This window comes from Neptunomonas japonica JAMM 1380 (assembly GCF_016592555.1).
In the GTDB taxonomy this organism is placed as follows: domain Bacteria; phylum Pseudomonadota; class Gammaproteobacteria; order Pseudomonadales; family Balneatricaceae; genus Neptunomonas; species Neptunomonas japonica_A.
Map to the genome: position 1 here is coordinate 3,985,839 of NZ_AP014546.1, position 109,643 is coordinate 4,095,481.

99 protein-coding genes and 3 rRNA genes (1 of these 102 only partly in view) are annotated in these 109,643 nt (G+C 44.7%); 42 read left to right on the forward strand and 60 right to left on the reverse strand.

Annotated elements, in window-relative coordinates; translation table 11 throughout:
• The 4 genes from glmM to rlmE all read right to left on the reverse strand — a co-directional run.
• Positions 1-759, reverse strand: partial view of a phosphoglucosamine mutase gene (gene glmM / locus NEJAP_RS18815; protein ID WP_201348621.1) — the 5' portion only. 597 nt of this gene lie to the left of the window's left edge; 759 of the gene's 1,356 nt are visible here — the first part of the coding sequence; the start codon lies at positions 757-759; its stop codon lies beyond the left edge, outside the window.
• Between the two features lies 1 nt (position 760).
• On the reverse strand, positions 761-1,615 hold the full coding sequence (gene folP, locus NEJAP_RS18820) for a dihydropteroate synthase (protein ID WP_201348622.1): 855 nt from the start codon (positions 1,613-1,615) through the stop codon (positions 761-763).
• A gap of 64 nt (positions 1,616-1,679) precedes the next feature.
• Positions 1,680-3,653, reverse strand: coding sequence for an ATP-dependent zinc metalloprotease FtsH (ftsH, locus tag NEJAP_RS18825; protein ID WP_201348623.1), 1,974 nt, complete (start codon positions 3,651-3,653; stop codon positions 1,680-1,682).
• Between the two features lie 85 nt (positions 3,654-3,738).
• Positions 3,739-4,356 carry a 23S rRNA (uridine(2552)-2'-O)-methyltransferase RlmE gene (gene rlmE, locus NEJAP_RS18830; protein ID WP_201348624.1) on the reverse strand — a complete coding sequence of 206 codons (618 nt, stop codon included), beginning with the start codon at positions 4,354-4,356 and terminating at the stop codon, positions 3,739-3,741.
• Positions 4,357-4,451: 95 nt separating this feature from the next.
• Between rlmE and NEJAP_RS18835 the strand changes: the two genes are divergently transcribed.
• Positions 4,452-4,754, forward strand: a complete 303-nt coding sequence (locus NEJAP_RS18835; RefSeq protein ID WP_201348625.1) for a YhbY family RNA-binding protein — start codon at positions 4,452-4,454, stop codon at positions 4,752-4,754.
• 30 nt (positions 4,755-4,784) lie between these two features.
• Here NEJAP_RS18835 and greA read toward each other — a convergent pair whose 3' ends face one another.
• The 3 genes from greA to carA are packed head-to-tail and all read right to left on the reverse strand — an operon-like array spanning position 4,785 to position 9,661.
• On the reverse strand, positions 4,785-5,261 hold the full coding sequence (gene greA / locus NEJAP_RS18840) for a transcription elongation factor GreA (RefSeq protein ID WP_201348626.1): 477 nt from the start codon (positions 5,259-5,261) through the stop codon (positions 4,785-4,787).
• A 10-nt stretch (positions 5,262-5,271) separates the two neighbouring features.
• Positions 5,272-8,478 (reverse strand): carbamoyl-phosphate synthase large subunit, encoded by a 3,207-nt coding sequence (gene carB / locus NEJAP_RS18845; RefSeq protein ID WP_201348627.1) that lies wholly within the window; start codon positions 8,476-8,478, stop codon positions 5,272-5,274.
• Positions 8,479-8,524: 46 nt separating this feature from the next.
• On the reverse strand, positions 8,525-9,661 hold the full coding sequence (gene carA, locus NEJAP_RS18850; protein ID WP_201348628.1) for a glutamine-hydrolyzing carbamoyl-phosphate synthase small subunit: 1,137 nt from the start codon (positions 9,659-9,661) through the stop codon (positions 8,525-8,527).
• A gap of 319 nt (positions 9,662-9,980) precedes the next feature.
• Between carA and NEJAP_RS18855 the strand changes: the two genes are divergently transcribed.
• Complete coding sequence (locus NEJAP_RS18855) at positions 9,981-11,882, forward strand: methyl-accepting chemotaxis protein (RefSeq protein ID WP_201348629.1); 1,902 nt, start codon at positions 9,981-9,983, stop codon at positions 11,880-11,882.
• 141 nt (positions 11,883-12,023) lie between these two features.
• Here NEJAP_RS18855 and rrf read toward each other — a convergent pair.
• The 12 genes from rrf to NEJAP_RS18915 form a co-directional block, all read right to left on the reverse strand.
• Positions 12,024-12,139 (reverse strand): 5S ribosomal RNA (gene rrf, locus NEJAP_RS18860).
• Positions 12,140-12,254: 115 nt separating this feature from the next.
• A 23S ribosomal RNA gene (locus tag NEJAP_RS18865) occupies positions 12,255-15,146 on the reverse strand.
• Positions 15,147-15,405: 259 nt separating this feature from the next.
• Positions 15,406-16,948 (reverse strand): 16S ribosomal RNA (locus NEJAP_RS18870).
• Together the 16S, 23S and 5S rRNA genes form the textbook arrangement of a ribosomal RNA operon.
• Before the next feature lie 536 nt (positions 16,949-17,484).
• Positions 17,485-18,294, reverse strand: coding sequence for a twin-arginine translocase subunit TatC (gene tatC / locus NEJAP_RS18875; protein WP_201348630.1), 810 nt, complete (start codon positions 18,292-18,294; stop codon positions 17,485-17,487).
• Positions 18,287-18,655 (reverse strand): Sec-independent protein translocase protein TatB, encoded by a 369-nt coding sequence (gene tatB, locus NEJAP_RS18880; RefSeq protein WP_201348631.1) that lies wholly within the window; start codon positions 18,653-18,655, stop codon positions 18,287-18,289. The genes tatC and tatB overlap by 8 nt, the downstream gene beginning before the upstream one ends.
• A 14-nt stretch (positions 18,656-18,669) precedes the next feature.
• Complete coding sequence (gene tatA, locus NEJAP_RS18885; protein WP_028468146.1) at positions 18,670-18,915, reverse strand: Sec-independent protein translocase subunit TatA; 246 nt, start codon at positions 18,913-18,915, stop codon at positions 18,670-18,672.
• Between the two features lie 63 nt (positions 18,916-18,978).
• Positions 18,979-19,311 carry a phosphoribosyl-ATP diphosphatase gene (locus tag NEJAP_RS18890; protein ID WP_201348632.1) on the reverse strand — a complete coding sequence of 111 codons (333 nt, stop codon included), beginning with the start codon at positions 19,309-19,311 and terminating at the stop codon, positions 18,979-18,981.
• Between the two features lie 8 nt (positions 19,312-19,319).
• Positions 19,320-19,709, reverse strand: a complete 390-nt coding sequence (gene hisI, locus NEJAP_RS18895) for a phosphoribosyl-AMP cyclohydrolase (RefSeq protein WP_201348633.1) — start codon at positions 19,707-19,709, stop codon at positions 19,320-19,322.
• A gap of 95 nt (positions 19,710-19,804) precedes the next feature.
• On the reverse strand, positions 19,805-21,433 hold the full coding sequence (gene ubiB / locus NEJAP_RS18900) for a ubiquinone biosynthesis regulatory protein kinase UbiB (RefSeq protein WP_201348634.1): 1,629 nt from the start codon (positions 21,431-21,433) through the stop codon (positions 19,805-19,807).
• A gap of 73 nt (positions 21,434-21,506) precedes the next feature.
• Positions 21,507-23,048 (reverse strand): GGDEF domain-containing protein, encoded by a 1,542-nt coding sequence (locus NEJAP_RS18905; RefSeq protein ID WP_201348635.1) that lies wholly within the window; start codon positions 23,046-23,048, stop codon positions 21,507-21,509.
• 123 nt (positions 23,049-23,171) lie between these two features.
• Positions 23,172-23,804 carry a thiol:disulfide interchange protein DsbA/DsbL gene (locus NEJAP_RS18910; protein WP_201348636.1) on the reverse strand — a complete coding sequence of 211 codons (633 nt, stop codon included), beginning with the start codon at positions 23,802-23,804 and terminating at the stop codon, positions 23,172-23,174.
• A 116-nt stretch (positions 23,805-23,920) separates the two neighbouring features.
• Positions 23,921-24,523 (reverse strand): c-type cytochrome, encoded by a 603-nt coding sequence (locus tag NEJAP_RS18915; RefSeq protein WP_201348637.1) that lies wholly within the window; start codon positions 24,521-24,523, stop codon positions 23,921-23,923.
• Positions 24,524-24,730: 207 nt separating this feature from the next.
• Between NEJAP_RS18915 and yihA the strand changes: the two genes are divergently transcribed.
• Positions 24,731-25,384, forward strand: coding sequence for a ribosome biogenesis GTP-binding protein YihA/YsxC (gene yihA / locus NEJAP_RS18920; RefSeq protein ID WP_201348638.1), 654 nt, complete (start codon positions 24,731-24,733; stop codon positions 25,382-25,384).
• Positions 25,385-25,596: 212 nt separating this feature from the next.
• Here the strand turns inward: yihA and polA are convergent, their stop codons facing one another.
• Positions 25,597-28,347, reverse strand: coding sequence for a DNA polymerase I (polA, locus tag NEJAP_RS18925; RefSeq protein ID WP_201348639.1), 2,751 nt, complete (start codon positions 28,345-28,347; stop codon positions 25,597-25,599).
• A gap of 101 nt (positions 28,348-28,448) precedes the next feature.
• On the opposite strand from polA, the gene NEJAP_RS18930 reads away from it, so the two are divergent.
• The 3 genes from NEJAP_RS18930 to uvrD are packed head-to-tail and all read left to right on the forward strand — an operon-like array spanning position 28,449 to position 31,976.
• The gene (locus NEJAP_RS18930; protein ID WP_201348640.1) at positions 28,449-28,733 is read left to right on the forward strand and encodes a DUF2782 domain-containing protein; all 285 of its coding nucleotides are present in this window, start codon (positions 28,449-28,451) and stop codon (positions 28,731-28,733) included.
• 4 nt (positions 28,734-28,737) lie between these two features.
• Entirely contained in the window at positions 28,738-29,715 is a 978-nt protein-coding gene (locus NEJAP_RS18935; RefSeq protein WP_201348641.1) for a homoserine kinase, read from the forward strand.
• Between the two features lie 47 nt (positions 29,716-29,762).
• Positions 29,763-31,976: a DNA helicase II gene (gene uvrD, locus NEJAP_RS18940; RefSeq protein ID WP_201348642.1), complete on the forward strand. Its 2,214-nt coding sequence runs from the start codon at positions 29,763-29,765 to the stop codon at positions 31,974-31,976.
• 13 nt (positions 31,977-31,989) lie between these two features.
• On the opposite strand, the gene NEJAP_RS18945 is transcribed toward uvrD, so the two are convergent.
• A complete protein-coding gene (locus NEJAP_RS18945) occupies positions 31,990-32,355 on the reverse strand; it encodes a VanZ family protein (protein ID WP_028468158.1) in 366 nt (121 codons plus the stop codon).
• Between the two features lie 115 nt (positions 32,356-32,470).
• Between NEJAP_RS18945 and NEJAP_RS18950 the strand changes: the two genes are divergently transcribed.
• Together NEJAP_RS18950 and NEJAP_RS18955 are read left to right on the forward strand one after the other, a co-directional pair.
• Positions 32,471-33,034, forward strand: coding sequence for a lysophospholipid acyltransferase family protein (locus NEJAP_RS18950; RefSeq protein ID WP_201348643.1), 564 nt, complete (start codon positions 32,471-32,473; stop codon positions 33,032-33,034).
• Between the two features lie 89 nt (positions 33,035-33,123).
• The gene (locus NEJAP_RS18955) at positions 33,124-33,708 is read left to right on the forward strand and encodes a DUF938 domain-containing protein (RefSeq protein WP_201348644.1); all 585 of its coding nucleotides are present in this window, start codon (positions 33,124-33,126) and stop codon (positions 33,706-33,708) included.
• Positions 33,709-33,769: 61 nt separating this feature from the next.
• Here the strand turns inward: NEJAP_RS18955 and NEJAP_RS18960 are convergent, their stop codons facing one another.
• Positions 33,770-34,159 (reverse strand): acyl-CoA thioesterase, encoded by a 390-nt coding sequence (locus NEJAP_RS18960; protein WP_201348645.1) that lies wholly within the window; start codon positions 34,157-34,159, stop codon positions 33,770-33,772.
• Between the two features lie 240 nt (positions 34,160-34,399).
• Here NEJAP_RS18960 and NEJAP_RS18965 point away from each other — a divergent pair, with 240 nt between their 5' ends.
• The 6 genes from NEJAP_RS18965 (at position 34,400) to NEJAP_RS18990 (ending at position 42,847) form a co-directional block, all read left to right on the forward strand.
• Positions 34,400-35,371, forward strand: a complete 972-nt coding sequence (locus NEJAP_RS18965; RefSeq protein ID WP_201348646.1) for a PstS family phosphate ABC transporter substrate-binding protein — start codon at positions 34,400-34,402, stop codon at positions 35,369-35,371.
• A 143-nt stretch (positions 35,372-35,514) separates the two neighbouring features.
• Positions 35,515-37,785 (forward strand): ABC transporter permease subunit, encoded by a 2,271-nt coding sequence (locus NEJAP_RS18970; RefSeq protein WP_201348647.1) that lies wholly within the window; start codon positions 35,515-35,517, stop codon positions 37,783-37,785.
• A gap of 27 nt (positions 37,786-37,812) precedes the next feature.
• Positions 37,813-39,501, forward strand: a complete 1,689-nt coding sequence (gene pstA / locus NEJAP_RS18975; RefSeq protein ID WP_201348648.1) for a phosphate ABC transporter permease PstA — start codon at positions 37,813-37,815, stop codon at positions 39,499-39,501.
• Positions 39,502-39,540: 39 nt separating this feature from the next.
• Positions 39,541-40,374, forward strand: coding sequence for a phosphate ABC transporter ATP-binding protein PstB (pstB, locus tag NEJAP_RS18980; protein ID WP_201350729.1), 834 nt, complete (start codon positions 39,541-39,543; stop codon positions 40,372-40,374).
• A 59-nt stretch (positions 40,375-40,433) separates the two neighbouring features.
• Positions 40,434-41,177, forward strand: coding sequence for a phosphate signaling complex protein PhoU (gene phoU, locus NEJAP_RS18985; RefSeq protein ID WP_201348649.1), 744 nt, complete (start codon positions 40,434-40,436; stop codon positions 41,175-41,177).
• Between the two features lie 143 nt (positions 41,178-41,320).
• Positions 41,321-42,847 carry a diguanylate cyclase gene (locus NEJAP_RS18990; protein ID WP_236590998.1) on the forward strand — a complete coding sequence of 509 codons (1,527 nt, stop codon included), beginning with the start codon at positions 41,321-41,323 and terminating at the stop codon, positions 42,845-42,847.
• Here NEJAP_RS18990 and NEJAP_RS18995 read toward each other — a convergent pair.
• Positions 42,844-43,425: a DUF1415 domain-containing protein gene (locus NEJAP_RS18995; RefSeq protein WP_201348650.1), complete on the reverse strand. Its 582-nt coding sequence runs from the start codon at positions 43,423-43,425 to the stop codon at positions 42,844-42,846. The two genes, NEJAP_RS18990 and NEJAP_RS18995, sit on opposite strands and share 4 nt — an antisense overlap.
• 98 nt (positions 43,426-43,523) lie before the next feature.
• Between NEJAP_RS18995 and NEJAP_RS19000 the strand changes: the two genes are divergently transcribed.
• The 4 genes from NEJAP_RS19000 (at position 43,524) to phoR (ending at position 47,106) form a co-directional block, all read left to right on the forward strand.
• Positions 43,524-44,069 carry a chorismate--pyruvate lyase family protein gene (locus tag NEJAP_RS19000; RefSeq protein ID WP_201348651.1) on the forward strand — a complete coding sequence of 182 codons (546 nt, stop codon included), beginning with the start codon at positions 43,524-43,526 and terminating at the stop codon, positions 44,067-44,069.
• Positions 44,070-44,093: 24 nt separating this feature from the next.
• Positions 44,094-44,984 carry a 4-hydroxybenzoate octaprenyltransferase gene (ubiA, locus tag NEJAP_RS19005; RefSeq protein ID WP_201348652.1) on the forward strand — a complete coding sequence of 297 codons (891 nt, stop codon included), beginning with the start codon at positions 44,094-44,096 and terminating at the stop codon, positions 44,982-44,984.
• A gap of 76 nt (positions 44,985-45,060) precedes the next feature.
• Positions 45,061-45,756 carry a phosphate regulon transcriptional regulator PhoB gene (gene phoB, locus NEJAP_RS19010; protein WP_201348653.1) on the forward strand — a complete coding sequence of 232 codons (696 nt, stop codon included), beginning with the start codon at positions 45,061-45,063 and terminating at the stop codon, positions 45,754-45,756.
• Positions 45,757-45,792: 36 nt separating this feature from the next.
• On the forward strand, positions 45,793-47,106 hold the full coding sequence (gene phoR / locus NEJAP_RS19015) for a phosphate regulon sensor histidine kinase PhoR (RefSeq protein WP_201348654.1): 1,314 nt from the start codon (positions 45,793-45,795) through the stop codon (positions 47,104-47,106).
• An 8-nt stretch (positions 47,107-47,114) separates the two neighbouring features.
• Here the strand turns inward: phoR and cysZ are convergent, their stop codons facing one another.
• Positions 47,115-47,861 (reverse strand): sulfate transporter CysZ, encoded by a 747-nt coding sequence (cysZ, locus tag NEJAP_RS19020; RefSeq protein ID WP_201348655.1) that lies wholly within the window; start codon positions 47,859-47,861, stop codon positions 47,115-47,117.
• A 14-nt stretch (positions 47,862-47,875) separates the two neighbouring features.
• Positions 47,876-48,103: a hypothetical protein gene (locus tag NEJAP_RS19025; protein WP_201348656.1), complete on the reverse strand. Its 228-nt coding sequence runs from the start codon at positions 48,101-48,103 to the stop codon at positions 47,876-47,878.
• A gap of 139 nt (positions 48,104-48,242) precedes the next feature.
• Here NEJAP_RS19025 and NEJAP_RS19030 point away from each other — a divergent pair, with 139 nt between their 5' ends.
• Complete coding sequence (locus NEJAP_RS19030; RefSeq protein WP_201348657.1) at positions 48,243-49,181, forward strand: NADP-dependent oxidoreductase; 939 nt, start codon at positions 48,243-48,245, stop codon at positions 49,179-49,181.
• Positions 49,182-49,219: 38 nt separating this feature from the next.
• On the opposite strand, the gene NEJAP_RS19035 is transcribed toward NEJAP_RS19030, so the two are convergent.
• From NEJAP_RS19035 to NEJAP_RS19055, 5 genes are all read right to left on the reverse strand, one after another.
• The gene (locus NEJAP_RS19035; protein ID WP_201348658.1) at positions 49,220-49,873 is read right to left on the reverse strand and encodes a hypothetical protein; all 654 of its coding nucleotides are present in this window, start codon (positions 49,871-49,873) and stop codon (positions 49,220-49,222) included.
• A 5-nt stretch (positions 49,874-49,878) separates the two neighbouring features.
• Entirely contained in the window at positions 49,879-50,868 is a 990-nt protein-coding gene (locus NEJAP_RS19040) for a GTP-binding protein (protein ID WP_201348659.1), read from the reverse strand.
• A 174-nt stretch (positions 50,869-51,042) separates the two neighbouring features.
• The gene (locus tag NEJAP_RS19045) at positions 51,043-51,468 is read right to left on the reverse strand and encodes a hypothetical protein (protein ID WP_201348660.1); all 426 of its coding nucleotides are present in this window, start codon (positions 51,466-51,468) and stop codon (positions 51,043-51,045) included.
• A gap of 23 nt (positions 51,469-51,491) precedes the next feature.
• The gene (locus NEJAP_RS19050) at positions 51,492-51,689 is read right to left on the reverse strand and encodes a hypothetical protein (protein WP_329610922.1); all 198 of its coding nucleotides are present in this window, start codon (positions 51,687-51,689) and stop codon (positions 51,492-51,494) included.
• Positions 51,690-51,748: 59 nt separating this feature from the next.
• A complete protein-coding gene (locus NEJAP_RS19055; protein WP_201348662.1) occupies positions 51,749-52,357 on the reverse strand; it encodes a DUF416 family protein in 609 nt (202 codons plus the stop codon).
• A 170-nt stretch (positions 52,358-52,527) separates the two neighbouring features.
• On the opposite strand from NEJAP_RS19055, the gene NEJAP_RS19060 reads away from it, so the two are divergent.
• The 4 genes from NEJAP_RS19060 to NEJAP_RS19075 all read left to right on the forward strand — a co-directional run bounded on the left by NEJAP_RS19060 (position 52,528) and on the right by NEJAP_RS19075 (position 55,560).
• Positions 52,528-53,079, forward strand: a complete 552-nt coding sequence (locus tag NEJAP_RS19060; protein ID WP_201348663.1) for a TRAP transporter small permease subunit — start codon at positions 52,528-52,530, stop codon at positions 53,077-53,079.
• Entirely contained in the window at positions 53,076-54,455 is a 1,380-nt protein-coding gene (locus NEJAP_RS19065; protein WP_201348664.1) for a TRAP transporter large permease, read from the forward strand. The genes NEJAP_RS19060 and NEJAP_RS19065 overlap by 4 nt, the downstream gene beginning before the upstream one ends.
• Before the next feature lie 313 nt (positions 54,456-54,768).
• Complete coding sequence (locus tag NEJAP_RS19070; protein WP_201348665.1) at positions 54,769-55,023, forward strand: hypothetical protein; 255 nt, start codon at positions 54,769-54,771, stop codon at positions 55,021-55,023.
• A 75-nt stretch (positions 55,024-55,098) separates the two neighbouring features.
• On the forward strand, positions 55,099-55,560 hold the full coding sequence (locus NEJAP_RS19075; protein WP_201348666.1) for a hypothetical protein: 462 nt from the start codon (positions 55,099-55,101) through the stop codon (positions 55,558-55,560).
• 131 nt (positions 55,561-55,691) lie between these two features.
• On the opposite strand, the gene NEJAP_RS19080 is transcribed toward NEJAP_RS19075, so the two are convergent.
• Entirely contained in the window at positions 55,692-56,771 is a 1,080-nt protein-coding gene (locus NEJAP_RS19080; protein WP_236590999.1) for a TRAP transporter substrate-binding protein, read from the reverse strand.
• A 260-nt stretch (positions 56,772-57,031) separates the two neighbouring features.
• On the opposite strand from NEJAP_RS19080, the gene hexR reads away from it, so the two are divergent.
• Both hexR and NEJAP_RS19090 read left to right on the forward strand, forming a co-directional pair.
• Positions 57,032-57,916 (forward strand): transcriptional regulator HexR, encoded by an 885-nt coding sequence (hexR, locus tag NEJAP_RS19085; protein ID WP_201348667.1) that lies wholly within the window; start codon positions 57,032-57,034, stop codon positions 57,914-57,916.
• A gap of 183 nt (positions 57,917-58,099) precedes the next feature.
• On the forward strand, positions 58,100-58,306 hold the full coding sequence (locus NEJAP_RS19090; RefSeq protein WP_236591000.1) for a PA3496 family putative envelope integrity protein: 207 nt from the start codon (positions 58,100-58,102) through the stop codon (positions 58,304-58,306).
• Between the two features lie 19 nt (positions 58,307-58,325).
• On the opposite strand, the gene NEJAP_RS19095 is transcribed toward NEJAP_RS19090, so the two are convergent.
• From NEJAP_RS19095 to NEJAP_RS19125, 7 genes are all read right to left on the reverse strand, one after another.
• Positions 58,326-59,819, reverse strand: coding sequence for an FMN-binding glutamate synthase family protein (locus NEJAP_RS19095; protein WP_201348669.1), 1,494 nt, complete (start codon positions 59,817-59,819; stop codon positions 58,326-58,328).
• A 133-nt stretch (positions 59,820-59,952) separates the two neighbouring features.
• The gene (gene metC, locus NEJAP_RS19100) at positions 59,953-61,143 is read right to left on the reverse strand and encodes a cystathionine beta-lyase (protein ID WP_201348670.1); all 1,191 of its coding nucleotides are present in this window, start codon (positions 61,141-61,143) and stop codon (positions 59,953-59,955) included.
• Between the two features lie 57 nt (positions 61,144-61,200).
• Positions 61,201-62,196 carry a D-cysteine desulfhydrase gene (locus NEJAP_RS19105; protein WP_201348671.1) on the reverse strand — a complete coding sequence of 332 codons (996 nt, stop codon included), beginning with the start codon at positions 62,194-62,196 and terminating at the stop codon, positions 61,201-61,203.
• 154 nt (positions 62,197-62,350) lie between these two features.
• Positions 62,351-63,115: an amino acid ABC transporter ATP-binding protein gene (locus NEJAP_RS19110; protein WP_329610923.1), complete on the reverse strand. Its 765-nt coding sequence runs from the start codon at positions 63,113-63,115 to the stop codon at positions 62,351-62,353.
• Between the two features lie 48 nt (positions 63,116-63,163).
• Positions 63,164-64,243, reverse strand: a complete 1,080-nt coding sequence (locus NEJAP_RS19115; RefSeq protein WP_201348672.1) for an amino acid ABC transporter permease — start codon at positions 64,241-64,243, stop codon at positions 63,164-63,166.
• Positions 64,244-64,245: 2 nt separating this feature from the next.
• The gene (locus NEJAP_RS19120; RefSeq protein ID WP_201348673.1) at positions 64,246-65,427 is read right to left on the reverse strand and encodes an amino acid ABC transporter permease; all 1,182 of its coding nucleotides are present in this window, start codon (positions 65,425-65,427) and stop codon (positions 64,246-64,248) included.
• Positions 65,428-65,623: 196 nt separating this feature from the next.
• Positions 65,624-66,643, reverse strand: a complete 1,020-nt coding sequence (locus NEJAP_RS19125) for an amino acid ABC transporter substrate-binding protein (protein ID WP_201348674.1) — start codon at positions 66,641-66,643, stop codon at positions 65,624-65,626.
• Between the two features lie 462 nt (positions 66,644-67,105).
• Between NEJAP_RS19125 and NEJAP_RS19130 the strand changes: the two genes are divergently transcribed.
• The 5 genes from NEJAP_RS19130 to NEJAP_RS19150 all read left to right on the forward strand — a co-directional run bounded on the left by NEJAP_RS19130 (position 67,106) and on the right by NEJAP_RS19150 (position 73,086).
• Positions 67,106-68,182 carry a TRAP transporter substrate-binding protein gene (locus tag NEJAP_RS19130; RefSeq protein WP_236591001.1) on the forward strand — a complete coding sequence of 359 codons (1,077 nt, stop codon included), beginning with the start codon at positions 67,106-67,108 and terminating at the stop codon, positions 68,180-68,182.
• Positions 68,183-68,492: 310 nt separating this feature from the next.
• Positions 68,493-68,945 carry a TRAP transporter small permease subunit gene (locus tag NEJAP_RS19135; protein ID WP_236591002.1) on the forward strand — a complete coding sequence of 151 codons (453 nt, stop codon included), beginning with the start codon at positions 68,493-68,495 and terminating at the stop codon, positions 68,943-68,945.
• Positions 68,946-68,954: 9 nt separating this feature from the next.
• A complete protein-coding gene (locus NEJAP_RS19140) occupies positions 68,955-70,310 on the forward strand; it encodes a TRAP transporter large permease (RefSeq protein ID WP_201348676.1) in 1,356 nt (451 codons plus the stop codon).
• A 68-nt stretch (positions 70,311-70,378) separates the two neighbouring features.
• Complete coding sequence (locus NEJAP_RS19145; RefSeq protein ID WP_201348677.1) at positions 70,379-71,539, forward strand: iron-containing alcohol dehydrogenase; 1,161 nt, start codon at positions 70,379-70,381, stop codon at positions 71,537-71,539.
• Positions 71,540-71,589: 50 nt separating this feature from the next.
• On the forward strand, positions 71,590-73,086 hold the full coding sequence (locus NEJAP_RS19150) for a CoA-acylating methylmalonate-semialdehyde dehydrogenase (protein WP_201348678.1): 1,497 nt from the start codon (positions 71,590-71,592) through the stop codon (positions 73,084-73,086).
• 74 nt (positions 73,087-73,160) lie between these two features.
• Here the strand turns inward: NEJAP_RS19150 and NEJAP_RS19155 are convergent, their stop codons facing one another.
• The 3 genes from NEJAP_RS19155 to glmU all read right to left on the reverse strand — a co-directional run bounded on the left by NEJAP_RS19155 (position 73,161) and on the right by glmU (position 77,391).
• Positions 73,161-73,946, reverse strand: a complete 786-nt coding sequence (locus NEJAP_RS19155) for an IclR family transcriptional regulator (RefSeq protein WP_201348679.1) — start codon at positions 73,944-73,946, stop codon at positions 73,161-73,163.
• Positions 73,947-74,187: 241 nt separating this feature from the next.
• Entirely contained in the window at positions 74,188-76,014 is a 1,827-nt protein-coding gene (gene glmS / locus NEJAP_RS19160; protein ID WP_201348680.1) for a glutamine--fructose-6-phosphate transaminase (isomerizing), read from the reverse strand.
• Positions 76,015-76,026: 12 nt separating this feature from the next.
• A complete protein-coding gene (gene glmU, locus NEJAP_RS19165) occupies positions 76,027-77,391 on the reverse strand; it encodes a bifunctional UDP-N-acetylglucosamine diphosphorylase/glucosamine-1-phosphate N-acetyltransferase GlmU (protein ID WP_201348681.1) in 1,365 nt (454 codons plus the stop codon).
• 112 nt (positions 77,392-77,503) lie between these two features.
• Between glmU and NEJAP_RS19170 the strand changes: the two genes are divergently transcribed.
• A complete protein-coding gene (locus NEJAP_RS19170) occupies positions 77,504-78,244 on the forward strand; it encodes a TrmB family transcriptional regulator (RefSeq protein ID WP_028468203.1) in 741 nt (246 codons plus the stop codon).
• Between the two features lie 89 nt (positions 78,245-78,333).
• Here NEJAP_RS19170 and NEJAP_RS19175 read toward each other — a convergent pair whose 3' ends face one another.
• From NEJAP_RS19175 to NEJAP_RS19240, 14 genes are all read right to left on the reverse strand, one after another.
• Complete coding sequence (locus tag NEJAP_RS19175; RefSeq protein ID WP_201348682.1) at positions 78,334-78,759, reverse strand: F0F1 ATP synthase subunit epsilon; 426 nt, start codon at positions 78,757-78,759, stop codon at positions 78,334-78,336.
• 33 nt (positions 78,760-78,792) lie between these two features.
• Positions 78,793-80,169, reverse strand: coding sequence for a F0F1 ATP synthase subunit beta (gene atpD, locus NEJAP_RS19180; RefSeq protein WP_201348683.1), 1,377 nt, complete (start codon positions 80,167-80,169; stop codon positions 78,793-78,795).
• Between the two features lie 36 nt (positions 80,170-80,205).
• Positions 80,206-81,069, reverse strand: a complete 864-nt coding sequence (gene atpG / locus NEJAP_RS19185; RefSeq protein WP_201348684.1) for a F0F1 ATP synthase subunit gamma — start codon at positions 81,067-81,069, stop codon at positions 80,206-80,208.
• Between the two features lie 69 nt (positions 81,070-81,138).
• Positions 81,139-82,683: a F0F1 ATP synthase subunit alpha gene (gene atpA, locus NEJAP_RS19190; RefSeq protein ID WP_201348685.1), complete on the reverse strand. Its 1,545-nt coding sequence runs from the start codon at positions 82,681-82,683 to the stop codon at positions 81,139-81,141.
• A 15-nt stretch (positions 82,684-82,698) separates the two neighbouring features.
• On the reverse strand, positions 82,699-83,235 hold the full coding sequence (locus tag NEJAP_RS19195; protein ID WP_201348686.1) for a F0F1 ATP synthase subunit delta: 537 nt from the start codon (positions 83,233-83,235) through the stop codon (positions 82,699-82,701).
• 12 nt (positions 83,236-83,247) lie between these two features.
• Positions 83,248-83,718, reverse strand: a complete 471-nt coding sequence (locus NEJAP_RS19200) for a F0F1 ATP synthase subunit B (protein WP_028468209.1) — start codon at positions 83,716-83,718, stop codon at positions 83,248-83,250.
• Positions 83,719-83,789: 71 nt separating this feature from the next.
• A complete protein-coding gene (gene atpE / locus NEJAP_RS19205) occupies positions 83,790-84,023 on the reverse strand; it encodes a F0F1 ATP synthase subunit C (RefSeq protein ID WP_028468210.1) in 234 nt (77 codons plus the stop codon).
• 87 nt (positions 84,024-84,110) lie between these two features.
• Positions 84,111-84,932, reverse strand: a complete 822-nt coding sequence (gene atpB / locus NEJAP_RS19210; RefSeq protein WP_028468211.1) for a F0F1 ATP synthase subunit A — start codon at positions 84,930-84,932, stop codon at positions 84,111-84,113.
• 18 nt (positions 84,933-84,950) lie between these two features.
• On the reverse strand, positions 84,951-85,355 hold the full coding sequence (locus tag NEJAP_RS19215) for an ATP synthase subunit I (RefSeq protein ID WP_201348688.1): 405 nt from the start codon (positions 85,353-85,355) through the stop codon (positions 84,951-84,953).
• 187 nt (positions 85,356-85,542) lie between these two features.
• On the reverse strand, positions 85,543-86,433 hold the full coding sequence (locus NEJAP_RS19220; RefSeq protein ID WP_201348689.1) for a ParB/RepB/Spo0J family partition protein: 891 nt from the start codon (positions 86,431-86,433) through the stop codon (positions 85,543-85,545).
• Between the two features lie 2 nt (positions 86,434-86,435).
• Positions 86,436-87,242, reverse strand: a complete 807-nt coding sequence (locus NEJAP_RS19225) for a ParA family protein (RefSeq protein WP_201348690.1) — start codon at positions 87,240-87,242, stop codon at positions 86,436-86,438.
• Between the two features lie 2 nt (positions 87,243-87,244).
• A complete protein-coding gene (gene rsmG / locus NEJAP_RS19230; RefSeq protein ID WP_201348691.1) occupies positions 87,245-87,874 on the reverse strand; it encodes a 16S rRNA (guanine(527)-N(7))-methyltransferase RsmG in 630 nt (209 codons plus the stop codon).
• Positions 87,874-89,769, reverse strand: coding sequence for a tRNA uridine-5-carboxymethylaminomethyl(34) synthesis enzyme MnmG (gene mnmG, locus NEJAP_RS19235; protein WP_201350739.1), 1,896 nt, complete (start codon positions 89,767-89,769; stop codon positions 87,874-87,876). The genes rsmG and mnmG overlap by 1 nt, the downstream gene beginning before the upstream one ends.
• 707 nt (positions 89,770-90,476) lie before the next feature.
• Entirely contained in the window at positions 90,477-92,078 is a 1,602-nt protein-coding gene (locus tag NEJAP_RS19240; RefSeq protein WP_201348692.1) for a GMC family oxidoreductase, read from the reverse strand.
• Positions 92,079-92,309: 231 nt separating this feature from the next.
• On the opposite strand from NEJAP_RS19240, the gene mtgA reads away from it, so the two are divergent.
• The gene (mtgA, locus tag NEJAP_RS19245; protein WP_236591003.1) at positions 92,310-93,023 is read left to right on the forward strand and encodes a monofunctional biosynthetic peptidoglycan transglycosylase; all 714 of its coding nucleotides are present in this window, start codon (positions 92,310-92,312) and stop codon (positions 93,021-93,023) included.
• Here mtgA and NEJAP_RS19250 read toward each other — a convergent pair.
• Positions 93,020-94,201, reverse strand: coding sequence for a urate hydroxylase PuuD (locus NEJAP_RS19250; RefSeq protein WP_201348693.1), 1,182 nt, complete (start codon positions 94,199-94,201; stop codon positions 93,020-93,022). The genes mtgA and NEJAP_RS19250 overlap by 4 nt on opposite strands.
• Positions 94,202-94,557: 356 nt before the next feature.
• On the opposite strand from NEJAP_RS19250, the gene NEJAP_RS19255 reads away from it, so the two are divergent.
• The 10 genes from NEJAP_RS19255 to yghU all read left to right on the forward strand — a co-directional run bounded on the left by NEJAP_RS19255 (position 94,558) and on the right by yghU (position 105,780).
• Positions 94,558-96,171 carry an ABC transporter ATP-binding protein gene (locus tag NEJAP_RS19255; RefSeq protein ID WP_201348694.1) on the forward strand — a complete coding sequence of 538 codons (1,614 nt, stop codon included), beginning with the start codon at positions 94,558-94,560 and terminating at the stop codon, positions 96,169-96,171.
• Positions 96,172-96,182: 11 nt separating this feature from the next.
• Positions 96,183-97,280 carry an ABC transporter permease gene (locus tag NEJAP_RS19260; protein WP_201348695.1) on the forward strand — a complete coding sequence of 366 codons (1,098 nt, stop codon included), beginning with the start codon at positions 96,183-96,185 and terminating at the stop codon, positions 97,278-97,280.
• Positions 97,280-98,206, forward strand: coding sequence for an ABC transporter permease (locus NEJAP_RS19265; protein WP_201348696.1), 927 nt, complete (start codon positions 97,280-97,282; stop codon positions 98,204-98,206). The genes NEJAP_RS19260 and NEJAP_RS19265 overlap by 1 nt, the downstream gene beginning before the upstream one ends.
• Positions 98,207-98,211: 5 nt before the next feature.
• Positions 98,212-99,579 (forward strand): 8-oxoguanine deaminase, encoded by a 1,368-nt coding sequence (locus tag NEJAP_RS19270; protein WP_201348697.1) that lies wholly within the window; start codon positions 98,212-98,214, stop codon positions 99,577-99,579.
• 110 nt (positions 99,580-99,689) lie between these two features.
• Positions 99,690-100,199: a xanthine phosphoribosyltransferase gene (gpt, locus tag NEJAP_RS19275; RefSeq protein WP_028468223.1), complete on the forward strand. Its 510-nt coding sequence runs from the start codon at positions 99,690-99,692 to the stop codon at positions 100,197-100,199.
• Positions 100,200-100,244: 45 nt separating this feature from the next.
• Positions 100,245-101,330, forward strand: coding sequence for a BMP family ABC transporter substrate-binding protein (locus tag NEJAP_RS19280; protein WP_201348698.1), 1,086 nt, complete (start codon positions 100,245-100,247; stop codon positions 101,328-101,330).
• 90 nt (positions 101,331-101,420) lie between these two features.
• The gene (locus NEJAP_RS19285; protein ID WP_201350743.1) at positions 101,421-102,419 is read left to right on the forward strand and encodes an adenosine deaminase; all 999 of its coding nucleotides are present in this window, start codon (positions 101,421-101,423) and stop codon (positions 102,417-102,419) included.
• Between the two features lie 70 nt (positions 102,420-102,489).
• Positions 102,490-103,470, forward strand: a complete 981-nt coding sequence (locus tag NEJAP_RS19290) for a serine/threonine protein kinase (RefSeq protein ID WP_201348700.1) — start codon at positions 102,490-102,492, stop codon at positions 103,468-103,470.
• A 34-nt stretch (positions 103,471-103,504) separates the two neighbouring features.
• The gene (locus tag NEJAP_RS19295) at positions 103,505-104,848 is read left to right on the forward strand and encodes a hypothetical protein (protein WP_201348701.1); all 1,344 of its coding nucleotides are present in this window, start codon (positions 103,505-103,507) and stop codon (positions 104,846-104,848) included.
• Between the two features lie 77 nt (positions 104,849-104,925).
• Positions 104,926-105,780: a glutathione-dependent disulfide-bond oxidoreductase gene (gene yghU, locus NEJAP_RS19300; RefSeq protein ID WP_201348702.1), complete on the forward strand. Its 855-nt coding sequence runs from the start codon at positions 104,926-104,928 to the stop codon at positions 105,778-105,780.
• 40 nt (positions 105,781-105,820) lie between these two features.
• Here the strand turns inward: yghU and mnmE are convergent, their stop codons facing one another.
• The 4 genes from mnmE to rpmH all read right to left on the reverse strand — a co-directional run bounded on the left by mnmE (position 105,821) and on the right by rpmH (position 109,477).
• A complete protein-coding gene (mnmE, locus tag NEJAP_RS19305) occupies positions 105,821-107,188 on the reverse strand; it encodes a tRNA uridine-5-carboxymethylaminomethyl(34) synthesis GTPase MnmE (protein ID WP_201348703.1) in 1,368 nt (455 codons plus the stop codon).
• A 69-nt stretch (positions 107,189-107,257) separates the two neighbouring features.
• Positions 107,258-108,922: a membrane protein insertase YidC gene (gene yidC, locus NEJAP_RS19310; RefSeq protein ID WP_201348704.1), complete on the reverse strand. Its 1,665-nt coding sequence runs from the start codon at positions 108,920-108,922 to the stop codon at positions 107,258-107,260.
• 13 nt (positions 108,923-108,935) lie between these two features.
• Positions 108,936-109,313 (reverse strand): ribonuclease P protein component, encoded by a 378-nt coding sequence (gene rnpA / locus NEJAP_RS19315; protein ID WP_028468229.1) that lies wholly within the window; start codon positions 109,311-109,313, stop codon positions 108,936-108,938.
• A gap of 29 nt (positions 109,314-109,342) precedes the next feature.
• Complete coding sequence (gene rpmH, locus NEJAP_RS19320) at positions 109,343-109,477, reverse strand: 50S ribosomal protein L34 (RefSeq protein ID WP_028468230.1); 135 nt, start codon at positions 109,475-109,477, stop codon at positions 109,343-109,345.
• Positions 109,478-109,643 lie beyond the last annotated feature (166 nt).

Genomic DNA, 109,643 nt, shown 5'->3' on the forward strand with positions numbered 1-109,643 from the left:
ACCGAGGTGATCAACCATCATGAGACGATCACCGTCTCCATCCAAGGCAATACCAAGGTCCGCCTTTTCAGCAACGACTACTTTTTGTAACCGCTGTGGGGCCGTCGCACCACAAGCTTCATTAATATTTAAGCCATCCGGAGACGAAGCGACTTCAATAACATTAGCACCCAGCTCTGATAACACTGCCGGTGCCACATGGTAAGTCGCACCATTAGCGCAATCCAAGACGATTTTAAGGCCCGACAAGTTAAAGCCTACTGGAACGGACGACTTACAAAACTCTATATAGCGACCTGGTGCATCTTCTATACGCCTTGCCTTACCTAGACTAGCCGAATCCACCGTTGTCATCACCAAGTCCATCTGAGCTTCAATAGCGTGCTCTATTTCATCAGGTAACTTCGTACCTTCTGCTGAAAAGAACTTAATACCATTATCTCCGTAGGCGTTATGTGATGCAGAAATAACAATACCGGCATTAGCCTGAAAGGTTCGGGTCAAATAAGCGATAGCCGGTGTCGGCATTGGCCCTGTGAGTAAAACATCAACACCCGCAGCAGAAAGACCCGCTTCTAGAGCCGACTCAAACATATAGCCAGAAATACGCGTGTCTTTACCTATTAAAATCTTACTACGACCTTCACGAGCAAACACTTTACCTGCTGCCCAACCCAGCTTGAGCATGAAATCAGGGGTAATCGGAAACTGGCCAACACGACCACGAATACCATCTGTACCAAAATACCTTTTACTCACATCACTCTCCTCTTTCATACATAACGGCTTCGGTCATACGTACAACATCTACTGACTCTAATACATCATGAACACGGATAATTTTAGCTCCCTTCATGACGCCAATGGCCACTGTGGCCAAACTACCTGATAGTCGCTGATCAACTTCCCGATCCAGCACTCCTGCTATCATACTTTTGCGCGAAGTCCCTATAAGAAGAGGCAAAGCAAAATCATGCAACGCATCCAAACGATTCAGTAGCGCCAAATTATGCTCAAGCGTCTTACCAAAACCGAACCCCGGATCTAGCAACAATCGCTGCGCGGATATACCTGCGTCAGTACATGCTTTAATTCTTTCATTAAAAAACGCAGCCACCTCATCAATAACATTAGTATAGATAGGAGCATCCTGCATATCTTGCGGAGACCCCTTCATATGCATAAGGCAAATGGGCAGCCCAATTTCAGCCGCCGCCTCCAATGCCCCTGGAACACTTAATGCTCGGACATCATTAATCATGCCTGCACCTAATTGTGCCGCATTAATTATGACTTCAGGCTGACTCGTATCAACTGAAATCATTACATCTAATTCTTTTGATATTATATCGACAATAGGAAGCACTCGATCGAGTTCTTCTTGCAGCGTAACTTTTTTCGCCCCTGGACGAGTTGACTCTCCACCAATATCGATGATGGACGCCCCCTCTTTCACCATCTGAGCCGCTCGCTGTAACGCACTATCAAGCGATAACTTATTGTGTTTGAACAGCGCTCCTCCATCTGAGAAAGAATCCGGAGTGACATTCAAAATACCCATCACATGCGCGTATTGAAGGTCTAGCGCCCGTAAACCACACTGCAATATAGTCATTATTCGCCTACATATAAAAAAACCGGATGCTCAACACATCCGGTTCTTTTTAACTCAATTATACTTAAACTGTTTTACCATCTTCATCTACATCACCTGCGCCATCATCCGATGGTTTTACAGGTTCGTCAGCATCTGCTGGCGCAGAATCTACCTCAGGCTGCTCATCAGAAACTGGCGTCCCTGAATCACTATCTGCCGCTGAAGAATCATTTTCATCAACCCAACCTTCAGGTGGAGTCACGTCTTTACGTTCCATCAGCTCGGATATCTGATCACTACTGATCGTTTCATACTTCATCAACGCCTGCGTCATACTCTCAAGGATGTCGCGATTATCATCCAGAAGAGCTGTCGCTTGCGTATAGCACTCATCTATAATTTTACGTACTTCAGCATCAATACGGCGCTGCGTCTCTTCAGCTAACGGTTTAGCTCCTTGACCATAACCTCGACCAAACGGGTCGTCACCTTCCTCATCGTAAAGCAATGGACCTAGCTCTTCAGACAATCCCCATTTAGTGACCATGTTCCGGGCCATTGAAGTCGCTCGCTGAATATCGTTTGAAGCCCCTGTCGTCACACCATCTTTACCTAGGGTCATTTCTTCTGCAATTCGGCCACCATAGAGGGAGCAAATATTAGAAATAATAGTCGATCGGCTATGACTGTAACGATCTTCTTCCGGTAAAAACATAGTCACACCCAACGCACGTCCACGAGGTATGATAGAAACCTTATAAACAGGATCGTGCTCTGGCATCAGACGACCAACAATCGCGTGTCCTGATTCATGATATGCCGTGTTCAAGCGCTCTTTGTAAGACATAACCATAGATTTACGCTCAGCGCCCATCATGATTTTATCTTTAGCTTTTTCAAACTGCTCCATTCCTACTGTACGCTTGCTGTCACGAGCGGCAAAAAGAGCGGCCTCATTAACCAAGTTAGCAAGATCGGCACCAGAGAACCCCGGTGTACCACGAGCAATCAGCTCAGGCTTAACATCATCACCGATTGGCACTTTGCGCATATGCACTTTTAGAATCTGCTCACGGCCACGGATGTCCGGCAAACTCACATGAACCTGGCGGTCAAAACGCCCTGGACGTAGTAGCGCCGGATCCAAAACATCAGGTCGGTTGGTCGCTGCAATAACAATGACGCCTTCCGTTCCTTCAAAGCCATCCATCTCGACAAGTAACTGATTGAGTGTTTGCTCACGCTCATCATTTCCGCCACCCATACCCACACCACGGCTACGACCAACAGCATCAATTTCATCGATGAAGATAATGCAAGGCGCATGCTTCTTCGCTTGTTCGAACATGTCACGCACTCGGGACGCACCCACACCTACGAACATTTCAACAAAATCAGAACCAGAGATAGAGAAGAACGGTACTTTCGCTTCACCTGCAATAGCTTTTGCTAACAAAGTTTTACCCGTACCAGGGCTACCCGCCATCAGCACTCCACGTGGAATGTGCCCACCTAGTCGCTGAAATTTTCCTGGGTCACGTAAGTATTCAACCAGCTCACCCACTTCTTCTTTTGCTTCTTCAACACCAGCAACATCGTCAAACGTAGTCTTTATTTGATCTTCACTCATCATGCGTGCTTTTGATTTACCAAAAGACATTGGGCCGCCTTTACCACCGCCGCCCTGCATCTGTCGCATAAAGAACATAAATATTGCGATGATGATCAGTATTGGAAATGACGCAACGAGGAGCTGTGTCCAGACACTTTGCTGCTCAGGCTGCTTACCTTCAACGATCACATTGTGAGAAAGTAAGTCATCTACTAGTTTAGGGTCCTGTAAAGCAGGACGAATTGTCTGAAAGCGTTCACCATTACTGCGCTGCCCATGAATGGTGTATCCATCTATCACTACTTTAGAAACTCGGTCAGACTGAACTTCAGTCACAAAATCCGAATAAGTCACACGGCCTGGATCGCTTTCGGCGCTGAAATTATTGAAGACCGTCAACAAGACCGCCGCAATAACCAACCATAGAACCAGATTCTTTGCCATATCGTTCAAAAGACAACCCTCAATTTAATAGCGTCATAAAGCATCGAATAAACTACATCAGTTTAGTTGCTTTGACTAATAAAACTCATTTAAAACCACGCCCGATTATATAAACTTCTCGCGACCTCGCACGGGAAGAATCTGGCTTACGCGTAACTACTCGATCAAAATTTGCGCGGACATCCATCAAATACTGATCAAAACCTTCACCCTGAAACACTTTTGCTACAAAATTGCCTTTCGGTTTCAGAACGTCTTTTGCCATCGCCAACGCTAATTCAACTAAATACATAGCCGCTGGTTGATCAATAGAGTTCATACCACTCATATTGGGGGCCATATCAGAAATTACAAGGTCTGCTAAATCACCATCCATCACAGCAAGGATTTCATTAAGCACTGACTCTTCGGTAAAATCACCCTGAACAAACTCGACTCCCGCCAACGAATCCATAGGAAGAATGTCAGACGCCACCACACGGCCGCTATCTCCGACTAGCTCTGCCGCAATTTGTGACCACCCACCAGGAGCAGCACCTAGATCAACCACTGTCATGCCTTTTTTAAACAGGTTATCCTTTTCCTGTATATCTAAAAGCTTGAAGCTGGCACGTGAACGGTAGCCTTTCTCTTTAGCTAGTTTGACGTACGAATCATCAAAATGTTCCTTCAGCCACGCTTTACTTGTTTTTGATCTTGCCACTAATTTTTCTCTATAGTTTTACGCTGAGCCCGTCTCAGGTAGAATATACTTTTTAAATGTGGCCCAGCCACCCCTAATGAGATGTCTATTTTAGTATGAGCCTGACACCCGAGCAAAAGAAACAATATCGCACCATCGGCCATAGCCTGAATCCACTTGTGACCATCGCAGGTAAAGGGATGACAGAAAACATTCAATTGGAGGTGGATAGAGCGCTTGAAGACCACGAGCTTATTAAAGTGAAGTTCGCGGTTGGCGACAGAGATGTGAAAAAGCAATTAATTAAAGAGCTTTGCACTATCGTTGAGGCGACTATTGTTCAGGAGATAGGCAACATAGCCTTAATTTACCGCCCTGCACTACAACCTAACCCCAAACTATCTAACCTTTTACGTTAAAAAAAGCCGCCCATAAAGGCGGCTTTTTTGTTAAAGGTGTAGCACCTCTTCTATCTCATATTCAACAACACCGCTCGGGGTTTGAATACCCGCCACATCACCTTCGGTCTTGCCAATCAAGCCTCGAGCAATAGGTGAGTTGACTGACAACTTACCAATTTTAATATCTGCTTCATCATCACCTACAATCTGATAGCGCACAGTTTCATCAGTATCACAGTTAATAATAACCACAGTCGTTCCGAATATTACTTTCCCAGAACATGGAATCGCTGTAACATCAATCACTTGTGATTGTGACAGCTTACTTTCCAATTCTTGGATACGTCCTTCAATGAAACCCTGCTCTTCACGTGCAGCATGATATTCAGCATTCTCTTTTAGATCACCATGCTCACGAGCATCAGCGATAGCCTGAATCACACGCGGTCGATCAGCAGTCTTAAGGGTAACAAGCTCTTCACGAAGTGCTTTTTCGCCACCCACTGTCATAGGAACACGACTCATTAGTAAGCCCTCAATGCAAATCTTGTAAACGACGAACTACTTTCTCTTCACCATACTCAAGCGCCATAGTAACCGCTTCAGCTCCGGCCAGAGTTGTAGTGTAAGGGACCTTATGCTGTAACGCACTACGACGAATTTCTGCCGAGTCCGCTGTTGCTTTACGTCCTTCTGTTGTATTTACAACATAAGCAATCTCGCCATTTTTTATCATATCGATAATATTTGGACGCCCTTCTGTCACTTTATTAACAACATCTACCGGCAACCCATGATCTTTCAAGAAGGCCGCTGTACCGCCAGTAGCAACTAGTGAAAAGCCAAGAGCTAGCATTGATTTAGCAACAGGCACTGCGCCTTCTTTATCGACATTACGTACAGATATAAAAGCTTTTCCTGATTGCGGCATTTTCTCACCCGCACCAATCATAGCTTTCATAAATGCTTCGCCGAAAGTTTCTCCGGTTCCCATCACTTCACCAGTAGACTTCATCTCTGGAGAGAGAACTGGGTCAACGCCTTGAAACTTATTAAATGGGAATACTGCTTCTTTAACGTTAAAGTATTCAGGAATTATCTCTTCAGTAAAGCCAATCTCTGTAAGCTTTTTACCAATCATGACTAAAGCTGCTACCTTAGCTAAAGAAACACCAATGCATTTCGATACAAAAGGAACCGTACGAGATGCACGAGGGTTCACCTCTATCACATAAATCTCACCGTCCTGATACGCTAGCTGTGTGTTCATTAAGCCAACAACGCCTAATTCAAGCGCCATTCTCTTAACCTGATCACGCATCTCATCCTGAACATCTTTAGGAAGATTGTAAGGAGGGAAAGAGCAAGCAGAGTCCCCTGAATGCACGCCGGCCTGTTCAATATGCTGCATAATCGCACCAATGACGACTGTTTCACCGTCACATATAGCATCGATATCAACTTCTATAGCTGCATTTAGGAAGTGGTCAAGCAGTACTGGCGCTTCATTAGAAACTTGAACAGCTTCTTTCATATAACGACGCAGCTCGGATTCTTTATAAACGATCTCCATTGCGCGCCCACCCAGTACATACGAAGGGCGAACCACTAAAGGATAACCAATTTTTTCTGCTTCAATAACGGCCTGCTCAAGCGAGCGAACAGTTGCGTTTTCAGGCTGCTTCAAACCAAGACGCTGCAACATTTGCTGGAACTGCTCACGGTCTTCAGCACGATCAATTGCTTCAGGAGAGGTACCAATAATCGGCACACCCGCTTGCTCTAGAGCTACGGCGAGCTTGAGCGGCGTTTGGCCACCAAACTGAACAATAACGCCTTTAGGCTTCTCTACATCAACAATTTCCAACACATCTTCAAGCGTGATCGGCTCAAAGAACAGACGATCAGATGTATCGTAGTCGGTAGATACAGTTTCAGGATTACAATTAACCATAATAGTTTCAAAGCCAGCTTCACGCGCGGCAAGCGCAGCATGAACACAGCAGTAATCAAACTCGATACCTTGGCCGATACGGTTAGGACCACCGCCAATCACCATGATTTTTTCACGATCAGATGGGTTAGCTTCGCACTCTTCTTCATACGTTGAATACATGTAAGCCGTATCTGTCGAGAACTCAGCTGCACAGGTATCAACACGCTTAAAGACAGGGCGAATATTCAAATTATGACGGTGTTTACGGAACTGCTTCTCGCTCACGCCTAAGAGTGTCGCTAAACGCGCATCAGAAAAGCCTTTACGCTTCAACCGATAGACTTTATCTGCATCAAGCTCAGTCAGCGTCATTTTTGAAACGCGTTGCTCGTCTTGAATAAGGTCTTCTATCTGCACCAAGAACCACGGATCAATACCAGAAATGCTATACAACTCTTCAACGGTCATTCCCATACGGAACGCGTCGCCTAGATACCAAATACGTTCAGCACCAGGCTGCTTCATTTCACGTACGATATCGGAACGCGCATCTTCGCTATCTAGATCAACGATAGGATCAAAGCCTGTAGCACCTACTTCTAGGCCGCGTAGAGCCTTTTGCAAAGATTCTTGCTGTGTACGGCCAATAGCCATTACCTCACCCACAGATTTCATCTGAGTGGTGAGTCGGTCATTAGCTTGCGGGAATTTTTCAAATGTAAAGCGAGGAATCTTCGTAACAACATAATCAATAGCCGGCTCGAAAGACGCGGGAGTAGCGCCACCGGTAATATCATTCTGTAGCTCGTCCAGTGTATAGCCAATAGCTAATTTCGCTGCAACTTTAGCAATAGGGAAACCTGTCGCTTTTGATGCCAAAGCTGAAGAGCGAGAAACGCGTGGGTTCATCTCGATGACAACCATACGGCCATCTACCGGATTAACACCAAACTGCACGTTAGAACCGCCTGTCTCAACACCGATCTCACGCAGTACTGCCAATGAGGCATCTCGCATGATCTGATATTCTTTATCTGTTAGTGTCTGAGCAGGAGCGACTGTAATAGAATCGCCGGTATGTACACCCATCGCATCGAAATTTTCAATTGCACAGATGATGATGCAGTTATCGTTTTTGTCACGAACAACTTCCATCTCATACTCTTTCCAACCGATCAGTGATTCATCGATCAATAGCTCATTCGTTGGTGAGAGGTCCAATCCACGTTCGCAGATTTCAAGAAACTCTTCCATGTTATAAGCGATACCACCACCACTCCCCCCCATCGTAAACGATGGACGTATAATACATGGGAAGCCAAGCTGAGCCTGGACTTGTTGAGCTTCTTCGATACTGTGAGCAATGGCTGCGCGGGGGCATTCCAGACCAATTTTCTTCATCGCTTTATCAAAACGAGAGCGGTCTTCTGCCTTATCGATGGTATCGGCATTAGCCCCGATCATTTCAACACCGAATTCAACCAAAACACCTTCGCGTTCAAGATCAAGAGCACAGTTCAGCGCTGTTTGCCCACCCATAGTCGGCAGCAATGCGTCTGGACGTTCCTTCTCGATAATCTTAGCGACAGTTTCCCAAGTAACGGGCTCGATATAAGTGGCATCGGCCATTGCTGGGTCAGTCATAATGGTAGCAGGGTTAGAGTTAACCAAAATAACTCTGTAGCCTTCTTCACGCAGCGCTTTACACGCCTGCGCACCAGAATAATCGAACTCACATGCCTGACCGATAATGATCGGCCCTGCTCCTAAAATCAGTATGCTTTTTAAATCTGTGCGTTTTGGCATTGTATAAACCGGTCGAATCTAATTACTTAGCTGATCAATATATCAATCAGGCGTTTTTGCTTTTTCTCATCTCTGTTACAAAGCGATCAAACAGAGGCGCCACATCACGTGGTCCAGGGCTCGCTTCAGGGTGTCCCTGAAAACTAAACGCCGGACGGTCTGTACGCTCAATTCCTTGCAGGGACTGATCAAATAGAGACTTATGAGTAGCGCGAATCGTATCAGGTAAGCTTGTTTCATCTACAGCAAAACCGTGGTTCTGACTGGTGATCATCACTCGCGTAGTATCGATATCCTGTACCGGATGGTTCGCACCGTGATGCCCAAACTTCATTTTGACAGTTTTTGCACCAGAGGCTAACGCCAGCAGCTGATGCCCAAGACAGATGCCAAAAACAGGCACATCTGTTTTGCATATTTCCTGTATAGCAGAAATAGCATAGTCGCAAGGCTCAGGGTCACCAGGGCCGTTGGACAAGAACACACCGTCCGGGGATAAACCAAGCACTTCTGAAGCAGGCGTCTGTGCAGGAACGACGGTTACTCGACAGCCTCTTTCTACCAACATTCGTAAGATATTGCGCTTCACACCGAAATCATAAGCAACCACATGATACGGCTGAGTAGTCGCGTCTTTTTCTTCATGACCTTTGCCTAACTGCCAAGTCGATGAGTTCCACTCATACTTCTCGCAAACGCTAACTTCTTTAGCTAAATCCATGCCTTTTAAGCCAGGAAATGCCTTCGCTTGCGCTAATGCAGCCTCGTCATCTACAGCGCCGGCCATAATACAACCGTTTAGGCAGCCTTTTTCACGAAGAATACGTGTTAAACGACGCGTATCAATATCTGCAATACCCACAATGTTGTGGTCTTTCAAATACTGATCCAAAGTTTTCTGACTTCTAAAATTACTCGCAACAAGCGGTAAGTCACGAATCACCAGCCCTGATACCCATGTGCCAGCTGATTCTTCGTCCTCATCATTCGTGCCAACATTACCTACATGTGGATAAGTTAATGTCACTATTTGTCTGCAATAGGAAGGGTCTGTCAGAATTTCTTGATAACCGGTCATGGATGTGTTGAAAACAACTTCACCACTGGATTGACCGTCCGCGCCAATAGCAATACCCCTGAAAATACTGCCGTCTTCAAGGGCCAGAATGGCTGGTCTTGTCAATTGAACCTCCCCGCGTGTGCTGCGACTTTACAGAAAACTATATACGACACCTGAAAAAAAACGAGGTACTACCTCGCTTTAAAACCGGAATTCTTGGTACTACCTGCATACAGCAGGTAAACGGCGGTATTTTAGTCGATCCATCAAGCGCTGTCCATGCTCCCTCCTAGACTTCCGTACCTAACTTCATAAAATCGTCACACTATATTCATATGCTATTCAAACTAAATTCAGCAATCTACAACTAAGGCCTGCGATGCATATATCTCACCTGACCCGTGCTACCACCATATCTCTTTTTATAACATTGAGTATATTAGTGGCTTCAGTGTATTGGTCGTTACAAAAACTCGAGCAAGCATTCATACAATCACAACACTTCCAACAACTACAACAAATTACCCAAGATACAATTACCCTTCCTCTTAACGACTATCTCCACTCAAGTAATAGCAATCTACTCAACAAAACCTCTGAAAATATCTCAGCACTCATCCATAACTTAAGCTCAGATTCTTCACTGCCTAATTCAGTCAGCACAAAGACTTTATCCACATTAAAAAAACTTAACACTGATTTATCCCTGACGCTAAGAGCCGCAGGAAAACTATCCAATCCTGAAACCCTACTTATATTATCCGAACAAGAAATTGCCGACGAGTTAATTACACTGGGGGAAATCAATACGCAACATCAAAACATCGCGCTACAAAAAGCATATTGGATAAGAATTTTTCAACTTCAAAAAGAGTTACTAAGTCTAACTAATGCTCGCCAAGAAGTTTTTTATAATGAAAACAGACAAGCTCTTAAAATTGCTCTCGTTGGGTTAACACAGGAAGCCGCGCAGTTAAAAGACATGCCTCTCATGGAAGTTTATAAGTCGAATCCTACACAGGTGGAAAGTGATGACATAAGCTCACTAATGGGATGGGCAATAGAAGATGATTCTCAGCCTCAAGAGTCAAGTAGCGAGTCTATAGATAATATTTATAGTCAAATACAGCGCTACTCTAAAGAGATCGAGAATGCTCACAACCTCCTGCAAATAAAAAAAAATGCTCAAGAGACTGTCCAAACCACTCTATTACACCTGAATAGCACCATTACATCCGGACAAACAACACTCTCTCAAAACTACCGTAACACTCACTCTGACGTCCAATGGGTATTAATAGTAACTATTACTATCATCATGTTGATGGTGCTATTAATGTCAAAGCTTACATTTAAGCTATCCCACATTATTACACTCAGTGCAGAAATCACATCCAACTTAGCCAAAGGAAATTTACAGGGAAACACCTCCATAAAACCTTCTTTCAAAGAATGCATTAGCTTACAAAACTCACTTGAAGAATTAACACTGTACTTTCAGAAGCTAATCAACGATATACGTAGAGAAAGCAATCAATTAGCAACATTGCAAAAAGCGTCCCTCAAAGGCTCAAATAGCCTAACTGAAGTCATACAAAAGCAGAATATTGCTACACAAGACGCAGCAAGGCAGATAGAGGAAATGAACATATCATTCCTACACGTAGCCTCTCATGCTCAAGCGACAACACAGCAGGCTGGTGAGTCGAAACACAAAATTGAGGCGGGAGTAGAGCAGCTAAACCAAACATGCTTAAGCTTAAACAATCTAGCGCTAGGAATAGACAACACTGAGCGATCAATAAATTTATTGGAATCTGATGTCAAATTAATCAGTAATACGCTAAATGTTATTAGCGGCTTTGCCGAACAAACCAATTTGCTCGCGCTAAACGCTGCCATAGAAGCAGCGAGGGCCGGGGAAGCAGGCCGAGGCTTCGCTGTTGTTGCTGATGAAGTCAGGTTACTAGCAACAAACACCTCATCGGCAGCTGAGAAAATACAAACCCTAACAAGTCGTCTCACAGAAAGAACAAGCCTAACTGTAGCGCTAATGAGAAATCAGAAAGACACTACACACAAAACTTTACTCATTGCTAATGAAACCCAAACATCGATAACAACCATTACAGAATCAGTTACAGCAATGCATAACCAAAGCTTAGCGATCGTCAAAACTACTGACAATCAATCACAACTTAGCCAAGACATAACCATTGCAATTAATCACACCGCTTCTATGAGTGCCAAATCACAGCATGAAGCCGAAAACAATAAACACTTTTCATCGCAATTGAATAAGATAAATTGTCAATTACAAAACCTAATAAAGCATTTTAACTAATGCATACTTTATCAGCAGACGGAGCCAACCTCTGTAAGCCCTGCTACTTATCCACATCCGAGCCACATTAACATCCCAACGTTCTAAATCGCAGGCATAAAAAAACCCTGATCACGAAGTGATCAGGGTTCTCTATTAAAAGCTTGGCGATGACCTACTCTCACATGGGGAGACCCCACACTACCATCGGCGCTAAAACGTTTCACTTCTGAGTTCGGGATGGGATCAGGTGGTTCCATTTCGCTATGGTCGCCAAGCATAAACTGTCACAACATGGATTTGATGAAGGCTTTTCTTTGTCTTGGTCTATTCACAAGCACTACTCTGTAATCTTATCTTTACTACATGCTTCCCACACGCCTTTGGCGTTATATGGTCAAGCCTCACGAGCAATTAGTACTGGTTAGCTCAACGCCTCGCAGCGCTTCCACACCCAGCCTATCAACGTCTTAGTCTTAAACGGCTCTTTAGGGGAATCAAGTTCCCAGCGAGATCTCATCTTGAAGGGGGCTTCCCGCTTAGATGCTTTCAGCGGTTATCCCGTCCGAACGTAGCTACCCGGCAATGCCACTGGCGTGACAACCGGAACACCAGAGGTTCGTTCACTCCGGTCCTCTCGTACTAGGAGCAACTCTTCTCAAATCTCAAACGCCCACGGCAGATAGGGACCGAACTGTCTCACGACGTTCTAAACCCAGCTCGCGTACCACTTTAAATGGCGAACAGCCATACCCTTGGGACCGGCTTCAGCCCCAGGATGTGATGAGCCGACATCGAGGTGCCAAACTCCCCCGTCGATGTGAACTCTTGGGAGGAATCAGCCTGTTATCCCCGGAGTACCTTTTATCCGTTGAGCGATGGCCCTTCCATACAGAACCACCGGATCACTAGCACCTACTTTCGTACCTGCTCGACGTGTCTGTCTCGCAGTTAAGCACCCTTATGCGCTTGCACTCAATGCATGATTTCCGACCATGCTGAGGGTACCTTCGTGCTCCTCCGTTACTCTTTGGGAGGAGACCGCCCCAGTCAAACTACCCACCACACAATGTCCTCGATCCCGATTAGGGAACAGAGTTAGAACCTCAACAGTACCAGGCTGGTATTTCAAGATTGGCTCCACACGATCTAGCGACCATGCTTCAAAGCCTCCCAGCTATCCTACACAAGTAATGTCAAAGTCCACTGTGAAGCTATAGTAAAGGTTCACGGGGTCTTTCCGTCTAGCCGCGGGTACGCTGCATCTTCACAGCGATTTCAATTTCACTGAGTCTCGGGTGGAGACAGTGTGGCCATCGTTACGCCATTCGTGCAGGTCGGAACTTACCCGACAAGGAATTTCGCTACCTTAGGACCGTTATAGTTACGGCCGCCGTTTACCGGGGCTTCGATCAAGAGCTTCGCCGAAGCTAACCCCATCAATTAACCTTCCGGCACCGGGCAGGCGTCACACCCTATACGTCCACTTTCGTGTTTGCAGAGTGCTATGTTTTTAATAAACAGTCGCAGCCACCTGGTATCTTCGACTGCCAGCAGCTTAGAGCGTAAAGCTCATCACCGCCAGCAGCGTGCCTTCTCCCGAAGTTACGGCACCATTTTGCCTAGTTCCTTCACCCGAGTTCTCTCATGCGCCTTAGTATTCTCTACCTGACCACCTGTGTCGGTTTGGGGTACGGTTCGTTATAACCTGAAGCTTAGAAGCTTTTCCTGGAAGCATGGCATCAACAACTTCAGTCCTCAAGGGACCTCGTCATCGGTTCTCAGTCTTATAAGAGCCCGGATTTACCTAAGCTCTAAACCTACTACCTTAAACGCGGACAACCAACGCCGCGCTTGCCTAGCCTTCTCCGTCCCTCCATCGCAGTTATAACCAGTACGGGAATATTAACCCGTTTCCCATCGACTACGCATCTCTGCCTCGCCTTAGGGGCCGACTCACCCTGCCTCGAATAGCGTTGGACAGGAACCCTTGGTCTTCCGGCGGGGAGGTTTTTCACCTCCCTTATCGTTACTCATGTCAGCATTCGCACTTCTGATACCTCCACGGTGCCTCCCGGCTTCCGCTTCAACGGCTTACAGAACGCTCCTCTACCATGCCATAAATGGCATCCGCAGCTTCGGTGTCTAGTTTTAGCCCCGTTATATCTTCCGCGCAGGCCGACTCGACTAGTGAGCTATTACGCTTTCTTTAAAGGGTGGCTGCTTCTAAGCCAACCTCCTAGCTGTCTAAGCCTTCCCACATCGTTTCCCACTTAACTAGAACTTTGGGACCTTAGCTGGCGGTCTGGGTTGTTTCCCTTTTCACGACGGACGTTAGCACCCGCCGTGTGTCTCCCGTGATTGCACTCATTGGTATTCGGAGTTTGCATCGGGTTGGTAAGTCGGGATGACCCCCTAGCCGAAACAGTGCTCTACCCCCAATGGTGAGACACGAGGCGCTACCTAAATAGCTTTCGAGGAGAACCAGCTATCTCCGAGCTTGATTAGCCTTTCACTCCGATCCACAGGTCATCCGCTGGCTTTTCAACGACAGTCGGTTCGGTCCTCCAGTTGATGTTACTCAACCTTCAACCTGCCCATGGATAGATCGCTCGGTTTCGGGTCTAATCCCAGCAACTATACGCCCTATTAAGACTCGGTTTCCCTACGCCTCCCCTAAACGGTTAAGCTTGCTACTGAAATTAAGTCGCTGACCCATTATACAAAAGGTACGCAGTCACGGTCTCAAGGACCGCTCCCACTGCTTGTACGTACACGGTTTCAGGATCTATTTCACTCCCCTCACAGGGGTTCTTTTCGCCTTTCCCTCACGGTACTGGTTCACTATCGGTCAGTCAGGAGTATTTAGCCTTGGAGGATGGTCCCCCCATATTCAGACAGGATATCACGTGTCCCGTCCTACTCGATTTCATTGAAAATAGGTTTTCGCATACGGGGCTATCACCCACTACGGCCACACTTTCCAGTGTGTTCTGCTAACCACATCTCAACTTAAGGGCTGTTCCCCGTTCGCTCGCCGCTACTTAGGGAATCTCGGTTGATTTCTTTTCCTCCGGGTACTTAGATGTTTCAGTTCCCCGGGTTCGCCTCTAAACACCTATGTATTCAGTGTAAAGATACTCTATAAATAGAGTGGGTTTCCCCATTCAGAAATGTGAGGATCAAAGCTTGTTTACCAGCTCCCCTCACCTTATCGCAGGTTACAACGTCTTTCATCGCCTCTGACTGCCAAGGCATCCACCGTGCACGCTTTGTCACTTGACCATATAACCCGAAGGCGTCTGGCAAGAAACATGTTCTCGTAACGATAAAATTACTTTTGGCGCTTGTGTTTAAACAAGACTTTCTTTCATCAAATCCACATTGTTAAAGAGCGTTAAAGCAAAAGCTTTAAGCGATAAACAGGTTGCTTTACAGCAAGCAGCTTATGACTTAGAACTTTACTTCCAAGATCAAAGATCTTTCTCTTAACTTTCAGTCAGATAATTCGTGTGAACGCTATGCCAGAACTCGGCTTATCGTTTAAGGAGGTGATCCAGCCGCAGGTTCCCCTACGGCTACCTTGTTACGACTTCACCCCAGTCATGAACCACACCGTGGTAAACGTCCCCCCGAAGGTTAGACTATCTACTTCTGGTGCAATCCACTCCCATGGTGTGACGGGCGGTGTGTACAAGGCCCGGGAACGTATTCACCGTGGCATTCTGATCCACGATTACTAGCGATTCCGACTTCACGGAGTCGAGTTGCAGACTCCGATCCGGACTACGACCGGTTTTGTGAGATTAGCTTACCTTCGCAGGTTTGCAGCCCTCTGTACCGGCCATTGTAGCACGTGTGTAGCCCTACTCGTAAGGGCCATGATGACTTGACGTCGTCCCCACCTTCCTCCGGTTTGTCACCGGCAGTCTCCTTAGAGTTCCCACCATTACGTGCTGGCAAATAAGGACAAGGGTTGCGCTCGTTACGGGACTTAACCCAACATTTCACAACACGAGCTGACGACAGCCATGCAGCACCTGTCTCAGAGTTCCCGAAGGCACCAAGCTATCTCTAGCGAGTTCTCTGGATGTCAAGAGTAGGTAAGGTTCTTCGCGTTGCTTCGAATTAAACCACATGCTCCACCGCTTGTGCGGGCCCCCGTCAATTCATTTGAGTTTTAATCTTGCGACCGTACTCCCCAGGCGGTCAACTTATCGCGTTAGCTGCGCCACTAAAGAATCAAGTTCCCCAACGGCTAGTTGACATCGTTTACGGCGTGGACTACCAGGGTATCTAATCCTGTTTGCTCCCCACGCTTTCGCACCTCAGCGTCAGTATCAGACCAGGTGGCCGCCTTCGCCACTGATGTTCCTTCCTATATCTACGCATTTCACCGCTACACAGGAAATTCCACCACCCTCTTCTGTACTCTAGCTTGGCAGTATCAGGTGCAATTCCCAGGTTGAGCCCGGGGCTTTCACATCTGACTGACCAAGCCGCCTACGCGCGCTTTACGCCCAGTAATTCCGATTAACGCTCGGACCCTCCGTATTACCGCGGCTGCTGGCACGGAGTTAGCCGGTCCTTCTTCTGTTGCTAACGTCACAGATGTTACGTATTAAGTAACACCCTTTCCTCACAACTGAAAGTGCTTTACAACCCGAAGGCCTTCTTCACACACGCGGCATGGCTGCATCAGGGTTTCCCCCATTGTGCAATATTCCCCACTGCTGCCTCCCGTAGGAGTCTGGGCCGTGTCTCAGTCCCAGTGTGGCTGATCATCCTCTCAGACCAGCTAGAGATCGTCGCCTTGGTGAGCCTTTACCTCACCAACAAGCTAATCTCACGCAGGCTCATCTGATAGCGAAAGGTCCGAAGATCCCCTCCTTTCCCCCGTAGGGCGTATGCGGTATTAATCCAAATTTCTCTGGGCTATCCCCCACTACCAGGCAGATTCCTACGCGTTACTCACCCGTCCGCCGCTCGTCAGCAAAGTAGCAAGCTACTCTCTGTTACCGCTCGACTTGCATGTGTTAAGCCTGCCGCCAGCGTTCAATCTGAGCCATGATCAAACTCTTCAGTTTAAAATCATTGGTAATTTATCAATACCGGAGTATTAACAACTACCTAAATCTAGCTCAGGCTTTGCTAACTAAAAAACCTTATAAAACGTATGTTTCATTCTGTTCGTTAGGTTGCTTATCCTGATAAAGCTTTTGTAGCTTCGTCCTGACAAGCGCCCACACGAATTATCTGACCAATCTGTTAAAGAGCGCTTGAACGTGTCGTTCAAGTGAGGCGCATATTCTACCGAACGCCTCGCTGGTGTCAACCTTTATTTTGCAACTTCCTGAAACTCATTTGGCTGCAAAGCTCGACTCCAACTACTGACCTGAAATCTTTGAAAAGATGTTAATTATCAAAGAGTTAAAAACCAGTATCTTCTCATCTCAACCGGCCTTTTTGGCGGCATCCTTGGGAAGAGGTGCGCATTCTACAGACACCCCAAAAGGAGTCAACACCCTAGCCTAAAAAAAGTCATTTATTTGTCATAAAAGCCCTAAAACAACAAAGACGCCACGAAGGCGCCTTTATTATGATTTTTTACCGCGAATACACATTATGAACTCTGACTATTTGCCTCATCTTCATCAATGGCAGCGTCTAATTCATCATCTAAATCATCTTCGTCTGTTTTTTTCACAAAGAATTTCGATAGAACAATACCCAGCTCAAACAACAACCACATAGGAATAGCCAAAAGGCTTTGCGAGATAACATCCGGCGGCGTTAACAACATCCCCACAACGAAACAACATACCAGTACATATGCACGCTTCTCTGTTAAGGCTTTTGCGGTAGTAGCGCCAGACCAGATCAGCAATAGTGTTGCTATTGGAATTTCAAAAACAACTCCGAAAGCAAAGAACAGCTTCAATACAAAATTTAGATAACTACTAATATCCGTCATGATAGCTACGCTTTCAGGACCCGTACTAGTAAAGAAGCCAAAAATCAGCGGAAAAACAACAAAGTAAGCGAATGCTATTCCGGCATAAAACAAAAAGACACTGGAAATCAGTAACGGAGTTGCTAATCGCTTCTCATGATTATAAAGACCAGGAGCAATAAACCCCCATACTTGATGCAGAATAAAAGGTATACCAAGGAAAATTGCTAACACCAACGTCAATTTAAACGGAGCAAAGAATGGCGAAGTGACATCAGTCGCTATCATACTAGTACCTTCTGGTAGCAGCGCTGTTAGCGGTGCAGAAAGGTATTCATACAGATCATTAGCAAAATAGAACAGACAAAGAAACACGGCAAATACGATGATAAGAATACGCATCATTCGCTGGCGCAACTCTACAAGATGAGAGACCAACGTTTGCTCTTGCTTTGGCGTCTCGCCTAGCTGATTACTCATTAGCGGGCTTTTCAGGTTTAGCGACACTATTCGTAACAGCAGCTACGTCATCGCTTTGTTCTGTGACTGGGGAAGAAGCTGCTTTAGCGATTGGAGAGTCATCTGCAAACGCCTGATTAAAAGGCTGCTTCATTTCGTTTAGTTCTTTATCGAGCTCTTCTTTTTGGATAGAGGCCGTCCGCCTCATCTCATCAAGACGAAGCTCTTCAGATATTTCACTCTGAATACTAGAAACAGCACGCTTAGCTCGCCCCATCCATAAACCGACAGCACGCACAGCGGTTGGCAGCTTTTCAGGCCCCAACACAATCAGCGCAACAACGCCGATTAACAGTATTTCAGCAAAACCTATATCAAACATTCAACAGATCCGTATTATTTTTGATCAGTCGATTGTTCCTGCTTTGCTGCAGGCTTACTCTCTTCAGTAAAGCTAGCGTCCTGCTCTTGCTGTTCAATTTTTTTTGCATCTTCAGGTTCTTCTTTAATCGCTTTTTTGAAACCTTTTACTGCACTGCCTAAATCTCCACCAATATTGCGAAGCTTTTTAGTACCGAACAATAAAACAATGATTCCCAGTACGATCACTAACTGCCAAACACTAATTCCACCAAAACCCATTTTATTTCTCCTCAATATCTAGAGCGCCAGAAGGCGATACAAATAACGCCATTGATAACGATTTTATGGCTTATTGCGCGATTCTTTTTCAACTAAGCCCGACATATCAAAACGACGAGCCAATTCATTTAAGACAGCTTGCGGCGATTCATCTAAATGAGACAGCATCACTAAGCTGTGAAACCATAGGTCCGCAGTTTCATATACCACATCACTTGTGGTACCAGAAAGCTTGGCATCTTTTGCCGCAATAATTGTTTCTACGGCTTCTTCACCAACTTTCTCTAAAATCTTATTTAGGCCTTTAGCATGTAAACTTGCTACATAAGAGGCTTCAGCTGTGGCATTTTTTCGCTCTTCAAGAATCTTGCCTAACTGCGTCAACACATCACTCATCGAACTAATTACCCTTTGTAGATATCATCAGGATTTTTGAGGACAGGATCGACAGGCTCCCATTGTCCATCACGCAAGACACTATAAAAACAGCTCTCTCTTCCAGTATGACAAGCAATTCCGCCCTTCTGCTCAACTTGTAGCACAAGTACATCACTATCACAGTCTAACCGAACTTCGTGAAGAGCCTGCACATGCCCTGATTCTTCGCCTTTGCGCCATAATTTCTGACGAGAGCGCGACCAATAAATAGCGCGCTGTTCAGTAACCGTAAGCTGCAGAGCTTCCTGGTTCATCCAAGCAACCATCAGTATGCGCCCAGTTTTATAATCCTGAGCGATTGCAGGTATCAGACCTTTCTCATCCCACTTAATACTTTCTAGCCAACTATCTGTCATTTTTCTACAACTATTCGGTCTCAAAGAAGGGCAAGCATACCGGATCAACTAGATAAGCTCCATCCTAGATATGACTCATATTGATCTATCTCTACTTATTTAAGAAGAAGATAAACACCTAAACCACCCAACGCCCACCCCATCAAGCTCAATTGCTCTAGCCATTCATGACTAGGCTCGTGTCCAAACCACAATGCAGCAACGATACAAGGAACGGCAAGCAATCTTTTTCGGCTAGCTTTATGACTGCGCTCTTCCTCTTTTTGAGTAATCTCTGTCATGGCCATACGGTTTTGCAGTGGTTGATTTTTAACCTGTTGCAAGGCATCAAAAGCAAGCTGCGGAATATGCGGCATTTTATCCAGCCAGTCAGGAACCTGCTGTTTTAGTGTCCTATAAGCCGCCTTAGGACCCACTCTATCTTTCATCCATGACTCAAGAAAAGGTTTACCGGTTTGCCACAAATCTAATTCTGGATACAGTTGCCTGCCCAAGCCTTCAATGTTCAACAAGGTTTTTTGCAACAATACTAACTGCGGCTGTACTTCCATATTGAAGCGCCGTGCTGTTTGAAACAGCCCCAGCAGCACTTGGCCAAAAGAGATGTCTTTTAGCGGCTTATTAAATATTGGTTCACATACACTACGAATGGCTGTCTCAAACGCGGTAACATTGGTATCAGCAGGCACCCAGCCAGAATCAATATGTAGCTGTGCGACTTGACGGTAATCCCGTGTAAAGAAAGCCAAGAAGTTACGTGCAAGGTAACTTTGATCTTCTGCTGTTAACGAACCAATGATTCCAAAATCAACCGCGATATATTGGGGTGTTACTGGGTTCTCACGTGAAACGAAGATGTTTCCTGGATGCATATCCGCATGAAAGAAGCTATCTCTAAACACTTGAGTGAAGAAAATCTCAACTCCACGCTCAGCTAAGGTTTTCATATCAGTTCCTTGCGCCCGAAGTTCGTCCACTTCAGCGACAGGAATACCGTAGATACGCTCCATAACTAATACATTTTGACGTGTTAGGTCCCAATAGATTTCAGGAACATAAAGAATATCTGAGTCTTCAAAGTTACGCTTGAGCTGAGAGCCATTTGCCGCTTCTTTTCTTAGGTCCAGCTCATCAAATAGGGTTTGCTCATATTCAGCAACGACTTCGACAGGGCGTAACCTTCGCCCCTCCTGCCATACAGCATGAACCAAGTGTGCAAGCGTATATAGCAATGCAACATCTTTTCTAATGGTTCTCGCTATGCCAGGGCGAATAACTTTTACAACCGCTTCGCGGCCATCTATTAACGTTGCTTCATGGACTTGCGCAACTGACGCGGACGCTAGCGGCTCAACATTAAAAGCAGCGAACAACTCAGCGACCGGTTTACCTAGTGATTTTTCAATAATCAGCTGAGCCTGCGGGCCGGAGAACGGCGGGACATTATCTTGTAATCGTTTTAGCTCATTGGCGACATCATCGGGCAATAAATCTCTACGCGTTGATAACATTTGACCGAACTTGATAAAAACAGGCCCGAGCGACTCCAGAGCTAGGCGCAGACGAACACCCCGTGGCTGCGTCGCTTTAATTAAGTACCGCCAAGGCATTAAATAGAAGAGAACCCTCAGATACCAAGGCAATGGCAAATCATCAAAAAATGTATCTAGACGATAACGAATAATAGTATGAGCTATTTTCAAACTTCGAGAGAGGCGTCGCACCGGGAAAAATCCTATAAATACAGAGCTAAATCAGCGGCACAAGTGTGCCCGTTCCCGTGCGATAGGTAAAGCGTTAGCCGATACAAACACGGTTACGTCCTTCTTGCTTCGCTTTATAAAGCGCCGCATCAGCCCGATCAAATAATGCATCCTTAGTATCTGATTCTCGAGTCTGAGTCACACCAAAAGACATAGTGATCGTAACGGGCTTACCATGGAAGTTGAAAGGACTCTTACTAATTGACTCTCGTAGCTTTTCAATCGCTTTAGCTCCCTCTTCCGCTTCCGTCGCCGGCATAAGAATAACGAATTCTTCTCCACCAAAACGCGCAACAAAATCAGAACCTCGTAAATTTCGCAATAACACCCGAGAAATCAAACGTAAAACTTTATCTCCGGCTAAATGACCATACGTGTCGTTAATACGTTTAAAGAAATCAAGGTCGCCAATAGCAACAGAGAACCCTTGCTTATAGCGCCCCCAACGTTCAAATTCTTTGTTCAAATGATCATCATACGCAGAACGGTTAGGCAAACCTGTAAGAGAATCAGTTCTCGCTTTTAAACGCTCTTCTTCCATATGTGCTTTAACACGCTTTGTCTCTTCTTCCATTTCTAAGACGTGCTGCATCAAGGCATCGTAACGCGTATGCAAACGCTCGTCGCGATCCTCTTCCCCTCGCTTAAACTCATCCATCGCGCGTACAATTTCAAGAAGCTGAGATGAAACCGACATCTTCAGCTCACTTAAATCATGGGAGTCTTTCACTACCTTGCTAATAGTACCAACATCATTCCGTACCTGTTGATCCAACTGCTTATGTGCATCTCCGGCGGTCGCTTGTTCGGTGTGACTTTCTTCAAGAAAGCCCTGCACCTCAACTAATTGGGTGTTCAAATTAATCAGGTAGTTTTCAAAATCTTCATTACTGGTAACCGCTGCTAGCTGGGCCAGCTCAACTACTTTTGCGAGAACGCCTGTCAATTGCTCGAGTGTTAAACCTTTCTCGATACTGACAACTAAATCATGTGCTTTTTTTCTTCCTTCTCTCGTCAGGTTGAGCACACCAATTAATTGAATAAGCTCTGAACCAATCAAAGATAAATCAACATCAACCGCTAACTGGCTTTTTGCAGTGCTTAGTTCCGTTTTCATCGAAGCCAGCACCTTCACTTGCACAGCAACAAGCGAATTGATTAACGGTGGGAATTTATACAAGCGCTCTACAGAATCTGCGGTGACGCCCTCTAACTCCGCTAGTGTATTAAGCTCCGTAGCACCCACACTAAAGTGTTTTTTCAACTGATGAACCCAGTCTATTACTGCACCCGTAATAGCTTGGGAAGTATCTTCTCTGGATTGGTCTAGCTTGCGTATATGCTTTTCGATGTTAGCAATAATTTTTTTTGATGGCGGGGCCTGCGTAACACTATTGAGAGTATTGCGTAGTGATGTAAGTGCCTCGTCTAAATCAGGAGATTGCCCCTGAAGCCCAAGCGTCATATGAGAAACAGCCAAACGTAACTGGTCATTGTTCTGGCTTTTCTCCAGCTTATCAATTTCCAACGCCGCTTCTTTATACTTCTTTTTCCAGTCGATAGGTTCCTTACTCACTATATCTATCCGTTTATTCGTGGCTACTCGTTCAATATTAGTCCAAAGAAGCCGTATTTCCTATCACACTGTTACGAAAAAGCCGCCTATATAAGGCGGCCTATTTATCGCAAAGCTACCTACTTATTGCGCTAACGCTTTTTGCTCTTTTTCTACGAGGTAATTAACAACATCTAGCATCTGCTTTTGGCCACCAGCCATGACTGCCGTGACACGATATTTACCATTTACAACAAGCGATGGCACACCGTCCACTTGATAACCACGCACTTTGGAGTCACCTTGGTTCATTTTCGTATTCACGGCAAATGAGCTAAAAGTTTTTTCAAATTTAGCTCGATCAACACCTAGCTCAGCATAATAATCTGCTAGGTCATCCATATTTCTAAAACGCTTTTTCTGTAGGTGGACCGCATCAAACATCGGTTGATGCGTTTTTTCTACATCACCTAGTAACTCAGCCGTGTAATAAGCACGTGCCATAGGCTCCCAACTACGGCCAAACACAACAGGTATACGCTTAAAGTCGACGACCTCCGGCTGCCTTTTGTGCCATGCCTCAAGCATTGGCTCAAAACTATTACAATGAGGACAAGGGTAACCGAACAACTCTGTCACCTCGACTTTTGAAGGGTCAGTAGTCTTAACAGCAGAAGGCAACTCTATAAAATGCTTGCCTGCTTCATACTCTTGCGCAGCCGAAGTTGTTGTACCTAAGCCCAAAACCAATAGGACAGACATTAAAGTCTTCCACATATTATTTCTCCGATTACATTGTCTGATTTTTCAATCTGACAATGACGACATTAAAGGGTTCACCCATAAACACAAAAAGGCAGCCGAAGCTGCCTTTTTTATTGCTCGCTTAAGACTTAATACAAGCCTTGAACATAACTAGAAACAGCTTTGATCTCTACATCGCTAAGTTTAGCTGCGATATCACGCATCATTGCTTGCGGATCATTGCTACGCGCACCTACACGAAAATCTTTCAACTGTTTTTCAGCATAAGCAGCATGTTGTCCACCAACTGCAGGAAAACCTGCCGCAGCCATACCTTTACCATTAGCTGCATGACAAGCAGTACAGGCTGGAATGCCTTTTTTAGCCAATCCTGCACGATAAATCTGCTGACCTAGCTCTAACTGATCCTTAGCAACTTTACCGCCTTGAATAGCATTACCAGAGAAATACGCCGCAATATCTTCCATATCCTGATCGCTCAGGTTGTCTAACAAGCCAGTCATCTCGACAACAGGACGAGTTCCCGCTTTTATCTCTTTCATCTGTTTAACGAGATAAGTGGCATTTTGGCCTGCTAACTTAGGAAAGTTTGCAATTGCACTGTTACCGTCTGCACTGTGACATGCCGCGCAGACTGCTGTTTTTCCTTTTCCCGCTGTCGCATCACCTGCCGCATTCGCTACACCAGTGATACCTAAGGTTAACAGTAAGCCGATCAGTAGTTTATTCATGATTAACCCAGACTCTTGTCATTCAGTAAAATGAATGCTTATTTTAACATCAACAAGTGACGTCAAAACAAACCGAAAATCTTTATTATGCCTTGCCACTAGAGCTAGACTCCGTTCAAGGGTAAAATTTGGCGGCATTATAACTTAATATCCACACAAACTGGAACGGTTAATATAGAACCAATCCCTTTAGGTAACCTAAAGTCTATGACTGCTAACGTGAATTCTATCCATTATAACGCTGCTCGTTTTTTGATCAGTGCCGATAAATTGAGCCAGTGTCCAGAAGATAGCGGAGCAGAAGTTGCGTTTGCAGGGCGTTCTAATGCAGGGAAGTCCAGCGCGATTAATGCGCTTACGAATAACGGAAAGCTTGCCCGCACCTCTAAAACACCGGGAAGAACTCAGCTTATCAACTTTTTTGACCTGAATATTGAAGGGTTGCGCTTAGTTGATCTACCTGGCTATGGTTACGCAAAAGTGCCTGTCGCCATGAAAGAGCACTGGCAAAAACATCTAGACCAGTATTTACAACAACGTTACAGCTTGAAAGGCGTCGTGCTGGTGATGGATATTCGCCATCCAATGAAAGAGTTTGATTTAATGATGATCGAATGGTGCAAATCAACGCACGTTCCATTACATGTACTATTAACTAAAGCCGACAAGTTAAAACGAGGCCCTGCCCAATCAATCGTATTAACACTGCGCAAAGAATTAACACAGATATTAGGCGATAAGGTAAGTGTACAGTCCTTCTCCTCTTTAAAGCGTGCTGGCGTTGATACATTAAGCGCACGCTTGGATGAGTGGTTGTCACAGGGGCTTGATGAATACGAAGAGGAATCAGAAGAAAGCTAATAATGTAAATAGATCCCCAGACAAAGCCCTGAAGGGGGGAGAGGGCTAAATCTGGGGTAATGCATCCTGCTATAAATACACATCGGTACTGTTTGTACTGAACTATCGTACTGAACACTCAAAAGGGGAACTTTTACGATGTGTATAACTAATGACCACCGAGTTATCGATTAAGTTCCCACGTTGTCCAAAAAAAATACAGTTTATTGAAACTAATGTGCTTGCTCCCAATTTTCGCCACTACCCGCTTCAACAATTAAAGGTACATCAAGTTCCGCAGCATGCTGCATTTGCTTAGATACCTGTACACTAAACGCCTCAACCTGATCAGCCCTCACTTCAAAGACCAACTCATCATGAACCTGCATAATCATGCTGGCATCAAAGCCGCTATCAGGCAGCCATTGATCAACTTTAATCATTGCCAGCTTAATAATATCGGCTGCAGTCCCTTGCATCGGCGCATTTATCGCTGTTCGCTCTGCCGCTTGGCGCTGAATAGCATTACTCGCATTAATGGCAGGCAGATATAAACGCCGCCCGTATACAGTCTCTACATAACCTTGGGTTTTAGCTTTATCACGAATGTCTTCCATATAATTTTGCACACCAGGGTAAGTAGCAAAATAATGTTCTATGTATTTTTTCGCATCATTACGCCCAATACCCAACTGCTTCGCTAAACCAAAAGCTGACATGCCATAAATCAAACCAAAGTTAATCGCTTTTGCGCTACGGCGCTGATCAGCACTGACCTGACTGAGCTCAGTTTTAAAGACTTCTGCCGCTGTCGCCTTATGGATATCTTCTCCCTGAGAGAAGGCATTGAGCAAGCCCTCATCACCCGACAAGTGCGCCATAATACGCAGTTCAATTTGAGAATAGTCGGCAGCCACAAGAACATAACCTTCAGGGGCGACAAAAGCATGGCGAATGCGCCGACCTTCAGCCGTTCTTACCGGAATATTTTGTAAGTTTGGGTCCGTCGATGAAAGTCGCCCTGTCGCAGTTATCGCCTGATGGTACGAGGTATGAATACGTCCAGTTCGCTTATTAATCATCAAAGGCAACTTATCCGTATAGGTCGACTTCAACTTACTCAAGCTCCGGTGTTCAAGTAGTAACCTCGGTAGTTCATACTCCAACGCCAGCTCTTGTAAAACCTCTTCAGCCGTAGACGGTACACCTTTAGGTGTTTTCTTTCGCACTGGTAACTGCATTTTCTCAAACAGTATCACTTGCAGTTGCTTAGGCGAAGCCAAGTTGAACTCTTCGCCCGCTAATTCATGCACCGAGCGCTGCAGCTCTGCAAGGCGCTGCTCTATCTCTAGGCTCTGCTTACCCAGTAGGTTTGCATCCACTTTAGCGCCATGACGTTCAATTTTAGATAACACAGAAATCAATGGGCGCTCTATGTCAGCAAAAACACGGCTTAACGATGCCTCTGTGGATAACTTTGCATCCAATGCTTGGTGTAAACGCAACGTGATATCCGCATCTTCAGCCGCATATGGACCAGCCTGCTCAAGATCAACTTGATTGAAAGTCAGCTGCTTTTTACCTTTCCCGGCAATCTCTTCAAAGGTAACCGTTTTAACGCCCAGATACTTTTGTGCAAGGCTATCCATGTCATGACGAGTAGCCACTGAGTTCAACACGTAGGATTCCAGCATCGTATCAAAAGCAACGCCTTTTAAGTCGATCTCATAGCGAGCAAGCACGTTCATATCAAACTTAATGTGCTGACCTACTTTTTTATGAGCATCACTTTCTAATAACGGCTTTAACTGCGCCAAAACTGAATTACGATCCAGCTGATCTGGTGCACCCATATAATCATGTGCTAAAGGAACATAAGCGGCCTCTCCTGCCTCTACTGCAAAAGAAACACCTACCAGCTCAGCTTCCATATAATCTAGCCGGTCTGTTTCGGTGTCAAAAGCAAAAAGATCAGCGGATTTAAGCTTATCAAGCCAACGATCTAGCTCCGCCTGCTCAGTAATCACCTGATAATCTACGCTTTGTGGTACTTCAGGCATCGCAGCTACTGCGGCCTTTTCGACTGCTACCGCTTCAATACCTTCTTCAAGCTCTTTTACCCAACTGCGAAATTCATAGGTATTGAAGAGTTCCAGAAGCTGTTCTTTATCCTGTTTAGGATGCTTGATATCAGAAAGTTCAAAATCGAGCGGGACATCCGTTTTAATGGTGGCTAGCAAATACGATAAATCAGCTGCTTCTCGGTTCTCTTCTAATTTTTTTGCCATTGTTTTCGAACCACGAAAACCTAACTCAGCGATATCATCTAAACGTTGATAGAGCTCTGAAATCCCACCAATACCCTGCAATAAAGCCAGTGCTGTTTTTTCTCCAACACCCGCCACACCGGGAATATTGTCGCTTTTATCGCCCATTAATGCCAAGAAATCGATAATTAGATTAGGAGGAATGCCGTACTTCTCCTCAACTCCTTTCTCATCCATGACAGTATTTGTCATGGTATTAATTAAGGTGACATGTTTATTCACCAGTTGCGCCATATCCTTATCGCCCGTGGAAATCAAAATATCACACCCTTGCTCAGTCGCCTGCAAAGCCATCGTACCAATCACGTCGTCCGCTTCCACACCTCCCTCAACAATCAGAGGCAACCCCATTGCACGGATAATGCTGTGTATCGGCTCTATCTGTAAACGCAGATCATCTGGCATAGGAGGGCGATGTGATTTATATTCAGCAAAAATTTCATCACGGAACGTCTTCCCTTTAGCGTCAAAAATTACGGCGATACGGCTGTCGGGGTACTGGTTAATCAAGCTACGTATCATAGAGGTGACTACACGAATTGCGCCACTGGGCGTACCATCACTGGTGCGCAAATCCGCTTGTTGGGAAGCAAAAAAAGCACGGTATAAATAAGATGAACCGTCGACTAATATAAGGGGGGCTGGTTGCTGGGTCATTATCAATCCGTCAGTTAGTTATCCCTGAGACTTTACAGAGCAAGTGTCCGGGCTCACAATCATAGTAAAAATGGCACGACCAAACCAATGGGTATGGAAGAATGAGTAAACAATTACTGATATTACTGGCACTTTTTATGTCAGTTACCGCTTTTGCCGCAGGTGTACCTGGAGATCCTGAAGAGGGTCAGCCAGACATTAGTATTCATCATCAGGATGATACCACCTATTACGAATACCGTATCAATGGTGAGCTAAGAGAAATTAAAGTGGTGCCATCCGTTGGTAAGCCCTATTATCTGGTTCCTTCAGAAGGACATGGGCCTATGGTCCGTATTGAAGAATCATCACTCCTGATCCCTAAGTGGGTTATTTTTCGCTGGTAATCACGTGGCCGTATATACACAACTTTCGCAAGACGACATGACAAACTTACTCGCCCAGTATGACTTAGGGCAGTTAGTTTCCTATAAAGGCATTGAAGGCGGTATTGAAAATACCAATTACTTCGTGACGCTCGAAAAAAACCATCAGCAAACTGAATATGTGCTGACAGTGTTTGAAGAGTTTGGCATGGATGATATGCCCTTCTTTGTCGAACTCACAACTTGGCTAGCTGAGCGGCAATTACCTGTGCCATTCCCTTTTAAGGATAGCAACGGCATTGCACTCAAAAAGTTACATAATCGCCCGGCACTCATACAGCCACGCTTTAGCGGCGAGCATGTTGCTCAACAAGATTTAACGCCTGAGCACTGCGCCTCTATCGGAACGCACCTAGCCAAATTTCATCTAGCGGCAGAAAATTTCTATTTGCGCCGACAAGCGCATCGCGGAGTGTTCTGGTGGAGACGTGAAAGCCAGAATATTCAACGCCACTTAAGTAAAGAAGATGGCGAGTTACTGGCGCAAGAAGTCCGCTTATTTGATGAGCTACGCGAGCAGCCTTGGGGGCTTCCTATGGGCATTATTCATGGCGATATGTTCCATGATAATGCACTGTTTGAAGGCAACCAAGTATCGGCCATTCTTGACGTTTATAATGCCGCGACAGCCTTCTTGTTATTTGATTTAGCAATCGTCGCTAACGACTGGTGCACTCTACCCAATGGGACGATTGATGCTCCGCGCGAACAAGCATTATTAAAAGCTTATCATGCCCAAAGGCCGTTCACCGCTGATGAGTACAAAGCATGGCCACAGCTAACACGTACTGCGGCAATGCGTTTTTGGTTATCACGCCTTATTCCTGCATGTGGTATTGAGCAAGCAGGCCGTCAAAGTGGCGACATGGTGATTAAAGACCCTGATGAGCTTAAACGTATACTACTCAATCGCATCGCAACCCCTTCAAACCTGCCTAGCTAAAAACTAGGCAGTTTTCCACTGAACTCATAAAGAAAGCGCCTGTAACGATGGATGTAACTGCAATAATTGATGGTTTAAACGATGCGCAACGCAGCGCCGTAACGGCACCGGTACAAAACCTATTAATACTGGCCGGTGCAGGTTCAGGAAAAACACGCGTACTGGTGCATCGTATTGCTTGGCTCGTACAAACGGAGAACATCTCTCCTTACTCCATCATGGCAGTGACCTTTACCAACAAAGCGGCACGCGAAATGCGTGGTCGTATAGAAACACTGCTGGGCGTTAACCCCAATGGCATGTGGGTCGGTACTTTCCACGGTTTGGCACATCGGATATTGCGCGCTCATTGGCGCGACGCAGGCCTTAATGAGAACTTCCAAATAATGGATAGCGAAGATCAGCTACGGCTGATAAAACGTCTATGTAAAGAGATGTCGTTGGATGATACTCGCTGGCCTGCACGTCAATTCCAATGGTTCATCAATGCGCAAAAAGATGAAGGCTTACGCAGTCGCCACTTAGAACGAACAGCCGATCCACATGACATCACCATGATTCGTATGTATGAAGCTTACGAAGAAGCGTGTGATCGTGGCGGAATGATTGATTTTGGTGAACTTCTACTTTGCTGTTTAGAACTGTTACGCGATCGTAACCCATCATTGCTACAACATTATCAACAGCGCTTTCGTTACCTGCTCGTTGATGAGTTTCAAGACACCAACGCCATTCAATACGCATGGCTAAGATTACTCTGTGGAAATGACCGCAAACTTATGGCCGTCGGTGATGACGATCAGTCTATCTATGGTTGGCGTGGTGCGCGTATTGAAAATATTCAGAACCTGCCAGAGCATTTCCCTGGGGCTGACACAATACGTTTGGAGCAAAATTATCGCTCGACACAAACCATCCTCAAAGCGGCTAACGCCGTTATTGAAAACAATCGCGGGCGCTTAGGAAAAGAACTGTGGACAGATGGCAAAGACGGAGAAAAAATCAGTCTTTACGCGGCCTTCAACGAGCAAGATGAAGCACGCTTTATTGTCGGCCAGATCCAAAAGTGGGTTGACGAGGGCAACCTACGCTCAGAATCCGCTATTCTTTACCGCTCAAACGCCCAATCCCGAGTTCTAGAAGAAGCACTCATCCGTAGCGGTATGCCCTATAAGATTTACGGCGGTCATCGTTTCTACGACCGTTTAGAAATTAAGAATGCCTTGGCTTACCTACGCCTCGTATCCAACCGCGAAGATGATACAGCTATGGAGCGCATCATTAATGTGCCCACACGCGGTATCGGTACTCGCACAATCGAAATAGTTCGCGAACAAGCCAGAGCAGAAAACGTATCGATGTGGCGTGCCGCCAATGAAGTCGTAGAGTATAAAAAGCTGCCCTCTCGCGCACTGACAGCACTACAACTCTTTCTAGATCTGATTAACCAGATCGATACCGATTCGATGGGCACAGAGTTACACGAACAAACAGACCATGCGATCCAGCTCAGTGGTTTAATCGATCATCACAAGAAAGAGAAAGGTGAAAAAGCCCAATCTCGATTAGAAAACCTTGAAGAACTGATTAACGCGGCCAAACAGTTTAGCGGTCAATGGGTCGCTAGCCCTGAAGAGGAAAATGTAAACGAGCTATCTGCCTTTTTGGATCAAGCAGCTCTTGATGCAGGTGATGCACAAGCAGCCGACCACCAAGATAGCGTTCAGCTAATGACCTTACATTCAGCCAAAGGTCTAGAATTCCCGATGGTTTTTCTCGGTGGAGTAGAAGAAGGTTTATTTCCACACAAGATGTCCGCTGATGAACCGGGTCGTATGGAGGAAGAACGCAGACTCTGTTATGTCGGTATTACCCGCGCTATGCAAAAGCTGTTTTTAACTTACGCCGAATCCCGTCGGATGCATGGTCAAGAAACGTTTAACCGCCCTTCGCGTTTTATTCAGGAAATCCCTTCTGAACTGATCGAAGAAGTACGCTTAAACGCTAGTGTCAGCCGTCCAATGACCTCAAGAAATGACTATAACAACTCATCCAATAGCAAATTTAGCCCAAACTCGGTTCAAATGGATGACGGCACCCCTAAACTCTATATTGGTCAACAAGTGCGCCACCAAAGCTTCGGAGAAGGCATAGTCCTGAACTGCGAAGGCACAGGCCCTAAAGCCCGTATACAGGTTAATTTTGAAAATGTCGGCATGAAGTGGCTAGTCTTGGGCTTTGCTAAGTTAGAGCCGGTGTAAATACCGGCTACATTCAATTAGCAGGCTTTACATCGAAGAAAAATGTAGCCATGCGGGCCAATAACATCCCACATAGTAACCCTGTGCTATTGGCCAGCATATCCAACCACTCACCATAGCGATTTACGTATGGCTGGATGAGTTCAATAGCGCCGCTCCAGCCAATAAAAAACATTCCAATAATTAACCAGTACTTAGGCTGGCGTAATGCGACAGGGAACATTAAACCTGCATAAGCGATAAAATGATGTGTTTTGTCCGTTCCCGGCACACTAGGCAAACCATCCGCAGGCCATAAAGAAAGAAGCGTAATAGCCAGCAGTATCAGTAATGTAATTGCCAACCAGAATCGACTCAGCAGTGTTAAAAGCGTACCCATTAATACCCTCTACATTTTTATTTCTAACGATTGAGCAGTTCTCACTCGCTAAGCAATGCCGTTATACTTCACTTCGTCTAGAATAAAAATAATAAATTTCAGAGACTGCACCTGCATGCTACAAAAAACCATGTTCACTGCTCCGATTATTCGCCCGCTGCTACGTAGCTTTTCACGCGTGACACTTAAGCTCTTAGGATGGAAAGTTGTTGGCAGTATGCCTCAAGATGTAAAACAATGCGTTTTAATTGCAGCACCGCATACAACCAACTGGGATATGCCTCTAAGTTTGATGATAGCGTTTTCGCTAGATACTCAGCTGCACTGGATTGGTAAGCAAAGCATTTTCAAATTCCCATTTGGTAGTTTAATGCGCTGGATGGGTGGCATACCTGTTGACCGTTCACACTCCAATAATATGGTCAACGCAACAATAGAAAAATTCAAAGAGCTACCCGAACTACGTATAATGATGTCGCCAGAAGGTACTAGAGCGCGCGTAAAACAATGGAAAAGTGGTTTTTACCATATTGCTCATGGAGCACAAGTACCTATTGCGTTAGCCTTTGTTGATTATAAAAACAAACGTGGGGGTATCGGAAAATTCATCACGACAAGTGGTGACTATGATAAAGATATGATCGACATAAACACTTTCTATAAACCTTTATGTGACTAGCATGAACGAAACTGTTTTGTTTTTCTTTTGTCTTAACTCTTAGCGGCCAACCTATTAATTAAATTATCAACAAAAGAACATTAGTTCATATGCTCAATTACAGCGAAGCGTGCGAGCGCAACAAACAATCGATTTTAGAAAAACTGTCTACTTACTTGGCATACCGTAAAACTATTTTAGAAGTTGGTAGTGGTTCAGGCCAACACGCATTGTTTTTAAGTTCACACCACCAGCACCTGACTTGGCAGCCCTCTGATCAAGAGCGATACCTAGATGCTTTGCAGATTAACATTGAACAATATGCCTCCCAAGGCGTTTTATCCCCCATCGAACTGAACGTAAACAGCGTTTGGCCTAACGCCTTGTATGACGGGGTTTACACCGCAAATACATTACATATTATGAGCTGGGAAGAGGTACAACTTTTTTTTAAAGGCATCGGTACACTCATCGAAAAAGGCGGCTATTTATTTGTTTATGGCCCTTTTCGCTACAACGACACCTATACATCAGCGAGTAACGCACAGTTTGACCAATGGCTGAAAGACCGTGATCCTGCGAGCGGAATACGTGAGTTTGAAGCCGTTAATACCCTTGCACATGAACAAGGGTTATCTTTGGTAGAAGACTGCTTGATGCCTGCCAATAATCAATTACTTATCTGGCAACGTTGATGCTTCAATAGCAGCTCTAAATAGCAATGTTTTCTAGACAAGTGTCGCAATTAAGTAAAACTTATTCGTAAGAACGAATATGTCCATCATCATTAATAGCGACTTGTACACATTCGGTTTCTGTCACTTTTCGTAAAGCTCGTCCATCAGGGCAGCGCCCCCATACCTCTACTTTCATACGAATAGAACTATTACCCGCTTCGACAATCTCCGTATAGAAGCTCAGAATGGTGCCCACAAGTACCGGTGACATAAACTCCATCCCACCAATAGATACTGTGGCAACACGACCTGCGGTTTCACCTCCCGCACGCATCTCGGCAGCGAGTACAGCTTGCGAAGATACCCAACCACCATATACATCGCCAAAAACATTAGTCGCTGCATGACTAGCAGGGACTCTTAATGTCAACTCACCACGAGGTTCTAAATCAGATTGTTCACTTTTCATTATTTTTCTTATTCAATATTTTGTTATTTTTAACAGTTCAAAGACACTTATACAAATTTAGACTTAAGTATAAAACAGCTATACCATCTTAGCAGATACAGAAACGTTACCCCTAACAATTCAATGACTTTAGCCTGCTTTTCAGCTTACTGCCTGAAACTGTCACATTCCTGTCACAAACAGTATTTATATTACGGCCAACTTACTTAATAAACCCTTAGTTTGTTTGGAGCTAAAAAAATGAAACCCATGAAGAAGTTATTCGCGGCTGTAGCAATGACTGCCACATGCCTAACAGCTAACGCTACAGACCTGCTGGATGCTAACCTGCCAACGTATACAAAAGCTTCTGGTGTATCTGGCAACTTGTCTAGTGTGGGTTCAGATACATTGGCTAACTTAATGACGTTGTGGGCTGAAGAGTTCAAACGTGTATACCCGAATGTTAATGTTCAGATTCAAGCGGCTGGCTCTTCTACTGCGCCACCAGCACTGACAGAAGGCACCTCTAACATGGGCCCAATGTCTCGCAAAATGAAAGATAAAGAGATCGAAGCATTCGAGAAAAAATACGGCTACAAGCCAACACCTGTCGCTGTCGCTATTGATGCCCTTGCGGTATTTACACATAAAGATAACCCAGTTAAAGGATTATCTATTCCGCAGGTTGATGCCATTTTCTCCTCTACTCGTAAATGTGGCGCGCCAAAAGACGTCACTACTTGGGGACAAGTAGGTGTTGAAGGGGCTCTTGCAAACAAAAGCATTCAGTTATTTGGACGTAACTCTGTGTCAGGCACTTACGGCTACTTCAAGAAGAAAGCACTGTGCAAAGGCGACTACAGAAATAATGTAAACGAGCAACCAGGTTCAGCCTCTGTTGTACAGTCAGTATCGACTTCATTGAACAGCATCGGCTACTCAGGCATTGGCTACAAAACATCTTCTGTCCGCGCTTTACCACTGGCTAAAAAAGAAGGCGGTAAGTTCGTAGCAGCAACACCAGAAAACGCTGTTAGCGGTGCTTACCCACTGTCTCGCTTCTTATACGTTTATGTTAACAAAAAGCCAGGCGCATCTCTTCCTCCAATGGAAGCTGAGTTCCTGAAAATGGTACTGGCTAAAGTAGGTCAGGAAGTCGTTGTAAAAGATGGCTACATCCCATTGCCAGCAAAAGTTGTTGCTAAACAGATGGCTGATCTAGGCTTGTAAAAGCAGCCGACTAAACCCGCTATGTTGGGAGTGTCGAAAGACACTCCCTTTTTGCGTTTATGACGCCCCTGTAACATTAGTGTCACATAATTTGCTTACCCTGTAGCCACTATTATCATGGATCCATCAGGACTACATTCCCCATGAGTATTGAAAATACATCAGCTCCTCAAATTGACTTCAACACGCCTGCTCAGCTGCGCATGCGTAAGTTTCGCGCACTCAAGGATAGAATGGCCTCAGGTAGCATTGCGGTTGGCGGCATTAGTGTCATCGTTGCGATTCTTCTGATTTTCTTCTACCTACTTTACGAAGTAATGCCGCTATTTCAGTCGGCTAAAGTGCAGCCATGGCAGCAAAACGAGCAGGCAATAGAAAGCTACCCTATTCCTGGTAGTGGCAACACCTTATACCTATCCATGGAAGAGCAAGCTGAAATCGGTGTTCGTGTTACTGACCAAGGGGAAGTTCTCTTCTTCAATACCTTGAACGGTTCAATTATTAAATCTGAAACGATTGATATCCCAGCAAACAGCAGCATTACGGGCCTTTCTACCATCTCAGACCCACTACGCCAATTTGCTATCGGCTTCAGCAACGGGGATGCACTGGTCATTCAACACAATTACGCCTCTTCGTATCCAGATGGTGAGCGCGTTATTACCCCCTCTCTGATTTACCCTTTAGGTAAAGCACCCATTCAGATTGGTAACAGACCGCTTAAGCTTTTAGGTATCTCTCATACTGAAGAAAACTGGAATTTGATCGGTGGTGATGAAACAGGGCTGACTCAAACTAAGATATCTGTCGAAGAAAATATGATGACAGGTGAAATTGAGACGACAACAGAGTCAGAAGCACTTCCTCAATTTAATCTAAAAGCTCAAAAGCTCTTATTATTCCCAGACAGACGTTGGTTACTGGTAGCAGGTAAAAGTACACTTGCCGTCGTTGACCTTAAAGCTGAAGACGGCCCACAAACAACACAAGTAATTGAAGCCAGTAAAGGCAATATTACCAACTTCCAAATGCTGCTAGGTGGTAATGCTGTACTCATCGCCGACGATTTAGGAAAAGTATCTCAATGGTTTCTGATTCGCGATGAAGACACTGACTGGAAATTCACTAAGGTTCGTGAATTTAGTGGAGGCAACGCAGCCATTGTTGACCTTACTATCGAGCATCGCCGCAAAGGCTTCGCCTCTATTGACGAGCTAGGCACTCTGCGCCTGTTCAACACCACAGCTGAACGCAACGCACTCACCGCAACAGTTGTTGAAGGTACTGCAGATAGCATCAGCTATGCACCACGCTCAAATGCCATGTTTATCGAAAAAGATGGGCAGCTATCTTTATTAGAAATTCATAACGAGCACCCCGATGTTTCTTGGTCCGCTTTGTGGGATAAAGTCTGGTACGAAGGCTATGAAGAACCCGAGTATATCTGGCAGTCATCTGCGGCCAACAATGACTTTGAGCCTAAATACAGCTTAATGCCATTAGCTTTCGGTACGTTGAAAGCCGCTTTTTATGCCATGCTATTAGGTACGCCACTGGCCATTTGTGGGGCAATCTATACTGCTTATTTCATGATTCCTGCGATGCGTCGTAAGGTAAAACCTTTCATCGAATTAATGGAAGCATTGCCTACGGTTATTCTTGGCTTCCTTGCAGGCTTATGGTTGGCGCCCTTTATGGAAAACCAGCTCGCAGGCATCTTTGTCACTCTTCTTTTTGTACCTATTGCGATAGTTGCATTCGGCTTTGCCTGGGCACAAGTGCCTAACAAATACCGTTTCATGATTCCCGAAGGTTGGGATGCCGCGTTACTCCTTCCTGTCGTTATCCTCGCTACGCTATTCAGTCTATCTGTCTCTGATGGTATAGAAGGCATTCTGTTTGGCGGTGATATGCGCCTATGGATGAGCAATGAATTAGATATCTCATACGATCAACGTAACGCGCTCGTTGTTGGTATTGCTATGGGTTTTGCTGTTATCCCTACCATCTTCTCAATCACAGAAGACGCTATCTTTGCTGTACCTAAGCATCTGAGCTATGGCTCATTAGCGCTGGGAGCAACACCATGGCAAACACTCACACGCGTTGTGCTGCCTACAGCTAGTCCAGGGATCTTCTCTGCCTTGATGATAGGTATGGGACGTGCTGTTGGTGAAACCATGATCGTATTAATGGCCACTGGTAACACCCCTATTATGGATATGAACATCTTTGAAGGAATGCGTACCTTAGCCGCCAACATTGCGGTAGAAGTACCGGAGTCAGAAGTGGGTAGCACTCATTACCGTATTTTGTTCCTCGCGGCCTTTGTTCTATTCATGTTTACCTTTGTGGTCAATACATTGGCTGAACTGGTACGACAACACTTACGTAAAAAATACGGTTCTCTGTAACCCATTGATGATTAAGGATTAAAGACGATGAAAGTCTCTTTTACAGAATGGACCAAGTCCGGTTCACCGTGGGTCTGGTTAAATGCAGGGGCAGTAGCCATCTGTGTAATTATGGTCATAGGCCTACTTTCCCTCATAGCCGTACGTGGTCTTGGGCACTTTTGGCCAGCGGATATTCAGCAAGCAACATACTCCCTTAATGGAGAGAAAAGCCTTGTTATTGGCGAGATTGTAGAATCAGAGCAAGTACCTGCTGAGCAGCTGCGTGATGCCGGTGTTATCGTTCCTGAAGGGACTCTGATGATGCGCCGTGACCTCATGAAAATTGGCAACCGCGATGTTACGGGAACCGACTTCACCTGGGTTTTGGATGATAATCTATCTGATCGTAGCAACCCCGAAATGCTGTTCACGGCAGAGCGTCGTGAATGGGGTAATTTTTATGGTTACCTGCGTGCGCTTAAAGAAGGCGATAAGCTCGTTGGTCAATATGACGGCTATGAAAAGACCCCTGAGTATGTAGCATTATGGGAAAGCTTTGAAGCCAGCATTGAGCGTGCTCTGATCATACGTAAAGATATTTACCAAATCGAGAAGCATGAAATTGGCTCTATCAACTATGAGCTTGAGCGACTACGTTTAAAGCAACGTGCGCTTGAATTAAAAGAGGTTTCTGATCCAGCGCCTTATGCAGAGATCGATGCTCGTAGAAAGGAGCTAAATATCTCTTACGAAGGTCTACAGCAAAGCTTGCTTGATCTTTACACGGAGATCAATCGGGATACTATTATTGCAGAAGTGTCTGATGGCCAAGAGATCGATATTGCTGTCGCTAAAATTGTCCGCGCATTTCGCCCAAATGACATGTCTGTCGGCGCTAAGCTGATTCACTATGCTGAAAAAATCAAAGAGTTCGTCTCAGACGACCCTCGTGAAGCCAACACCGAAGGCGGTATCTTCCCTGCGATTTTTGGTACTGTGATGATGGTTGTACTAATGTCGATACTGGTCACACCGTTTGGTGTTATTGCAGCGGTTTACCTTCGTGAATATGCTAAACAAGGCTTTACTACTCGCCTGATCCGCATCGCCGTTAACAACTTGGCAGGTGTTCCATCAATCGTTTATGGTGTGTTTGGGCTTGGCTTCTTTGTTTACTTCCTTGGAGGCAACATCGATAGACTGTTTTATCCAGAAGCATTGCCATCACCTACTTTTGGTACGGGAGGCCTAGTTTGGGCATCAATCACACTCGCACTATTGACAGTGCCGGTTGTTATTGTTGCCACAGAAGAGGGGTTATCACGTATACCTCGTTCGGTGCGTGAAGGCTCACTTGCTCTTGGTGCAACCAAAGCAGAAACCTTATGGAAAGTTGTATTGCCGATGGCCAGCCCTGCCATGATGACAGGTGTTATCTTGGCTATAGCACGTGCTGCCGGTGAAGTAGCTCCGCTGATGCTCGTCGGGGTGGTCAAATTGGCACCTAGCCTACCGCTTGATGCTAACTATCCGTTCCTACATTTAGATCAGAAATTTATGCACTTGGGCTTCCACATCTATGATGTTGGCTTCCAAAGCCCGAATGTAGAAGCAGCACGCCCACTTGTTTATGCAACAGCTCTGCTTCTGGTTGCGGTTATTGCACTACTGAATATTTCAGCGGTGCAAATTCGTAACCACCTACGTGAAAAATATAAATCGCTAGAAATGTAACGCTGTATAACGAATAACTTTGAGAAGGTTAGAATGAAAATGACGACTAACGCTAAAACACATGGTATCGATATCTCATCGTTGCAGCGTGAAGCCAGAACTTTAGATCTGGATACCGAAACAACGACGTTAAAGGTAAGAGATCTACGTTTATCCTATGGTGATAAGGAAGCACTCCATGGTATTAACATGGATATTCCAAAAAAACGTGTAACCGCATTCATCGGACCATCCGGTTGTGGTAAATCAACGTTGTTACGCTGCTTTAACCGTATGAATGACCTAGTAGATGGCTGCAACATTAATGGTCAGATTCTACTCGACGACAACAATATCTTTGATCGCACTGTTGATGTTGCTGATTTACGTCGCCGTGTTGGCATGGTTTTTCAGAAGCCAAACCCATTCCCAAAATCAATTTATGAAAACGTTGCATACGGCCTACGTATCCAAGGTATTAAAAAGAAGCGTGACATAGACGATACCGTAGAATGGGCTCTAAGATCTGCGGCTTTGTGGGATGAAGTAAAAGACCGCCTGCATGAAAGTGCGCTAGGTATGTCCGGTGGACAGCAGCAACGTTTGGTTATTGCTCGAACGATCGCTGTAAAGCCTGAAGTTTTACTTCTAGATGAACCGGCATCAGCACTGGATCCTATCTCTACGTTGAAGATTGAAGAGCTAATCCATGAGCTTAAAAACGATTTCACCATTGTTATCGTGACACACAACATGCAACAGGCCGCCCGCGTGTCAGACTATACTGCTTTCATGTATATGGGTGATCTTATTGAGTTTGGCGGTACCGACACTCTCTTCACCAACCCAGAAAAGAAGCAAACCGAAGACTACATTACTGGCCGTTACGGTTAATAATAAGACATATAAACTTTTCGTTTGTGAATCACTAATAAGGACGGAGTACCGTTACCGTGGAACTCACTAAAGATACATATTCGACCCATATCTCTCAGCAGTTCAATAATGAACTCGAGCAGATCCGCACCGAACTTCTCACTATGGGTGGCATAGTAGAGCGCCAGGTGCACGATGCAGTGGAAGCACTATTAACCGGCGATGCCGAATTAGCAGAGCGCTCACGTCGCGTTGATAAACAAACCAACGAAATGGAGCTGATGATTGATGAGCGCTGCACTACCATCATCGCTAAACGCCAGCCTGCAGCGAGTGACTTGCGCCTAATCGTTGCCATCTCCAAAGCCGTTAATGATCTTGAGCGGATGGGAGATGAAGCCAGCCGTATTTGCCGTCATGCCATCGAGTTAGTAGAAGATGGCGAATCACAACGTGGCTACCAAGAAGTCCGTCATATAGGCAACTTGGTACGCTCCATGGTGAAAGATGTATTAACAGCCTTTGCGCGTAACGATACCGAGCTTGCCTATCACGTCGCCAAGCAAGATAAGGCGGTTGATCAAGAGTACCGTACCGCGATGCGCTCCCTCATGACTTATATGATGGAAGATTCACGTGCAATCTCCAGTTGCTTAAATGTTATTTGGGTATTACGCAGCTTGGAGCGTATCGGAGATCATTCACGTAATATGTCTGAACACCTAATCTACCTTGTAAGTGGCACTGATGTTCGCCACCAACCACTTTCAAAGATTAAACAGACGGCAGGTATTAGTGAATCAGAAGAGCCTAAAGAGTAGTTATATCTACCTTATTGCTTAAAAAAACAGCCGGACCGGCTGTTTTTTACTTTGATAAAAAACAGTAACGACTGACATATTCCAAAAGTTTCGCTTGTTCTAGCCGCTATACATATGACAAGTAAACATAAGTGGTATTACACATGTCTAACGCTGCGCTGAACCAATATGTTGTCTATGGTGACCTTAATTGCCCGTATAGCTACGCTTTGCACGAACGCCTGAAAGCGCTCAACCTTCTCGATAAAGTTGATTACCGCTTAGTAGAGCATGCACAAGATATTGGCCTTTATGAAAATACCCCCGATATGCTCGCAGAACTGGCGAGTGATGTATTTTCAGTACGCAGTTATGCCAGTGAAATACCTATTTCTCTTCCGTCTGAACGCCCCGATAGTCGTTTTGCAATTCTATGTGTCATTGCCGCAGCACAAATCGATAGCCAAAAAGCCATTATTTTTAGAGATCTATTTTATAAAGCGATGTGGGTAGACGGCTTAGATATTGCTAGCCCTACGGTTATCTATGATTGCTTAGAAGCCGCTGATTTACCGACTGAACTGTCTATCGATATGGATGCCGAAGATATACTTGATGAGTGGCAAGATCGCTGGGAAAACAGTCACATAGGGTCACGCGTGCCTGTTATTTTCTCACCCGATAGCCGAAAATTAATTGGCCTAGCATCCATCGATGAAATTAGTGCTTTTTTTGCCGGAGAAGACAACAAGGTCGAATACGACTCCCGAGAAATGTGTAAGTACTCCGAACATCACACGATTGCCGTTTTTGCCAGCGAAGGCTTAACACCGGTATGGCAGCTCATTGAGGCATTGCGCAGCGACTACAACATTCTGCTCCCGGCAACACTAGGTGACTTGAAGCAGCAATTAGAATCTGCAGAGCAAACACCCGATCTTGTATTAATACACGCAACTGATGACTGGTTAAATAATCTATTACTTTGCCAACGTCTGATACAAAATATCAACAACACTTTTGTACCCATTGCGATAGTCGGCGCAGAAAGTGACGATCAACAAGAACTTAAGGCCTATGCACATGGCGCCTCTGATTACCTCGTTCAAGATCGTGCGGCGGGTATTATCCGTGCGCGTATCAGTATGATGTTAGAGCTAAAAAGATCACGTGATTTCCTCGAGCGCTCAGCCCGTATTGATGGATTAACAGGCGTCAATAATCGTAGGGAATTTGAAAAAAGCTTAGAAATGGAATGGCGCCGCAGTGCCCGTACCCGCCAACCCCTCTCTTTAATCATGTTAGATGTTGATCATTTCAAAGCGTTTAACGATCGCTATGGCCACTTAGCAGGTGATAGCTGCTTACGACGCCTGGCTGGCGTAATGCAAACTACAATTAACCGCTCCCATGATGCCGTGTGTCGCTATGGCGGAGAAGAGTTCGCCATTCTACTACCAGATACAGACACAAAGGGTGCGAAACGGGTAGCACAAGCGATTCGCGACCAGATCATGTTATTGGGCATTGCTCATGACCGCTCATCAACCGGTTTAGTGGTAACCGTTAGCCAAGGTGTCTCCACCTTAATCCCTTCTAGCAGCAACAGCCCTCACGAACTCGTTGAGCATGCGGACCAAGCACTCTACAAAGCAAAAAGCAGCCAACGAAACTGCGTTGTCGCTGCTTAATCAATAAAATCAGCAAACGGCGGGAAGCGCTTCTCTAAGCCTTCGCGCCCCATCTCTTGCAGTAATTTGATATTACGTTCAGGAATCTCTTCCGGGTTATCGTAATGCATCAACACCCGGCTCATTTGACCTTCACGAATAATATGTACCATCGGAAACGGGGAGCGATTCGTCCAATGGCTCAAGTCATCAGGAGCAACCCCAGCAAACAGGTATGCAGGGTGGAAACTAGCGAGCTGAAACACACCTGATAGTCCGGCTTTTGCTAGCAGTTTTTCAAAATGAGCGAGTAAATCAAGATAATCATAAAAGTCTGCCAAGCCTTGCGGCATTATCAACAAGGTTGTGGCGATTGTTTTCTCATCAGCATCTTGAATAAGATTAAGTTCTTTTAAAAAATCACTGGCCAGCCCCTCGGCGGTTTGCGCATCACTAACCGCATAGCGCAAGGTATCATGGCGTACCACAGGAGCAGCAAAAGGGCACAGGTTAAGTCCAACCACAATGGTCTCGACCCACTCACGGCTTAAACTAATCACGTCTTCACATTTATATTCAATACTTGTGTTCTTTTTCATAGCGGCATCCTAATCCAAACAGCCTCAATGAACCAGTCAGATATACTGTTTATAGACAGATAAGGTAGAATATAGCCCGGTTAAATAAGGAAGATACTGTGCCCATTCCCTCCGCTCTGACCTCCATGAATTTTGATGTTCGCTGGACAGGCCTGCGACGTGTAACACGTTTGCATGCACCGTTGTGCTGGCAACGCTGGCTAACCGACCGTGCGTCACTCACGCAACATTTACTCAACGCCAGTCATGGTAAATTTCGTGTAGAGGTGGTGCGCCAAGGCTGGGCTCGCCCTACTCGCTCAGAAGCACTCACACTGGGTATCCCCTTACGTCAGTTGGCCTTAATTCGCGAAGTGCATTTGTTAGGCAACGACCAAGTGTGGGTTTATGCGCGTTCCATCATTCCAGCATCCACAATGACAGGCCGTGAGCGCCAACTAAGCCATGTGGGAAACCGTTCTCTAGGTAGCATCCTGTTTAGTGATCCGACCATGCACCGTGGGCCATTACAAATTTCACGTTTACGCCTATCCAATCAACAAACCGTTTGGGCGCGTCGTTCTAAGTTTTTCCTATCAGGAAAACCTCTCCTTGTATGTGAAGTTTTTCTCCCAGCACTGGAGAAGGTACACTACACCCCATAATTCAAACTTGCCGATACTAACGCCATGTCAGAAACCATACCACAGCCTGCTTTATCCCTTCGGGAGCGCTTTGCGATCTATATTGATCTAACAAGGTTTAATCGCCCCATTGGAAGCTATCTACTACTTTGGCCAACGCTTTGCGCGTTATGGATAGCGGCAGAAGGCATCCCCGACACCAAACTTATTATTATCTTTGTACTAGGTGTCTTCCTCACTCGCTCAGCTGGCTGCGTTATCAATGACTTTGCTGACAGAAAAATAGATGCTCACGTTAAACGTACCTCACAACGCCCGCTGGCAACCGGCCGTATTCGTAGTAAAGAAGCACTGACTCTGTTTGCCGTATTGATGCTAACTGCATTTAGCTTGGTGCTTTTCACTAATAAAATGACTATTTTAATGTCATTTGGTGGGTTGTTTTTAGCTTCTTTATATCCCTTTATGAAGCGTCATACTCACTTACCACAAGTCGTTCTTGGCGCTGCTTTTGGTTGGGCTATTCCAATGGCATTCACCGCGGTAAACGAATCCATCCCTACCATTGCCTGGCTCATCTATATAGCCAAAATACTATGGACTGTGGCTTACGATACTATGTATGCCATGGTGGATCGTGACGATGATTTAAAAATCGGTGTGAAATCTACTGCCATTTTATTTGGAGATTTAGACAAAATAATTATTGGTGCTTTACAGCTATTAACCCTCATTATTTTCCTTTTAGTGGGCCAACAACTTAACTTTAGTTGGAGCTTCTATTTAGGCGTAGCGATAGCTGCCATTCTCTTTATATACCAACAATTTTTGATTAAAGACCGAGAGCGTGAGCCGTGCTTTAAAGCGTTCCTAAACAATCATTATGCTGGATTAGCTGTTTTTGCAGGCATTTTTCTGCACTATATGACACTTTAAGACATAGATGTAACATTTATGTCATATAAAAGCAGTGTAATACTCCCGACATATTTTATGCGTAGGGACGGTTAACATGTCTACTAGTAAACAAGTTCTAATTGTTGATGATGAAGCACCCATTCGTGAAATGATTGCTGTTGCTCTTGAAATGGCAGGGTATGAATGTAGCGAAGCAGACAATGCACAAACAGCACATGCCATGATTGTTGATCAACAACCTGACATGATTTTGCTCGATTGGATGATGCCTAACATGAGCGGCATCGAGCTAGCGCGACGCCTGCGAAAGGATGAAACAACCGCTGACATCCCCATCATTATGCTGACGGCCAAAGGCGAAGAAGAGAATAAGGTAAAAGGTTTAGAAGCCGGTGTTGATGACTACATCACTAAACCGTTTTCGCCTCGTGAGCTAGTTGCTCGTCTAAAAGCAGTGTTAAGACGTGCTACACCTAAAGGTATTGAAGACCCAGTCTCTGTTGACGGTTTAACACTTGATCCTGTGTCGCATCGCGTCACATCAAATGAAAACCCTATTGACCTTGGGCCAACCGAGTTTCGTTTATTACAATTCTTTATGACCCATCAAGATCGTGCATATTCACGAGGCCAACTATTAGATATGGTATGGGGTGGTAACGTTTATGTAGAAGAACGAACGGTCGATGTGCATATTCGCCGCTTACGCAAAGCGTTAGGTAATCAACATGATTATCTGGTACAAACAGTCAGAGGTACGGGTTATCGTTTCTCAACAAAAGTAGCTTAATTAAGCTGTCTAATACTACAGAGTAAAACGGATTTTATGCAAAACTCGCCACATGCATCTTTCGGTAATCTTATTATTATTGCATTCATATCTGCAACAATAGGGCTACTTATCGGGTATCTAAGTTGGGGCTTAGTTGTGGGCTTATCTATCTGGTGTATTTTGCAAATACGTCAGACAGAAAAGCTTAGAACCTGGCTGCAACGCTCCGATACCATACCGCCAGAAGCACAAGGAGCGTGGGGTGATATTTTTGATGATTTAGCACGTATTCAAAAACGCCAACAAGGTAAAACCAAACAGTTAAAAGACATCATTGTGCGTTTTCAACAATCCTCATCAGCTCTTGCCGATGCCTTTGTTATTATTGATCAGCATAATAATCTTGAATGGTGGAATTTATCAGCAGACCGCTTACTTGGACTCAAAGCATCAGCTGATCGCGGTAAGCCTGTAATTAACCTATTACGTGACCCTCGCTTCATTCGCTATTTTCGCAAAGGTAATTATGAGGACCCTCTGCAGTTACCAAGCCCAGTATTAAATGACACCGTTCTGCAATATCAGATTACAGAATTTGGTTTTGGCGATCGCCTTTTAGTTGCGCGTGATATCACACAGCTCGTTCGACTTGAGCAAACAAGACAGGATTTTGTCGCCAACGCATCTCATGAATTACGTACTCCGCTGACCGTTATACGTGGCTATTTAGAAACGTTTCTTGACCAAGAACTGCCAAAACCGTTAACCCGCGCTATGAATCAAATGCAAATTCAGGCGAGTCGTATGGAAAGCTTAGTCGCTGACTTACTCTTCTTATCACGCTTAGAAGCTAGCCAGCATATTCCAGATGAGAACCCTATACGTATTCAAGAAATGCTCCACTCTATCCAACAAGATGCTCTTATTTTGGCGCGTTCACAAAATAAAACACATGAGATTACGCTAAATATAGACACAGAATATGACCTTTTAGGCCAGCCTCAAGAACTCCACAGTGCATTCTCAAACTTAATTTTTAATGCAGTCAGGTATTCACCGCAAAAAGGGGAAATCAATATTCAGTGGTGGGTTGACCAAGAAGGTGGACACTTTGCTGTACAAGATAATGGGTTAGGTATTGAGTCTATTCATTTATCACGCCTGACCGAAAGGTTCTACCGTGTTGATGAGGGACGCTCCTCCTCAACCGGTGGGACAGGACTAGGGTTAGCGATAGTAAAGCACGCCTTACATCGCCATGGAGCCAAATTGACTATTGAAAGCCAACTTGGCAAAGGCAGCCTATTCAGCTGCCACTTTCCTCTGGACATGTTAGACAAAGTAAAACCCTTGGAGTCTATTGTCTAAGGGTCTCTTTAATGACCCACTTTTTGCTTAGCGCAATGCTCTTCACACCAAAATAATGTCGCTCCAATAACAGCAGCCGGCATCATAATTAGATTTACCAGCGGTATCATCATGCCAACTTGAACAAGGGCGCCAAAACTAAGTGATGTTAAGCGCCGTTCAGCCAGCATAACCTTCATTTGCCTAAAACTAACTTTATTGTTATCCATCGGATAATCGCAATATTGGATAGCCATCATCCACGCACCAAACAAAAACCATAAGAAAGGTGCAATAACATTCACTACGGGAATGAAGCTGATAATCAATAGTAAAAGCAAACGTGGTAAATAATAAGCAACTTTTGATAGCTCACGCTGCAACGCACGAGGAACGGTAGCCAACATCCCTTTCCAGCCCTCATCCGCCATAACCGCGCCGCTACGCATCTTCTCAACCTTCTCTGATAGGAAGCCATTAAAAGGCGCGGCAATTAGGTTAGCCACCATTGAGAAACCGTAATACACCGTAATTAATACCAACACAGCAAACAGCGGCCACAACAACCAATCCAGGAACGACATCCACTGCGGTAGTTGCCCCAACCAATAATTAACCCAGCCTTCAAACTCGTTAACCAGTAGCCAAATTGCACCGGAAAATATCAATATGTTGATCAGCATCGGTATCAATACAAATTGCCGAATGCCGGGTTCAGGCAACATACTGAACCCTCTGAGCAAATACCCTGCTCCTTTTACCGGATTGCCTCGCATTTTCCCTCCTAATATTAAACGATGAAGTTAACCGCAAGACGTAAGACCAAACCAACGATCATCATCATCATGCCTGCACGGTTAACCTTGAACTCTTTAGGGCTAAACTCAATGGTAGGCTGCCAAAACATCACTAAAGACTTAAAGTCTTTTGTTCTGCCGGCATACATAGCCAGAGAGACTAAAAAAACAATAAGACCACCCCAAAACAGTATTTGTTCAAGTAATACTAAAAAGTACATGTTTTCTCACTTATCAGCCGATTTTAAAACAGATAAGACTAACAGAATTGCTTTGTTCAGGCTGCAAAGATAACCTCTAATATTTTGAAAATAGCGAACCCTTTAGACGAACTATTAAGGCCCACCTAGGAGAAACCCCATGAAAGCGATCCGAATACATACCTTCGGTGGACCCGAAGCATTAGTTTATGAAGAAGTACCAGAACCGCAGCTCAAAGCAGGTGAGGTTCTCGTTAAAAATCATGCCGCAGGCGTTAACCCTATTGACTGGAAAACGTGCAGTGGCGGTGGTGCAGCGCCCTTTATCGGAGACCTCCCATTTACACCGGGTTGGGAATTCTCAGGCACAGTCATTGCCTGTGGAGCCGATGTATCAGGTTTTACATCGGGAGATAACGTCTTTGGTTTTGTACGGTTTCCTAGTGCAGCAGGGTGTTATGCCCAAGAAATTGCAGTGCCTTGTGATCAAATTAGTCTGTTACCCGCGAAGTGCAACCTAACAGAGTCTGCAGGCCTTTCACTAGCCGGACTTACTGCATGGCAAGCACTTTTCGATAAAGGCCAACTGCTCGCCAAGCAAAAGGTTCTGATTCTGGCCGCTGCAGGAGGTGTCGGCCACTTAGCGGTTCAACTCGCAAAATGGAAAGGTGCTACCGTCATAGGTACCGCATCACAGGCAAACCAATTATTCCTTACTCAACTAGGGTGTGATCAAGTCATTGATTACCATCAGCAACACGTTAGTGATGCAGTACAAGATGTTGACTTAGTCATTGACGGTGTTGGCGGGCAAACAGCGATAGAAGCTCTCGCTTGTCTGAAAGAGTCTGGCACAATGGTCACGCTTCCCTCGGTAACAAAAGATGAAGTAATAGCCGCAGGTGAAGAACGAGGCCTCACTGTTTTGCCCCTGCGTGTTGAACCAAATGCCGAACAATTACAATCATTAGCCCAACTGAATGCGAGCAAGGTATTACGTTTAAATGTTACAACAACCTACCCTATAGAGCAGACAGCTGACGCTTTTAAAGATATTGCATCCGGTCATACCCAAGGTAAGGTAATTCTTACCGTATAAACCATAGCTAACAAGCCAAGGTCATGACTTTTAAAAGCCTATGACCTAACGGTTTGCGCGTTAAATGCTCGTACCGTTTGAACGGCCGCCTGTAAATAACGGCTTCTATCTGCTTTATCTTCAATTTCAAACGCCAGTGCTTTAATCAGCTCTGCTATTTTGCTTCTCTTTACTCCGTGTGTCGCCTTCCAATCAGCATATGCATCATCAAATACAATTTCAGCAGCCGGCCCTATATGTTCAGCGAGACCTTCTTGTAAATTGCCCATCAGCCCCGTCAGCTCAACTTCTACACGTCTTTGATTTTCAGTGTTTGGTGCTGTGGCGGCATGAACAACGGGTGGCTCTACATCTGGGGAGGTTAGCTGCTTTTTGATGCGCGCCAATGAAGATCGTACACTGGTATTAATCAATGCAAGATTGACGTCTTTATCTGTCAGCAAAGCTAATATAGTTTCATCGGCGATGTAATAACCAATTAATAAGCTCTCCTCCAACTCAATAAATATTTCTCGATGGCTGCAGCCCATGCCTTCAACCGCCATAAACATTTGATAAACAACTCGGCAAGCGCCCATCAGGTTCTCTTCAAGCGTCTCAGGAAATGTGGAGGCCATCATTTCATCAGCTCTCATCAAACAACTATGGTGTATTCCACCTAAACGTCCAAAATCTTTTAGTATCTTCTCCATTTCAATTAACTCCACTGTAACAAGTCATCAACTTGCTGTTTGAGTGTCCTGACAGAGACTCGGTTTGAAGATTGCACCCCAAGGGCCTTTTCACCCCCAAGAAATACTGAAAGATTGTCTTCTTTGCTGCTCTTTATACAAATATTTTGAACGGAACCTAAGCCAGAGGCTTCCTCAAAGACATTCACCACACCGGCAACAAAGCCCACAAAGTCATTTACGTCTGTCGACTCAATAGAGGATGTAATAATCTCGCCCATATCATCCGTTAATACTGCCCCACGAACGCCTTTCAGATTCATCACATCATCAATAATTGAGTCTTTCATAACGACCTCCTCTCCTAGATAATCCTGAATGGCAAAGTGGGCGTCATCCTGTGGCAATTCCACTTCTTCAAATAATGTTTCTTCTTCACTATCCAGCGCCTGACTAACAAGGCCTGACCAGCCATCAAAGGTAACTTTATCGCCCACCAGCTCTTCCACTAAGGGCAGCACGCTACTCGCTTTACGCGCATCAATGAAACGTACCGATGCTTCAATTCCCAATTCTAATAGCGCTTTCTGGTACTCAAGCAAACTAGGGTCATCTCGTAAATCAGAACGGGTAACCCCTAAGATGACTTTTTTACGAGCGATCAGTTCTGCAAATTCTTGCGAGTAATATTTAAGATCACGCATTGGGTAATTACGTGTGTTATCCACTAAAAAGATAATCCCAGCACAGTCTGCTGCCAGATTATTGGCAAGTAATTCCCACATGAATTTAAAACGCGCTTGCCCCGGCGTACCGTAGAGCTGTACACCTTCGTTATCATTCAGCGTGAGGCATCCATAATCCATGGCAACCGTAGTCGTGGCCTTGCGTAATCCCGTCATATCAGAAGCTTTTGCTTCTGTTTCAAGATTATGGTGACCGTCACATACCGCACGGATAGCCGACGTTTTACCGGCGCCTACAGGGCCAATAAAGAGTAATTTATGATAATGCATGCGTACCCAAAATTATTATTGTTATTACGCGATGGTGTCAGAGGAGTTCCTGCCGACTACTGTTTGCTCAGCATTTAGTCTAAACAGAATTAAAAATAGTCGATATATGCAGATTATTGAAGTAACGGACTGTTGTTCTTGTAAGAATGATGAAAATAAATGACAAACTGTCTTTTATTGGCTACAAAAATACTTTTGCTGTTTCATTAAAAAGCGGCAACCCTCGCCTTTAATGTTATGGTTCCAGCAATAATATTTGGCCCAGGCTTTATCGTCTTCCGTCGGTGTTTCACGATATTCAGGCACACCATCACAAAACCCTTCACTGGCTTTTGCTTGACTCAAGCATGCTTTCAAAAATACACCCTGATTAACGGTACAACTAAACCCTAAACACCCATCAAATTGTTGTAAGGTAGTATCTAAACAGTTTTGTTGATCCGTTGTTTGACCATAAGCCTGACCATCGTGTTTAAACTGTTCAGTAATAACCGCCCTTTCCTGATTAAAGTCCGCCAACCAGCTATCTCTGTTTAGCCAAAAAGAGATCGCAGCAACAACCAGTATCAACAACATGATTAAGAGTGATTTTTTGAACATAATATACTTTTATAATTCCGAAATTAGCTGCGCTTATACAGACCGATAATACAAAAAAACAACCCGATAACAGAGAGCAACATACCACCATTAACAAACTGGGGATGCCTTGCCATATAGGGAATGAAGGAATGATTATTCTCTTGATCGCACACGAGTAGTTCATAATTAAATGAACCACCTAGGTCCAAGCAGTCATTAACGAGAGACTGCTCATACATATAGCCCCCCATGAGTAATAAACAAGGGACCACCAGCAATATTAATCCAATTCTGAGCATTAGGCGTCTTCGTCACTTATCCCAATATTACTAACACCCTGATTATGTGCTAGCTCACGTAACTCGCCGATAAAGGTTTTATCCATCTGTTTAATATTCATTAAACGTTCAACCACTTCTTCCTGAAATTCGTCTTCTTGAACCATCAAGTCATGGTTGTTGATCAGTCGAAGTATCTCTACATCTGACATCTGATCATCGCCTTCAGATATTTCGACAAACATAGCAACACATTCACGAGAAACGTTTCCTACCGCAATGGCCTCATCGACATCCGCTTCTAAGATACATATCAGCGTTGAGTATAATGAGACAACGGCATCTAATGCCGGTGACGCACCATACATTTCATGCTCATCAAGATCCGGCATGTTGGCGTCAACTCTATCGAGCTGCACTTCAAAATTCATTTTGGCACCGCCAGGCACCAGTGACTGCCACACACCGTCCAATACTGTTTCCAGCTGTTTCAGATCACCAAACTCGACTAACTTATTAAAAAGTACAAAGTTCGGAAACTGGCGCTCGGTTACTGCAACACAGTAAGCGGCCAATTTTTTATGATCCAGTGAGCGTAATTGCGCCTCTACGGGCAGTCTATCAGTCATATATAGATCTCTGCTTGGGTAAGTAACATCGCTATTGTAAGGGATTTAAAGGATTTTGCAGCCATCGAGTAGATAAACCGGTGGAATTACGGATAAATATAGCGGTTTTTTGTTGTTATACTTTTAAATAACACAACTTTGAACCTATCTTGCTAATATAGAGAAGAATAATGCAGAGCAATTTTCTTATTCAGCTAGTCCGATTACTCGATGGCCTCAGCGAATGGACAGGACGAACCGTATCTTGGTTAACCTTGTTTATGGTGGTCGTCACTTTTGTAATCGTTGTTATGCGCTACGTATTTAATGTGGGCAACATTGCCCTACAAGAGTCCGTAGTTTACATGCACAGTTTTGTTTTCCTCTTAGGTGCAGCTTATACACTCAAACATGATGGCCATGTGCGTGTAGACATATTCTATCGCCCGCTAAGTGAACGAGGTAAAGCCTGGATAAATATCTTAGGTATTTTATTACTCTTATTCCCTGTCGCCGGTTTTATCGGCTACATCTCATGGGAATATGTCGCATCATCATGGTCACTGCTAGAAGGCTCTCAAGAGTCCGGAGGTTTAGATTTTCGCTATATTCTCAAAACCGCGTTAATCGCTATGCCTGTCTTAATTATCCTGCAAGGGATATCAGAACTTTGCCGTTGCATTCTTGTGCTAACAGGCCAGGGTCACCTCCTTGAAGAAGATGTATCGGAGCACACTGTATGATGGAATACCTTTCTCTCTTTCTTTTTTTAGGTGCGGTCATCGTCCTATTAATGGGTTACTCCGTTGCCTTTTCTCTTGCAGGAACCGGTCTTCTTTTTGCAGGCATAGGAGCGTTAACCGGGCACTTTGACTCTGTTTTTCTTGAGGCAATACCCAACCGATTATTCGGTATCATGAATAACGAAGTACTGATCGCGGTACCCTTGTTTGTTTTCATGGGCGTCATGCTGGAGAAATCCAAAATTGCCGAAGGGCTTCTCGACACCATGTCGATACTCTTCGGATCAATGAACGGCGGCTTAGGCATCTCAGTAACGATCGTAGGTATGTTACTTGCCGCCAGTACCGGTATTGTCGGTGCGACCGTAGTAACAATGGGGCTGCTATCCCTACCGACCATGCTGCGCCGTGGTTATGACCCTCAAGTTGCCTGTGGTGTTATATGTGCCTCTGGTACCCTAGGGCAAATAATTCCACCTTCTATCGTGTTAGTACTTTTGGGAGACGTGATTAGTTCCGCGTATCAGCAGTCACAAATCGACCAAGGTTTATTTTCTCCTGAAACCGTTACGGTGGGTGACCTCTTCTTAGGAGCACTCATTCCGGGGCTATTACTGGTACTTGCCTATACGCTTTATATCGTAGGAAAAGCCGTTATCTCGCCTTCCTCTGTTCCTGCTATTCCTAAAGAAGAACGTGATGCAGTAGATAACCTTTGGGGCAAGGTTCTTAGTGCTTTAGTGCCACCCATTTTGCTTATAGGTTTGGTCTTAGGCTCAATTCTAGGCGGATTGGCGACACCGACAGAAGCGGCTGCCGTAGGCGCAGTTGGAGCGGTTGTGTTGGCTATCTTTAAGCGTAATTTCAATCTGGAGACGTTGACTGGCGTCATGCGCTCGACGACTCAGGTCAGTTCGATGGTATTCATTATACTGGTTGGCGCGTCTATATTTTCACTGGTATTTCGTGGCTTTGGTGGTGATGACATGGTACGGGACTTTCTAACAGACCTGCCTGGTGGTGTCTGGGGAGCTCTTGCCGTCGTTATGCTCGTCATGTTCTTGCTTGGGTTCTTCTTAGACTTTATTGAGATAACATTTGTTGTTGTTCCTATTGTCGCCCCAATCTTGCTGACCATGGGACTCGACCCTATCTGGCTGGGTATTATGATTGCCCTTAACCTACAGACATCGTTCTTAACACCCCCCTTTGGTTTTGCCCTGTTCTACTTACGAGGCGTTGCTCCTGAGTCCATTTCAACAGGACAAATATACCGAGGTGTTATCCCCTTCATTGCCATACAGCTCACCATGCTAGGATTATTAGCTGCTTGGCCAGCGCTAGCAACCTGGTTACCTCACGCTGTTTATGGATAAGGGTTAGCCCAACCGTCTAGAAAGAGGAGCTGTAGTTTTTTATCTACGGCTCTTTTTTTGGCTGCAATATGGGTGGCCTCCCCTAGTACTTGAATAGAAAGTTATGCATTATCAAATAGATAAGGAAAAGTGCAGGTAAGATACTGCGCAAGCTACAATCATCAAAACGCGCATGCTTATTTTCAATGGAGGAAAATAACAGATGCAGTCAAAAAATCCTATTTATCAAGACCCTTCAAAGCAATGCACTCTAAAGCAGTCTGCGCATAAATGCGCAGGCGCAGTATTAAAACGTTAGATGCGTATGAGATACATGAAGTTTATTCGCGCAATAGTTTTAGCTCTTGGAATATTTTCAATGTACTTAAGTTATTCGTATTTTATTGATACCCGAGAGATTCCTGAAGACGGTATGAGTTGCCATGCTTTATGTGGTTTAACTATGCTTTCTGAGCAAATATTTGGCCCTGTTTTTGCTCGCTATACCGCAAGTATACTTTGGCTAATTGCCGGTCTGTTTATATGCTCATTTGGGCTTTCAGGGTTAAAGCAAGGCTCCAGACAATGAACAATCACCTAACAAGTGGGTCGTGTGTGTGACTACGCTACGCTGGTCCCACATCTTAAGCGCTAAGGATCTATCATGAAATTTACAACAGTACTTATCTGTGCGTTACTTATCTCAGGTTGCTCTTCTACTTATCAAAAAAGAGATAACAACTCTTACGGTTATACTGACCAAATATTAAGTACAAAGTTATATGCTTTACAATATTATGAAATGCACATGTGGTCTAAATCTGATGGAAGGTCTAAGTGGGTTCAGCGTGCTGCCGAGCTATGTCATCCTGACCAATTCAGTGAAATAGAATACTTTGAACAGCTATACACTTTAGGGCAGCAAACCTCTTTCTCTTTAATAGGCAGTACTCCAACTTTTTACTACGAAACCGAAACCGCAGCATTGTCTCAAGGTTATGTTTTATGTAATGGCTCCCAATTAAGCCAAGAGGAAGTTGAAGAAATCATTAGAAGAACACAATTTTGCATTAAAACAGACTGTAGGTTGTCCGATGAATCAAAGTCTTACAAGGCGCTCAAGTGATGACACACTTTGCGCACCACTTAACTAAGCCTTAATGCTATTTGGGGTTGAAAGCAAACTATTTACATGGGCACATAAAAAAGCCGGCTAATGCCGGCTTTAAATTGAAGCTAGATATTATCTAAGCAAACTTAAACAGGGTTACGTGCGTTGAGGTAAGCCTGTTCAGATACTTGATGCCACTTAGTTGCTTGGTCACGGAATTTAACGAACGAATCAAATACTTTCTTCGTCATTTCATCATTAGCCGCTTCTTCAGCAATCACTTCATCAGACAGTGATTTCAGAGTAGCCAATACATCGTCTGGGAACTTGCGCAGTTGCACGTTTTGCTCATTAACTAACTGCTCAAGTGAGCGGTTATTCTTCGCTGTGAAGTCAGCCAGCATGTCTTGGTTAGCCACACGAATAGCATTACGTACAATGACCTGCAGATCCGCTGGTAGTTTCTCGAATGCTTCTTTGTTCATGAAACACTCAAGTGTTGTACCTGGCTCATGCCAACCCGGGTAGTAGTAAAACTTAGCCGCTTTATGTAAACCAAATGCAGCATCGTTATATGGACCAACCCACTCAGTTGCATCAATGGCACCCGACTGTAGCGCAGGGAATATTTCACCACCTGGAAGCAGTACAGGCGTACCACCAGCACGCTTAAGTACTTCACCACCTAAACCGGGCATACGCATTTTAAGGCCTTCAAGATCTGCCACTGAGTTGATCTCTTTGTTGAACCAACCACCCATCTGCACACCGGTATTACCCGCAGCGCCCGGTACAAGACCAAATGGTGCATATGCTTCTTCCCATAGCTCCATACCGCCACCATGGTACAACCAGCTGTTCATCTCTTGAGCCGTTAAACCGAAAGGTACCGCGGCAAAGAACTGTGCTGCACGGCTTTTACCTTTCCAGTAGTAAGAAGCACCATGCCCCATTTCCGCCGTTCCGCGAGAAACTGCATCAAAAATTTCCAGTGCGCCAACTAGCTCTTTAGCACCGTAAACTTTTACTTCAACTCGGCCGCCCGTCATTTCAGTGATCAGCTTAGCCAAATTATTTGCACCCACACCTAAACCAGGAAAGTTCTTAGGCCAGGTGGTTACCATTTTCCACTTAAACTCTGGCGCAGCCTGAGCTGCGGTAGACATCATGGCACCTGTTGCTACGGTTGCAGCTCCGGCACCTTTTAGAAATTGACGACGCTTCAAAGGCCTACTCCTTACGTTATTATTTTGCAGTGATTTACAATAAACATAGCATGCACTATAAGCCCCTGCAACGATCACTAACAGCTCTTTTATTACGTACGTGGTATTACCCATACGGCTATAAACAATCAGTAAAAAGTGACATGTTTTGTAGATAACTAATCGTGCTATCGCGTGGATAAAACTCAATGAAATTATGTGCTTTCATATTTCGTTGATATACTGATACGTTACGTAATAGCGCTTAACGAGAATTACTTTTGAACGCAGCAAACTTACTAAAGTCAATCACAGATGCTCAGCCTAAGCTTCGCAAATCGGAGCAAAAAGTTGCAGACTTTGTGTTGGCTAATCCTCAGGAAGTTATCCACATGCGTATTGTGGACCTCGCCTCAGAAGCAAATGTCAGTGAGCCTACCGTCGTCAGATTTTGCCGCGCTCTTCACTATGATGGTTTTCAAGATTTCAAACTAACACTCGCTCAAGGGTTGGCCAGTAACCCCAACTTTGAGCCGTTTGCATTGAACTCTAAGGATACTGTTTCTGAGTTTAAGCAAAAGATTTTCGATTCTATGATCGGTAACTTAATCGATATTCGTGACAAGCTAGACGCTGAAACACTAGAAAATGCCATTGATGCATTAGTAAAAGCAAAACGTATCGAGTTTTACGGGTTTGGCGCATCCGCGGCGGTATGTAGCGATGCACAACACAAGTTTTATCGATTACAAATATCTGCCGCGGCTTATTCTGACCCGCACATGCAAACGATCTCTGCTGTTTCTATGTCCGCTGGCGATGTCGTTGTTGCCGTTTCACAAACAGGGCGCACCAAAGACTTACTGCACACGGTTAAATTAGCCAAAGAAACCGGGGCAACCGTCATCACGTTATGCCCTGGAAATACACTGCTCGCTGATTTAGCTGATATCGCTATTCATATTGATGTCGAAGAAGATAAAGATCTCAGCACGCTGATGTCTTCACGTGTTCTCCACCTTGTTGTCATTGATGTACTTGCCGTCGGTGTGGCGATGCGACTTGGTCCGGCATTATTGGACCATTTGAAAACCATTAAACGTAGCTTGCGCAGCCTACGACAAAACGATAAGCGCCTCTTAACAAAGCCTGATACTGAAGTATAAGGTCATCAGCTACTGTCTTAATATTTCTGCAATCTGAATACACTAACCTGCCTTTAACACATAGCGGATCAAACACAGGGGAATTAAAAATCCACCTTTCGCTATGCCGTCATTTTATATCAAGAAACAGCCTGCCTAAGCACGACTCTATTTAAGGCAGGCAATGATAAAAGGTTGATTATGATGTTAAAGCACAATACTAATCCGCTAAACGAAGTACAGCTTGAAATCATGAACGCACTAATGGGCTATGAAGACGATAAAAACCTTATCAGTAAAAAACAGGCAACAAAGCGTTTATTCCAAGCTAGACGTGCCATTGAAGAACGCCGGGAAAGACATAGCCTAGCAAAACATATAGATAGAGAAGCCTGGTACGACTCGCTTTAGGCTTCTCTACTGAGCAGAGCTATTGATGCTCTGGATAAATAATATTCAGAGGCACAGAGTTACCACCATCCATGACGATAGCAGCATGGTGGCGCTTTAATTGGCGTGGCTCTGAAGCACCACAAGAGTGAGCGATAATCTCTACTTCATGCACTAAATTGTGATGAAAATGAGCGACTCGCTCAGCCTTGCTCTCCGGCACTAGCCCTCGCTGTAAATCAGGATCATGTGTTGTAATACCTGTTGGGCAGGTATTTTTATTACATTGCAAAGCTTGTATACAACCCAAAGCAAACATAAAGCCACGTGCGCTCACCACAAAGTCTGCACCGATGCATAATGCCGCTGCAACATCTGTTGGGTTGATCATTTTACCGGATACAATCACGCGTATACGCTCACGCAGCTCATGTTGATGTAATTTGTTTACCAAAACCGGCAAGCTTTCACGCACAGGTAAACCAACACTGTCCATTAAAGGCATTGGCGCAGCACCTGTACCGCCGTCCGAGCTATCCAGCGTAATAAAGTCTGGAGCATTTTCAATACCCCGCTTATTAACCGCCTCAAAGAACTCATCAAGCCATTCAGTGGTACCTAATACTAATTTAAATCCACATGGTTTTCCGGTCACCCTACGGATTCGTTCAACGGTATTCAGTAGATCATCAATAGAGGCTATATCAGCATGTCGATTCGGGCTGATCGACGCTTGCCCTTCTGGAATGCCTCGAATATCAGCAATGGCTTTACTCACTTTCTCTGCGGGTAAAATCCCGCCTTTACCGGGTTTCGCGCCTTGAGACAGCTTAATTTCAAACATTTTCACCTGAGTAATAGCGGCTTTTTCTTTCAGCTTTTCATCTGAAAGCCCGCCATCGGCATCCCTTACACCATATTTAGCCGTTCCTATCTGGTAGACAAGGTCACAGCCTCCTTCAAGATGAAAAGGAGATAAGCCCCCTTCTCCTGTATTCATCCAGCACCCTGCTTTAGACGCTCCATGTGAAAGCGCTTGAACAGCGGGCTTTGATAAAGCACCATAACTCATACCTGAAACATTAAAAAACGACGGGGCATCGTAAGGGTGCTCGCAGTAAGGCCCGATACGTGAAGGTTGAGAAGAGGCGGCGTCTTCAGAAAGCGTCGGGAAGGGGCAGTTAAGAAAGTAATGAGTGCCGGGGCGACGAAGGTCACGTGTTGAGCCAAAAGCGATAGTATTATCAATGTTCTTTGAGGCCCTATATACCCAGCTACGTTGCGCGCGGTTAAAGGGTAGTTCCTCTCGGTCCATAGCAAAAAAGTATTGACGAAAAAACTCACCCATATGCTCAAACAAATAACGGAAACGCCCAATTAATGGATAGTTACGTCGAATCGTTTGTGCTGTTTGTTTTTTATCATTACGGTAAAGAATGAAGCCTGTAATCAATAATACGACCACAACCAACAAGAATAAAATTCCGATAGTTGCAATAAAATTAATTGCAAAAATAGTAACCGTATCGCTCATCATTTATCCCCTAACTCATTGATAGGCCTATCCTACTCTAGAGTCAGTGTAGGCGAATATAGTCATATTAAGTTAACTTATCCACAGGCTTAATTAACACATCTAAAAACAATATCATTAAAAATGTCTATCGTTACTCAGCTATTCGTCCAAAGCCTGCGTCAAGATCCTTAACTAGATCGTCCACATTTTCCAAGCCAATATGAACGCGGACGAGCGTTCCCTCAAAGTCGACCTTACCCGAGGGGCGAATTTCATTCAGTTCTTCAGGTTGGTTAGCAAGAATCAAAGACTCATAGCCACCCCAAGAATAAGCCATACTGAAATGCTCAAAGTTATCGAGGTACTGCTCCAACTGTGCATCACTCAAACGTTGTTTCAGAATAAATGAGAACAACCCATTGCAACCCTTAAAGTCACGCTTGTAAAACTCATGCCCTTTACAGCTAGGTAGTGCAGGATGATTCACACGCTCAACTTCAGGTCGCCCGCTTAACCAGTTCGCAACAGCGATACTATTAGCTTCATGTTGTTTTAACCTGATGCCCATTGTGCGCAGTCCCCGAGCTGCCATATAGGCAGTGTCGGCATCAACCATCTGGCCCATTAGGTATGAGCGCTCCCGTAACCGCTCCCAGCAGCGCGCATTGGATACCGCCGTACCCAACATAGCATCGGAGTGGCCAACAATGTATTTGGTACCGGCCTGAATAGATATATCGATATCATGCTCTAGTGCTTTAAATAGCACACCGGCAGCCCAGGTGTTGTCTATCATGACAATTATTTCAGGATTGATAGCTCGAGCCGCTTTCACCATTGCTGGTATATCGGGTACTTCCATCGTAATAGAACTAGGCGACTCTAAAAAAAGGAGCTTGGTATTTTTCTTTACCAAATGACGAATATCAGCACCTATTGTCGGTTCATAATAGGTGGTAGTAACGTTCATATCATTGAGGATGATGTTACAAAAATCTTGTGTAGGCTCATAAGCCCCTCCGGTCATCAATATATGATCACCTGCCACCACAAAGGAAAGAATAGCATTGGAGACCGCCGCCGCACCGCAAGGATAAAGCGCACAACCGACACCCCCCTCAAGTTCAACCATCGCTTCTTGTAGTGAGAAATGCGTCAACGTACCACGACGTCCGTAGAACAACTCGCTATTAGCACGGTTAGCTGTGGCTATTTTTTTATCTTTAACCGAATCAAACACTAACGATGACGCGCGTTGAATAACCGTATTGACTGAGCCCAATCCAAATTTCTTTGAGCGGCCAGCACTCACTAGTGATGTTGCAAGTTTATCGAGGTACATGGTGGTTCTCATATTTCATTTGTTTGTCATAGACGCGGCAGTCACCTTTTTAGAGCGTCATGATAATACTTCTCGGTAAGCAAATAGCCCTTGGCTCCCGCCTGTGTGCAAAAACAGAACATTTTGCTTTGCAGAAAAGGCTCCTGTACGGCATTTATCAATAAGCCCTGCCATCCCCTTGCCCGTATATACAGGATCAAGTAGTACACCCTCCTGTTCGGCTGACATTTTCACCGCCTCTATAGTCGCAGGCGTAGTGATACCATAGCCTGCGCCATAATAGCCGCCATCAGCAATCACTCGACCATTGGCTAGCGCAGGATCAAGCCCCATATGTTGGAGTGTTTTTTCCAATAACGCTTGGACTAACGCTTGCTGTGCTTGAGTGTCACGGCTTACCGCAATACCCAGCACAGGAATATCAGCACCCGCTGCAATGAGGCCTGCCAGTAACCCAGCCTGTGTTCCCGCACTACCCGATGCGAGAACGATCTGATCAACGGTAATACCCTGTTCTACTATTTGTGCCAGTATCTCATTGGCACAGCGAACATAACCAAGACTGCCCACCTCGTTAGAGCCACCCACTGGAATAAGGTAAGGCTTTTTTCCAGCGTCAATTAATCTAGCCATTAACTGGTCAGCAAATGCAACGCTATCCACCCCTTCAGCTACAGCATGAATGGTTGCGCCAAACAGCTTATCCAGCAAGATATTGCCGTTATTGTAATAGTCTTGCTTTGGCGTGCCTTCGACATCTTCAAGCACTAACTCACAGGCAAAGCCAAATTTTGCCGCTGCAGCAGCTGTCTGACGAGCATGATTCGATTGCAGTCCACCGATAGTAATTAAGGTATCAGCACCCGCATCACGTGCAGCCGCCAGTAAGTATTCCAGTTTTCGCGTTTTGTTTCCGCCACCCGCTAACCCTGTGCAGTCATCTCGTTTAATAAACAAGTTGCAACCCAATGCTTGTGACAGTCGTGGCATGGCTTCAAGTGGCGTTGGCCCATGGCTAATGACCATACGAGGGAAAGTATCAAAATCGATCATGAACGGCATACTCCTAGAGCGCCTATCTAGTGAGCGCCCTTTCGATATAAGTTTTAACTATGAGGATAAAGCACAGAAGTAGTGTACGTCCTTGTACGAAGGCTTAAATACCCTACTGATAAGCGTAAGGCTTTTGGTGTCTACAGAGACGGTATTAATGCCCTAAAATCTGACTGAGGAACAACTGTGTGCGCTCATTTTGTGGATTATCAAAGAACTCATGAGGTGTATTTTCTTCGATAATGCGGCCTTCATCCATAAAAATAACCCGATCAGCCACTTGCTTAGCAAATCCCATTTCATGCGTCACACAGATCATGGTGGTACCTTCTTCGGCCAACTCCACCATGACATCCAAAACTTCTTTGATCATTTCAGGATCCAGTGCAGAAGTTGGCTCATCAAACAGCATCACTCGTGGGTTAGAACACAGCGCTCGCGCTATTGCCACACGCTGCTGCTGCCCACCAGACAATTGTCCGGGAAACTTGTTCGCTTGCTGAGGTATCTTAACTCGCTCAAGATAGCTCATTGCCATATCTTCCGCGTCCTTCTTGGGCATTTTATTCACTAAACGAGGAGCTAACGTCAAGTTGTCCAAGATAGTCATATGGGGGAATAGATTAAAATGCTGGAACACCATGGCTACTTCTTTACGCACAGCTTCCAAGTTTTTAACATTATCATCCAGTAAGATACCGTCGATCAGAACTTCGCCGGCTTGGTATTTTTCCAGACGGTTCATACAACGAATAAGAGTCGACTTACCCGAACCCGAAGGGCCACAAATAATAATCTTCTCGCCTTTTTTGACATGCAAATTAATATCTTTCAAGACATGAAATTCGCCATACCATTTATTCAAATCATTTACATGAATCAGTATATCGTCAGCAGATGTTTGGCCATTTGAACTCATAAATTATACCTATACTCAATTCTGTGGTGTTATCAAACAGAGGCGCTATTAATGCTGTTCGCCTTTACGCAATTCTGTTTCAAGATTATTCGCGTATGAAGCCATCGAATAACAAAAGACAAAGTAAATAGCCGCAACAAAGATATACACTTCGATGTAAAAGGCCCGCCATACAGGGTCTGTAATGGCTACTTTGGCCGTAGCCAGTAGATCAAACAACCCAATAATCAAGACCAGTGAAGTATCTTTAAACATCGAAATAAAGCTATTTACCGTCGGTGGAATGACAATACGCAGTGCTTGCGGCATCACCACAACACGCATCGTTTGCCAATACGTTAACCCCATCGCTGCTGCCGCTTCATACTGACCTTTAGGCACGGCCTGTAAACCACCTCGAAAAACTTCAGCAAGGTACGCCGACGTAAATAGGATGATACCGATTTGCGCTCGGAGCAATTTATCAATCGTTACACCTTCAGGTAAGAATAACGGGAACATCACAGAGGCCATAAACAGCACACTGATCAACGGAACCCCACGTACCAACTCGATAAAAGCAACACACCAAACACGAATCAAGGGCAACTCAGAACGGCGCCCTAACGCGAGTAAAATACCAAGCGGGAAAGCAGCGACTGTTCCGACAACCGCTAACATCAGCGTTAACGGCAGACCACCCCATTGCGTATTTTCTACGTAACTTAAACCCAGTACACCACCCCACATCAAAATGCCCAAACCAATTAGGCTTGCGATCCATAACGGAAGTAGCCACAACTTCCAGAATGACCTGAGCAAACTACAAATGATTAAACCGACAAACCACACCATTGCAAGTAGCGGCCGCCATTGCTCATCAGCGGGATATGTACCAAAAATAATAAAGCGGTATTTCTCTGAAATAATCCCCCAACAGGCACCGTCAGAGGCCGCCTTACAGGCCGATGCATCTGCAGCAAAAACTGCATTTAAAATGCCCCAGTCCACCACACCGGCTAAAAACTTAACCACTAAATAGATACAGATGATAGAGATCACTGTATTCAGCTTATTACTGAACAAGTTTTCCTTCATCCAATTCACGATTCCGCTCTGACTTGGCGGCTTAATAGCTATATTACTCATATCTATCGCTCCACCAGTGCCATCTTTTTGTTATACCAATTCATAAATAGCGAAATCACTAGGCTTATCCCTAAATAAACAGCCATGAATATGGAAATTGCTTCGATCGCCTGCCCCGTCTGGTTCATTGTGGTATTCGATAATGAAACCAAGTCAGGATAACCAACGGCTACCGCCAAAGAGCTATTTTTAGTTAGGTTGAGGTATTGGCTGGTTAGCGGAGGAATCATTACGCGTGACGCTTGAGGTAATACAACATGCATCAGCGTTTGACTCGGCTTTAAGCCTAAATCCGTAGAAGCCTCTTCTTGCCCTTTTGGCACTGACAACAAGCCACTTCGAACGATGTCAGCGATATAGGTTGATGTATATAAAGTTAGGCCTATCAGCAAAGAAAGAAATTCAGGAGATAACTTAGCGCCACCTTTGAAATTAAACCCCTTAAGTACAGGCGTACTCATTTCTGTAGGCGCACCACAAACAAGATAGGTAATGAAAACACTGACGACGACTAGTGCTAAGCCGGCCCATGCATACGGAAACGTCTGCCCCGTTCTATCACGATGTGCTAATGCCCAGCGGCGTAGTAACCACACACCAACCAGTGCAATAACAAACACAACGCCCATCCAAAAATACGCAGGATGGTCCGCAGGTACTGGAAATAAAACGCCACGATTACTGAAAAACACATCGGGCAAAACTTCTAATGCACGCTTAGGGCTAGGCAGGGCATTATTAATCAGTGTGTACCAAAAAATAAGTTGCAATAGCACAGGGATATTACGGAACAGATTGATATATACCGCAGCAATACGGCTCAAGATCCAGTTCTTCGACATTCGCGATACACCCACAACGAAACCAATCAATGTGGCGAATATGATGCCCAGAAAAGAGACCTTCATTGTATTAAGAAAACCGACCATGAGTGCTCGGCCATAGCTGTCAGCAGGCGTGAACTCAATCATATGTTCACTGATGCCGAATGAGGACTCTAACGACAAAAAGCTATAGCCCGTCGCAATGCCTTGATTAGCCAAGTTCTCAAAGGTGTTTGAAATAAGATACCAAGCAATAAATGCGATACCCCCAGTGACGAGTATCTGAGCAAAAACACCTCTCGCCTTCTCACTATAAATTAAACTGGATAGCCTTTTACGGCTCTTTAATGGTTCGGACATTAGCCTGTCTCTCTAATTATTATCTGAACATACGGTTTCATCGCCGCTATATGATCACAATAGCGGTTTACATACTCAACAAAACGCATTAATCATTAACAAATTAAATAATAAGTAAAAGGGGCGAGTCCATATGCATCAACTTTAGAAGCCCCTTAAAAAAAGCCCCGATTATCGGGGCTCAGGTCATACCGTCTTAACGAATCGGTGCTGGATACATCAATCCACCATTAGTCCACAACGCATTCAATCCACGCTCTAGGCCTAATTTAGCTTTAACATTACGGTCAAAACTTTCGCCATAGTTACCTACTTGTTTAATGACGTTATATGCCCAATCATCACTAACACCAAGCGCTTTACCCATGTCGCCGGTTGTACCTAGCAGACGCTGTATACCTGGGTCTTTACTGTCTTTTTTGAAAGTATCAACGTTAGCCGATGTAATACCTTTCTCTTCAGCTTCTAACATTGCAATGTGCGTCCAACGCACGATATCTGCAAACTCTTCGTCACCATGTCGAACAGCAGGGCCTAAAGGTTCTTTAGAAATGATTTCAGGTAACACGATGAAATCATCAGGATTCGGTGCTGTTTGACGGTAAGAAGCTAAGCCTGATGCATCCGTTGTATAAACATCACAACGACCAGAGAAGAATGTCTGAACAGCTTCTACAGCGTTTTCGATAACCACTGGCTCAAAGCTCATGCCCTGTGCACGGAAGTAATCTGCAAGGTTTAACTCTGTTGTTGTACCAGGTTCGATACACACAGTTGCACCATCTAACTCAGTAGCGCTGGTAATACCAGATGCTTTTGCAACCATGAAGCCTTGGCCGTCGTAGTAGTTCACACCGGCAAAGTTAAGACCAACTTTAGTATCTCGCGATAGTGTCCAAGTTGTATTACGCGCAAGCAAATCAACTTCCTTAGACTGCAATGCCGTAAAACGCTGAGCTGCCGTCAAAGGTGTAAAGCGAGCTTTAGAAGCATCACCTAAAATCGCAGCAGCAACCGCATGACATAAATCAATATCTAAGCCTTCCCACTTACCTTCAGAAGTCGGGGCAGAAAAACCAGCCAACGCAGTATTGGCACCACATTGCACATAACCTTTTGCCTTGATCGAATCAACAGTTTCACCTGCCATAGCAAAAGTACTCAAAGCTGCTGTTGCTGCGATGGTACCGCCAACGATCAGTTTCAATGATTTCATATATTGCTCTCTTCATTGTTTTTATTAAATAAGTGTTCAAGCACAACTTATCACTAAATAAGGAGTACGAAAACAAAATAACCTTTGAATCTAAAGGAAAAAATATTATTCACAATTTCCCCTGATTTGATCCCGTCTACTGAGCATTTATAAACCACTTCGGCATTTATGTTCCGTAATACAAAACTATAAAGACCTGACAACAAACAGTAGAACCTAATTAAACGATTCAATCCCCCTATATCAAAGCCCCTATTCTTCAAAAACAGTAAGAGCAACCACAAAACAATCCATTATGGCCCCAAATGTCCCAATATAGAAATATATTGACACAGCAAAAATTCACTATTATGGTATTTATAGTTCCAATATATAAATATGAAACCTTGAATACTAATAAAAAGGACCTATTCATTGAGGTTTTTTCATGCTCACTGGGTAGCCAAACTTGAGGATTTAACTGTGAACAAAGCAACAACTAAACTTCGATCATCGGTCATTAAAGCAACCCTTGCCGGGGTTATCGCAACATCAATGAGTACAGCGCTCCAAGCTGAAGATAACGTTCGATGGAAGGTCCAGTCGGTATTTGGCACCCACTTACCTGCCCTGGGCGACCCCATCGCCCAAGTTGCTAAGCAGCTTAAGCAAGCAAGTGACGGTAGCGTGCAGTTCAAAGTTTATGAGCCGGGCAAGATCGTTCCCCCTTTTGCTATTTCAGAAGCGGTCAAAAATAAGCAGATCCCTGCCGGTCTTTACCTCCTTGGTTACGATCAGGGAAAAATCCCAGCGTCTGGCCTATTTAGCAACGTGCCTTTTGGTATGGAGCCTTGGGAATACGCATCTTGGTGGTATGAAGGCGAAGGACAAAAACTCGCTCAAGACCTGTACGCAAAACACAATATTCATCCTGTTTTGTGTGGGGTTATTGGCCCAGAAACCGCTGGCTGGTTCCGCGAGGAAATGAAATCCATTGATGATTTTAAAGGCCTAAAAATACGCTTCGCCGGTTTAGGTGGTCAGGTACTACAAAAAGCAGGCGCTTCAGTCACATCAATGCCTAGCGGTGAAATTTTTCCAGCCCTAGAAAAGGGTGCTATCGATGCAACTGAGTTTTCGATGCCAGCCATTGATCAATTACTTGGATTCGATAAGGTGGCAAAAAACAACTACTTCCCAGGTTGGCATCAAACCTTTACCGCCAATCACCTGATCGTCAATAAAGAGATATGGGATAACCTCGATAGCTCTAAACAAGCGATGATCGATATGGCTTGTACCGCAGGCACCTTGCGAGCACTGACTCGTGGAGAATCATTACAAGGCGCGATTGTTAATGGTTTCAAAGAAAAGGGAGTCACCGCACGAACACTTAACGACAAGTTGCTAACAGACTTAAAAGGACTGACCAACCAAGTAATGCAAGAACAGTCCGCTAAAGATGCTGACTTCAAGCGCGTTTATGAATCCCAGCAGGCCTTTATGCTTGAGTATAAGTCTTGGAAGAAGCTGGCTTATCTGCCTCGCAACTTTGAATAATATCTAACAGTGGCCAGATACTTTTTTGCCACTACTCACTTGCTCCATACCTTTACTCCTTAAACCTCTGCGCCTGCGGGCGCAGATCAGGGCCTCACTTTGCCAAAAAGCAGCCCCGATTTAACAACCTACCGTAAATGGAGGACTTATGCCGCAGGACAAAGGAGGTAACGGCCGACCCATAGCAACGCTTATGGACCTCGACCATTTTAACCACCATACCGAGCTCCCACATACTCGGCTGTCGAGCTTGATAGACCAAGTACTGTTAAAAATCGGCAACCTCATGTCTTGGACATGGGTGATACTGATGGTAGTGATAATCTTAAATGTCGTAATGCGCTACCTATTTGATCAGGGGCGAATCGAATTCGAAGAACTTCAATGGCATCTCTATGCTATAGGCTGGCTATTCGGGCTTTCCTACTGCTTTATCGCCGATGACCATGTGCGGGTAGACCTAATTCATGATCGTCTATCACTCAAGGCCCAAACCTGGATCGAACTGCTGGGTATTGTATTTTTACTGATTCCATTTCTAGCCCTCGTTCTTTTATATGCGGTGCCTTTCATCCTCTACTCATGGGAACTAAGTGAAGTCTCCGACGCTCCGGGTGGCCTTCCTTATCGCTGGGCAATCAAATCCGTACTCTTTATTGGCTTCGGGTTATTGGCTCTAGCAGCGCTATCTCGACTATCACGGGTCTGTGCCCTGCTATTTCTGCGCCAGAACTCTCCTTTCATTTTGGCTGAAACAAAGTAGGTATTACTCATGGAAATCAACGAGATCCTTGCCGCCTGCATGTTTGGCAGCTTTATATTATTGCTGTTTACCGGCTATCCGGTAGCGTGGGTGCTGGGTGGTATAGCTATTATCTTCTCCGCCTTAGCGATGCTAATGGACCACTGGTTTGATGCCTTTATAGGTATCGACTGGAACTTTGTCTCCGTCGTGATCCCCAGAATGTGGGACGTGATGACTAACTGGGTACTCGTAGCCCTGCCGATGTTTGTCTTTATGGGGTTGATGTTAGATCGCTCAGGTGTCGCTGAAGACCTCATGGTCAATTTATCCCGTCTATTTGGCAGAGTCAGAGGCGGACTGGCCGTTACTGTTACCTTCGTGGGTCTGCTGTTAGCAGCTTCTACAGGAATTATCGGAGCCTCAGTGGTACTGCTAGCCGTACTCGGCGTACCACTAATGATGAAGCAGGGTTATAGCAAGGAATTAGCCTGCGGCACAGTTTGCTCGACCGGCACCTTGGGCATCTTGATCCCACCTAGCATCATGCTGGTGATGATGGGGGATCGCATTGGCGTCTCGGTAGGTGACTTATTTCTGGGCGCCCTATTCCCTGGTTTACTGCTCGCAGGGCTCTATGTCACTTATATCATGACACTTAGTTTTCTTAATCCTCAGTCTGCACCGTTATCAAAAGATGCCGAGCCTGTTTCAGTAAAAGTGATATTCAGCGTACTCAAGGCAGTACTGCCGACGGCGGGCCTTATAATCGCCGTACTCGGCTCTATATTCTTCGGTATAGCTACACCCACTGAAGCATCTGGCGTCGGCGCTCTGGGGGCAACCTTGCTAGCATTTGCTAACGGCCGTCTGACAGTTTCCGTACTCAGGGATGTTGGTCGTGAAACAACTAAGACCACAGCATTCATTTTCGCTCTCATACTCGGCGCTACGGCATTTTCACTGATTTTGCGCGGTTTAGGTGGCGACGAGCTCATAGAAGGGTTTCTGACTGGGCTTCCTTTTGGTCCCACAGGCATCGTTATCTGCATTCTGGCAATCACCTTTGTCCTTGGCTTCTTCCTTGATTGGATCGAGCTGACCCTGATCATCCTACCTTTAGTGGCTCCCGTTGTATCCGCCTTAGGCTTTGACCTGATCTGGTTCACCGTACTGTTTGCTGTCTGCCTACAAACCTCTTTCTTAACACCACCCGTTGGGTTTGCGCTGTTTTATCTAAAAGGTGTCGCGCCAGCGGGTATCAATCTCGGCCATATTTATCGCGGTGTGCTGCCCTTTATCCTGATACAACTAGTGGGACTAACAATCGTGTTCTATTGGCAAGGTATTGTCACCTGGCTACCTGCTACCGCTTATGCGCCATAACTCACAAATTCGCCAGCTAAATGAACGTTACTAGCTGCCTCTAATAATCTGAAAATGTAGGAGACAAAATGTCTACTCAAATAATACTGCCTCGTATCATGCAGGTGGGTGAAGGTGCTAGCCAAGAGATTTCATCTGTATTGGCCAGCCTTAACTGCCAAAAACCGCTCATCATTACCGACAAAGTAATGGTTGAGCTGGGCTATGTTAGTCGTATTAAAGAAGCATTATCCAAGCATAACATTAGCTGTGATGTTTTTGATGATACCGTTCCTGAACCTACCATTGGGTCGATCATGGCCGGCGTAGACAAGGTTCGTAACGGTAACTACGATGCAATTATCGCTGTCGGTGGCGGAAGCCCAATCGATAGCGCCAAAGCCATTGCCATTCTTGGCAAATATGGTGGCTCGATGCGCGACTATAAATTCCCAAGAATCGTCAATGAATTGGGATTACCGATAATCGCTGTGCCAACCACCGCTGGCACTGGCTCCGAAGCTACCAAGTTCACTATTATTACCGATGAAGCTAACGATGAGAAAATGCTCTGTGTTGGCCTTGGTTTTATGCCAGTAGCCGCCTTGGTCGACTTTGACTTGACTCTAAGCCTACCACCAAGGATCACCGCCGATACCGGTATCGATGCCCTCACGCATGCGATGGAAGCCTACGTCAGCAAAAAAGCCAACGCTTACAGCGACTCACAAGCCCTTGCAGCTATGCGCTTGATCGGCCCTAATCTGCGTCGCGCTTTTCACGACGGCAAAGATAAACAGGCTCGTGAAGCCATGATGCTAGGTTCGACCTTAGCCGGCATTGGCTTTTCTAATGCCTCAGTTGCTCTGGTTCATGGTATGAGCCGCCCGATAGGTGCGTTTTTCCATGTCCCCCATGGCCTATCAAACGCAATGCTGTTGCCAAGCGTAACTGAGTTTTCGATCGAGGGCGCGCCAGAGCGTTATGCCGACTGCGCCCGCGCGATGGGTATTGCCGACTCACAAGACAATACCGAGCAAGCCAATCAAAAACTATTAAGCGAGCTACATGCGCTTAACGATGAGCTGAAAGTACCGACACCTTCAAAATTTGGTATCGATCAGGAGCAGTTTCTGTCTTTACTAGAGGAGATGGCAACACAAGCACTTAATTCAGGATCCCCCGGCAACAATCCTCGTGTTCCAAGTAAAGACGAAATCATTGCCATTTATAAGACCCTTTGGAATTAAAAAGACTATTAACCCCTTTATAAAGCCTTTAATGAAGAGAGTAACCACTTATGAAAACTGTAGGACATCTAATCAACAATCGCGCAGTAGCATTGGCTGATAACACACGTACAACGCCGGTCTATAACCCAGCAACCGGCCAAGCGAGCAAAAAAGTCGCCTTAGCCAGCACAGCCACAGTGGAAGAAGCCATTGCAGCTGCTGAAGCGGCTTACCCGGCATGGCGCAATACTCCTCCACAAAAGCGTGCGGCAATCATGTTTCGCTTTAAAGAGCTGTTAGAGAAAAACGCCGAACGTATTGCTGAAGTTGTTGGAGAAGAACACGGTAAGATTAGTCATGATGCCATGGGCGAACTACAACGCGGTATCGAATGCGTCGAATATGCCTGCGCGGCTCCCGAACTGTTAAAAGGCGAACACAGTAGAAATGTTGGTCCAGGAATCGATTGCTGGAGCGAATTTCAAGCACTCGGTGTGGTTACGGGTATCACTCCATTTAACTTCCCAGCAATGGTGCCGTTGTGGATGTACCCAATGGCAATTGTTTGCGGTAACACCTTTGTCCTTAAGCCATCTGAGCGCAACCCTTCTTCAGCTATGCTGGTTGCTGAACTACTTCACGAAGCTGGACTGCCAGCCGGTGTGTTAAATGTAGTAAATGGTGATAAGGAAGCGGTTGATGTATTGCTACGTGATGAGCGTGTAAAAGCAGTTAGTTTCGTCGGATCAACGCCAATCGCTGAATATATCTACACGACTGCTAACGCCAATGGAAAACGCTGTCAGGCACTCGGTGGTGCCAAAAACCACGCTATCGTCATGCCTGATGCCGACATGGATAACGCCGTTAACCAACTGTTAGGCGCTGCATTTGGCTCTTCTGGTGAGCGTTGCATGGCATTATCAGTGGCCGTTGCTGTAGGTGATGCAGCAGCTGATGCTCTCATTTCAAAAATGAGTGTCGCTATGCAGCCGCTTAAAGTGGGTGCTTACTCTGATAGCAGCAATGACTTTGGCCCAGTCATTACACGCCAGCATCAAGAGAAGGTCGTTGGTTTCATCGACAGTGCCGAGCAAGATGGTGCAAAAATTGTGGTAGATGGCCGCAACCCTAAAATTGAAGGATTCGAAGACGGCTTCTTCGTTGGCGCCACCTTGATTGATGGTGTCACCACTAATATGGAGAGTTACAAGCAGGAAATTTTTGGTCCTGTCCTACAGGTCGTTCGTGTGAACAGCATGGATGAAGCAATGCAGATGATCAACGATCACGAATACGGTAATGGTACTTGTATCTTTACTCGTGATGGCGAAGCAGCACGTTACTTCTCTGACAATATCCAAGTAGGCATGGTAGGAATCAACGTTCCACTACCTGTCCCTGTTGCTTACCATAGTTTCGGTGGTTGGAAGCGTTCTTTATTTGGTGATTTACATGCATACGGTCCCGATGCTGTACGTTTTTACACCAAACGTAAGACGATCACTCAACGCTGGCCTTCTAGCGGCGTTCGAGAAGGCGTCGATTTCTCATTCCCAGCGTAATACTTAGACCAACCAAAGCCTTGGTTTTTTAACCAAGGCTTTGTATCAATTAAAACAGACCTTGTATTTACAGGTCACTCTCCGCTATCCATAACGGGAGAGTTCAGCAAATCACTGATTTCAGCTGCTGCCTGTCGTAATAACGGCTCATACGCCTTCAATTCCTCAAGGCTTTTCCGCACAACAGGAACATGGGTGTATAAACTTGCAATAAATTGCCCATCTTCATTCTTAATAGGTACTGAGCACCCCACCATACCATCGATATATTCTTCATTATCAATGCCCATCTCATTGGCGCGAGTCAAGATCAAAGACTCCTCAAGAGAATCCGGATCCGTTAACGTTGAACGAGACAGCTTATCGAGTGGGAGGTTATTTATTACCCGATGGCGCATGTTTTTTGGGAGAAAACTAAGATACAACTTACCGCTAGATGTACACCATAATGGCACCCGACTACCCGCCTTAAGGTTAAACTGTAAAGGCCAGCTAGATTCGACTCGGTCATAATAGACCATCTCTGTTCCATCCGGAATTGCAATCCCACAGGCTTCATCTAGCTGACGGCCCAACCGTTGTAAAATTGCTTGGCGTTGAATTTGAAAGCGGCTGCTGTACAAAACCCCTAATGCGACTTTGTACATACGCCTTGCGGGTACCACTTTTCCACGCATATTTATTTGAATGTAGCCATCATCTTCTAGCTGTTGAATAAGGCGATGCAAACTAGCTTTTGGAATACCCAAATGAAATGAAAGATCTGCGGGTGACATCGGCTGCTCTAAGGAGGAAACCGCTTCCACTATTTCCATAACTCGAGTTACTGATGGGCCTCGACCTGCACGTTGCGATGTCATCGTCTTAAAAAGCCTTTTTATGAACTTGGGGTTCTATTGTGAGCATATAAAATATATATATCAAAGAGAAAGGACGCAATGGACCTACCAGGCATAAAAATAATGCCCACTCCTGAAAGTGGACATTACTTACGGGTGTTATTTCAAAAAACGTTAACACCTCTATCTATCAGCTGCCCCTCACAGAACCGCTTGCTTGTCATAGGTTTTAATCATTGCGATCAAAAAATGAGCTAGTGCTTTATTCTACCGTTACAGATTTTGCCAAGTTACGAGGCTGGTCAACATCGGTGCCTTTCAACACAGCCACATGGTACGACAAAAGCTGCAATGGGATCGTATAAACGATCGGCTCAAGTATTTCAGGCATATCAGGCATACCTAATACGTGAATACCTTCACCCGGTTGCACTTTTTGTGTACAGCCAGCAAAAACAAACAACTCTCCACCACGTGCACTGACTTCCTGTAAGTTAGCTTTAAGTTTATCCAACATATCATTGCGTGGAGCAACCGTAACAACAGGCATGTCTTTATCAACTAACGCCAAAGGTCCATGCTTAAGCTCTCCGGCTGGATAAGCCTCTGCATGAATATAAGAGATCTCTTTAAGCTTTAACGCCCCTTCCATTGCTATCGGGTAAAGCGTACCTCTACCTAAGAACAAAGAATGCTGCTTTTCAGCAAAGGCTTGCGACATTAGCTCAATATCACTATCCATTTGCAGTGATTCTTCAATCAATGCGGGTAATAACATCATTGATTCAACTATTTGATGCTCCAATGCTTCTGTTATTTTAAAGCGTCGACCAATAACCAGCGTTGTTAACAGCAAACATACGAGCTGGGTCGTGAAAGCCTTGGTTGAAGCCACGCCTATTTCAGGCCCAGCATTGGTCATTAGGCACAGATCAGACTCTCGAACCAATGAGCTTCCCGGAACATTACAGATCGTCAGACTCGCTAAAATTTGATCTTTAACATCACGCAGCGCAGCGAGTGTATCAGCCGTCTCTCCTGATTGAGAGATAGAGATAAACAAGGTGCCTTCTTGAATCACAACTGGACGATAGCGATACTCACTTGCGACTTCAACATGACAAGGAATACCCGCCAGCCCTTCCATCCAATACTTAGCAATGAGTCCTGCATGATAACTCGTACCGCACGCTATTATCTGGATTTGCTTAACCTGATCAAAAATAGCTGCAGCCTGTTCACCAAATGCGCGCTCATTAACTAGCGCATCTTGAATTCGATCCTGAAAGGCAGCCAATGTAACCGTTGGTTGCTCATAGATCTCTTTCATCATGAAATGCTTGAACTTACCCTTCTCTGTCGCTGAAGTGGCGTGCTCGTACTGGGTGACTTCTCGCTCAACGATCTCACCATTAATATCCCAAACGGTAATTTCGTCTCTTGTTAGGTGTGCAATATCACCTTCTTCTAAAAACATAAAGCGATCGGTAACTGGCAACAGTGCTAACTGATCAGACGCGATAAAGTTTTCACCAATACCCACACCAATCACCAAAGGGCTACCTTGACGTGCAGCGATTAGCTCACCAGGTTTATCTTCATGAATAACACCCAGTGCAAAAGCACCATCCAAAGAAGCAACCGTATCTTTCACAGCACTTAAGTGATCGGCACCTGATTTAATTGCTCGGTCTAATAAATGAGCAATAACTTCGGTATCCGTTTGTGAACTGAAGTTATAACCAGAAATCATCAGTTCTGACTTTAGCTCTTCAAAGTTCTCAATAATGCCATTGTGCACAACCGCGACAGATGTGCCTGACATATGTGGATGAGCATTATGTTCAGAAGGCTTGCCATGTGTTGCCCAGCGCGTGTGTGCTATACCAGCAGAACCGATCAAAGGTTCGTCATCCAGTGCATCAGCTAATGCCTGCACCTTGCCAGCGCGGCGTAATCGATGAATTAACTCGCCATCCCAAATAGCCATGCCTGCAGAGTCATACCCTCTGTACTCCAGACGACGTAAGCCTTCTAATAAAATCCCTGATACTGAACGCTCAGCTGTTGCTCCAACAATACCGCACATACTTGCTTCTCCTTAGCCTTTCTTGACTGGGCGCTGCCAGTTAGACAAATTAGTTTGTTTGCCACGTGCTACCGCAAGCTGGCTTTGGATCACTTCTTTGGTAATGGTAGAACCAGCACCAACAGTAGCACCAGAGCCTATCTTAACCGGCGCCACTAAAGCAGTATTTGAACCAATAAATACTTGGTCACCAATTTCAGTCAATGATTTATTTACACCATCATAGTTACAGGTGATTGTGCCTGCGCCAATATTAGTATTTTTACCGATAACCGCATCACCTACATAACTAAGATGATTAATTTTTGATCCTTCGCCGACAATAGCTTTTTTGGTCTCTACAAAATTCCCCACTTTAGCCCCAGCAGCAAGCTGGGTACCCGGGCGAATTCGAGCAAAAGGTCCTACGTCGCAATTAGCGGCAATCGTAGAGTCTTCTATGACACTATTAGCGCGGATATGTGTGTTATCACCGATCGTTGCATTTTTAATAATGCAGTTAGGTTCAATCAATACACCGTGACCCAACACTACATCGCCTTCAAACACCGCGTTTACATCGATAATGACATCACCAGCTACTGATACATTACCCCTTACATCTACACGAGATGGGTCTGCTAGTGTTGCACCATTCAGCATTAGAACTTCTGCCTGCTGTAACTGGTGCCAACGTTCGAGTTCAGCTAGTTGAACTCGATTATTAACGCCCTGAACTTCTTGCTCACAAGCAGGGTGCTGAGTCTCTATGGAAACACTTTCCTCTGCTGCCATAGCAATAATGTCGGTTAAATAATATTCGCCCTGAGCATTATTCGAAGACAGCTGTGGTAACCACTTAAGCAACAAGCCTGTAGGTACTGCCATTATGCCAGTATTAACTTCTGTTACTTTAAGCTGCTCATCTGAAGCATCTTTCTGCTCAACAATGGCAATGACTTTATTGGCATCATTACGAATAATTCGACCATAGCCCGTTGGGTTTTGTAGATGTACTGTCAATAAACCCAAATTTCCTTTAGCGGCAATATCAACCAATTGCTGCATTGTCTCAGAGCGGGTTAGCGGCACATCCCCATACAGGATCAATGTAACGCCTTCAGGATCAACGTTAGGCAGCGCTTGAGCAACAGCATGTCCTGTCCCAAGCTGCTCCTTTTGCATAGAGAAGGTTAGCTGCTCATTAGCAAGAGCGGTTTCTAATAATGCGGCACCGTGCCCAATGACTACATGAAGCTTTGCCTGCTCTATATGACGAGCTTGGTCTAATACATGTTTCACCATCGGCTTTCCAGCGACAGCATGTAGAACTTTTGGCAGAGAAGATTTCATGCGGCTTCCCTGGCCCGCTGCAAGGATTACAATATCCGTTGTCATTATCCGATCCTGTAGCATCTTATGATGTGTTATTGGCAGAATTTATTTATGTCCGCTAATCTATATTATAGTTCAACTTATACAATACTTTTTGTCTGGAAAATTTTGACAAATGCAATATTCTATTCTTGAAAGACTCGGCTTTGACCAGCGAGAAATAACGATCTACCGCGCCTTACTGTCGCTAGGCCCTAGCCCTATAAGGAGCATTGCCGATAAAGCCGGTATTAATCGTGGTACAACTTACGACTGCTTAAAAGGGCTTTTACAAAAAGGTATTGTCAGCTATTTACCAAAAGGAAAGCGCCGCCTTTTCTCTCCGCGTAACCCTGAAGTACTCTTACAGCTAGCTGAACAAAGGCAACATGAGATAGAAAATACGATACAACAGCTAAAAACTTCGATTATTCCAGAGTTAAATCATCTCAAACCGGACTTTTCTGCTGCTAATGTTCAATTTTATGAAGGGGATGACGGTATTGAATTCGTACTCAGAGATATTTTGAGTAGTGTTTCTAAAAGTAATGAGCGACAGTATTCTGTCTTCTCATCAAAGCCAATACGCTCTCATCTGTATAGGCCCTTCCCAAATTACACCGCCCAGAGGATCCAAAAACAGATTGGCGTCAGAGTTATTGCCATAGGTGACGGCGGGGAAGATGCAGAGCTTTCAGAGAGAAAATGGATAAAAACAGAAGGTCATGTGGATGCCGCTTATATTGCTATATATCCACCAAAATGTGCGATTATCTCTTTAGCCTCCAATAACTACCCAACAGCAGTACTGATTGACTCAAAAGAGGTCTCTGCAGCTCAAAAGATTATTTTTGATACATTGTGGGGTGTTCTTTAAAGCTTTCTACTTATTTGAAGCAAGCTTCAGACACAAAAAAGGCAGCCGAAGCTGCCTTTTTATTCGATTGTAACTCAACGACGTCAGTCTTATTTACTGAGCTTTTTGCGAATTTGCTGTAGCGTGCGGAGTTGAGCCGCAGCTTCAGCCAGCTGAGAAGCAGCGCGACCGTATTCGAATTCGCTCTGCTTATCACCCATCGCTTGTTCAGCGTGTTTCTGCGCGTCAAGAGCAGCCGCTTCGTCCAGATCGCCTGCATGCAATGCAGTGTCTGCCAAAACGATGATCTTGTTAGGCTGTACTTCTAGGAAGCCGCCAGATACGTAGAAGATATCCTGTTCGCCGCCCTGCTTACGCATTTCGACAGGGCCTGGTTTCAGTTCCGTCAGAAGCGGAGCGTGACCTGGGTAGATACCCAGATCACCCAGGCTACCTGTTACTGATACGAACTCGATCAGACCAGAGAAGATCTCTTCTTCAGCACTTACGATATCGCAATGAACAGTCATAGCCATGTTGTTTTCCTTCTAAAGGTTTACCAAAAGCAATTACATGCCTTTGGCTTTCTCAACAGCTTCTTCAATGCCACCGACCATGTAGAACGCTTGCTCTGGAAGTGAATCGTATTCACCTTCCAAAATTCCTTTAAAGCCACGGATAGTGTCTTTCAAAGATACGTACTTACCTGGAGAACCAGTGAATACTTCTGCAACGAAGAACGGTTGAGACAAGAAACGCTGAATCTTACGAGCACGTGTTACAACCTGCTTATCTTCTTCAGACAACTCATCCATACCTAGGATAGCAATGATATCTTTCAGCTCTTTATAACGCTGAAGAACACCCTGCACATTACGAGCAATGTCATAATGCTCCTGACCGATTACCAAAGGATCTAACTGACGAGAAGAAGAATCCAATGGGTCGATTGCTGGATAAATACCTAGCTCTGCAATCTGACGAGACAATACAACTGTCGCATCAAGATGTGAGAAAGTAGTTGCAGGAGATGGATCCGTCAAATCATCCGCTGGTACATATACCGCCTGGATAGACGTGATAGAACCCGTATGAGTTGATGTAATACGTTCCTGAAGAACACCCATCTCTTCTGCCAGCGTTGGCTGGTAACCTACCGCTGAAGGCATACGACCTAGCAGAGCTGATACTTCAGTTCCTGCTAGTGTGTAACGGTAAATGTTGTCAACAAACAACAGTACGTCACGACCTTCATCACGGAATTTCTCAGCCATAGTCAGGCCAGTCAGCGCTACACGCAGACGGTTTCCTGGAGGCTCATTCATCTGACCATAAACCAGAGATACTTTGTCCAATACATTGGACTCTTTCATCTCGTAGTAAAAGTCGTTCCCTTCACGAGTTCGCTCACCAACACCTGCAAATACTGAGAAACCTGAGTGCTCAATAGCGATGTTACGGATAAGCTCCATCATGTTTACGGTTTTACCTACACCGGCACCACCGAACAGACCAACTTTACCACCTTTGGCGAATGGGCATACCAAATCGATAACCTTGATGCCGGTTTCAAGCAGCTCGTTAGAGGCTGCTTGGTCAGCATAAGTAGGTGCCTTACGGTGAATAGGCATACGCTCTTCTTCACCGATAGGACCACAATCATCAATTGGGTTACCTAGTACATCCATGATGCGTCCCAATGTTGCTGTACCTACAGGTACAGAAACTGGAGCACCAGTATTATTCACTTCTAAGCCACGACTAGTACCTTCAGTCTGGCCCATCGCGATCGCACGTACAACACCGTCGCCCAGCTGCTGCTGAACTTCTAGTGTCAGACCATTCTTTGAAACGGTCAGCGCGTCGTAAATTTTAGGTACGCTGTCACGTGGAAATTCCACATCGACTACCGCGCCTATAATCTGAACAATTTGTCCGCTACTCATGTTCGGATCCTCTTAAATTTTAACCCGTTCACCGCATTAAACAGCCGCAGCACCACTAACAATTTCAGAAATTTCCTGAGTAATTGCTGCTTGACGAGCTTTGTTATAAATCATTTGAAGTTCGTCAATCAAATCACCGGCATTGTCAGTTGCACTTTTCATTGCCAGCATTCGCGCCGCCTGTTCACAGGCGTTATTCTCAACTACTGCCTGATACACTTCGGACTCAACATAACGCATAAGAAGGCCATTCAGCAGTTCTTTAGCATCAGGTTCATAAATATAGTCCCAGTGATGATTCAGCAGCGCCTCATCGTCTTCTGCTTTCAGTGGAAGCACTTGTTCAACCTGCGGGGCCTGCGTCATTGTGTTAACAAAAGTGTTAGACACAACGTACAGACGATCCAGCTTGCCTTCAGAATAAGAATCCAGCATAACCTTCACAGCACCGATCAGATCCGTTACTTCTGGCTGATCACCCAAATGGGTTTTTGCTGCTACTACGTTACCACCGTAAGTCTTAAAAAATGAAACAGCTTTAGATCCTAACGCACAAACGTCAATCTCGACGCCTTTGTCGTTGAACTCTTTCATGCTTAACATGGCTTTCTTGAACGAATTAATGTTCAGTCCACCACAAAGTCCACGGTCAGTTGCTACAATAATGTAACCAACACGTTTAACTTCACGTTCTTGCATGTAAAGATGCTTGTATTCAGGATTTGATTTTGCCAAATGCTGAATAACACCACGGATACTGCGAGCGTACGGGCGGGAAGAATGCATGCGATCCTGAGCTTTACGCATCTTTGACGCAGCAACCATTTCCATGGCGCTGGTAATTTTGCGTGTGCTACCGATGCTCGCTATTTGCGTCTTAATCTCTTTTCCGACTGCCATAGATCCGCCTATCTAACCTTAACTTAGTAAAGGCCTGCAAAATAATACAGGCCACCACTCACTGAGTGCTTACCAAGTCTGAGTTGACTTGAACTTATCAATACCTGCTTTGAACTGTGCAGCGATTTCGTCGCTGAAGCCACCGCTCTTGTTGATATCGTTCATCAGATCAGCATATTCGCTGTTGAAGAAAGAGATCAGAGCAGCTTCAAAACTACCGATTTTGTTAATTTCAACGTCTTTCAGGAAACCTTCGTTTGCTGCAAATAGGCTAAGGCCCATATCTGCAACAGACATTGGTGAGTACTGTTTCTGCTTCATTAGCTCAGTAACAGCCTGACCATGCTCCAATTGTGCACGTGTTGCATCATCAAGATCAGATGCGAACTGCGCGAACGCAGCCAATTCACGATACTGAGCAAGCGCCAGACGTACACCACCACCCAACTTCTTGATGATCTTAGTCTGTGCTGCACCACCTACACGGGATACAGACAAACCAGCGTTGATCGCTGGACGTACACCTGCGTTAAACAGGCTACTTTCCAAGAAGATCTGACCATCAGTGATGGAGATAACGTTGGTTGGTACGAAAGCAGAAACGTCACCGCCCTGAGTTTCGATTACCGGTAGAGCTGTCAAAGATCCGGTCTGACCTTTCACTTCACCATTTGTGAATTTTTCTACGTAATCAGCGTTTACACGAGCAGCACGCTCAAGTAGACGAGAATGCAAATAGAAAACATCACCAGGATAAGCTTCACGACCAGGTGGACGACGTAACAACAGAGAGATCTGACGGTATGCCCATGCCTGTTTAGTCAGGTCATCGTATACGATCAAAGCATCTTCACCGCGGTCACGGAAATATTCACCCATAGAGCAACCAGCATAAGGAGCTAGGAACTGCATGGATGCAGGATCAGAAGCGCCGGCAGCTACGACAATGGTATGATCCATTGCGCCATGCTCTTCCAGCTTACGCACTACGTTTGAAATCGTAGACTGCTTCTGACCAATGGCAACGTAGATACACGTTACACCAGTACCTTTCTGGTTAATGATCGCATCAATCGCGATAGCTGTTTTACCGATTTGACGGTCACCGATAATCAACTCACGCTGACCACGGCCTACAGGTACCATCGCATCAATTGCTTTCAAACCTGTTTGTACAGGCTGGTCAACTGATTGACGATCAATTACACCTGGCGCTACTTTTTCAACAGCGTCAGACAATTTAGCCTCAACAGGGCCTTTTCCGTCGATTGGGTTACCTAGCGCGTCAACAACGCGGCCTCGTAGTTCCGGTCCGACCGGTACTTCAAGAATACGGCCAGTACAACGAGCAGTCATGCCCTCGACTAGGCCTTGGTAATCTCCTAATACTACTGCACCGACAGAGTCACGCTCAAGGTTGAGCGCCATACCGTAAATGCTGCCAGGGAATTCGATCATTTCCCCGTACATTACGTCAGCTAGTCCGTGGATCAAAATGATACCATCGGATACGCTGACGATAGTGCCCTCATTTCGGGCTTCAGAAGACACATCCAGCTTTTCGATGCGCTTCTTGAGAATCTCGCTGATCTCAGATGGATTCAGTTGCTGCATGGTTATTCCTCATACTCAGGAATTAAGTGCTTCAGCTAGTTTCGCCAAACGGGCGCGAACTGAGCCGTCGATTACCAGGTCTTGTGTCCGTACTACAACACCACCCAAGATATCTTTATCTACGGTAGATGTTAGTGTTACGTCCCGACCCAGCTTAGCGCTGAGTGCCTGAGTTAATTTCTGTTGCTGTTGCTCATCCAGTTCATAAGCAGTTGTCAAATCGATATCGACTGACTTCAGCAAATTTGCTTTGAGCTGCTCGAACTGCGCATTAACTTCTTGGAGCAAACCAAGACGCTGGTTTCCAGCTAGTAACCGTATGAAATTCTCACCTGCTTCATCCAGATGATCTTTACATACCGATACCATAGCGCCTGCTTTTTGCTCACTCGTTAGCGCAGGATTGCCCAACACATTAGCCATCACACTATCATTTGCCACTACTGCAGCTGTTGATAGCATTGTTGACCACTGATCTAAATTGCCCTTTTCTTGAGCGAATTCAAATGCAGCTTTTGTGTAAGGACGAGCGACTGTATTGAGTTCAGCCATCGTAAACCTCGCTTAAAGCTCCGCTGCTAGTTTATCAACCAGCTGAGCGTGGGCTGCTTTGTCGACCGACTTCTCAAGAATCTTTTCAGCTCCAGCTACTGCAAGTGCAGCAACCTGTGAACGAAGAGTTTCTTTAGCACGGTTAACATCCTGTTCGATTTCAGCTTGAGCTGCTGTCTTGATGCGTTCTGCTTCAACACGTGCTTGCTCTTTAGCTTCGTCGACTAGTTGACTAGCCCGCTTATTAGCCTGTTCGATGATGGCGGCTGCCTGCTCTTTGCTTTCACGCATATTCGCAACAGCTTTTTCTTGTGCTAATTGCAAATCGCGCTGAGCACGTTCAGCAGCGTCCAGACCTTCAGCAATCTTTTTCTTACGTTCTGCTAGGGCACCTGTAATTGGTGGCCATACATACTTCATGCAGAACATAACAAAGATAGCGAATGCGATGGCCTGACCAATGATGGTTAGATTGATATTCACGCCATTACCTCTCGCGGTTGTTCTAAAAAGTAGTTACCCATTTTATTGGGAATGGTTTGCATCTCTACTTATTAGCCAGCAACAGCGAACAGTACGTATAGACCCAGACCTACACCGATCATCGGAACGGCGTCAACAAGACCCATTACGATAAAGAACTGTGTACGTAGAAGTGGAATCAGTTCAGGCTGACGAGCAGCACCTTCTAGGAATTTACCACCAAGAATACCGATACCTACTGCAGCACCTACGGACCCAAGACCCAACATCAGTGCACCAGCGATATATAGCAAAGCCATTTCCATCAGTTTTTCTCCGATTAATTTGCTAAGTTAAAGTTAAAGTTAAGGTTGAAATTTTAAAACAAAATCTTTTTATTCAGCGATTACACATTAGTGCTCTTCATGTGCCATGGCCATATAGACAATTGTCAATACCATGAAGATGAATGCCTGCAATGTAATAACTAGAATGTGGAAAATCGCCCACGGAACAGAAAGAACCCACTGTATCCAGAACGGCAGCAAAGCGATCAAGATAAAGATCATCTCACCTGCATACATGTTACCGAACAGTCGCAATGCCAACGATATTGGTTTTGCAAGCAAGCCAACGATTTCCAAAAATAGGTTAAACGGAAGCATCCATTTACCTAGTGGCTGGAAGGCCAGTTCACCTAAGAAACCACCAATACCTTTCATTTTGATGCTGTAGTAAAGAATCAGACCAAAAACACTCAACGCCATACCCATAGTGGCATTGATGTCTGTCGTAGGAACCACTTTCATGAAGTGAATACCCATCTGGCCTGCGATATAAGGAATCCAATCAACAGGAACTAAATCCATCGTATTCATCAGGAAAATCCAGACAAATATGGTCAATGCTAAAGGAGCAATCAGCGCATTTTTATGATGAAAAATACTATTGACGTTCTCTTCAACAAACTCAATGAGTGTCTCTACAAAGTTTTGCGTGTTACCAGGTACACCTGCCGTAACAGATTTAGCAACCTTGCTAAACAGCCAGGTAAATAACACACCCAGACCGATAGACCACAACATAGTATCAACATTAATTGCCCAGAATCCCATCTCAGCCGCTTCAACTGCCGTATGAGCGAAACCTAATCCATTTTCTGGATGGTTGCCAAACGTCAAGTTGGTCAAGTGGTGAGATATATATTCTGAGGATGTGACAGTTCCGCTAGCCATTCTCAGTTCTCTCGTTTCTTAAAGTTTTAGGAATCGGTAATTCGCTTTCATTTGTAAGTACCAACCGGATACCTGTAGCAAGATGAAAGCAAAAAATAAGGAAAATGGGCTCAAAGGTCGAACCATGATAAAGACAGCGGAAAATCCTACTATCGATATCGCCATTTTCCATATTTGACCGATATACATTTCTGCCAGAGCTCGATTTGCTGAGCTTTTCTGGCGACCGAATAGTAAACGTTTCGCAAAATAGGCATTGGGTAGCAAATAAAGTAGCCCTCCCAGTAGTACTGAGTAGGCTTGCGTCACTCCATAAATCAATGTAATGACGGCCATTACTGCTATCAAAAAAGCCTGTATTAGAAATATTCTAATAACTCTATGTCGTGTTGCCTGAGTATGCTTTCCTGGCTTCAGGTTCATATCCAAGTTTCACTTCCAGAGAGACTCTTTTGCTCTATTTTGGAAAGCTGTTTCCAATCAGCGTGCCGATTATATGGGGTTAGCCCGAGAGACTCAACCTGATAGTAAGGGTTTTGCACTAATGTCTTATCGCAGATCATACTTAAGTCCTTAAAACATCGACCTTGTAGAGTTTTTACTCGCACACTTACTCTGCAAAATTTTTCAATATATTTTCTAATGCGTCAGGAGAGTCGTACGCTATCGTGATTTTTCCCTTACCTTTATTACTTTGGTTAATCGACACTTTAGCTGCAAAACGGCGTGATAAATCACTCGATATTTGCTCAAGCTGAGGATCTCGTTTTTTTACATCACGCACAGTTTTAATAGCGTCACCGGCTTGCCATTTCCTAACAAGCTCTTCGGTTTGCCTTACAGACAACGCCTTACCTACCACTTCTTGAGCAGCTAATAACTGCTGTTCTAAGTCCAAGCCAAGCAATGCCCGTGCATGACCCATCTCTATATCGCCATACTCCAACATTTTTCTGACATCACCCGTCAGCTTCATCAGACGTAATAAATTAGTGACTGTAGAGCGTGATTTACCTACCGCATCAGCCACTTCTTGTTGAGTTAGCTCAAATTCATCTTGTAAACGCTGGAGTGCAATCGCTTCTTCCATCGGGTTTAAGTCTTCCCGTTGAATATTCTCTATCAATGCCATGGCGATAGCGGCTTCATCAGGCACATTTTTAACGATGACAGGTATCTCATCTAAGCCTGCTATTTGTGACGCTCTCCAGCGACGTTCTCCGGCTATGATTTCATAACGTCCATCTTCAACCGATCGAATTATAATGGGCTGAATAACACCCTGCACACGAATAGAACTGGCCAAGTCTTCTAAGGCTTCAGGTTCTAGGTCACGTCGCGGCTGATAGCGGCCACGTTGAATTTTATGAACAGACATCAGTTCATAGGCACTTTTTGCTACTTCTGTGTGCTCCTTCGAAGAAACCTCATCTTCTGTTTCTGTATTGATACCCGCCAGTAACGCATCCAGTCCGCGACCTAAACCTCTTTTTTTAACCATTACTATGCTTCCTGTTGCTCAGCTTTCTGGGAGTTCTTTAATTCTTGCGTTGTTTTTCTTATCAACTCACCTGCTAATGCTAGATAGGCTACTGATCCACGTGAATTTTTATCATAAAACAATACAGGTAATCCATGAGACGGCGCTTCTGCTAAACGGACATTACGTGGAATAACAGTGCGGTAAACCTTATCACCAAAGTAATCCACGAGATGACTGGATACATCTTTTGTCAGGCTCATTCGTGGATCAAACATCGTGCGCAAAATCCCTTCGATTCTTAAGTTAGGATTTAGACGCTGATTTATTTTGTCGATAGTGCCAATTAGTGAGCTGATACCTTCAAGTGCATAATACTCACACTGCATCGGTATGATGACGCCTGATGATGCGGCAAGCGCATTCACTGTTAGCAAATTGAGTGATGGAGGGTTATCGATCAGTACAAAATCATAATTATCAATAATAGGAGATAGTGCCGCCTTTAAACGAAACTCTCTTCTAGGAAGTTGTAATAACTCAACCTCAGCAGCCGTTAGATCACCGTTTGAACCAATAACATCATAGCCAACTTTTGGATTTTTAATAATGGCATCTACTGCTGTCGATTTTCCTGTCAACAACTCATAAGCAGAGTGCTGTAAATCATGCTTATCGACTCCGCTACCCATAGTAGCATTTCCTTGAGGGTCTAAATCGACCATCAATACACGCTTCTTGGTTGCGGCAAGTGATGCAGCTAGATTGACACAGGTTGTGGTTTTCCCTACACCACCCTTCTGGTTGGTTATAGTCAGGATTTTAGCCACGTTTACACTCTCCCAAGAACCATTAAATGTCGAGCTCCATGAGTGCCTGCTACATTCAATGAATGACTGGCTTTTAACTCAATATCTGGCGGCATTTGAGCTAACTCTTCCGTAGGGTACAAGCCTTTCATCGCAAGAAAAACACCATCTTGGCGACACAACTGATGTGTCCATTTAATCATATCAGTCATAGAAGCAAAGGCACGCGATACAACCTCATTGAAGGGCTCATCATCGCATTGCTCTGCACGGCCATTAATAACAGTCAAATTAGTTAACCCTAATTCAACTTTAACCTGATTCTGAAAACGTGTTTTTTTACCATTGCTATCTAATGTGGTGACATCTAAATCAGGACAACAAATAGCTAACGGAATACCGGGTAAGCCTGGACCACTACCGACATCGATAATGCGAGGGCCTTTTACAAATGGTAGTAAACTTAAACTATCCAGTAAGTGGCGCGTGACCATCTCAGCAGGATCTTTTACGGCGGTAAGATTATAGGCCTTATTCCACTTCACTAATAATTGTAGATAAGCCATTAACTTATCTACCTGTTCATCTGATAATGAAAGCTTCATTTCTTGAGATTGTCGTACCAGTGAAGCACGTAATTGTGTCAAATCCATTAACCAGTGGCCTTTTGTTGCTTTTTAATCATCTGTTGTTTCTTAATATTAACCAATAGTAACGAAATTGCGGCAGGAGTCATTCCTTGAATCCGAGAAGCATGTGCAATACTAACGGGTCTATGCTCTTGTAATTTACTTTTTAATTCGTTTGAAAGACCACCGACTACTTCATAATCAAAATCTTCAGGTAGAGGAGTATTTTCTTGCAATTTAACCCGTTCGATATCTTCAATTTGACGGTTAATATAACCCTCATACTTAAACTGTATTTCTACTTGTTCAGCAACCAAAGGATCAGTAACCGCTTCTCCTTTTAATTCAGCAACATCCGTATATTTTAGCTCTGGACGGCGAATGAGATCTGCTAAATTGTATTCGCGCTGAATTTCTGAAGAGAGTTTATCTTTGATTTGCTCTGCTGCCTCACTCCCCGGCTGTATCCATGTACTACTTAAACGTTGCTTTTCTTGCTCAATCGCTTCGCGTTTCTTACAAAAAGCAGCCCAACGCTCATCACTCACTAAACCTAGCTCGCGACCTTTTTCTGTTAATCGAAGGTCAGCATTGTCCTCTCTTAAAACAAGACGATATTCCGCGCGGCTAGTAAACATCCGATAAGGTTCAGATGTTCCCATGGTGATGAGGTCATCCACCAACACACCAATATATGCTTCATCGCGACGTGGATACCATTGGTCTTGATCCAGAGCTCTGGCTGCAGCGTTTAGTCCTGCCAGTAAACCTTGAGCCGCCGCCTCTTCATAACCTGTGGTGCCGTTAATTTGACCAGCAAAATAAAGTCCATTTATAAATTTTGTCTCTAACGTGTGTTTTAAATCCTGAGGATTGAAGAAGTCGTATTCAATCGCATAACCAGGTCTCAATATATGAGCGTTTTCAAAACCACGAATAGAACGAACAGCGGCCAACTGAACATCAAACGGTAAACTCGTAGATATTCCATTCGGATAAAGTTCGTGAGTCGTTAACCCTTCAGGCTCTACAAAAATTTGATGCTGATTCTTATCAGCAAAACGCATTATTTTATCTTCAATTGAAGGGCAATAACGTGGTCCAGCACCTTCGATAACGCCTGTGTATAAAGGAGATCTGTCTAATGCGGCGCGAAGAATATCATGGGTTTGTTCATTAGTATGCGTAATAAAACAGCTAATTTGTTCAGGGTGGTCAGCTGTAGAACCCAAAAATGACATTACAGGCCTTGGTGTATCTCCAGGTTGAGCCTGCATCACTGAAAAATCAACGCTACGAGCGTCTATACGTGGTGGTGTACCTGTTTTTAAGCGTTCGACACGAAAAGGGAGTTCCCGCAAGCGCTTAGCTAAAGCGATTGATGGAGGGTCTCCTGCTCTACCTCCAGAGAAATTTTCCATTCCTATATGGATTAATCCACCTAAAAACGTACCTGCTGTTAGCACCACTGATTTAGCAATAAAACGAATACCCGTTTGGGTAACTACACCTTTAACCTCATCTTGCTCAACAATTAAGTCATCAGCTGATTGCTGGAATATCTGCAGATTAGGCTGATTTTCAAGAATGCTACGTATAGCCGCTTTGTAAAGAACTCTGTCTGCTTGAGCTCGTGTAGCACGTACCGCAGGTCCTTTACGAGAATTCAAAACTCGAAATTGAATGCCACCTTTGTCAGTAGCACGAGCCATTGCTCCATCGAGAGCATCGATCTCTTTTACAAGATGGCTTTTCCCAATACCACCTATTGCTGGATTACATGACATCTGGCCAAGTGTTTCGATGTTATGTGTTAACAACAGTGTTTTAGCGCCTTTACGAGCAGAAGCTAGTGCGGCTTCTGTTCCCGCATGTCCTCCGCCAATAATAATGACGTCAAATTGATCAGGATAGTCCAATGCTTTTACCTCGATATAAAGCAGGTTACTCATCTATTTACAGTGAAACAGATTGGATAGGACGAGCATTATACAGTCTTAATTGATCGAAGGAATGTCTAAAAATTGATCAACTTTATTCTTTAATTATTTTTTACTAAATAAATATTAAAGGTATATGAATATATATATAAGATTATTGTTGTTGTTACTATTAAGCAGCCACTTATCTGTTCCTAAACCTATATTTATCAACAAAAACAACTAGATAAGCACAGCTAAACAGAGCGTTGAAACTGTCAAATACCTCTGGTGTATAAGTATATAAGGTGTGCATAAAATAGCGAGTTATACACAGGCAGAACTGCCCCCAACTTGATCATCTAGATATCCCCTGTTTTACACAGAAGTTACTAACAGCAATAATAAAAGTGATTAACTCATGAATAACCCAAAATCTAAATGTGGATAAAGCTGTGTAAAGTGTGGGTAACTTATACTGTGAATAAGTTAATGAAAAAGGGAAGCGCAGGATTTATTGTTTTATTAACAGTGGATAAGTCTGTGGCATCTCTGTTTATTCCATTATAATCAATGGTTTATATATGTATATAATTAAGTGTGTAGATAACTTTTGTGTAAGAAAATGTGAGTAATTTACAATTTTAAGAGAATGATCAGCCTATAGAAAGGCTGATCGGAACAAAAAAAGTAGAAAATAATTTCAATTATTTGCTTAAAATCATCTCAGCAGCCTTTTCTGCAATCATAATGGTGGGTGAATTAGTATTTCCGGAGGTAATAGTGGGCATAATTGATGCGTCTACTACACGGAGTTGATCAATTCCGTGGACTTTTAATTGTGAATCCACAACTGACATTGAACTGTTCCCCATCTGGCAAGTACCCACAGGATGAAAAATAGTGGTGGCAATATCTCCTGCTGCTTTAATGAGTTCTTCATCAGTATTAATCTCAACACCTGGTTTAAACTCTTCTGGTTGATATTGTTTAAAGGCATTAGCTTTACAGATACGTCTACTGAGTTTAAGTGCATCAACGGCCACTTGTTTGTCTTCTGTGTGACTTAGATAGTTAGGTGTGATGATGGGAGAGGCATAGGGGTTTGCAGAGCTTAGCCTAATATGACCACGGCTTTTAGGTCTGAGGTTACACACAGAAACGGTGATAGCTGGAAACTTATGTAATGGATCACCGAGTTTTTCACAACTCAGTGGTTGAATATGATATTCCAGATTAGCGGTATCATATTGTTTATCGCTTTTTGCAAAGCCTCCTAATTGGCTCGGTGCCATTGATAAAGGGCCTCGTCTAAAAAAGGCATAGTCAAAAACCATTTTGGCTTTGCCTAGCCAGCTATTGGCCTGCTCATTGAGGGTGGCAGCATTTTTAACTTTAAATACCGCCCTAACTTGTAGGTGGTCTTGTAGATTTTCGCCAACACCAGGAAGCTTATGGACAAGTTCTATGTTGTGTTGTTTTAAGAGGTCAGGGTTGCCTACTCCTGAACGTTGTAAAATAATGGGAGAAATAACCGCACCGGCTGATAATATAATTTCTTTATTCGCTCGGGCGTAGGTGGGAACGCCTTGAGTATCGAACGCAACACCTAAAGCCCTTTTATTTTCAATGTGTAAACGATCAACATGAGCACAGGTAATAACGGTTAGATTGGGTCTATGTGCTATTGGGTGTAAGAAGCCACTTGCTGACGACCAGCGCTTGCCTTTTTTCTGGTTAACTTGGAAATAACTAAACCCTTCGTTGTTTCCCGTATTAAAGTCATCTATTGAGGGTATACCTGTTTCGGCAGCAGCTTGCCTGAAGCTGTCGAGTATTCTCCATGAAAGGCGCTGTTCTTCTACACGCCACTCCCCATTAGCTCCATGCATATTGGATGGGCCTGAAAAATGATCTTCAGATTTTTTGAAGTATGGTAGTACATCGTCCCAACTCCATCCTTCATTGCCTAAGTCAGCCCAGTGATCGTAATCTTGCTTTTGACCACGCATATAGATCATGCCGTTAATGGAAGATGACCCTCCTAACACTTTACCGCGAGGGTAGTTTAGTGCGCGTCCATTAAGTCCGGCATCTGCTTGTGTCTTAAAACACCAATCAGTTTTAGGATTGTTCATAGTGTAGATATAGCCGATAGGCACATGAATCCAAGGGTAGGTGTCCTTTGTTCCAGCTTCTAATAGCAGGACTTTGTTTTGTGGATTAGCTGAGAGTCTATTAGCTAATACGCAGCCTGCTGAACCTGCTCCAATAATGATATAATCAGCCTGAAACTCACACGGGTGCATAACTTCTCCTGATGCTCTTTACCTTCTTGGCTAAGAGTTGTTTTTTATTTGATATCCCCCCTTTTTAACAAGTAATGATGTTTTTTTATACGCTCAATTAATCGACTAGGCATTGTCGTGTTTTATTAATTATGAGCTGAACTCTTGCCTTGGTTGTTGTCTTAGTCCTTATTTTGCTTAGGACTCGCTCCTTCAATGTATGAAGGTAACGTTTATTTTGGAGGCTATTGAGTGGCGAAAAGGTCAATATTGAATTCGCTATGGCGATACATATATTTAACATTGCTAACAGTATGTTTGTTATCACTAGCTATTATTGGCCTTTTTAAGGTTGTTAACCCTCCATCATCTTCTTTTATGTTGATTGATCAATGGCAGAACCCTGAACGTGTCGTTCAACATACTTGGGTTGACCTTGAGGATATCTCACAGTGGATGCCATTAGCCGTTATTGCCAGTGAAGACCAAGGCTTTGTTAAGCACTGGGGTATTGATACACAGGCATTAATGACCGCATTAAAGGATTATCGTAAAAAGGGCTCACTTCGGGGAGCAAGCACCATTTCTCAACAGACCGCCAAAAACCTTTTTCTTTGGAATGATAGACATTACATGCGTAAGGTTTTAGAACTGGGGCTTACATTGGGTTTGGAAGGTTTGTGGTCTAAAAGGCGTATTATGGAGGTTTATCTTAATATTGCAGAGTTTGGTGATGGTGTTTATGGCGTACAAGCAGCCAGCCAACATTTTTTTGGTATCAAAGCTCGCTACTTGACGAGAACACAGGCTGCTAAGCTAGCGGCTGTGCTGCCTAACCCTAAAAAATATAATGCAGGGCGCCCTTCTACTTATATAAGGAAACGTGTTGTTTGGATTACGCGCCAAATGAGACAGTTAGGAGGTACAAGTTCAATTCAGCCATTATTGCATGGTCAACAGCGTTAGTTTTTTTGTAGCCAGTCAGCAAGGGCTGCTCTTTCTTTGTCCGTCATACCTGTCTTATTCATAAATGGCATATCTTTGGAGATAACGACGCGAGCATGAATGCGAGGAAGCCAGTTCATTATCTGTTTTTTTGTATCATAAATGACGCCTGCCGGAGCTGTTGAAAATAGCTCATCAGTCGGGGTAGCACTGTGACAGCTGTTACAGCGTTGCTGAATCAAGCTAATCGCGGCGCTATCAGACAGTGTTTTGCTGGAAGCACCCAGGCTTACAGGTTTAGGCGCTATGATCCAAGCCAGTGCCATAAACGCTAGCAATGCCGAAACTAAAATAAGTGGCTTAACAATGCCTTTATGTCGTAAATTAAAGAAATGACGTGCCCACGCTGCAATTAACATTATTGCCCCCAAAACTAGCCAGCCGTATTCGTGGCCATATGTCATTGGGTAGTGGCTGCTTAGCATAATAAATAGCACGGGTAAGGTTGCGTAGTTATTATGCGTTGAGCGTAATTTAGCGTTAACTCCGTATTTTGGATCAGGCGCCTCACCTTTTTTAACGGCTGCTACTAGTGCGCGTTGTGCGGGCATAATGCCGACAAGTACATTTGCCGCCATACAGGTACCAATGATCGCACCTATGTGAATATAAGCACCTCTATCACTCAAGACCAAGCTTAGAGCAAAGGCAATCAGGGTCAGTAAAACCAACATAACCAGGCCAAATATCAAGCCATGATTAACTATTGGTGACTTACATGCTAAATCATAAATAATGACTCCGCCAAGAATGCTACCCAAACCGATAGTAATAGCACTGAGCTGAGATATGTCTGCTTTACTTGTATCTATTAGGTAGGCATCAGCACCGACATAATAGATTAAGCTGAGTAATAAAAACCCCGTTATCCAGGTACTGTATGCTTCCCATTTGAACCAATGCAGAGTCTCTGGCATCTGCTCAGGTGCGAGTCGGTACTTGGCTACTTCGTAAAAACCACCTCCGTGTATTGCCCAGAGATCACCAGAAATACCTTTGTCTTTTTTCCATTGAGGAGGGTTTTGTAGTGTGTTATCCAACCAGATGAAATAGAAAGAGGCGCCAATCCAAGCAATGGCGGTGACTACGTGCAAGAAACGTAGTATCAAGCTGATCCAATCTATTAGGTAAGGATCCATATTTCATGCCTCTTATTACGTCACTAACATGATAAAATGCAAAGACTTGGTGCATTACAGAATGAGAAAGTATCTGTTTATCAAAGGTAACGAATATTTAATAGTTTGTTTTTGAATGATTTTTTATTTCTTGTGAAGCTTATTTAGCTCCCATCTGAAATAATCTTTGTATTTAAGTTATTCAAAAACTTGTCTTGTTAGTCAGGTTTTGTATTAATTCTGCCATTGTGCGTTAAAAATAAGAATCTATTTTTGAGCGGTTGGCTGGTTTTTTGCATTTCTAGAGAAACTAATTTTACGTTAGTACTATGCAGTACATGATGCAAAAAATGCTTAACGGTGAGAAGAGGACACACATGAACACTCCTACGGCAAGTTTTCAGCCTGATCGCCCCAAACGGCTTATTATGCATGGTATTACCAAGCAGTATCCTGGTTGCTTAGCAAACGATAGCATTGATATTGATATCGGTGTAGGAGAGATACATGCCTTGCTGGGTGAGAACGGCGCAGGTAAAAGTACCTTGATGAAAATTATTTACGGTGTCGTTAAACCCGATGCTGGAGAGATCACTTGGGAAGGTGACAAGATCCGCATTAAAGACCCCGCACATGCCAGGAAATTAGGCGTAGGTATGGTGTTTCAGCACTTTTCTTTGTTTGAAACGCTTACTGTTACCGAAAATATCGCTTTAGCACTGGGGGATGAGGCTAAGGATATGAAAGCCTTGGCTGAAAAAATACGCACGGTATCGGCACATTATGGAATGGCGCTTAATCCTGAGCGCTATGTAAATTCATTATCGGTAGGAGAAAGGCAACGCGTTGAGATCGTACGTTGTCTTGTACAAGATATTCGTTTGCTCATCTTAGATGAACCCACATCAGTGTTAACACCTCAAGAGGTCGATACGCTTTTTGTTACGTTACGTCGTTTAGCTGAAGAAGGCTGCAGTATCTTATTTATTAGCCATAAATTAAACGAAGTTAAGGCTTTATGTCATCGTGCTACTGTATTGCGCGCAGGACGTGTATCAGGTGCTTGTCTTCCTTCTGAGGAAGATGCATCTAGTATGGCACGGATGATGGTAGGCGATGAAACCCCTATCAATATGGATTACGACAAGGTTCAGGGGGAGGATATATTTTTACAAATTCGCGGTTTGAGCCGTATCAGTGAAGACCCTTTCGGTGTTGATTTAAAAAATATTAATTTGGATGTTCATGCCGGTGAAATTGTTGGTATTGCCGGTGTTGCGGGTAATGGTCAAGAAGAGTTATTAGCAGCACTTAGTGGCGAAGACATTATTAAAAACCATGATGCTATTCATTTTCCCTGTGGCCCGGTTGGAAATTTATCCCCAGACAAACGCCGCGGCAAAGGACTCGCTTTTGTGCCTGAAGAACGCTTGGGGCGCGGTGCGGTACCAGATATGAGCTTGAAAGATAATGCCCTGCTAACCGGTTTTTTAACTGGCTTGATTAAAAATGGCATGATTGATCATGAGAGCACGGAAAGCTTTGCGAAAAAAATCATCAAAAAATTCAAAGTAAAGACGCCCAATAGCGGCACGCATGCGAAAAGCTTATCGGGTGGTAACCTGCAGAAGTTTATTATTGGTCGTGAGATTATGCAAAATCCACGACTTTTAATAGCAGCCCATCCCACGTGGGGAGTCGATATTGGTGCGGCAACGGCTATTCATCAGGCATTGATTGAATTGCGAGATAACGGCGCAGCTATTTTGATCGTTTCAGAGGATATTGATGAGCTATTTCAAATATCAGATCGCCTGTGTGCTGTATGTGATGGGGCTCTCTCCCCGATTAAAGCTGCTCCAGATACAACCGTAGAAGAAGTCGGGCGCTGGATGGCTGGCATATTTGATGCGGACGTTTGTGACGCCCAAGCGCTCGAAACCCAATCAGTTTCTGCACAAGCAACGGCTGGCGCCGTTCAGACTCATTAAAGGAGTGCTAGATGTTTCTTAAATTAGAACCGCGTGCTGAACACTCCCGCAAGATGGCTTATTTATCCCCCTTGTTAGCCGGTGTTCTTACCCTAATGACCGGAGGTATCTTTTTTTACCTGCAGGGGCATGATCCTCTTTTTGCACTACAAACGATGCTTTATACGCCTATATCAGATACTTATGGTTTAGCTGAGCTGTGCGTGAAAACGGCACCAATATTACTTTGTGCTATTGGTTTGGCCATCGTATTTAAGGCACAAGTGTGGAATATAGGGGCTGAAGGGCAACTTTTGATTGGTGGGCTTGCTGCCAGCGCGCTAGCGGTCAATATTATCGAAGTGGAAGCAGCGTGGGCTTTGCCGGCAGTGATGTTGGCGGGAATTGTTGGTGGTGCTTTATGGGCATTACTCGCGGCTTGGCTGAAAACTCACTTCAATGCGAATGAAATCCTAACAACCATCATGTTTAACTACATAGCACTTAACTTACTTATTTTCTCGGTACATGGACCGTTGAAAGATCCTGATGGCTTTAATTTTCCAGAGTCCGCCATGTTTGGTGACGCTTCCTTGTTGCCAGTATTAGTGGAAGATACTCGTGTACACGCTGGTATCTTGTTTGCTTTGCTAGCGGTGGTAGTTATTTGGGTTTTATTAGCAAGAAGCTTTATCGGATTTCAAATAAAGGTATTGGGGCTAGACGCCAGTGCCGCAAGGCTGGCTGGCTTTAAGGATAAAAAGCTTGTATGGATTGCTATGTTAGTTAGTGGCGGTTTGGCAGGCCTTGCCGGTGCAGGTGAAGTAGCAGGTCCATTAGGGCAGCTAGTACCACAAATATCTCCGGGCTATGGCTATGCCGCCATCATTGTGGCTTTTTTAGGACGCTTACACCCCATAGGTATTTTGTTTGCTAGCCTGTTAATGGCCCTTATTTATATGGGTGGAGAGATGGCTCAGATTGAGTTGAATATGCCGCTGGCTATTACTGGTTTGTTTCAAGGGATGCTGCTGTTTTACCTTCTCGCTTGTGATGTATTGATAGGTTACAAAATTAAATTTCCTTGGTCGGGTATGGATACAGTGACAAGCCGTGTGGAGCAACAATAATGGATATTGATCTGATTACAAATATTCTTTACGCCATGATACGTACGGGTACACCGCTGTTAATTGTAGCGTTAGGCGAAATGGTATGTGAAAAAAGCGGCGTGTTAAATCTAGGCCAAGAAGGCATGATGCTGATGGGTGCTGTGGCTGGGTTTATCGCGACATGGCTGACAGGTAATCTATTCTTTGGCTTCTTGATGGCGATTGTTGCCGGTATTGTCATGTCGCAATTATTTGCCATGATAGCGTTAGGGCTTAATGCTAACCAAGTAGCGACAGGGTTAGCGTTGACCATTTTTGGAGGCGGTTTATCGGCGTTTATTGGTTCAAGCTTTGTGGGTAAACCTATTGAAGGGTTGGAAGTGATTGCTATCCCGTTTCTTAGCGATATCCCTTTAATCGGTAAAATGTTATTTGCTCAAGACTTAGTTGTTTACCTCTCTTTTGTCTTATTTGGTGTTATTTTTTGGTTTTTCCGCTCCAGCCGTACAGGCTTAATTGTAAAGGCTGTTGGAGAGAACCCGCATGCTGCTAATGCGATCGGTTTGCCGGTCATGCGTACGCGTTATTTGGCCGTCGGTTTTGGTGGAGCAATGGCGGGTTTAGCCGGAGGTTATCTATCTTTGGCTTATACACCTTTATGGGCTGAAAACATGACAGCTGGGCGCGGTTGGATTGCACTAGCATTGGTTGTCTTTGCTAGTTGGCGTACTGAAAGAATATTACTGGGTGCTTATCTATTTGGTTTAGCTAGTATTCTACATTTGGTAGCACAAGGCTTAGGGTTTGCCGTCTCGCCAAACCTATTAGCGATGCTACCTTATATTGCTACCGTGTTGGTGTTGGTAATGATGTCGCGCAATCAAGGGCGCAGTAAAATGTATGCGCCAATCTCTTTAGGCAAACCTTTTCATGCGGGAGCTTAGGCTAGATGACTGAAAGCAGCTCCCTGTGGATAAAAAACCCACTGGCTATTTTGTCTAACTCTGAAGACGATGCGCGCGGCGGCATTGTTGTTGAAGATGGAAAAATTATTGAGCTGGTGGCTGCAGGAGAAGTGCCCGCTCAGTCATGTGATCAGGTTTATGATGCCAGCCAGCATGTCATACTGCCGGGGTTGATTAATACTCACCACCACTTTTACCAAACACTGACTCGCGCTTACCCAGGTGCCTTGAACAAAGAGCTGTTTCCTTGGTTGAAAACGCTCTATCCCCTGTGGGCAGGCTTAGAGCCTGAAATGCTTGCTTCTGCCAGCCGCTTAGCGTTAACCGAGTTGATGTTATCGGGTTGCACGTTGGCAGCAGACCATCATTACCTGTTTCCTGACGGTATGGAGAATGCCATTGATGTACAGGTTGCTGAGGCTAATAAGCTCGGTATACGGGTGATGTTGACGCGAGGCTCGATGAGTCTTGGCGAGAAAGATGGAGGCTTGCCACCACAAACAACGGTTCAAAGTGAAGAACAAATATTGAGTGATAGTGAGCGACTTATCCACCGATATCACCAACGCGGTGAAGGCGCCATGATTCAAATAGCATTGGCCCCCTGCTCGCCTTTTTCAGTAACACCCGAAATCATGAAAGCGAGTGCATTACTAGCACAACGTCATGATGTACGCCTGCATACTCACTTAGCTGAAACCATCGATGAAGAAACATTCTGTTTAGAACGTTTTGGTATGCGCACTGTTGATTATCTTGAGAGCGTAGGTTGGTTATCAGCACGCACTTGGCTAGCACATGGTATTCACTTTGATGATGACGAGATTCGTCGTTTAGGTCAGGCAGGTGTGGGTGTATGCCACTGCCCTACGTCTAATATGATGCTGGCATCAGGTATTGCCCGCACAAAAGAGTTAGAAGCTGCAGGTGTACCCGTTGGCTTAGGTGTGGATGGCTCGGCATCAAATGATGGCTCTAATATGATTCAGGAAGTTCGTCAGGCTTTGTATCTGCAGCGCTTACGTTATGGCTCATCCGCCGTAACGCACTTTGATGCATATCGCTGGGCTACACAGGGCTCTGCTGCTGTTTTAGGACGAAGTGATGTAGGAAAAATAGCACTAGGTAAGCAGGCAGATTTGGCGATGTTTATGTTAGATGAGCTACGTTTTTCAGGCAGTCATGACCCATTAGCCGCCTTACTACTTTGTGGTGCTGAAAAAGCGGATCGCGTTATGGTTGCTGGGCATTGGACTGTCGAAGATGGTGAAGTATCAGGTGTTGATAGGCATGCACTCATTGCGGAACATAGCGCTTTAGCTAAAAAGCTGGCGACTAAGCTGTCGCACTAGAATACTTTTATACTAGAAAAACCTGACCATTAGGTTATGATTTCTGACAATGTTATGTCTTTTCATTTTTTTGTAAGACATATGAAGCTTTGATTGATGAGGGATATTTGATGGGACAGTCGCCATACAGTAAAGATTTTCCAGTAACTTGGGAGGAGCTGCATCGCAACTCCCGCGCGCTATCATGGCGATTGCTGGAGCTAGGTCCGTGGAAAGGTATTATCGCCATCACTCGTGGAGGCTTAGTGCCTGCTGCTATTCTCGCTCGTGAGCTAGATATTCGTTTGATCGATACTGTATGCGTTACCAGCTATGGTGTTAACGACGAAGGCGATGCAGCAATGCACCAGGGAGAGCTGAACATTCTTAAAAGTGTCGAAGGCGATGGCGAAGGCTTTTTGCTGGTAGATGACCTCGTTGATACGGGTAAAACAGCGCGCTGTGTACGTGAAATGCTACCAAAAGCACATTTCGTAACGCTCTATGCCAAACCTGCTGGCCGCCCGTTGGTTGATACGTATGCGATGGAAGTCAGTCAGGATACTTGGATTAGATTCCCGTGGGATATGGAGTACACCTTCTCAACGCCGTTAGCCGATAGAACAAACAACCCGGGCTGAGCATTTTAGCCAATAATAAAAAGTATTTTAACGAGGATTTTGGTAATGAAAAAAATCGTGTTGAAAAAACTCCTAACCGGCTTAATTGCTGGCGTAGGTTTAGTAGCAACATTAGGTGCTCAAGCCGCTGACCCTTTCAAAGTAGGTTTTGTATACGTAGGGCCTGTAGGTGATCATGGTTGGAGTTATCAACATGACCAGGGACGTTTGGCTGTTGAGAAGCATTTTGGCGATAAGGTAAAAACAACCTATGTTGAGAATGTACCTGAAGGTGCTGATGCTGAGCGCGTTATCCGTAACCTTGCTAAAACTGGCCACGACCTAATTTTTACAACTTCGTTTGGTTTTATGAACCCAACGTTGAAAGTTGCTAAGCGCTTTCCTAAAGTGACATTTGAACATGCGACGGGCTATAAGTTAAAGAAAAATGTCGGTACTTACATATCGAATACCTATGAAGGCCGTTATATCGCAGGTTTTACTGCTGCAAAAATGACCAAGTCTAACAAAATCGGCTATATCGCCTCTTTCCCTATACCTGAAGTTATTCGTGATATTAACGCGGTACAGATGGCGTTGAATAAGTATAATCCGGATGCTGAATTAAAAATTATTTGGGTTAATAGCTGGTTCGATCCAGGTAAAGAAGCAGATGCCGCTAATGCTATGATGGATCAGGGTGTGGATGTTATTTTGCAACACACTGATAGCCCAGCAGCAATGCAGGCAGCCAATAGACGTGGTGCCTATGCAGTAGGTCAGGCTTCTGATATGTCTAGCTTTGGTGAAAAAGCGCACATCCTTTCAGTTGTGGATAACTGGTCTCCCTTCTACATTAAACGCGTTCAGCAAGTGATGGATGGTACGTGGAAGTCTGAAGATCATTGGGGTGGCATGGCTGAAGAAGAGATTGTTATTCCTGAGTTCAGTGATAGTGTCCCTCAAGATGTTGTAGCAGAAGCTCAAGCGTTGATTGCTCAAATTAAAGCAGGAACTCTACACCCATTTGCGGGTCCGATTAAAAACCAGGCGGGTGAACTTAAAGTAGCCGAAGGCGAGATTTTACCGCACGGTGATATGGCAGGCATGAACTGGTATGTAGAAGGTGTTCCAGGTGAAATTCCTCGTTAAATAGGAAAGACAATCTAAGGAACACGAGGGGGCTTATGCCCCCTTTTTTGAATCTTTATTTTGAATAAACGGGGAGCTTTTATGGCAAACATGACCGAGTTTATTACACAGCTCCCTAAAGCTGAATTGCATCTTCATCTTGAAGGTAGTTTAGAACCCGAGCTAATGTTAAAGCTTGCGCAGCGTAATAAACTGTTTTTACCTTATGATGATATAGCGGCCATTAAAGCCGCCTATGAGTTTGGTAATTTGCAGGACTTTCTTGATATTTATTACCAAGGCGCCAATGTATTACAGACGGAACAAGATTTTTTCGATCTGACTTGGGCCTACCTTTTACGCTGCAAAGAGCAAGGCGTGGTGCATACAGAGCCATGCTTTGATCCGCAAACACATACTGACCGAGGTATTCCTTTTCCCGTTGTGGTCAACGGTATTAGCGCGGCATTAAAGCAGGGGCAAACGCAGTTAGGTATCAGTAGTTATCTGATACTCTCATTTTTACGCCATTTACCCGAAGAAGCTGCTTTTAAAACGCTCGAGATGGCGTTGCCATATCGTGATCAGTTTATTGCTGTGGGTCTTGATAGTTCTGAAATGGGTCATCCTCCAGAGAAATTTGAGCGTGTATTTGCCAAAGCGCGCGCTGAAGGCTTTAAAGCGGTGGCCCATGCTGGCGAAGAAGGGCCGGCAGCTTATGTGTGGTCAGCGTTAGATCTTCTTAGTGTCGATCGTATCGATCATGGTGTGCGTGCTTTTGAAGATGCTAAGCTGATACAACGTTTGATCGATGAACAGGTTCCACTGACGGTTTGCCCATTATCAAATACACGTTTAAAAGTATTTGCCGATATGGCTGACCACACAATACTAAAAATGCTAGATCAAGGTGTCATGGTGACGGTGAACTCTGATGACCCCGCTTATTTTGGTGGTTATGTGGCTGAAAACTACCAAGCAATATATGAATCATTAGCGATGACGCCTGCTCAGTTACAACAGCTAGCGATTAATAGTATTAAGGCGAGCTTTTTACCTCAAGATGTAAAAAATTCTATTATCTTGCAGGTTGAGTCTGTAGGAATTTAGACGCGCTATTCATGTTACTTAGGTTTAGTATAGGCCCTCACACTAAACCATTATCTGCGGCAGTAGAGCGATGAATAAACAGCCTTTTTTTGAATTAAAGCCCGATACTGTTTTGGACGCAGTCGAGTCTCTTGGTTACCTAAGTGACGGGCGTATTATGGCGCTCAACAGCTATGAAAATCGCGTCTATCAGGTGGGTATTGATGAGAAGACACCACTCATTGCTAAGTTTTACCGCCCCGAGCGTTGGAGTGATGAGCAAATATTAGAAGAACACCAGTATATGTATGAGCTGGTGGAGCAAGAGCTCTCTGTTGTTGCTCCGATGAAAAATGCCCATGGCGATAGTTTGTTTAGTTATGAAGATTTTCGTTTTTCTCTATTTGAACGCCGCGGTGGGCGCGCTCCAGAATTAGATGATCCTGAACACCAGTTCCAGTTGGGTCGAACTATTGGCCGGATACATCAGGTAGGTCAGTCTTGCTCTTTTATCCACAGGCCTGTGGTGGATATTCAAAGTTATGGCGTCGACAGTGCCGATTTCATTAGTCGCGAATTTATCCCCAACTCGTTAAAAATTGCTTATGACAGCCTTACATCGGATCTTTTACGTGAAATTGATGCCGCTTTTAAACGTGCCGGAGATGTAAAGCTGATACGCGTACATGGTGACTGCCATGCGGGGAACATTCTATGGCGTGATGACACGCCACACTTTGTGGACTTTGACGATGCGCGTATGGCACCGGCTATACAAGACCTGTGGATGTTTTTAACCGGCGAACGGCAGCAGCAGCAGTTACAAATCGGCGAAGTCGTAGAAGGCTACAATGAGTTTGCTGACTTTGATCCTCGCGAATTACATTTGGTTGAAGCGCTACGAACGCTACGGATGATGTACTACGCTGCATGGATCGCTAGACGTTGGGATGACCCTGCTTTTCCGCATAACTTCTCTTGGTTTAATACAGAGCGTTATTGGGGTGAGCATCTATTACAGCTACGAGAGCAGTTCTTTGCATTGCAGCAACCTGTGCTGAAACTATTGTGATATCCGACTATTGAGACCGCTCTTGAGGTAATGAATGTCTAATCATCAGGCGAGCAGTCAACCTGCCTGCCCTGTTCATGTGCGTGTGGCAGGTATTACGCTGTACCTAATGATATTGCTCTCAGTTGTGAATGGGTTAAGTGGTGCTGTTCCTAGCTGGTGGGCGGGTATAGCAGGTTGGTTGGCTGCTTTATTGCTATTACGCCGTGTACGTAGAATGCAACTCCTACAATCTGGTCTAATGCTGCTAGTGGGTGTTAGCTGCTTGTTATGGAGCTTTTCACAAAGTGAAGCGGTGCTCTGGTTAAAAGCGTTGAGCGCAAATCAAGCTCTGGTGACCATGCTCGCAGCGGTAAGTTTTTTGCGTTTGATTGCAGCTTCTCATATGAGTGAAAGCCACAGCGAACCACAAGGTAAAAATGCTTTCTGGAAAACCTTATTAGGTGTGCATTTTTTTGGATCAATCATTAACCTGTCCGCAATGATGATTATGGCTGAACGCCTTAATCAAAAGCAGTCTTTAAGCATGACACAGGCAGCGACACTCTCGCGTGGTTTTGGTACGGCGGCACTCTGGTCGCCTTTTTTTGCAGCAATGGGGGTGGCACTTACTAATGCGCCAGGAGCACATCTATTTGTCTTAGCCATTGCTGGCTTACCGATTGCCGGGGTTGCTTTGTGGCTTGCCGGAACAGATATCACTAAAGAGATAGAGGTGGATGAGTTCAAAGGTTATCCACTGGATTTGTCAGCCTTGTGGATGCCTACATTGTTGGCTATCTCTATTATGGCCTGTCACTTTTTATTGCCTTTGGTGCCAGTACTCACACTGATCTCTTTCTTATCAATTTTATTGCCGTTTGTTGTACTGGCTTTTAAAAAGTCAGCGATAGGTGAAAAGTCCACGACTGGCTTGCCTGTGTATAAACATCATATTCTTAATGTTATCCCCAATATTGGTTCGGAATTATTACTATTTCTGGCCGCTGGCGTACTCGCAGTAGGTATTGGTTCTGTGATGACATCGGCTAATTTAACGCTTGGCTTTAGCAGCTTTGGCGCATGGCAAGCCAGCGGTCTGTTGATAATATCGGTGGTTTTAGCCATTGTTGGTGTGCACCCTGTTATTACTGTTGCCACAGCGGGTGGCTTGCTCGCTAATATTAATGCAGCGCCTGACTTATTGGCGATGACGTTTTTAATGTGCTGGTCTGGTGGGGTTATCGCGTCCCCGTTATCTGGGATGCACCTGACGCTCTCTGGTCGCTTTAATATCAGTAATTTTCAGTTGTTCATGCGTAATCGGCGCTTTTCAGTCCAATTTTTGCTTTTACAAATTAGTTTTTTACATCTTTATAATGCACTCGGCGTGCTATAACTCTTTAACATCTACTTTCTCTATTCACCTTAGTTATTTATCTCAATGTTTTTTTGAGAGTACAAGAGGCCAATGTCATGAGTGATTCTTCAAACTATACGCCACCCTATGTACCACCCAAGGTCTGGACTATGGAAGCACCCAGTGGTGGGGAGTTCGCTAACATCAACCGTCCGGTTGCAGGTGCAACTCATACTAAGGAGCTGCCTGTGGGTAAGCATCCTCTACAGCTATACTCTCTTGCGACGCCTAATGGTATGAAGGCAACCATTATGCTGGAAGAGCTTTTAGCACTGGGATATAGCGATGCAGAGTACGATGCTTGGTTGATCCGTATTACGGAGGGAGATCAGTTCTCAAGTGGTTTTGTTGAGGTTAATCCTAATTCTAAAATTCCTGCGCTTGTGGATAACAGTACCGAAAAGGCAACGTACGTATTTGAGTCGGGTTCTATTTTGTTTTATCTCGCTGAAAAGTTTGATGCGATGCTGCCTAAGGCGGTAGCCGACAGGACGGAAGTGATGAACTGGCTATTTTGGCAGATGGGCTCTGCGCCCTATCTTGGCGGTGGCTTCGGGCATTTTTATGCCTATGCTCCCGAGAAGTTTGAGTATCCTATTGATCGTTTTACCATGGAAACTAAGCGTCAATTAGACGTGCTTGACCGCGCATTGGCTGAGCGCCCGTATATTGCAGGAAACGAATACAGCATTGCTGATATCGCTATCTGGCCTTGGTATGGGGGATTAGTGCTGGGGCATCTGTATGACGCTGGGGAGTTTCTATCAGTGCATGAATATACACATGTGCAGCGCTGGGCGAATGAAATTGCTAAGCGCCCTGCTGTTATTCGTGGTCGCAAGGTCAACCGTACCTGGGGTGAAGACGATGATCAGCTGCCAGAACGTCATGCCAGTGCTGATCTAGATTAGATATGGCAGATGGATAATTAGCTTCAGACTAGAAGGAAGACTATTTTCCAATACAGAAGCTGGAAAATATTCTTCCTAATAAGTCATCATTACTGAATTGGCCGGTAATCTCGCCTAAGGCTTGCTGAGCTTGCCTTAGATCTTCGGCAAGTAGTTCGCCTGCACCGTTGTGGATAAGTTGATCTCGACCGGTTTCTAACAATTGTGAAGCGCTGTTGAGTGCTTCAAGGTGACGACGACGAGCTAAAAAACCACCTTCAGTTGTGGCTTGGTAGCCCATACAGGTCTTAAGGTGCTCACGTAGCGTCTCTATGCCCTCTCCAGCTTTAGCTGATAGATTGATTAGCGTATGACCATGCACCTCTTGTAGACCGAATCCTTCGCCGCTCAGATCAGATTTATTTCGGATAACTGTAATTTTACTTTGATCTTGTAGCTGATCGACAAACTCAGGCCAAATTTGTTGGGGGTCATCAGCATGTGTCTTTGTACTATCGACCATCAATAGCACTCTGTCAGCTTTGTGAATCTCTTCCCAAGCGCGGCTAATGCCGATGCGTTCTACTTCATCGGGGGCGTCACGTAAGCCGGCAGTATCAATAATATGAAGTGGCATGCCATCAATGTGGATATGTTCACGTAATACGTCACGCGTCGTTCCAGCAATATCGGTTACAATAGCTGTTTCCCTTCCTGCTAATGCGTTTAACAGGCTGGACTTACCCGCATTGGGGCGTCCTGCAATCACAACACTCATACCTTCACGAATCAAACTTCCCTGCTTCGCTTCGCTTAATACAGCGGCGAGGTTGGCAATAATGCCATGTAAGTCAGAGAGTACCTTTCCGTCTGCTAGAAAATCGATCTCTTCTTCGGGAAAATCGATGGCCGCTTCAACATAGATACGTAGCTGTATAAGTGATTCTACTAGTGTGTCGATTCGTCGAGAGAACTCTCCTTGTAAGGAGCGTAAAGCACAGCGTGCTGCTTGTTGCGATGAGCTATCGATAAGGTCTGCGATAGCCTCTGCTTGTGCTAAATCAAGTTTGTCATTTAAAAAAGCACGTTCAGAGAATTCACCGGGTCTGGCGAGTCGGGCCCCCAGTGATTGTACTCGCTGTAGTAGAAAATCCATCACCACTGGGCCGCCATGGCCTTGTAGCTCTAAAATATCTTCACCGGTAAACGAATTAGGGCCAGGAAAATAAAGGGCTATACCTTCGTCCAGCTCGCTCCCTTGTGCATCTTTAAATGCCCCGTAATGTGCATAACGGGGTTTGGGTAAATAGCCAAGAACCTGCTCTGCAATTGCAGCAGCTTTTGGGCCTGATACACGTATAATTCCCACACCTCCACGCCCGGGAGCAGTGGCTTGTGCAGCAATCGTTTCTTGAGATATCAGGCTCATAGGTACTCCGTTTTTCTTGCAGCATTGAAAAAGGCTCCCACAGGAGCCTTTTTTGTACGTGACCTTATCTTAAGTCGCGCTAGGTTCTGCTTCAATCTGTTTGTTGATTACATATTGTTGTGCAATCGACAGAATGTTGTTCACTACCCAGTACAGTGTCAGACCTGCAGGGAACCACAGGAAGAAGAAAGTAAACATGATAGGCAACATCTTCATTACTTTAGCCTGCATTGGGTCTGGAGGTGTTGGGTTCAGCGACTGCTGAATAAACATACTCACACCCATGATAATTGGCAGAATAAAGTAAGGATCTTTAGCTGACAGGTCAGTCAGGTAGAGGAAGTCTGCATGGCGTAGCTCTACAGATTCCATTAGTACCCAATACAAAGAGATGAAGATCGGCATCTGAGCAACGATAGGCAAACATCCGCCTAACGGGTTGATCTTCTCTTTCTTGTATAGCTCCATCATGGCTTGGGACATCTTCTGTCGATCAGCGCCGTGTAGCTCTTTTAAACGCGTCATTTCAGGACCGAACTTACGCATTTTTGCCATAGATTTAAAGGCTTTAGCATTTAACTGGAAGAGTAATGCTTTCACCAGAAGCGTGATGCAAATAATAGTCAGCCCCCAGTTTCCTACAATACCATGTATCCACTTAAGCACTATGTAAAGAGGCGATGCAATCCACCACAGCCAACCAAAATCAAGGGTACGATCCAGCATTGGAGCCGCAGCTTCCATCTGGTCTACATCTTTAGGGCCGGCATAAAATGATGCTGAAACAGTTTTCTCGCCGCCAGCAGGTACTTCAAATGAAGGCGATACAAAACCTGCAATGTAGTTACCATTAAGCTTGCGCGTGCTGTATGTGTATTCAGCGCCAGGTGTTGGGATCCATGCACTCAAGAAGTAGTGCTGTACCATGGCTGCCCAACCATCAACTGTTGTTTCATTGAAATTGACTTCATTAATGTCATCAAAATCATATTTTTGATAGCTGTCTGTCGCCGTTGAAAAAACAGGACCAAGGTAAGATTGCATCCCCATATCGGTAGATGAGTTAGGGTCAGCGCTTTGGTCACGTTTAATCTGAGCAAACAAGTTTGCTTGGAATAACTCATTCGAGCCGTTATTAACAATATATTCTTGGCCGATAGTGTAAGAGTTTTTACTAAAGATATAACGTTTAGTAATGCTCAGGCCTTTTGCATCGTTAAAAACTAAATCAACGTTAATGCTGTCTTGTCCATCCAGAGCATATTCACTTTTTGCCACTGAATAGCTAGGGCGTCCATCTGGGTTAGCATCTGGGCCATTTGTACCAACCAAGCCACTTTGTGAAACGTAAGTGCGATTAACATTTTGCTCAAGCAAGATAAATGGAAGCTCGCTTCCAAGTGTTGCTTTGTATGCTGGCAAGGCTACTTGAATAATATCGCCGCCTTTAGCATCAATCAGCACATCTAGAACATCAGTTTTAACTGTGATTAGTTGTGTCGGTGTTGTGCCTTCAGTAGCAGTTTCTGTTGTAGGTAACTCACCAGAAGTGCTTTTTTTAGCAGCTACGGCGGTAGGAAGATCGCTGCTTGTTGATGCACTGCCATAGACAGAAACAGAAGCTGCCGGGGCTTGTGCTGTTGGTTGTTGACCGTAATCCTCATTCCACTGTAAAACCAGCATATATGAGATAAGTGCCAGGGCGGCAACTAGTATGACTCGCTGTACATCCATAAGTTTAAGACCGTTAATCTTGCTTGTTAAGTACGTGTTTGGATTTTTTATTCAACCGAGACCAGCACTTATCGGCAAGGCGATGTAACTCGCTTGCGCTCATATCACCCAGTCCTGGACGAGCCAGAATGATCATATCGACGGGCGGTAGTTTATGCTGGTTAAGGCGAAATGACTCGCGAATGATACGCCGAACATGATTACGTTTCACTGCTCTACGTACATTTTTTTTTGAAATCACAAACCCGAGACGTGGATGTTCGAGTCCGTTATGACGGGCTAGGATAAGTATTTTCTGGTCTGGCACCTTGATAGTGACACTATCAAAGACCTGTTGAAAATCCCCGGCAGTCAACAGGCGAAGCTGTCGGGGATATCCGAATTCGGTCATTCAACTACCAGATCCGGTCGTCGTCTGTATTAAGCAGACAGACGCGAACGGCCTTTTGCACGACGGCGGTTGATAATTGCGCGACCACTTTTAGTAGCCATGCGAGCACGAAAGCCGTGTGTACGAGCACGTTTTAAAACGCTTGGTTGAAATGTTCTTTTCATCAGTCAGTCCTACTATTAACGCTTGTGTAAGTGCTCGGTTATTAGCTGGCTGAAGCTACAGAGCAAAATTAAGACGCGAAATTCTAGTGAATTAATTAAGATAATTCAAATAGTTTTTTAGTTAATGAGTTAAAAGAGATAAATAAATTTCCCAAGCCTATGTTTA

What these genes read in the sequence shown, in the direction of transcription:
- NEJAP_RS18910 (WP_201348636.1), bottom strand. Translation starts at nt 23,804, where the DNA reads ATGTGGAAGACTTTAATGTCTGTCCTATTGGTTTTGGGCTTAGGTACA.
- NEJAP_RS19110 (WP_329610923.1), bottom strand. Translation starts at nt 63,115, where the DNA reads ATGAGTTCAAATGGCCAAACATCTGCTGACGATATACTGATTCATGTA.
- NEJAP_RS18955 (WP_201348644.1), top strand. Translation starts at nt 33,124, where the DNA reads ATGCTCAATTACAGCGAAGCGTGCGAGCGCAACAAACAATCGATTTTA.
- NEJAP_RS19255 (WP_201348694.1), top strand. Translation starts at nt 94,558, where the DNA reads ATGAACACTCCTACGGCAAGTTTTCAGCCTGATCGCCCCAAACGGCTT.
- tatA (WP_028468146.1), bottom strand. Translation starts at nt 18,915, where the DNA reads ATGGGTTTTGGTGGAATTAGTGTTTGGCAGTTAGTGATCGTACTGGGA.
- glmS (WP_201348680.1), bottom strand. Translation starts at nt 76,014, where the DNA reads ATGTGCGGTATTGTTGGAGCAACAGCTGAGCGTTCAGTATCAGGGATT.
- rnpA (WP_028468229.1), bottom strand. Translation starts at nt 109,313, where the DNA reads ATGACCGAATTCGGATATCCCCGACAGCTTCGCCTGTTGACTGCCGGG.
- NEJAP_RS18995 (WP_201348650.1), bottom strand. Translation starts at nt 43,425, where the DNA reads ATGAAAAAGAACACAAGTATTGAATATAAATGTGAAGACGTGATTAGT.
- NEJAP_RS18990 (WP_236590998.1), top strand. Translation starts at nt 41,321, where the DNA reads ATGTCTAACGCTGCGCTGAACCAATATGTTGTCTATGGTGACCTTAAT.
- polA (WP_201348639.1), bottom strand. Translation starts at nt 28,347, where the DNA reads ATGACCCAGCAACCAGCCCCCCTTATATTAGTCGACGGTTCATCTTAT.
- NEJAP_RS19270 (WP_201348697.1), top strand. Translation starts at nt 98,212, where the DNA reads ATGACTGAAAGCAGCTCCCTGTGGATAAAAAACCCACTGGCTATTTTG.
- NEJAP_RS19280 (WP_201348698.1), top strand. Translation starts at nt 100,245, where the DNA reads ATGAAAAAAATCGTGTTGAAAAAACTCCTAACCGGCTTAATTGCTGGC.
- tatB (WP_201348631.1), bottom strand. Translation starts at nt 18,655, where the DNA reads ATGTTTGATATAGGTTTTGCTGAAATACTGTTAATCGGCGTTGTTGCG.
- uvrD (WP_201348642.1), top strand. Translation starts at nt 29,763, where the DNA reads ATGGATGTAACTGCAATAATTGATGGTTTAAACGATGCGCAACGCAGC.
- cysZ (WP_201348655.1), bottom strand. Translation starts at nt 47,861, where the DNA reads ATGCGAGGCAATCCGGTAAAAGGAGCAGGGTATTTGCTCAGAGGGTTC.
- NEJAP_RS19250 (WP_201348693.1), bottom strand. Translation starts at nt 94,201, where the DNA reads ATGGATCCTTACCTAATAGATTGGATCAGCTTGATACTACGTTTCTTG.
- NEJAP_RS19285 (WP_201350743.1), top strand. Translation starts at nt 101,421, where the DNA reads ATGACCGAGTTTATTACACAGCTCCCTAAAGCTGAATTGCATCTTCAT.
- atpG (WP_201348684.1), bottom strand. Translation starts at nt 81,069, where the DNA reads ATGGCAGTCGGAAAAGAGATTAAGACGCAAATAGCGAGCATCGGTAGC.
- NEJAP_RS19220 (WP_201348689.1), bottom strand. Translation starts at nt 86,433, where the DNA reads ATGGTTAAAAAAAGAGGTTTAGGTCGCGGACTGGATGCGTTACTGGCG.
- NEJAP_RS19050 (WP_329610922.1), bottom strand. Translation starts at nt 51,689, where the DNA reads ATGTATGAGCAGTCTCTCGTTAATGACTGCTTGGACCTAGGTGGTTCA.
- yidC (WP_201348704.1), bottom strand. Translation starts at nt 108,922, where the DNA reads ATGGATGTACAGCGAGTCATACTAGTTGCCGCCCTGGCACTTATCTCA.
- NEJAP_RS19075 (WP_201348666.1), top strand. Translation starts at nt 55,099, where the DNA reads ATGAAATTTACAACAGTACTTATCTGTGCGTTACTTATCTCAGGTTGC.
- NEJAP_RS19030 (WP_201348657.1), top strand. Translation starts at nt 48,243, where the DNA reads ATGAAAGCGATCCGAATACATACCTTCGGTGGACCCGAAGCATTAGTT.
- NEJAP_RS19195 (WP_201348686.1), bottom strand. Translation starts at nt 83,235, where the DNA reads ATGGCTGAACTCAATACAGTCGCTCGTCCTTACACAAAAGCTGCATTT.
- NEJAP_RS19060 (WP_201348663.1), top strand. Translation starts at nt 52,528, where the DNA reads ATGCAGAGCAATTTTCTTATTCAGCTAGTCCGATTACTCGATGGCCTC.
- ftsH (WP_201348623.1), bottom strand. Translation starts at nt 3,653, where the DNA reads ATGGCAAAGAATCTGGTTCTATGGTTGGTTATTGCGGCGGTCTTGTTG.
- NEJAP_RS19055 (WP_201348662.1), bottom strand. Translation starts at nt 52,357, where the DNA reads ATGACTGATAGACTGCCCGTAGAGGCGCAATTACGCTCACTGGATCAT.
- atpE (WP_028468210.1), bottom strand. Translation starts at nt 84,023, where the DNA reads ATGGAAATGGCTTTGCTATATATCGCTGGTGCACTGATGTTGGGTCTT.
- mnmE (WP_201348703.1), bottom strand. Translation starts at nt 107,188, where the DNA reads ATGAGCCTGATATCTCAAGAAACGATTGCTGCACAAGCCACTGCTCCC.
- NEJAP_RS18965 (WP_201348646.1), top strand. Translation starts at nt 34,400, where the DNA reads ATGAAACCCATGAAGAAGTTATTCGCGGCTGTAGCAATGACTGCCACA.
- NEJAP_RS19170 (WP_028468203.1), top strand. Translation starts at nt 77,504, where the DNA reads ATGCAATATTCTATTCTTGAAAGACTCGGCTTTGACCAGCGAGAAATA.
- pstA (WP_201348648.1), top strand. Translation starts at nt 37,813, where the DNA reads ATGAAAGTCTCTTTTACAGAATGGACCAAGTCCGGTTCACCGTGGGTC.
- NEJAP_RS19175 (WP_201348682.1), bottom strand. Translation starts at nt 78,759, where the DNA reads ATGGCTATGACTGTTCATTGCGATATCGTAAGTGCTGAAGAAGAGATC.
- NEJAP_RS19155 (WP_201348679.1), bottom strand. Translation starts at nt 73,946, where the DNA reads ATGACATCGCAACGTGCAGGTCGAGGCCCATCAGTAACTCGAGTTATG.
- NEJAP_RS18930 (WP_201348640.1), top strand. Translation starts at nt 28,449, where the DNA reads ATGAGTAAACAATTACTGATATTACTGGCACTTTTTATGTCAGTTACC.
- glmU (WP_201348681.1), bottom strand. Translation starts at nt 77,391, where the DNA reads ATGACAACGGATATTGTAATCCTTGCAGCGGGCCAGGGAAGCCGCATG.
- atpB (WP_028468211.1), bottom strand. Translation starts at nt 84,932, where the DNA reads ATGGCTAGCGGAACTGTCACATCCTCAGAATATATATCTCACCACTTG.
- greA (WP_201348626.1), bottom strand. Translation starts at nt 5,261, where the DNA reads ATGAGTCGTGTTCCTATGACAGTGGGTGGCGAAAAAGCACTTCGTGAA.
- yghU (WP_201348702.1), top strand. Translation starts at nt 104,926, where the DNA reads ATGAGTGATTCTTCAAACTATACGCCACCCTATGTACCACCCAAGGTC.
- phoR (WP_201348654.1), top strand. Translation starts at nt 45,793, where the DNA reads ATGCAAAACTCGCCACATGCATCTTTCGGTAATCTTATTATTATTGCA.
- NEJAP_RS18970 (WP_201348647.1), top strand. Translation starts at nt 35,515, where the DNA reads ATGAGTATTGAAAATACATCAGCTCCTCAAATTGACTTCAACACGCCT.
- folP (WP_201348622.1), bottom strand. Translation starts at nt 1,615, where the DNA reads ATGACTATATTGCAGTGTGGTTTACGGGCGCTAGACCTTCAATACGCG.
- ubiA (WP_201348652.1), top strand. Translation starts at nt 44,094, where the DNA reads ATGTCAGAAACCATACCACAGCCTGCTTTATCCCTTCGGGAGCGCTTT.
- NEJAP_RS18915 (WP_201348637.1), bottom strand. Translation starts at nt 24,523, where the DNA reads ATGAATAAACTACTGATCGGCTTACTGTTAACCTTAGGTATCACTGGT.
- NEJAP_RS19115 (WP_201348672.1), bottom strand. Translation starts at nt 64,243, where the DNA reads ATGAGTAATATAGCTATTAAGCCGCCAAGTCAGAGCGGAATCGTGAAT.
- NEJAP_RS18945 (WP_028468158.1), bottom strand. Translation starts at nt 32,355, where the DNA reads ATGGGTACGCTTTTAACACTGCTGAGTCGATTCTGGTTGGCAATTACA.
- NEJAP_RS18890 (WP_201348632.1), bottom strand. Translation starts at nt 19,311, where the DNA reads ATGAGTGATGTGTTGACGCAGTTAGGCAAGATTCTTGAAGAGCGAAAA.
- rsmG (WP_201348691.1), bottom strand. Translation starts at nt 87,874, where the DNA reads ATGGATTTGACACAATTACGTGCTTCACTGGTACGACAATCTCAAGAA.
- NEJAP_RS19140 (WP_201348676.1), top strand. Translation starts at nt 68,955, where the DNA reads ATGGAAATCAACGAGATCCTTGCCGCCTGCATGTTTGGCAGCTTTATA.
- NEJAP_RS19215 (WP_201348688.1), bottom strand. Translation starts at nt 85,355, where the DNA reads ATGAACCTGAAGCCAGGAAAGCATACTCAGGCAACACGACATAGAGTT.
- atpA (WP_201348685.1), bottom strand. Translation starts at nt 82,683, where the DNA reads ATGCAGCAACTGAATCCATCTGAGATCAGCGAGATTCTCAAGAAGCGC.
- gpt (WP_028468223.1), top strand. Translation starts at nt 99,690, where the DNA reads ATGGGACAGTCGCCATACAGTAAAGATTTTCCAGTAACTTGGGAGGAG.
- NEJAP_RS19240 (WP_201348692.1), bottom strand. Translation starts at nt 92,078, where the DNA reads ATGCACCCGTGTGAGTTTCAGGCTGATTATATCATTATTGGAGCAGGT.
- NEJAP_RS19065 (WP_201348664.1), top strand. Translation starts at nt 53,076, where the DNA reads ATGATGGAATACCTTTCTCTCTTTCTTTTTTTAGGTGCGGTCATCGTC.
- NEJAP_RS19045 (WP_201348660.1), bottom strand. Translation starts at nt 51,468, where the DNA reads ATGTTCAAAAAATCACTCTTAATCATGTTGTTGATACTGGTTGTTGCT.
- NEJAP_RS19150 (WP_201348678.1), top strand. Translation starts at nt 71,590, where the DNA reads ATGAAAACTGTAGGACATCTAATCAACAATCGCGCAGTAGCATTGGCT.
- NEJAP_RS19120 (WP_201348673.1), bottom strand. Translation starts at nt 65,427, where the DNA reads ATGTCCGAACCATTAAAGAGCCGTAAAAGGCTATCCAGTTTAATTTAT.
- NEJAP_RS19070 (WP_201348665.1), top strand. Translation starts at nt 54,769, where the DNA reads ATGAAGTTTATTCGCGCAATAGTTTTAGCTCTTGGAATATTTTCAATG.
- NEJAP_RS19135 (WP_236591002.1), top strand. Translation starts at nt 68,493, where the DNA reads ATGGTAGTGATAATCTTAAATGTCGTAATGCGCTACCTATTTGATCAG.
- NEJAP_RS19295 (WP_201348701.1), top strand. Translation starts at nt 103,505, where the DNA reads ATGTCTAATCATCAGGCGAGCAGTCAACCTGCCTGCCCTGTTCATGTG.
- NEJAP_RS19035 (WP_201348658.1), bottom strand. Translation starts at nt 49,873, where the DNA reads ATGGAGAAGATACTAAAAGATTTTGGACGTTTAGGTGGAATACACCAT.
- carB (WP_201348627.1), bottom strand. Translation starts at nt 8,478, where the DNA reads ATGCCAAAACGCACAGATTTAAAAAGCATACTGATTTTAGGAGCAGGG.
- pstB (WP_201350729.1), top strand. Translation starts at nt 39,541, where the DNA reads ATGACGACTAACGCTAAAACACATGGTATCGATATCTCATCGTTGCAG.
- NEJAP_RS19025 (WP_201348656.1), bottom strand. Translation starts at nt 48,103, where the DNA reads ATGTACTTTTTAGTATTACTTGAACAAATACTGTTTTGGGGTGGTCTT.
- NEJAP_RS19095 (WP_201348669.1), bottom strand. Translation starts at nt 59,819, where the DNA reads ATGAGCGATACGGTTACTATTTTTGCAATTAATTTTATTGCAACTATC.
- hisI (WP_201348633.1), bottom strand. Translation starts at nt 19,709, where the DNA reads ATGACAGATAGTTGGCTAGAAAGTATTAAGTGGGATGAGAAAGGTCTG.
- NEJAP_RS18950 (WP_201348643.1), top strand. Translation starts at nt 32,471, where the DNA reads ATGCTACAAAAAACCATGTTCACTGCTCCGATTATTCGCCCGCTGCTA.
- NEJAP_RS18835 (WP_201348625.1), top strand. Translation starts at nt 4,452, where the DNA reads ATGAGCCTGACACCCGAGCAAAAGAAACAATATCGCACCATCGGCCAT.
- NEJAP_RS19145 (WP_201348677.1), top strand. Translation starts at nt 70,379, where the DNA reads ATGTCTACTCAAATAATACTGCCTCGTATCATGCAGGTGGGTGAAGGT.
- NEJAP_RS19290 (WP_201348700.1), top strand. Translation starts at nt 102,490, where the DNA reads ATGAATAAACAGCCTTTTTTTGAATTAAAGCCCGATACTGTTTTGGAC.
- NEJAP_RS19105 (WP_201348671.1), bottom strand. Translation starts at nt 62,196, where the DNA reads ATGATCGATTTTGATACTTTCCCTCGTATGGTCATTAGCCATGGGCCA.
- phoB (WP_201348653.1), top strand. Translation starts at nt 45,061, where the DNA reads ATGTCTACTAGTAAACAAGTTCTAATTGTTGATGATGAAGCACCCATT.
- NEJAP_RS19040 (WP_201348659.1), bottom strand. Translation starts at nt 50,868, where the DNA reads ATGCATTATCATAAATTACTCTTTATTGGCCCTGTAGGCGCCGGTAAA.
- yihA (WP_201348638.1), top strand. Translation starts at nt 24,731, where the DNA reads ATGACTGCTAACGTGAATTCTATCCATTATAACGCTGCTCGTTTTTTG.
- rpmH (WP_028468230.1), bottom strand. Translation starts at nt 109,477, where the DNA reads ATGAAAAGAACATTTCAACCAAGCGTTTTAAAACGTGCTCGTACACAC.
- NEJAP_RS19265 (WP_201348696.1), top strand. Translation starts at nt 97,280, where the DNA reads ATGGATATTGATCTGATTACAAATATTCTTTACGCCATGATACGTACG.
- metC (WP_201348670.1), bottom strand. Translation starts at nt 61,143, where the DNA reads ATGTACCTCGATAAACTTGCAACATCACTAGTGAGTGCTGGCCGCTCA.
- NEJAP_RS19260 (WP_201348695.1), top strand. Translation starts at nt 96,183, where the DNA reads ATGTTTCTTAAATTAGAACCGCGTGCTGAACACTCCCGCAAGATGGCT.
- NEJAP_RS19090 (WP_236591000.1), top strand. Translation starts at nt 58,100, where the DNA reads ATGTTAAAGCACAATACTAATCCGCTAAACGAAGTACAGCTTGAAATC.
- NEJAP_RS19125 (WP_201348674.1), bottom strand. Translation starts at nt 66,643, where the DNA reads ATGAAATCATTGAAACTGATCGTTGGCGGTACCATCGCAGCAACAGCA.
- NEJAP_RS18960 (WP_201348645.1), bottom strand. Translation starts at nt 34,159, where the DNA reads ATGAAAAGTGAACAATCTGATTTAGAACCTCGTGGTGAGTTGACATTA.
- tatC (WP_201348630.1), bottom strand. Translation starts at nt 18,294, where the DNA reads ATGAGTAATCAGCTAGGCGAGACGCCAAAGCAAGAGCAAACGTTGGTC.
- atpD (WP_201348683.1), bottom strand. Translation starts at nt 80,169, where the DNA reads ATGAGTAGCGGACAAATTGTTCAGATTATAGGCGCGGTAGTCGATGTG.